At 67.7% G+C, this 112,561-nt stretch carries 107 protein-coding genes and 1 other RNA gene (2 of these 108 cut by a window edge); 40 read left to right on the forward strand and 68 right to left on the reverse strand.

The window, feature by feature from the left end; genetic code table 11:
* The 10 genes from WS95_RS15355 to WS95_RS15400 form a co-directional block, all read left to right on the forward strand.
* Positions 1 to 449 carry the end of an aminopeptidase P N-terminal domain-containing protein gene (locus WS95_RS15355; RefSeq protein WP_059779219.1) on the forward strand. 949 nt of this gene lie to the left of the window's left edge, so only the last 449 of its 1,398 coding nucleotides appear in the window; the start codon falls outside the window, past its left edge; the stop codon is at positions 447 to 449.
* A 74-nt stretch (positions 450 to 523) separates the two neighbouring features.
* Positions 524 to 1,711: a UbiH/UbiF/VisC/COQ6 family ubiquinone biosynthesis hydroxylase gene (locus tag WS95_RS15360; RefSeq protein WP_034206430.1), complete on the forward strand. Its 1,188-nt coding sequence runs from the start codon at positions 524 to 526 to the stop codon at positions 1,709 to 1,711.
* A 137-nt stretch (positions 1,712 to 1,848) separates the two neighbouring features.
* On the forward strand, positions 1,849 to 2,916 hold the full coding sequence (gene dusB, locus WS95_RS15365) for a tRNA dihydrouridine synthase DusB (RefSeq protein ID WP_034206429.1): 1,068 nt from the start codon (positions 1,849 to 1,851) through the stop codon (positions 2,914 to 2,916).
* On the forward strand, positions 2,913 to 3,146 hold the full coding sequence (locus WS95_RS15370; protein ID WP_006476892.1) for a Fis family transcriptional regulator: 234 nt from the start codon (positions 2,913 to 2,915) through the stop codon (positions 3,144 to 3,146). The genes dusB and WS95_RS15370 overlap by 4 nt, the downstream gene beginning before the upstream one ends.
* 44 nt (positions 3,147 to 3,190) lie before the next feature.
* Entirely contained in the window at positions 3,191 to 4,756 is a 1,566-nt protein-coding gene (gene purH, locus WS95_RS15375) for a bifunctional phosphoribosylaminoimidazolecarboxamide formyltransferase/IMP cyclohydrolase (protein ID WP_034206428.1), read from the forward strand.
* A gap of 154 nt (positions 4,757 to 4,910) precedes the next feature.
* Positions 4,911 to 5,453, forward strand: coding sequence for a crossover junction endodeoxyribonuclease RuvC (gene ruvC / locus WS95_RS15380; RefSeq protein ID WP_059779212.1), 543 nt, complete (start codon positions 4,911 to 4,913; stop codon positions 5,451 to 5,453).
* Positions 5,454 to 5,627: 174 nt separating this feature from the next.
* The gene (gene ruvA / locus WS95_RS15385) at positions 5,628 to 6,209 is read left to right on the forward strand and encodes a Holliday junction branch migration protein RuvA (RefSeq protein WP_021162490.1); all 582 of its coding nucleotides are present in this window, start codon (positions 5,628 to 5,630) and stop codon (positions 6,207 to 6,209) included.
* Positions 6,210 to 6,317: 108 nt separating this feature from the next.
* Positions 6,318 to 7,391, forward strand: coding sequence for a Holliday junction branch migration DNA helicase RuvB (ruvB, locus tag WS95_RS15390; RefSeq protein WP_059500998.1), 1,074 nt, complete (start codon positions 6,318 to 6,320; stop codon positions 7,389 to 7,391).
* A 23-nt stretch (positions 7,392 to 7,414) separates the two neighbouring features.
* Positions 7,415 to 8,368 carry an oxygenase MpaB family protein gene (locus WS95_RS15395; protein ID WP_059779210.1) on the forward strand — a complete coding sequence of 318 codons (954 nt, stop codon included), beginning with the start codon at positions 7,415 to 7,417 and terminating at the stop codon, positions 8,366 to 8,368.
* Positions 8,369 to 8,511: 143 nt separating this feature from the next.
* Positions 8,512 to 9,648 (forward strand): ParB/Srx family N-terminal domain-containing protein, encoded by a 1,137-nt coding sequence (locus WS95_RS15400; protein ID WP_082746924.1) that lies wholly within the window; start codon positions 8,512 to 8,514, stop codon positions 9,646 to 9,648.
* Between the two features lie 59 nt (positions 9,649 to 9,707).
* Here WS95_RS15400 and WS95_RS15405 read toward each other — a convergent pair whose 3' ends face one another.
* Genes WS95_RS15405 through tyrS form a run of 3 tightly spaced genes read right to left on the reverse strand, consistent with a single transcriptional unit; the run spans position 9,708 to position 12,090 of the window.
* Positions 9,708 to 10,370, reverse strand: a complete 663-nt coding sequence (locus tag WS95_RS15405) for a histidine phosphatase family protein (protein WP_034206425.1) — start codon at positions 10,368 to 10,370, stop codon at positions 9,708 to 9,710.
* A 23-nt stretch (positions 10,371 to 10,393) separates the two neighbouring features.
* Positions 10,394 to 10,852, reverse strand: a complete 459-nt coding sequence (dtd, locus tag WS95_RS15410) for a D-aminoacyl-tRNA deacylase (protein WP_034206424.1) — start codon at positions 10,850 to 10,852, stop codon at positions 10,394 to 10,396.
* Positions 10,849 to 12,090, reverse strand: coding sequence for a tyrosine--tRNA ligase (gene tyrS, locus WS95_RS15415; RefSeq protein WP_059779208.1), 1,242 nt, complete (start codon positions 12,088 to 12,090; stop codon positions 10,849 to 10,851). The genes dtd and tyrS overlap by 4 nt, the downstream gene beginning before the upstream one ends.
* A 142-nt stretch (positions 12,091 to 12,232) precedes the next feature.
* Between tyrS and WS95_RS15420 the strand changes: the two genes are divergently transcribed.
* Entirely contained in the window at positions 12,233 to 13,381 is a 1,149-nt protein-coding gene (locus WS95_RS15420; RefSeq protein WP_059824517.1) for an anhydro-N-acetylmuramic acid kinase, read from the forward strand.
* Between the two features lie 108 nt (positions 13,382 to 13,489).
* On the opposite strand, the gene erpA is transcribed toward WS95_RS15420, so the two are convergent.
* The 3 genes from erpA to rplM all read right to left on the reverse strand — a co-directional run bounded on the left by erpA (position 13,490) and on the right by rplM (position 14,912).
* Positions 13,490 to 13,861: an iron-sulfur cluster insertion protein ErpA gene (gene erpA / locus WS95_RS15425; protein ID WP_006759918.1), complete on the reverse strand. Its 372-nt coding sequence runs from the start codon at positions 13,859 to 13,861 to the stop codon at positions 13,490 to 13,492.
* Positions 13,862 to 14,079: 218 nt separating this feature from the next.
* Positions 14,080 to 14,472, reverse strand: a complete 393-nt coding sequence (rpsI, locus tag WS95_RS15430; protein ID WP_006476904.1) for a 30S ribosomal protein S9 — start codon at positions 14,470 to 14,472, stop codon at positions 14,080 to 14,082.
* Between the two features lie 11 nt (positions 14,473 to 14,483).
* On the reverse strand, positions 14,484 to 14,912 hold the full coding sequence (gene rplM / locus WS95_RS15435) for a 50S ribosomal protein L13 (protein WP_009687896.1): 429 nt from the start codon (positions 14,910 to 14,912) through the stop codon (positions 14,484 to 14,486).
* 311 nt (positions 14,913 to 15,223) lie between these two features.
* Here rplM and WS95_RS15440 point away from each other — a divergent pair, with 311 nt between their 5' ends.
* The gene (locus WS95_RS15440; protein ID WP_059824519.1) at positions 15,224 to 15,529 is read left to right on the forward strand and encodes a DUF1090 family protein; all 306 of its coding nucleotides are present in this window, start codon (positions 15,224 to 15,226) and stop codon (positions 15,527 to 15,529) included.
* Between the two features lie 409 nt (positions 15,530 to 15,938).
* Positions 15,939 to 16,403 carry an OsmC family protein gene (locus WS95_RS15445; protein ID WP_074801272.1) on the forward strand — a complete coding sequence of 155 codons (465 nt, stop codon included), beginning with the start codon at positions 15,939 to 15,941 and terminating at the stop codon, positions 16,401 to 16,403.
* A gap of 68 nt (positions 16,404 to 16,471) precedes the next feature.
* On the opposite strand, the gene rnpB is transcribed toward WS95_RS15445, so the two are convergent.
* The 3 genes from rnpB to pyrC all read right to left on the reverse strand — a co-directional run bounded on the left by rnpB (position 16,472) and on the right by pyrC (position 18,835).
* Positions 16,472 to 16,883: RNase P RNA component class A (rnpB, locus tag WS95_RS15450), an RNA gene on the reverse strand.
* 12 nt (positions 16,884 to 16,895) lie between these two features.
* Positions 16,896 to 17,774, reverse strand: coding sequence for a DUF3025 domain-containing protein (locus WS95_RS15455; RefSeq protein WP_059824520.1), 879 nt, complete (start codon positions 17,772 to 17,774; stop codon positions 16,896 to 16,898).
* Entirely contained in the window at positions 17,771 to 18,835 is a 1,065-nt protein-coding gene (gene pyrC / locus WS95_RS15460; protein WP_059779200.1) for a dihydroorotase, read from the reverse strand. Before pyrC ends, WS95_RS15455 begins: the two co-directional genes overlap by 4 nt.
* Before the next feature lie 204 nt (positions 18,836 to 19,039).
* Here pyrC and WS95_RS15465 point away from each other — a divergent pair, with 204 nt between their 5' ends.
* Both WS95_RS15465 and WS95_RS15470 read left to right on the forward strand, forming a co-directional pair.
* Positions 19,040 to 19,954 (forward strand): class II glutamine amidotransferase, encoded by a 915-nt coding sequence (locus WS95_RS15465; protein ID WP_059500989.1) that lies wholly within the window; start codon positions 19,040 to 19,042, stop codon positions 19,952 to 19,954.
* Between the two features lie 597 nt (positions 19,955 to 20,551).
* The gene (locus tag WS95_RS15470) at positions 20,552 to 25,825 is read left to right on the forward strand and encodes an autotransporter outer membrane beta-barrel domain-containing protein (RefSeq protein WP_059824524.1); all 5,274 of its coding nucleotides are present in this window, start codon (positions 20,552 to 20,554) and stop codon (positions 25,823 to 25,825) included.
* A gap of 81 nt (positions 25,826 to 25,906) precedes the next feature.
* Here the strand turns inward: WS95_RS15470 and WS95_RS15475 are convergent, their stop codons facing one another.
* The 5 genes from WS95_RS15475 to WS95_RS15495 form a co-directional block, all read right to left on the reverse strand.
* A complete protein-coding gene (locus WS95_RS15475; RefSeq protein ID WP_034206415.1) occupies positions 25,907 to 26,632 on the reverse strand; it encodes an amino acid ABC transporter ATP-binding protein in 726 nt (241 codons plus the stop codon).
* Positions 26,629 to 27,306, reverse strand: coding sequence for a glutamate/aspartate ABC transporter permease GltK (gene gltK / locus WS95_RS15480; RefSeq protein WP_006483854.1), 678 nt, complete (start codon positions 27,304 to 27,306; stop codon positions 26,629 to 26,631). Before gltK ends, WS95_RS15475 begins: the two co-directional genes overlap by 4 nt.
* Positions 27,306 to 28,046 (reverse strand): amino acid ABC transporter permease, encoded by a 741-nt coding sequence (locus tag WS95_RS15485; RefSeq protein ID WP_034206414.1) that lies wholly within the window; start codon positions 28,044 to 28,046, stop codon positions 27,306 to 27,308. The genes gltK and WS95_RS15485 overlap by 1 nt, the downstream gene beginning before the upstream one ends.
* Positions 28,047 to 28,130: 84 nt before the next feature.
* Positions 28,131 to 29,024 (reverse strand): glutamate/aspartate ABC transporter substrate-binding protein, encoded by an 894-nt coding sequence (locus WS95_RS15490; RefSeq protein ID WP_059824627.1) that lies wholly within the window; start codon positions 29,022 to 29,024, stop codon positions 28,131 to 28,133.
* Positions 29,025 to 29,255: 231 nt separating this feature from the next.
* Positions 29,256 to 30,542 carry a Glu/Leu/Phe/Val family dehydrogenase gene (locus WS95_RS15495; RefSeq protein WP_034206412.1) on the reverse strand — a complete coding sequence of 429 codons (1,287 nt, stop codon included), beginning with the start codon at positions 30,540 to 30,542 and terminating at the stop codon, positions 29,256 to 29,258.
* 93 nt (positions 30,543 to 30,635) lie between these two features.
* Between WS95_RS15495 and WS95_RS15500 the strand changes: the two genes are divergently transcribed.
* Positions 30,636 to 30,833: a hypothetical protein gene (locus tag WS95_RS15500; RefSeq protein WP_034206411.1), complete on the forward strand. Its 198-nt coding sequence runs from the start codon at positions 30,636 to 30,638 to the stop codon at positions 30,831 to 30,833.
* Here the strand turns inward: WS95_RS15500 and WS95_RS15505 are convergent.
* Positions 30,830 to 31,798 (reverse strand): LysR substrate-binding domain-containing protein, encoded by a 969-nt coding sequence (locus WS95_RS15505; RefSeq protein ID WP_034206410.1) that lies wholly within the window; start codon positions 31,796 to 31,798, stop codon positions 30,830 to 30,832. The two genes, WS95_RS15500 and WS95_RS15505, sit on opposite strands and share 4 nt — an antisense overlap.
* Before the next feature lie 251 nt (positions 31,799 to 32,049).
* Here WS95_RS15505 and purB point away from each other — a divergent pair, with 251 nt between their 5' ends.
* On the forward strand, positions 32,050 to 33,438 hold the full coding sequence (gene purB, locus WS95_RS15510) for an adenylosuccinate lyase (protein WP_059500983.1): 1,389 nt from the start codon (positions 32,050 to 32,052) through the stop codon (positions 33,436 to 33,438).
* Between the two features lie 303 nt (positions 33,439 to 33,741).
* Here purB and WS95_RS15515 read toward each other — a convergent pair whose 3' ends face one another.
* The 4 genes from WS95_RS15515 to edd all read right to left on the reverse strand — a co-directional run bounded on the left by WS95_RS15515 (position 33,742) and on the right by edd (position 38,340).
* Entirely contained in the window at positions 33,742 to 34,245 is a 504-nt protein-coding gene (locus WS95_RS15515; RefSeq protein WP_034206408.1) for a gluconokinase, read from the reverse strand.
* Positions 34,246 to 34,258: 13 nt separating this feature from the next.
* The gene (locus tag WS95_RS15520) at positions 34,259 to 35,620 is read right to left on the reverse strand and encodes a GntP family permease (protein WP_034206407.1); all 1,362 of its coding nucleotides are present in this window, start codon (positions 35,618 to 35,620) and stop codon (positions 34,259 to 34,261) included.
* 217 nt (positions 35,621 to 35,837) lie between these two features.
* Entirely contained in the window at positions 35,838 to 36,464 is a 627-nt protein-coding gene (eda, locus tag WS95_RS15525) for a bifunctional 4-hydroxy-2-oxoglutarate aldolase/2-dehydro-3-deoxy-phosphogluconate aldolase (RefSeq protein WP_034206406.1), read from the reverse strand.
* A gap of 19 nt (positions 36,465 to 36,483) precedes the next feature.
* Positions 36,484 to 38,340 carry a phosphogluconate dehydratase gene (edd, locus tag WS95_RS15530; RefSeq protein WP_034206405.1) on the reverse strand — a complete coding sequence of 619 codons (1,857 nt, stop codon included), beginning with the start codon at positions 38,338 to 38,340 and terminating at the stop codon, positions 36,484 to 36,486.
* Positions 38,341 to 38,634: 294 nt separating this feature from the next.
* Here edd and WS95_RS15535 point away from each other — a divergent pair, with 294 nt between their 5' ends.
* Positions 38,635 to 39,480 (forward strand): MurR/RpiR family transcriptional regulator, encoded by an 846-nt coding sequence (locus WS95_RS15535; RefSeq protein ID WP_034206404.1) that lies wholly within the window; start codon positions 38,635 to 38,637, stop codon positions 39,478 to 39,480.
* 97 nt (positions 39,481 to 39,577) lie between these two features.
* On the opposite strand, the gene WS95_RS15540 is transcribed toward WS95_RS15535, so the two are convergent.
* The 9 genes from WS95_RS15540 to WS95_RS15580 all read right to left on the reverse strand — a co-directional run bounded on the left by WS95_RS15540 (position 39,578) and on the right by WS95_RS15580 (position 48,805).
* On the reverse strand, positions 39,578 to 40,000 hold the full coding sequence (locus WS95_RS15540; protein WP_095211718.1) for a CopD family protein: 423 nt from the start codon (positions 39,998 to 40,000) through the stop codon (positions 39,578 to 39,580).
* 23 nt (positions 40,001 to 40,023) lie between these two features.
* The gene (locus tag WS95_RS15545; RefSeq protein WP_059824526.1) at positions 40,024 to 41,295 is read right to left on the reverse strand and encodes a glutamate-5-semialdehyde dehydrogenase; all 1,272 of its coding nucleotides are present in this window, start codon (positions 41,293 to 41,295) and stop codon (positions 40,024 to 40,026) included.
* A 213-nt stretch (positions 41,296 to 41,508) separates the two neighbouring features.
* The gene (holA, locus tag WS95_RS15550; protein WP_059824528.1) at positions 41,509 to 42,603 is read right to left on the reverse strand and encodes a DNA polymerase III subunit delta; all 1,095 of its coding nucleotides are present in this window, start codon (positions 42,601 to 42,603) and stop codon (positions 41,509 to 41,511) included.
* Positions 42,604 to 42,621: 18 nt separating this feature from the next.
* Positions 42,622 to 43,173, reverse strand: coding sequence for an LPS-assembly lipoprotein LptE (locus WS95_RS15555; protein WP_059824530.1), 552 nt, complete (start codon positions 43,171 to 43,173; stop codon positions 42,622 to 42,624).
* A 37-nt stretch (positions 43,174 to 43,210) separates the two neighbouring features.
* Complete coding sequence (gene leuS, locus WS95_RS15560) at positions 43,211 to 45,805, reverse strand: leucine--tRNA ligase (protein ID WP_059824531.1); 2,595 nt, start codon at positions 45,803 to 45,805, stop codon at positions 43,211 to 43,213.
* 178 nt (positions 45,806 to 45,983) lie between these two features.
* Complete coding sequence (locus WS95_RS15565; protein ID WP_034206399.1) at positions 45,984 to 46,424, reverse strand: ExbD/TolR family protein; 441 nt, start codon at positions 46,422 to 46,424, stop codon at positions 45,984 to 45,986.
* 24 nt (positions 46,425 to 46,448) lie between these two features.
* Positions 46,449 to 47,117, reverse strand: coding sequence for a MotA/TolQ/ExbB proton channel family protein (locus WS95_RS15570; RefSeq protein ID WP_059824533.1), 669 nt, complete (start codon positions 47,115 to 47,117; stop codon positions 46,449 to 46,451).
* 18 nt (positions 47,118 to 47,135) lie between these two features.
* Entirely contained in the window at positions 47,136 to 47,933 is a 798-nt protein-coding gene (gene dapB, locus WS95_RS15575; protein WP_059824534.1) for a 4-hydroxy-tetrahydrodipicolinate reductase, read from the reverse strand.
* 65 nt (positions 47,934 to 47,998) lie between these two features.
* Positions 47,999 to 48,805, reverse strand: a complete 807-nt coding sequence (locus WS95_RS15580) for an outer membrane protein assembly factor BamE (RefSeq protein ID WP_059779177.1) — start codon at positions 48,803 to 48,805, stop codon at positions 47,999 to 48,001.
* Positions 48,806 to 48,946: 141 nt separating this feature from the next.
* Between WS95_RS15580 and fur the strand changes: the two genes are divergently transcribed.
* Positions 48,947 to 49,375 carry a ferric iron uptake transcriptional regulator gene (gene fur / locus WS95_RS15585; RefSeq protein ID WP_006753314.1) on the forward strand — a complete coding sequence of 143 codons (429 nt, stop codon included), beginning with the start codon at positions 48,947 to 48,949 and terminating at the stop codon, positions 49,373 to 49,375.
* 94 nt (positions 49,376 to 49,469) lie between these two features.
* Here the strand turns inward: fur and WS95_RS15590 are convergent, their stop codons facing one another.
* From WS95_RS15590 to WS95_RS15600, 3 genes are all read right to left on the reverse strand, one after another.
* Positions 49,470 to 50,003: an ureidoglycolate lyase gene (locus WS95_RS15590; RefSeq protein WP_034206395.1), complete on the reverse strand. Its 534-nt coding sequence runs from the start codon at positions 50,001 to 50,003 to the stop codon at positions 49,470 to 49,472.
* 14 nt (positions 50,004 to 50,017) lie between these two features.
* Positions 50,018 to 51,025 carry an allantoicase gene (alc, locus tag WS95_RS15595; RefSeq protein ID WP_059824536.1) on the reverse strand — a complete coding sequence of 336 codons (1,008 nt, stop codon included), beginning with the start codon at positions 51,023 to 51,025 and terminating at the stop codon, positions 50,018 to 50,020.
* A 104-nt stretch (positions 51,026 to 51,129) separates the two neighbouring features.
* A complete protein-coding gene (locus WS95_RS15600) occupies positions 51,130 to 52,449 on the reverse strand; it encodes a C4-dicarboxylate transporter DctA (protein ID WP_059779776.1) in 1,320 nt (439 codons plus the stop codon).
* A 211-nt stretch (positions 52,450 to 52,660) separates the two neighbouring features.
* Between WS95_RS15600 and WS95_RS15605 the strand changes: the two genes are divergently transcribed.
* A complete protein-coding gene (locus WS95_RS15605) occupies positions 52,661 to 53,383 on the forward strand; it encodes a FadR/GntR family transcriptional regulator (protein ID WP_179950198.1) in 723 nt (240 codons plus the stop codon).
* Positions 53,384 to 53,424: 41 nt separating this feature from the next.
* Here the strand turns inward: WS95_RS15605 and cynR are convergent, their stop codons facing one another.
* Positions 53,425 to 54,315: a transcriptional regulator CynR gene (gene cynR, locus WS95_RS15610; protein WP_059779171.1), complete on the reverse strand. Its 891-nt coding sequence runs from the start codon at positions 54,313 to 54,315 to the stop codon at positions 53,425 to 53,427.
* Between the two features lie 313 nt (positions 54,316 to 54,628).
* Between cynR and WS95_RS15615 the strand changes: the two genes are divergently transcribed.
* Positions 54,629 to 55,828, forward strand: a complete 1,200-nt coding sequence (locus tag WS95_RS15615) for an MFS transporter (protein WP_059824538.1) — start codon at positions 54,629 to 54,631, stop codon at positions 55,826 to 55,828.
* A 117-nt stretch (positions 55,829 to 55,945) separates the two neighbouring features.
* Here WS95_RS15615 and WS95_RS15620 read toward each other — a convergent pair whose 3' ends face one another.
* Complete coding sequence (locus WS95_RS15620) at positions 55,946 to 57,004, reverse strand: L-idonate 5-dehydrogenase (RefSeq protein ID WP_034206392.1); 1,059 nt, start codon at positions 57,002 to 57,004, stop codon at positions 55,946 to 55,948.
* A 13-nt stretch (positions 57,005 to 57,017) separates the two neighbouring features.
* A complete protein-coding gene (locus WS95_RS15625) occupies positions 57,018 to 57,791 on the reverse strand; it encodes an SDR family NAD(P)-dependent oxidoreductase (protein WP_059824540.1) in 774 nt (257 codons plus the stop codon).
* 150 nt (positions 57,792 to 57,941) lie between these two features.
* Here WS95_RS15625 and WS95_RS15630 point away from each other — a divergent pair, with 150 nt between their 5' ends.
* A complete protein-coding gene (locus WS95_RS15630; RefSeq protein WP_059779162.1) occupies positions 57,942 to 58,832 on the forward strand; it encodes a LysR family transcriptional regulator in 891 nt (296 codons plus the stop codon).
* Between the two features lie 77 nt (positions 58,833 to 58,909).
* On the opposite strand, the gene gap is transcribed toward WS95_RS15630, so the two are convergent.
* Together gap and tkt are read right to left on the reverse strand one after the other, a co-directional pair.
* The gene (gene gap / locus WS95_RS15635; protein WP_059500962.1) at positions 58,910 to 59,920 is read right to left on the reverse strand and encodes a type I glyceraldehyde-3-phosphate dehydrogenase; all 1,011 of its coding nucleotides are present in this window, start codon (positions 59,918 to 59,920) and stop codon (positions 58,910 to 58,912) included.
* 87 nt (positions 59,921 to 60,007) lie between these two features.
* The gene (gene tkt, locus WS95_RS15640; protein WP_034206388.1) at positions 60,008 to 62,080 is read right to left on the reverse strand and encodes a transketolase; all 2,073 of its coding nucleotides are present in this window, start codon (positions 62,078 to 62,080) and stop codon (positions 60,008 to 60,010) included.
* Positions 62,081 to 62,296: 216 nt separating this feature from the next.
* Between tkt and speE the strand changes: the two genes are divergently transcribed.
* From speE to WS95_RS15655, 3 genes are all read left to right on the forward strand, one after another.
* Positions 62,297 to 63,154 carry a polyamine aminopropyltransferase gene (gene speE / locus WS95_RS15645; protein ID WP_034206387.1) on the forward strand — a complete coding sequence of 286 codons (858 nt, stop codon included), beginning with the start codon at positions 62,297 to 62,299 and terminating at the stop codon, positions 63,152 to 63,154.
* A gap of 150 nt (positions 63,155 to 63,304) precedes the next feature.
* Positions 63,305 to 63,742, forward strand: a complete 438-nt coding sequence (locus WS95_RS15650) for a VOC family protein (protein ID WP_059824541.1) — start codon at positions 63,305 to 63,307, stop codon at positions 63,740 to 63,742.
* Complete coding sequence (locus WS95_RS15655) at positions 63,739 to 64,506, forward strand: 16S rRNA (uracil(1498)-N(3))-methyltransferase (RefSeq protein ID WP_059779768.1); 768 nt, start codon at positions 63,739 to 63,741, stop codon at positions 64,504 to 64,506. The genes WS95_RS15650 and WS95_RS15655 overlap by 4 nt, the downstream gene beginning before the upstream one ends.
* 6 nt (positions 64,507 to 64,512) lie before the next feature.
* Here the strand turns inward: WS95_RS15655 and WS95_RS15660 are convergent, their stop codons facing one another.
* From WS95_RS15660 to WS95_RS15680, 5 genes are all read right to left on the reverse strand, one after another.
* Complete coding sequence (locus tag WS95_RS15660; protein WP_059779154.1) at positions 64,513 to 65,334, reverse strand: hypothetical protein; 822 nt, start codon at positions 65,332 to 65,334, stop codon at positions 64,513 to 64,515.
* A 65-nt stretch (positions 65,335 to 65,399) separates the two neighbouring features.
* Entirely contained in the window at positions 65,400 to 66,143 is a 744-nt protein-coding gene (locus WS95_RS15665) for a hypothetical protein (RefSeq protein ID WP_059824543.1), read from the reverse strand.
* A 208-nt stretch (positions 66,144 to 66,351) separates the two neighbouring features.
* A complete protein-coding gene (locus WS95_RS15670; protein ID WP_006476945.1) occupies positions 66,352 to 66,915 on the reverse strand; it encodes a barstar family protein in 564 nt (187 codons plus the stop codon).
* 16 nt (positions 66,916 to 66,931) lie between these two features.
* Entirely contained in the window at positions 66,932 to 67,363 is a 432-nt protein-coding gene (locus tag WS95_RS15675) for a ribonuclease domain-containing protein (protein WP_034206383.1), read from the reverse strand.
* A 377-nt stretch (positions 67,364 to 67,740) separates the two neighbouring features.
* Complete coding sequence (locus tag WS95_RS15680; protein WP_034206382.1) at positions 67,741 to 70,083, reverse strand: NADP-dependent malic enzyme; 2,343 nt, start codon at positions 70,081 to 70,083, stop codon at positions 67,741 to 67,743.
* Positions 70,084 to 70,217: 134 nt separating this feature from the next.
* Between WS95_RS15680 and thiL the strand changes: the two genes are divergently transcribed.
* Genes thiL through WS95_RS15695 form a run of 3 tightly spaced genes read left to right on the forward strand, consistent with a single transcriptional unit; the run spans position 70,218 to position 72,283 of the window.
* On the forward strand, positions 70,218 to 71,216 hold the full coding sequence (thiL, locus tag WS95_RS15685; protein WP_059824545.1) for a thiamine-phosphate kinase: 999 nt from the start codon (positions 70,218 to 70,220) through the stop codon (positions 71,214 to 71,216).
* On the forward strand, positions 71,206 to 71,751 hold the full coding sequence (locus WS95_RS15690; RefSeq protein WP_034206380.1) for a phosphatidylglycerophosphatase A family protein: 546 nt from the start codon (positions 71,206 to 71,208) through the stop codon (positions 71,749 to 71,751). The genes thiL and WS95_RS15690 overlap by 11 nt, the downstream gene beginning before the upstream one ends.
* A 31-nt stretch (positions 71,752 to 71,782) precedes the next feature.
* On the forward strand, positions 71,783 to 72,283 hold the full coding sequence (locus WS95_RS15695) for a CinA family protein (protein WP_034206379.1): 501 nt from the start codon (positions 71,783 to 71,785) through the stop codon (positions 72,281 to 72,283).
* A 25-nt stretch (positions 72,284 to 72,308) separates the two neighbouring features.
* On the opposite strand, the gene WS95_RS15700 is transcribed toward WS95_RS15695, so the two are convergent.
* The 18 genes from WS95_RS15700 to mpl all read right to left on the reverse strand — a co-directional run bounded on the left by WS95_RS15700 (position 72,309) and on the right by mpl (position 92,208).
* Positions 72,309 to 73,367, reverse strand: coding sequence for a hypothetical protein (locus WS95_RS15700; protein ID WP_059824547.1), 1,059 nt, complete (start codon positions 73,365 to 73,367; stop codon positions 72,309 to 72,311).
* 238 nt (positions 73,368 to 73,605) lie between these two features.
* Positions 73,606 to 74,448, reverse strand: a complete 843-nt coding sequence (gene pyrF, locus WS95_RS15705; RefSeq protein ID WP_034206377.1) for an orotidine-5'-phosphate decarboxylase — start codon at positions 74,446 to 74,448, stop codon at positions 73,606 to 73,608.
* A 39-nt stretch (positions 74,449 to 74,487) separates the two neighbouring features.
* A complete protein-coding gene (locus tag WS95_RS15710) occupies positions 74,488 to 75,549 on the reverse strand; it encodes an aldose 1-epimerase (RefSeq protein WP_059824548.1) in 1,062 nt (353 codons plus the stop codon).
* 49 nt (positions 75,550 to 75,598) lie between these two features.
* Positions 75,599 to 76,405: an SDR family NAD(P)-dependent oxidoreductase gene (locus WS95_RS15715; RefSeq protein WP_034206375.1), complete on the reverse strand. Its 807-nt coding sequence runs from the start codon at positions 76,403 to 76,405 to the stop codon at positions 75,599 to 75,601.
* A gap of 28 nt (positions 76,406 to 76,433) precedes the next feature.
* Positions 76,434 to 77,450 (reverse strand): L-arabinose ABC transporter permease AraH, encoded by a 1,017-nt coding sequence (gene araH, locus WS95_RS15720; RefSeq protein ID WP_034206374.1) that lies wholly within the window; start codon positions 77,448 to 77,450, stop codon positions 76,434 to 76,436.
* Positions 77,451 to 77,519: 69 nt separating this feature from the next.
* Positions 77,520 to 79,031 carry an L-arabinose ABC transporter ATP-binding protein AraG gene (gene araG / locus WS95_RS15725; RefSeq protein ID WP_059779137.1) on the reverse strand — a complete coding sequence of 504 codons (1,512 nt, stop codon included), beginning with the start codon at positions 79,029 to 79,031 and terminating at the stop codon, positions 77,520 to 77,522.
* Between the two features lie 67 nt (positions 79,032 to 79,098).
* Positions 79,099 to 80,094 (reverse strand): arabinose ABC transporter substrate-binding protein, encoded by a 996-nt coding sequence (locus WS95_RS15730; protein ID WP_059824550.1) that lies wholly within the window; start codon positions 80,092 to 80,094, stop codon positions 79,099 to 79,101.
* Positions 80,095 to 80,205: 111 nt separating this feature from the next.
* Positions 80,206 to 80,985, reverse strand: coding sequence for an SDR family oxidoreductase (locus WS95_RS15735; protein WP_059824629.1), 780 nt, complete (start codon positions 80,983 to 80,985; stop codon positions 80,206 to 80,208).
* Positions 80,985 to 81,662, reverse strand: a complete 678-nt coding sequence (locus WS95_RS15740) for a 2-dehydro-3-deoxy-6-phosphogalactonate aldolase (RefSeq protein WP_059500946.1) — start codon at positions 81,660 to 81,662, stop codon at positions 80,985 to 80,987. The genes WS95_RS15735 and WS95_RS15740 overlap by 1 nt, the downstream gene beginning before the upstream one ends.
* A gap of 29 nt (positions 81,663 to 81,691) precedes the next feature.
* On the reverse strand, positions 81,692 to 82,717 hold the full coding sequence (locus tag WS95_RS15745) for a 2-dehydro-3-deoxygalactonokinase (RefSeq protein ID WP_034206369.1): 1,026 nt from the start codon (positions 82,715 to 82,717) through the stop codon (positions 81,692 to 81,694).
* On the reverse strand, positions 82,714 to 83,613 hold the full coding sequence (locus WS95_RS15750; RefSeq protein ID WP_059824552.1) for an IclR family transcriptional regulator: 900 nt from the start codon (positions 83,611 to 83,613) through the stop codon (positions 82,714 to 82,716). Before WS95_RS15750 ends, WS95_RS15745 begins: the two co-directional genes overlap by 4 nt.
* 352 nt (positions 83,614 to 83,965) lie before the next feature.
* On the reverse strand, positions 83,966 to 84,364 hold the full coding sequence (locus WS95_RS15755) for an EF-hand domain-containing protein (RefSeq protein WP_034206367.1): 399 nt from the start codon (positions 84,362 to 84,364) through the stop codon (positions 83,966 to 83,968).
* 76 nt (positions 84,365 to 84,440) lie between these two features.
* A complete protein-coding gene (locus WS95_RS15760) occupies positions 84,441 to 86,051 on the reverse strand; it encodes a S10 family peptidase (protein ID WP_059824554.1) in 1,611 nt (536 codons plus the stop codon).
* Positions 86,052 to 86,476: 425 nt separating this feature from the next.
* Positions 86,477 to 87,214, reverse strand: coding sequence for a monofunctional biosynthetic peptidoglycan transglycosylase (gene mtgA, locus WS95_RS15765; RefSeq protein WP_034206365.1), 738 nt, complete (start codon positions 87,212 to 87,214; stop codon positions 86,477 to 86,479).
* Positions 87,215 to 87,228: 14 nt separating this feature from the next.
* Positions 87,229 to 88,095 (reverse strand): shikimate dehydrogenase, encoded by an 867-nt coding sequence (gene aroE / locus WS95_RS15770; protein ID WP_059824555.1) that lies wholly within the window; start codon positions 88,093 to 88,095, stop codon positions 87,229 to 87,231.
* On the reverse strand, positions 88,092 to 90,176 hold the full coding sequence (locus WS95_RS15775) for a ribonuclease catalytic domain-containing protein (protein WP_059824557.1): 2,085 nt from the start codon (positions 90,174 to 90,176) through the stop codon (positions 88,092 to 88,094). Before WS95_RS15775 ends, aroE begins: the two co-directional genes overlap by 4 nt.
* Before the next feature lie 80 nt (positions 90,177 to 90,256).
* A complete protein-coding gene (locus WS95_RS15780; protein WP_034206362.1) occupies positions 90,257 to 90,826 on the reverse strand; it encodes a YqiA/YcfP family alpha/beta fold hydrolase in 570 nt (189 codons plus the stop codon).
* A complete protein-coding gene (gene mpl / locus WS95_RS15785; RefSeq protein WP_059779127.1) occupies positions 90,823 to 92,208 on the reverse strand; it encodes a UDP-N-acetylmuramate:L-alanyl-gamma-D-glutamyl-meso-diaminopimelate ligase in 1,386 nt (461 codons plus the stop codon). The genes WS95_RS15780 and mpl overlap by 4 nt, the downstream gene beginning before the upstream one ends.
* Positions 92,209 to 92,454: 246 nt before the next feature.
* Between mpl and WS95_RS15790 the strand changes: the two genes are divergently transcribed.
* The 10 genes from WS95_RS15790 to WS95_RS15835 all read left to right on the forward strand — a co-directional run bounded on the left by WS95_RS15790 (position 92,455) and on the right by WS95_RS15835 (position 100,743).
* Positions 92,455 to 93,099 carry a hypothetical protein gene (locus WS95_RS15790; RefSeq protein WP_059500937.1) on the forward strand — a complete coding sequence of 215 codons (645 nt, stop codon included), beginning with the start codon at positions 92,455 to 92,457 and terminating at the stop codon, positions 93,097 to 93,099.
* A 7-nt stretch (positions 93,100 to 93,106) separates the two neighbouring features.
* Complete coding sequence (locus WS95_RS15795; RefSeq protein ID WP_034206359.1) at positions 93,107 to 93,658, forward strand: TlpA family protein disulfide reductase; 552 nt, start codon at positions 93,107 to 93,109, stop codon at positions 93,656 to 93,658.
* Between the two features lie 194 nt (positions 93,659 to 93,852).
* A complete protein-coding gene (gene aroQ, locus WS95_RS15800; protein WP_027783493.1) occupies positions 93,853 to 94,305 on the forward strand; it encodes a type II 3-dehydroquinate dehydratase in 453 nt (150 codons plus the stop codon).
* A gap of 66 nt (positions 94,306 to 94,371) precedes the next feature.
* Positions 94,372 to 94,848, forward strand: coding sequence for an acetyl-CoA carboxylase biotin carboxyl carrier protein (gene accB / locus WS95_RS15805; protein WP_034206358.1), 477 nt, complete (start codon positions 94,372 to 94,374; stop codon positions 94,846 to 94,848).
* A gap of 84 nt (positions 94,849 to 94,932) precedes the next feature.
* On the forward strand, positions 94,933 to 96,300 hold the full coding sequence (gene accC / locus WS95_RS15810) for an acetyl-CoA carboxylase biotin carboxylase subunit (RefSeq protein ID WP_059500935.1): 1,368 nt from the start codon (positions 94,933 to 94,935) through the stop codon (positions 96,298 to 96,300).
* A 2-nt stretch (positions 96,301 to 96,302) separates the two neighbouring features.
* Positions 96,303 to 97,205: a 50S ribosomal protein L11 methyltransferase gene (prmA, locus tag WS95_RS15815; protein ID WP_059791896.1), complete on the forward strand. Its 903-nt coding sequence runs from the start codon at positions 96,303 to 96,305 to the stop codon at positions 97,203 to 97,205.
* A gap of 45 nt (positions 97,206 to 97,250) precedes the next feature.
* On the forward strand, positions 97,251 to 98,651 hold the full coding sequence (locus WS95_RS15820) for a DUF3426 domain-containing protein (RefSeq protein ID WP_059824559.1): 1,401 nt from the start codon (positions 97,251 to 97,253) through the stop codon (positions 98,649 to 98,651).
* Positions 98,652 to 98,722: 71 nt separating this feature from the next.
* A complete protein-coding gene (gene tpx, locus WS95_RS15825; RefSeq protein WP_059824560.1) occupies positions 98,723 to 99,226 on the forward strand; it encodes a thiol peroxidase in 504 nt (167 codons plus the stop codon).
* An 85-nt stretch (positions 99,227 to 99,311) separates the two neighbouring features.
* A complete protein-coding gene (locus tag WS95_RS15830) occupies positions 99,312 to 100,250 on the forward strand; it encodes a carbohydrate kinase family protein (protein WP_034206354.1) in 939 nt (312 codons plus the stop codon).
* 19 nt (positions 100,251 to 100,269) lie between these two features.
* A complete protein-coding gene (locus WS95_RS15835) occupies positions 100,270 to 100,743 on the forward strand; it encodes a glycine zipper 2TM domain-containing protein (RefSeq protein ID WP_006476977.1) in 474 nt (157 codons plus the stop codon).
* Between the two features lie 242 nt (positions 100,744 to 100,985).
* Here the strand turns inward: WS95_RS15835 and WS95_RS33455 are convergent, their stop codons facing one another.
* From WS95_RS33455 to WS95_RS15870, 7 genes are all read right to left on the reverse strand, one after another.
* Positions 100,986 to 101,618: a histone H1-like repetitive region-containing protein gene (locus WS95_RS33455; protein WP_034206353.1), complete on the reverse strand. Its 633-nt coding sequence runs from the start codon at positions 101,616 to 101,618 to the stop codon at positions 100,986 to 100,988.
* A 28-nt stretch (positions 101,619 to 101,646) separates the two neighbouring features.
* Positions 101,647 to 101,973, reverse strand: a complete 327-nt coding sequence (locus WS95_RS33460; protein WP_080334256.1) for a hypothetical protein — start codon at positions 101,971 to 101,973, stop codon at positions 101,647 to 101,649.
* 82 nt (positions 101,974 to 102,055) lie between these two features.
* On the reverse strand, positions 102,056 to 103,267 hold the full coding sequence (locus WS95_RS15845; RefSeq protein ID WP_006476978.1) for a ribonucleotide-diphosphate reductase subunit beta: 1,212 nt from the start codon (positions 103,265 to 103,267) through the stop codon (positions 102,056 to 102,058).
* Positions 103,268 to 103,633: 366 nt separating this feature from the next.
* Entirely contained in the window at positions 103,634 to 106,639 is a 3,006-nt protein-coding gene (locus tag WS95_RS15855; RefSeq protein ID WP_034206351.1) for a ribonucleoside-diphosphate reductase subunit alpha, read from the reverse strand.
* Between the two features lie 452 nt (positions 106,640 to 107,091).
* A complete protein-coding gene (gene ampD / locus WS95_RS15860; protein ID WP_059824562.1) occupies positions 107,092 to 107,682 on the reverse strand; it encodes a 1,6-anhydro-N-acetylmuramyl-L-alanine amidase AmpD in 591 nt (196 codons plus the stop codon).
* On the reverse strand, positions 107,679 to 107,987 hold the full coding sequence (locus WS95_RS15865; RefSeq protein ID WP_034206349.1) for a PP0621 family protein: 309 nt from the start codon (positions 107,985 to 107,987) through the stop codon (positions 107,679 to 107,681). The genes ampD and WS95_RS15865 overlap by 4 nt, the downstream gene beginning before the upstream one ends.
* Positions 107,988 to 108,000: 13 nt before the next feature.
* Positions 108,001 to 108,894, reverse strand: coding sequence for a cytochrome C assembly family protein (locus tag WS95_RS15870; RefSeq protein WP_034206348.1), 894 nt, complete (start codon positions 108,892 to 108,894; stop codon positions 108,001 to 108,003).
* A gap of 89 nt (positions 108,895 to 108,983) precedes the next feature.
* On the opposite strand from WS95_RS15870, the gene ffh reads away from it, so the two are divergent.
* Both ffh and WS95_RS15880 read left to right on the forward strand, forming a co-directional pair.
* Positions 108,984 to 110,351, forward strand: coding sequence for a signal recognition particle protein (gene ffh, locus WS95_RS15875; protein WP_059779123.1), 1,368 nt, complete (start codon positions 108,984 to 108,986; stop codon positions 110,349 to 110,351).
* A gap of 94 nt (positions 110,352 to 110,445) precedes the next feature.
* Positions 110,446 to 110,997: a hypoxanthine-guanine phosphoribosyltransferase gene (locus WS95_RS15880; RefSeq protein ID WP_006489240.1), complete on the forward strand. Its 552-nt coding sequence runs from the start codon at positions 110,446 to 110,448 to the stop codon at positions 110,995 to 110,997.
* A gap of 85 nt (positions 110,998 to 111,082) precedes the next feature.
* On the opposite strand, the gene WS95_RS15885 is transcribed toward WS95_RS15880, so the two are convergent.
* Together WS95_RS15885 and WS95_RS15890 are read right to left on the reverse strand one after the other, a co-directional pair.
* Positions 111,083 to 111,691, reverse strand: a complete 609-nt coding sequence (locus WS95_RS15885; RefSeq protein WP_006496761.1) for a MarC family protein — start codon at positions 111,689 to 111,691, stop codon at positions 111,083 to 111,085.
* A gap of 21 nt (positions 111,692 to 111,712) precedes the next feature.
* Positions 111,713 to 112,561: the 3' portion of a proline--tRNA ligase gene (locus WS95_RS15890; RefSeq protein WP_059824563.1), read on the reverse strand. 888 nt of this gene lie beyond the right edge of the window; the window shows 849 of its 1,737 coding nt (coding positions 889–1,737); its start codon lies beyond the right edge, outside the window; it ends in the stop codon at positions 111,713 to 111,715.

Consider the following 112,561-nt stretch of genomic DNA (forward strand, 5'->3'; position numbering starts at 1 on the left):
TGCCGTTCGAGGCGCCGCATGACGCAGCCGTCCGCGTGCTCGCGCAGGGGCTGCTCGACACCGGCATCATCCCGAAAACGCGCTTCTCGAACGTCGACGACGCGATCGCCGAGCGCGCGTACACGCGCTTCTACATGCATCGCACCGGCCACTGGCTCGGGATGGACGTGCACGACTGCGGCGACTACCGCGAGCGGCTCGCCGCGCGCGACGCCAACGGCGCGCTGCCGTGGCGCACGCTGAAAGCCGGCATGACGCTCACCGTCGAGCCCGGCCTGTACGTGCGCGCGGCCGACGACGTGCCGCCCGAATACTGGAACATCGGCATCCGCATCGAGGACGACGCGATCGTGCGCGAGCACGGCTGCGAACTGATCACGCGCGACGTGCCGGTCGCGGCCGACGAGATCGAGGCGCTGATGCGCGAGGGCGCCGCGCACGGCGCGTGAGCGGCCGCGTGCCGCCGGCGACTGCCTGGACCGCTTGAACCGCTTCGACTGCCAACACCGTTTCACGAACCCTGATGACGACCGCTTCCCCCTCCGCCACGCCGGATTACGACCTCGCCATCGTCGGCGCGGGCCCCGTCGGGCTCGCGCTCGCCGGCTGGCTCGCGCGCCGCAGCGCGACGCAGCATGCCTCGATCGCGCTGATCGATGCGCGCGACCCGGCCGCGAGCGCGAACGACCCGCGCGCGATCGCCGTGTCGCACGGCAGCCGCGTGCTGCTCGACACGCTCGCATGGCCCGCCGACGCCACGCCGATCGAACATATCCACGTGTCGCAGCGCGGCCATTTCGGCCGCACGCTGATCGACCGCGACGAGCACGCCCTCGCCGCGCTCGGCTACGTGGTGCGCTACGGCTCGATCGTGCAGGCGCTCGCGAACGCGGTGCGCGGCACGCGCGTCGACTGGCTCACGTCGACCACCGCGCGCGCGCCGCAGCAGGACGCCGACGGCGTCGCGCTGACGCTCGACGGCCCGCAAGGCGAGCGCACGCTGCGCGCGCGCATCGTCGTCAATGCCGAAGGCGGGCTGTTCCACGAACAGCAGGCCGATACGGCCAAGCATCGCCGCGACTACGGACAGACCGCGCTCGTCGGCACGGTCACGGTATCGGCGCCGCGCCCGAACGTCGCGTGGGAACGCTTCACGCACGAGGGCCCGCTCGCGCTGCTGCCGCTCGGCGGCCCGCGTCAGGCCGATTACTCGCTCGTCTGGTGCTGTACGCCCGACGAAGCGGCGCGACGTGCCGCGCTGCCCGACGATGCGTTCCTGCGCGAGCTCGGCAGCGTGTTCGGCGAACGCATGGGCGAATTCGTCGCGATCGCCGGGCGCGCGTCCTTCCCGCTCGGCCTGAACGCCGCGCAGACGCTCGTCAGCGGCCGCGTCGCGATCGTCGGCAATGCCGCGCAAACGCTGCACCCGGTGGCGGGCCAGGGGCTCAACCTCGGGCTGCGCGATGCGCACACGCTCGTCGACGCGCTGTCCGCACAAGGCTTCGAAGCGACCGCGCTCGCGACCTTCAACGCGCGCCGCGCGCTCGACCGGCGCTTCACGATCGGCGCGACCGACACGCTGGCGCGCCTGTTTACGATCGACTCGGGCCCGCTGCCGCTGCTGCGCGGCGCCGCGCTCACCGCACTCGAGTTCGTGCCGCCGCTCAAGAAGGCGATCGCGCGCCAGATGATGTTCGGCCAGCGTAGCTGACGCGCGGCACACCGCACGGCGCGTCCGGGCAAATCAGGCAAACCGGGTCAAATCGGCGGGGCATGGGAATACGGTAAAATGCCCGCTTTCCGTCTTCCCTTCCCCTGCCCGCGCTCGTCGCGGGCGGCGCCATTGCGATGCCCGTTATCGGCTCTCACGTATTGCGTAACAACCTGTTCGTCGCCCCGATGGCCGGGGTGACGGATCGTCCGTTCCGCCAGCTGTGCAAACGGCTGGGGGCCGGTTACGCCGTGTCCGAGATGGTCGCGTCCAACGCGCAGCTGTGGAAAAGCGCGAAGACGATGCGGCGCGCGAACCACGAAGGCGAAGTCGAGCCGATCGCGGTGCAGATCGCCGGCGCCGATCCGGCGATGATGGCCGAAGCTGCCCGCTACAACGTCGACAACGGCGCGCAGATCATCGACATCAACATGGGCTGCCCGGCGAAGAAGGTCTGCAACGTCGCGGCCGGCTCCGCGCTGCTGCAGAACGAGCCGCTCGTGCAGCGGATCGTCGAGGCCGTCGTCGCGGCGGTCGGCACGGGGCCCGACGCGGTGCCCGTCACGCTGAAGATCCGCACCGGCTGGGACCGCGAGCACAAGAATGCGATCACGGTCGCGCGCCTGGCCGAAGCGGCCGGCATCTCGATGCTCACCGTGCATGGCCGCACGCGCGCCGATCTGTATCGCGGCGACGCCGAGTACGACACCATCGCGGCCGTGAAGGCGGCCGTGCGGATTCCGGTCGTCGCGAACGGCGACATCACGTCGCCCGCCAAGGCGAAGGCCGTGCTCGACGCAACCGGCGCCGATGCGCTGATGATCGGTCGCGCCGCGCAAGGCCGGCCGTGGTTGTTCCGCGAAATCGATCATTTCCTGCAAACCGGCGAGCTGCTGCCCCCGCCGCGGATCGACGAGATCCAGCACGTGATGAACGAACACCTGGAAGACCACTACGCTTTCTATGGCGAATTCACCGGCGTCCGTACTGCGCGCAAGCACATCGGCTGGTACACTCGCGGCCTTTCCGGTGCCAACGGGTTCCGGCACCGAATGAACACGCTCGATTCCACCCGCGAGCAGCTCGCCGCCGTCAATGCATTCTTCGAGGCGCAAAAGGCGCTGTCGGACCACCTCGTCTACGTCGACGACGAAGCGGAAAACAGCCAGGGCGAGTCGGACGACCATAACCAGTTAGCAGCATGAGCAAGCACAACATCGAACAATGTGTCCGCGAGAGCCTGGACGTGTATTTCCGGGATCTAGACGGCTCCAATCCGCACGACGTCTATGAAATGGTGATGTCCTGCGTCGAAAAGCCGATGCTCGAGGTCGTGCTCGTACAGGCCGGCGGCAACCAGTCGCTCGCCGCCGAGTACCTCGGCATCAATCGCAATACGCTGCGCAAGAAGCTGCAGCAGCACGGCCTGCTGTAGGCGGCCGTCCCGTCCCCGTTTCCCTGGCTATTGGTGGTTCCATCATGATCAAGCAAGCGCTCATTTCCGTTTCCGACAAGACCGGCATCGTCGACTTCGCGAAGTCGCTGTCCGACCTCGGCGTCAAGCTGCTGTCGACGGGCGGCACCGCGAAACTCCTCGCCGATGCCGGCCTGCCCGTGACCGAAGTGGCCGATTACACGGGCTTCCCGGAAATGCTCGATGGGCGCGTGAAGACGCTGCACCCGAAGGTGCACGGCGGCATCCTCGCCCGCCGCGACCTGCCCGAGCACATGCAGGCGCTCGAACAGCATGGCATCCCGACGATCGACCTGCTCGTCGTGAACCTGTATCCGTTCGTCGCGACGATCGCGAAGGACGACTGCACGCTCGCCGACGCGATCGAGAACATCGACATCGGCGGCCCGACGATGCTGCGCTCGGCCGCGAAGAACCACCGCGACGTGACGGTCGTCGTCGATCCGGCCGACTACGCGGTCGTGCTCGACGAAATGAAGGCGAACGGCAACACGGTCGGCTACCCGACCAACTTCCGCCTCGCGACGAAGGTGTTCGCGCACACCGCGCAATACGACGGCGCGATCACGAACTACCTGACGAGCCTGACCGACGAGCTGCAGCACGCATCGCGCAGCGCGTACCCGGCCACGCTGAACATGGCGTTCGACAAGGTGCAGGACCTGCGCTACGGCGAGAACCCGCACCAGAGCGCGGCGTTCTACCGCGACCTCGCGGCGCCGGCCGGCGCGCTGGCGAACTACCGCCAGTTGCAGGGCAAGGAACTGTCGTACAACAACATCGCGGATTCGGACGCGGCGTGGGAATGCGTGAAGACGTTCGACGCGCCGGCCTGCGTGATCATCAAGCACGCGAACCCGTGCGGCGTCGCGGTCGGCAACGACTCGGCCGACGCGTACGCGAAGGCGTTCCAGACCGACCCGACCTCGGCATTCGGCGGCATCATCGCGTTCAACCGCGAAGTCGACGAAGCGGCCGCGCAAGCCGTGGCGAAGCAGTTCGTCGAAGTGCTGATCGCCCCGTCGTTCTCCGACGCCGCGAAGCAGGTGTTCGCCGCGAAGCAGAACGTGCGCCTGCTCGAAATCGCGCTGGGCGACGGCCACAACGCATTCGACCTGAAGCGCGTGGGCGGCGGCCTGCTCGTGCAGTCGCTCGACGCGAAGAACGTGCAGCCGAGCGAGCTGCGCGTCGTCACGAAGCGTCAGCCGACCGCGAAGGAAATGGACGACCTGCTGTTCGCATGGCGCGTCGCGAAGTACGTGAAGTCGAACGCGATCGTGTTCTGCGGCAACGGCATGACGCTCGGCGTCGGCGCCGGCCAGATGAGCCGTGTCGATTCCGCGCGCATCGCGAGCATCAAGGCGCAGAACGCGGGCCTCACGCTCGCCGGTTCGGCGGTCGCGTCGGATGCGTTTTTCCCGTTCCGCGACGGCCTCGACGTCGTCGTGGCGGCAGGCGCGACTTGCGTGATCCAGCCGGGCGGCTCGATGCGCGACGACGAAGTGATCGCGGCGGCCGACGAGCACGGCATCGCGATGATCCTGACGGGCGTGCGCCACTTCCGTCACTGATCGCAGCATGCGGCCCGCGCGGCCGCTGCACGAAAACCCGGCGGCATCCCCTGCGCCGGGTTTTTTATTGCGCGGCGCCTTCGCGCCGGCCCGGGCGGCCGGCTTGCCGCACCATTCGTTGTAGTATCGCTGCATCACGCCATTCTCCTCACTCATGCGAATTCTCGGCATCGACCCCGGCCTGCGCGTCACCGGCTTCGGCGTCATCGACGTCAGCGGCCACCGGCTCGCCTATGTCACGAGCGGCGTGATCCGCACGCCGACAGCCGATCTGGCCACCCGCCTCGGCACGATCTTTCAGGGCGTCTCGACGATCGTGCGCGAACACGCGCCCGACCAGGCCGCGATCGAAAAGGTGTTCGTCAACGTGAACCCGCAGTCGACGCTGCTGCTCGGCCAGGCGCGTGGCGCCGCGATCTGCGGCCTCGTCGCGGGCGGGCTGCCGGTCGCCGAATACACCGCGCTGCAGCTCAAGCAGGCCGTGGTCGGCTACGGCCGCGCGACCAAGACGCAAATGCAGGAAATGGTCACGCGGCTGCTCAACCTGTCCGGCCAGCCGGGCTCCGACGCAGCCGACGCGCTCGGCATGGCGATCTGCCACGCACACGGCGGCAACACGCTCGGCACGCTGGGCGGCCTCGCGCCGGCGCTCGCGCAGAAAGGGCTGCGCGTGCGGCGGGGCAGGCTGGTCGGCTGACGCCGCCGCGCGCCGCGGCCCGGCACGTCGGCTCGACCGCGTTGGCGCCTTGACCGTCCTACCCGCGCCCGACATGCCCGCGACGCGCGCCGCTTCGGGCCGACGGACGCGCCCCATCGGCATCGCGCCGCGCGTGCGCTACACTCGCGCTTTCTTCCTCGCATCCCGTCCTCCATGATCGGTCGCATCGCCGGCATCCTGCTCGAAAAGAACCCACCTCATCTGCTCGTCGACTGCAACGGTGTCGGCTACGAAATCGACGTGCCGATGAGCACCTTCTACAACCTGCCGCAAACGGGCGAGCGCGTCGTGCTGCTCACGCAGCAGATCGTCCGCGAGGACGCCCACCTGCTGTACGGCTTCCTGACGCCGCAGGAACGCACGACCTTCCGCGAACTGCTGAAGATCACCGGCATCGGCGCGCGCATGGCACTCGCCGTGCTGTCCGGCATGAGCGTGCAGGAGCTCGCGCAAGCGGTGACGATGCAGGACGCCGCCCGCCTCACGCGCCTGCCCGGCATCGGCAAGAAGACCGCCGAGCGCCTGCTGCTCGAACTGAAGGGCAAGCTCGGCGCCGACCTCGGCGCGCTCGCCGGAGCCGCGTCGCCGTCCGACCACGCGACCGACATCCTCAACGCGCTGCTGGCGCTCGGCTACTCCGAGAAGGAAGGCCTTGCCGCGATCAAGAACGTGCCGGCCGGCACCGGCGTGTCCGAAGGCATCAAGCTCGCGCTGAAGGCGCTGTCGAAGGCGTAACGCGCGGTCGATCCGGCCGTCGAAGCCAGTGTCGCGCCGCCGCGCGGCGCTCGCCAGTCGGCCGTTCGGCCAGGTGGTCCGCGCGTCGTCGCGCGGTACAATGGCCGCATGATTGAAACCGACAAACTCGCCACCGAGCAGCGGATCATCGCCGCCACGCCTGCCTCGTCACACGAGGAGGTGTTCGAACGTGCATTGCGGCCGCGCCAGCTCGACGACTACGTCGGCCAGGAAAAGGTGCGCGGCCAGCTCGAGATCTTCATCGAAGCCGCGAAGCGCCGCTCCGAGCCGCTCGATCACGTGCTGCTGTTCGGGCCGCCGGGGCTCGGCAAGACGACGCTCGCGCACATCATTGCGCGCGAGATGGGCGTGAACCTGCGCCAGACGTCGGGCCCCGTGCTCGAGCGCGCGGGCGATCTCGCCGCGCTGCTGACGAACCTCGAGGCGAACGACGTGCTGTTCATCGACGAGATCCACCGGCTGTCGCCGGTCGTCGAGGAAATCCTGTATCCGGCGCTCGAGGATTACCAGATCGACATCATGATCGGCGAAGGGCCGGCGGCGCGCAGCGTGAAGCTCGACCTGCAGCCGTTCACGCTGGTTGGCGCGACCACCCGCGCGGGGATGTTGACCAACCCGCTGCGCGATCGTTTCGGGATCGTCGCGCGCCTCGAGTTCTACGACGCCGATCAACTGTCGCGCATCGTGCGGCGCTCGGCGTCGCTGCTGAATGCGCAGATCGATCCGAACGGCGCGCTGGAAATCGCGAAGCGCGCGCGCGGCACGCCGCGGATCGCGAACCGTCTGCTGCGCCGCGTGCGCGACTTCGCGGAAGTGAAGGCCGACGGCCAGATCACCGCGGCCGTTGCCGATGCCGCGCTCGCGATGCTCGACGTCGACCCGGTCGGCTTCGACCTGATGGACCGCAAGCTGCTCGAAGCGATCCTGTACAAGTTCGACGGCGGCCCGGTCGGCATCGACAACCTCGCGGCGGCGATCGGCGAGGAGCGCGACACGATCGAGGACGTGCTCGAACCGTACCTGATCCAGCAGGGCTTCCTGCAGCGCACGCCGCGCGGCCGGGTCGCGACGCTGCTCACGTATCGCCACTTCGGGCTGTCGGTACCCGATGCGCGCCGCATCACCGAGCACGACGCGTGGGATACCCCCGACGGGAAGTAATCCGTCGCCGCGCCGCACCCGCCATGACGACGCCGCCCAGCCGCCACCCCACCGCACCCGTGCCGGGCCCGCGCTGGGCCGAGCCGATCCGCCAGCGGCTCGTGGCCGGTATCACGCACCTGACGGCCGGCGGCGGCGGCCCGTCGATCGATCTCTCGTCACCGCCTGGCGACCCGGGGCTGTTCGGCCCCGACGCCGTCTGCTGGCGCGTGCATGCCGATTTCACGTCGATGATGACGGGCGGCATCGCCGCGCTGCTGCTGCAGGCGCTCCACCCGCTCGCGCTCGCGGGCGTCTGGGATCATTCGTCGTTCCGCACCGACATCTTCGGCCGCTTGCGGCGCACCGCCACGTTCATCACGGGCACGACGTTCGGCAGCCGCGCGGACGCGCTCACGCTGATCGAGCGCGTGAAAACGATCCACACGCGCATATCAGGTACCGCGCCCGACGGCCGGCCGTACCGCGCCGACGATCCGGCGTTGCTCACCTGGGTGCACGTCGCGGAAGTGTCGAGCTTCCTCGCCGCGCATCTGCGTTACGTGAATCCCGCGCTGCCGGGCGAACTGCAGGACCGCTATTACGCGGAGACGGCGCTGATCGCCGAGCTGCTCGGCGCCCGTGAGATTCCGCGTTCGCGCGCCGAGGTGGCCGCTTATCTCGCGCGCATGCTGCCCGAACTCGAAGCCGGGCCGCGTACCTTCGAAGTCATGTCCATCCTGCTGAATGTGCCGGTCGCGAAGCCCACGCTGCGGCCTGCCGCGTCGCTGGTGATGCACGCCGGGATCGACCTGTTGCCGCCGTGGGCGCAGCGCATGCTCGGCGTGTCGACCTTCGCGCCGTTACGGCGCGCGGTGGTCCGACCCGGCATACGCGCCATCGCGCCCGTGCTGCGCTGGGCGCTCGTGAACGGCGCGTCGAAGCGAGCGCGCCGCCGCGCGACGGCCACGCCGTCCGACGGCACCCCGCCCGCCTGACGATCCGCTTCTTCGGATCATTTCAATTTGCTGTCAAATAGCAGTGGCAAACTGACCGGCTTGCACCCGCGCACGGTCGCACGTCCTGCTCGTCACGCGCGACCGTGACCCGCGCGGTGTCCCGCCCACCCGACCGCCGCACGATGCCCGCGATGCCACGCCTGCCGATCCGTTTCGCCCTTGCCGCCAGCCTGTCCACCGTCTTCGCGCTCGCCGCGTGCGGCGGCGACGATGTCGCCGCCGTCGCGCGCACGGACGCGCAACCGCCGTCCGGCGGCACGACGACGACGCCGGCGCCCACGCCGCCCGCCACCACCACGCCGCAGCCGGGCAAATGGAAGGCTGCCCGCGTCGGCGACCTGATCGACGTCACGCTCGGCGACCTCCATCCGACGCAGGGTGCGATCGGCTACGACCAGATCTACTACAAGCTCGGCCGCTACGAACTCCAGCCCGACAAGAAATTCGACGACTTCTGCGCGGACGAAGGCCTCGGCGGCGTCGCAGCGAGCGGCTACACGGCCAAATCGTCGCTGCGCGATCCGGCGAGCTACACGTGCGCGACGACCGACGCGAACGCCCGCGACCGCTCGGTGCTGAACCCCGTCGTGATCGGCCCCAACGGCGATACGCTATACCTGACCGACGGTCATCACGGGCTGTCGACCTATTACGAAACGCCCGACGGCGGCCCGACGCTGCACGTGCATGTCGTCGTCAAGGACAACCTCGGCGACTATTCGGGCGACGCGTTCTGGCAGCAGATGCAGAGCCGCGGCTATCTGCGCCTGAAGAACGGCGACGGCAAGCCGATCACGACCGCGCAATTGCCGACCGGCCTCGGCCTGACGCTCGGGATGACGAACGACCGCTACCGCTCGCTCGTCTATTTCACGCGCGACATCGGCTACAGCAAACCCGCACAAGCGACCGACTACCTCGAGTTCTACTGGGCCGACTGGCTGCGCACGCAGCCGGGCACGTTCGCGTTGGCCGGCTACGACCTGACACGGCCCGGCACGACCGATCCCGATCCGGCGAAGGCCGACACGGGCTACCTGAATGCGGTCTGGAATGCGTCGACGCGGATGGTCGCGGCCACCGACCCCGTGATCGACGGCAAGACGGGCGCCGACCTCGGGCGCGCCGATGCGATCAACGGCGGGAAGAAATACGGCAAGGGGGAATTCGACAAGCTGCGCCAGCCGATCACGGCCGACAAACCCGGCAAGATCGCGTACGCGCTCGACTACAAGACGCGCCACGGGCTGCCGCAATAAGCGTCACGCGCAAGGCAACGAAACCCCGAGGCCGGCCATGCCGGACGGGGTTGGCGTACTCAGAGCACCTTGCGGTATCCGTCGTCGTCGCTCGCGGCGTCGAGATGCGACACGTCGGCCCACCGCACGACCTGCGCACGGCCGTCCACGTAATCGACGACGTTGATGCTGGTGTTGAGCAGCTGATAATTACGCGGCGCCGACAACTCGATCCCGTTCGCGAAGCGATACACGCAATCGAGCACGCCGCCGTGCGCGACGCATGCGATCCGGCCGCCCGGATGCGCGGCGACGATCGGTTCGAGCGCATGCAGCACGCGGTGATAGAACTGGCGCTGCGACTCGCCGCCCTCCGGCGCGAAGCCCGGATCGCGCGTCTGCCAGGCCGCGTACGCGTCCGGAAACAGCGCTTCGATCTCGGTGCTGTCGTGCCCCTGAAATGCGCCGTACGAACGCTCGCGCAACCCTTCGCGCAGCAGCAGCGGCAGCCCGAGCACATCGGCGAACGGCTGTGCGGTCTGTTGCGCGCGCATCAGGTCGCTCGAATACACCGCGTCGATCCGCGCGCCGTCGCGCGCCTCGCGCCCGAGCCGGGCCGCCAGCCGCTGCGCCTGCGCGAGCCCCGTGTCGGCCAGCGGAATGTCGATATGCCCCTGGATGCGCTTGATGCGGTTCCAGGCCGTCTCGCCATGGCGGATGAAAAGAATCTGCGTAGTGGCCATCGCGGCGCGCCTCCGGGGAAGAATCAGGGCCGCACTTGCAGCCAGAACGTCACGGGGCCGTCGTTGACGAGCGACACCTGCATGTCGGCGCCGAACTCGCCCGTCTCGACGACGGGATGGCGCGCCCGCGCGGCCGCGACGAAATAGTCGAACAGCCGCGCGCCTTCGTCGGGCGGCGCGGCCGGCGTGAAGCTCGGGCGCAGCCCGCTGTTGGTATCGGCCGCGAGCGTGAACTGCGACACGAGCAGCAGGCCGCCTGCACGGCCTGCGCCGTCGATGTTCGACACCGGCAGGTTCATCTTGCCGGCCGCGTCGCTGAACACGCGATAGCCGAGCAGCTTCGCGAGCAGCTTGTCGGCCGCCGCCTCGGTATCGCCGCGCTCCGCGCAGACGAGCGCGAGCAGGCCCGCGCCGATCTCGCCCGTCGTGCGCTCGCCGACGCGCACGTCGGCGCGCTTCACGCGCTGGATCAGCGCGATCATGCGGTCAGCGTGACGCGCGCGAAGCGGCGCTTGCCGACCTGCACGACGAACTCGCCGGCCTCGACCTTCAGGCCCTTGTCCGACACGGTCGCGCCGTCGATCTTCACGCCGCCCTGCTCGATGTTGCGCAGCGCTTCGCTCGTCGACGGCACGAGGCCGGCCTGCTTCAGCAACTGACCGATCGCCAGCGGCGCGCCGGCCAGCGTGACCGACGGAATGTCGTCCGGCACGCCGCCCTTCGCGCGGTGGTTGAAGTCCTCGAGCGCGCGCTCGGCGTCGGCCTGCGAGTGAAAGCGCGCGACGATTTCCTGCGCGAGCAGCACCTTGAAGTCGCGCGGGTTGCGGCCGCCTTCGGCGTCGCGCTTGAAGCCGGCGATTTCTTCCATGCTGCGGAACGACAGCAGTTCGAAGTAACGCCACATCAGCGTGTCCGAAATGCTCATCAGCTTGCCGAACATGTCGGTCGGCTTCTCGCTGATACCGACGTAGTTGCCCTTCGACTTCGACATCTTCTCGACGCCGTCGAGCCCTTCGAGCAGCGGCATCGTCAGGATGCACTGCTGTTCCTGGCCGTACTGCTTCTGCAGCTCGCGGCCGACCAGCAGGTTGAATTTCTGGTCGGTGCCGCCGAGCTCGAGATCGGCGTTCAGCGCGACCGAATCGTAGCCCTGCATCAGCGGGTACAGGAATTCGTGGATCGAGATCGGCACGCCGCCCTGGAAGCGCTTCGTGAAATCCTCGCGCTCGAGGATCCGCGCGACCGTGTAGCGCGACGCGAGCTTGATCATCCCGTCCGCGCCGAGCGGCATCGACCATTCGCTGTTGTAGCGGATCTCGGTCTTGTCGCGATCGAGCACGAGCGCGGCCTGCTCGAAGTAGGTCTTCGCGTTCGCTTCGATCTGCTCGCGCGTGAGCGGCGGGCGCGTCGCGTTGCGGCCCGACGGATCGCCGATCAGCGACGTGAAATCGCCGATCAGGAAGATCACCGTGTGGCCGAGGTCCTGCAGCTGGCGCATCTTGTTCAGCACGACCGTATGGCCGATGTGGATGTCGGGCGCGGTCGGGTCGAGGCCGAGCTTGATGCGCAGCGGCGTGCCCGTGGCTGCGCTGCGCGCGAGCTTCTGCGCGAACTCTTCCTCGATCAGCAGCTCGTCGACGCCGCGCTTCGTGACGGCGAGCGCATGCCGGACTTCGTCGGTGATCGGGAAAACGGGCTTGGAACTGGGTTCGGTGCTCATCGGTGCCGGGAAGAATGTCGCAAAAACAGGGATTTTCCCATAACTTGCGCGCGCATCGCTTAACGACGCGCCACGTTGCGCGGATAATCGGGCGCAAGGCGCGCGGCACCGGCCCGCGCCGCACGATCCAGGAGAACCCAACGTGCCGCAACGACCGCCGCAGAATGCCCATCCGGCAAACGGCATCTACTTCGGGCTGATGTCGGGAACCAGCATGGACGGCGTCGACGGCGTCGCCGTGCGTTTCGAGGCCGGCCGCGCGCCGGCCGTGCTCGCGGAAGCGTTCGTCGGCTTCGCGCCATCGCTGCGCGACGCGCTGTTCGCGCTGCAGCAGCCCGGCGACAACGAGATCGACCGCGAATCGCTCGCGGCGAATGCGCTCGTCACGCGCTATGCGGTGTGCTGCCATGAATTGCAGCGTACGGCCGGGCTGTCGCGCGACGAGATCCGCGCGATCGGCGTGCACGGCCAGACGGTGCGCCATCGCCCCGAGCGCGGCTATACGCGCCAGCTCAACAATCCGGCGCTGCTCGCCGAGCTGACCCAGATCGACGTGATCGCCGATTTCCGCAGCCGCGACGTGGCCGCGGGCGGCCACGGCGCGCCGCTCGCACCCGCCTTCCATGCGACGGTGTTCGGCGCGCCGGGCGAAACGCGCGTCGTCTGCAATCTCGGCGGGATCAGCAACATCACGATCCTGCCCGACGCGGGCGGCGACGTGCGCGGCTTCGACTGCGGGCCCGCGAACGCGCTGATCGACGCGTGGGCGACCCGCCATCTGGGCAAGCCGTACGACGACGGCGGGAAGTTCGCCGCACGCGGCAGCGTCCACGCGCCGCTGCTCGACGCGTTGCTCGACGAACCGTATTTCATCGCGCCGCCGCCGAAAAGCACCGGACGCGACCTGTTCAATCCCGCCTGGCTCGATGCGAAGCTCGCCGCGTTCCCGCAGGTTGCGCCGGAGGATGTGCAGGCGACGCTCACCGCGCTCACCGCGGTATCGGTGGCGCGCGAGATCGCGCTGCACGCGCCGGGCTGCAAGGCCGTCTTCGTATGCGGCGGCGGCGCACGCAATCCGGTGCTGCTCGACGCGCTCGGGCACGCGCTGCGCGAGGCCGGCGTGCCGGCCACCGTCGATACGACGGCCGCGCTCGGCGTACCGCCGCAGCAGGTCGAAGCGCTCGCGTTCGCGTGGCTCGCGTACCGCTTCACCGCGCGCCAGCCCGGCAATCTCGCGAGCGTGACGGGTGCCGCCGGCGAGCGCGTACTCGGTGCGCTCTATCCGCGCTGAAGCGATACCCGCCGCGCGGCGGGCGCCGCCAGGCGAGCACGCATGAAAAAACGGGGCTTGATGCCCCGTTTTTTCATGCCGGCGAACCGGCTCGGATCTGGCGTTCGCTCAGACCGAGAACGACGAACCGCACCCGCAGGTGGTGGTTGCGTTCGGATTCTTGATCACGAACTGCGCGCCGTTGAGGTCGTCCTTGTAGTCGATCTCGGCGCCGACCAGGTACTGGTAGCTCATCGAGTCGATCAGGAGCTGGACGCCGTTCTTGTTCATCACGGTGTCGTCCTCGTTGACTTCCTCGTCGAACGTGAAGCCATACTGGAAGCCGGAGCAGCCGCCACCCTGCACGAACACGCGCAGCTTCAGGTCGGGATTGCCCTCTTCGTCGATCAATTGCTTGACCTTGTCGGCCGCGGCGTCGGTGAAGACGAACGGCAGCGGCATATCGGTCGTCGTTGCTGCGGATTCGGTAACAGCGTTCATTCGAACTCTCCAAAAAGCTTTAGCCGCTATTGTAGGGCCGATCAGAAGATCGTGCTGAAGTCCATGAAATCAACAGGTTCTTGTCGATTTCATCAAGGGCGCCCACGCGTGCGGGCGCCGCAGCAAGCCCGGAAGCGGGCATAAAAAAACCGCCAGCGCGAAAGCTGGCGGTTTTTCCGGCGGACGCCGCCCGAAAGCGGCGAGGCCATGAAGCGAAATTAACGCTTCGAGAACTGCTTTGCGCGGCGAGCCTTGCGCAGACCGACCTTCTTACGCTCGACTTCACGCGCATCGCGCGTGACGAAGCCTGCGCTCGACAGCGACGGCTTCAGCGTCGCATCGTAGTCGATCAGGGCACGGGTGATGCCGTGGCGCACTGCGCCTGCCTGACCCGTTTCGCCGCCGCCGTTGACGTTCACCTTGATGTCGAACGTCTGGCCGTGGTTCGTGAGTTCCAGCGGCTGACGCACGATCATCAGCGACGTTTCGCGCGAGAAGTAGTCAGCGATGGGCTTGCCGTTGACGATGATGTCGCCCTTGCCAGCCTTGATGAAGACACGTGCGACTGCGCTCTTGCGGCGGCCCGTGCCGTAGTTCCAGTTACCGATCATGTGGGCTCCCCTTAGATCTCGAGCGCCTTCGGCTGTTGAGCCGAATGCGGATGCGTCGCTTCTGCGTAGACCTTCAGCTTCTTGATCATCGCGTAGCCGAGCGGGCCCTTCGGCAGCATGCCCTTGACCGCCTTCTCGAGCGCGCGGCCCGGGAAGCGTTCCTGCATCTTGCCGAACGTCGTTTCATAGATACCGCCCGGGTAGCCCGAGTGACGGTAGTACTTCTTGTCCAGCGTCTTGTTGCCCGTGACCTTCAACTTGCTCGCGTTGATGATGATGATGAAATCACCGGTGTCGACGTGCGGGGTGAACTCAGGCTTGTGCTTGCCGCGCAGACGGCGTGCCACTTCGCTGGCAACACGGCCGAGAACCTTATCCGTCGCGTCAATCACGTACCATTCGCGCGTCACCTCATGGGCTTTTGCGGAAAACGTCTTCATGATCGATCCAAAAAAAATGCTTTGCCCGATGTGTTCTTCCTGCTTGTCTGTGTGCGCTTCGAGGCGCGGTGCAGGCTCTCCCTGTTCTTTTTCCGTGGGCATGAATGCGGAAAAGCCCTGAATTATAAAGGAAATACGGCTGCGTGGTCAAAGAGATTCCACGTCCCGTGTTCGGAACGGCCGAAATGAGCCAAAATTCGATCGTGCCCCGACCAGCCAGGCGAACCGAGCGCCTGGGGAGGCACCCATCGACGCGGGGCACCTGACCTTGCCGCGCCCGACCGGCCGAACCCGAAAAACAACAAATCAGCATGATGAAACAACGACTTACGCCTTTCCTCGCGGCCGCCCTGCTGGCCGCCGCGGCGCCCGCCGTCGCCGCCCGCTCCGGCTGCGAAGCCAAGCTCGACGCACTCGATGCGCGCATCGCCGAAGCCCGGACCGCGCATGCCGAAGACCGCATCGCGCGCCTGCGCGCGGTGCGCGAACGCGTGCGCCACTTCTGCGCGCGCGGCCACGGCCACGCGTCGGCCGCCCACGCGCCGACGCCCGATGCCGGCGCGCGCGGCACGTCGCCCGACGCGACCTCGCAGCCGGCGGCGCGACAGCCCGCGTGACGCGGCGGCGCGTGCAAGCCGCGCGCCGATGTTTGCATGGGACGAAAAAAAGCCCGAACGGATGGTTCGGGCTTAATCCACCTTAGGAGGAGGGTGGAGGAGACATTCGGAGGTTGCCGCAGCGCGACAACCAATGAGGTTCATTATACGAATGGCCTACGGACTTCACAAGAAAATTTGCATGGCGAAATTACATCCCACGATATGGGATTGCGATCGGCAAACTCACACACTAAAATTGTCGTTTTAAATCAAATACCTAATCGCACCAGACACGACCTGAAACCGTCCCCGCCTAGAGCAAAACCCCTAAATCCAGCAGGGAAATCGCCGCTCGCCGCCCCGCTCGCCCGGCGCCTGCGTTGCACGTCGTGCAGCGCATCAGCCGACCGTTGCGCCGCGGGCTACAATGCCGGATCGAATCCGAATCAGGCAACGCTGGAGTGCAAGCATGGAATGCAAAGTAAGCTGGATGGGCCAGGACGGCATGGCGTTTTCCGCCGAGACCGGCAGCGGGCACCTCGTCACGATGGACGGCGCGCCCGAAGGCGGCGGCCACAACCTCGCGCCGCGTCCGATGGAAATGGTGCTGCTCGGCACCGGCGGCTGCACGGCCTATGACGTCGTGCTGATCCTGAAGAAAAGCCGCCAGGAAGTGAGCGGCTGCTCGGTCACGCTGAAGGCCGAGCGCGCGAGCGAAGATCCGAAGGTGTTCACGAAAGTGCACTTCCACTTCACGGTCACCGGCCGCAACCTGAACCCGGCCACGGTCGAGCGCGCGATCAACCTGTCGCACGACAAGTACTGCTCCGCGTCGATCATGATCGCGAAAACGGCCGAACTCACGCATTCGTTCGACATCGTCGCCGCCTGAGCGCACGGCGAACGCACGAAAAAAGGGCCGGCGCTCCGCACGGAGACGCCGGCCCTTTCGCATTCGAACGGCAAAGCAGGCCGATAAGCCGGATTCTGTGCACGCCGCGCGCCGAAGCGCGCAACGCGTGGCAGCCATTCCTCTAGGCGCGCCATTGCTGACGCGCTCAAGCTTCCTACCCGCAGACGAGACGGGGGCGCCGTCCTGCATCCGAAAATGCGCGCCTGCCTACTTGGAATTGCTCCGGGTGGAGGTTACCGTGCCGGCGAACGTCGCCGTCGCCGCGGTGCGCTCTTACCGCACCGTTTCACCCTTACCTGATCCCGGCTTGCGCCGGGCCATCGGCGGTTTGCTTTCTGTTGCCCTGTTCCGCGTGTCGCCACGGATGGCCGTTAGCCATCACCCTGCCCTGTGGAGTCCGGACTTTCCTCGCCCCCGCGCGCCCGAAGGCGGCGAGGCCGCGACTGCCTGGCCTGCTTTGCGACGCGCATTCTAGCACTGCGCGCCGCCGTCGGCAGCGCGCGAGCGGCGGCCGCTGCGAAACACGGCCGGATCGTCGTAGAACGCGGCGTCGGCATTCGCCGCGCACCAGCCCGGCACGCCGAGCACCGGCAGCGGCGCGAAATCGCGGGGCGTCAGCGCGCGCGTCGCGAGTTCGGCGGCGATGCGCGCGTCGACATGCGCGCGCCGTTGCGCGTCGGACCATGAGAAATAGTCGGCGCTCACTTCCACGATCCACGTGTGCGCGGTGCAGGATTTGTACGGTACGACGAGCTGTTCGAGCAGCGCATGGCCGACCAGCCGCGCTTCGCAGCGCGTCCCCCACGCTTCGCGCTCGGCCACCAGCAGCCGCGGCCAGTCGAAGCCGCGCAGCGCGTCGGCGAGCGCGCGGTCGGCCGTGACGAACAGCGCCGCATTCTCGTCGAACAACGTCAGTGCATCGCGCAACGCGCCGCGCACGGGGCCGACCCCGCCCGCCGCATCGATCGCGGCGGCCTGACGTGCATTCAGCGCGGCCTTGGCGCGCGGGTACGCGAACCAGACGAGCGCATTGAAGAAGTCGTGGAGATTCTGGCGGGTCGGCACGCGACCGGTGGCCGCAATATGGGTCTCGTACGCGACGCCGGGCGGCAGCTCGGCCTGCGGCACGAACCGCAGCGGCCGGCCGCGACCGGTGACGCGATCGCCGCCGTGCAATGCGCCGTTCAGCGCATCGAGCAGCGCGGCGTCGCCCGCACGGGCGGCCGCCTGCCACGCGCGGCCCGGCTCCGCGTAAGGCGCGAGCCACGGCGCGGACCAGTCGATCCGCGCGAACGCCGCCGCCGCGAGACCGGCCGCAGAGCCGGATTCGCGCGGCGGCGCGCCGGTCACGCGAGTTTCCAGCCGATCGTCTCGCCGCCGCGCAGCGGCACGACCGGCGTATCGCCCGCGAAGATCTCGCGCGGCAGCTCCCACGCCTCGCGACGCAGCGTGACCGTCTCGGCGCTGCGCGGCAGCCCGTAGAAATCCGCGCCGAAGAAGCTCGCGAACCCTTCCAGCTTGTCGAGCGCGCCGGCCGTGTCGAATGCTTCCGCGTACAGTTCGAGCGCGTGCAGCGCCGTGTAGCAGCCCGCGCAGCCGCACGCGGTTTCCTTCGCACCGCGCGCATGCGGCGCGCTGTCGGTGCCGAGGAAGAAGCGCGGGTTGCCCGACGTCGCGGCCTCGACCAGCGCCACGCGATGCGTCTCGCGCTTGAGCACCGGCAAGCAGTAGTAATGCGGGCGAATCCCGCCGACGAACAGTGCGTTGCGGTTGTACAGCAGGTGATGCGCGGTGATCGTCGCGCCGAGCAAACCGGGCGCCGCGTCGGCATCGCGCACGTAGTCGGCCGCATCCTTCGTCGTGATGTGCTCGAACACGACCTTCAGGCCCGGGAAATCGCGGCGCAGCGGCGTCATCACGCGATCGATGAACACCTTCTCGCGATCGAACAGGTCGATCGACGCATCGGTCACCTCGCCGTGCACGAGCAGCGGCATGCCGGTGTCCTGCATCGCCTCGAGTGTCTTCGCGCATTTCGCGAGATCGGTGACGCCGTGGTCGGAGTTCGTCGTCGCGCCCGCCGGATACAGCTTCACGCCGTGCACGAAGCCGCTCTCGCGCGCGCGGCGGATCTCGTCGGGCGGCGTGTTGTCGGTCAGGTACAGCGTCATCAGCGGTTCGAACGTCATCCCGGCCGGCAGCGCGGCGAGGATGCGCTCGCGATAGGCCTGCGCCTGCGCGGTGGTCGTGACCGGCGGCTTCAGGTTCGGCATGACGATGGCGCGGCCGAACTGGCGGGCGGTGTGCGGCAGCACGGCGGCGAGCATGTCGCCGTCTCGCAGGTGCAGATGCCAGTCGTCGGGACGGGCGAGCGAAAGCGTCGCCGGGGAAGAAGCGTTCGAGGCAGTCATAGGAGGCGTCGTGAGGAACGGGCTTGCCATCGGCGGGGCCGGAACGCGCGTGCGCGGGCCGACTGACGGCAAACCGCAACACGGGGCCTTTGACCAGCGGAATCCGCTTTTTACCGCTCAGGGCTCGGTGATATGCTAGAAACCGCATTGTACCGGGGTTCGCCCGGTTCGTTACCCCCGCTTCAGCCTGCCGCCCCACGTAAAATGTGCCAACTCCTTGGAATGAACTGCGCCGCGCCGACGGACGTCACATTCTCCTTCACAGGTTTCGCGGCCCGGGGCGGGCTCACCGATCACCATGCCGACGGCTGGGGCATCGCGTTCTTCGAAGACAAGGCCTGCCGTCTCTTCATCGATCACCAGGCATCGGCCACGTCGCCGATCGCCGAAATGGTGAAGCGCTACCCGATCAAGTCCAAGAACACGATCGCGCATATCCGCAAGGCGACGCAAGGGCACATCCTGCTCGAGAACAGCCATCCGTTCATGCGCGAGCTGTGGGGCCGGCACTGGATCTTCGCGCATAACGGCGACCTGCAGGACTACGCGCCGGACATGGACGGCAGCGTCTACCATCCGGTCGGCACGACCGACAGCGAGCAGGCGTTCTGCGTGCTGATGCAGGGGCTGCGCGAGGCCTTTCCCGGCGCGCAGCCGCCGCTGCCCGAACTGTTCGAGCGGGTCGGCGAGCTGACGCGCGGCATCACCGATCACGGCGTGTTCAATTTCCTGATGTCGAACGGCCAGGCGCTCTTCGCGCACTGCTCGACGCGGCTGCACTACCTCGTGCGGCGCTGGCCGTTCTCGACCGCGCATCTCGTCGACGAAGACCTGTCGATCGACTTCGCGAAATACACGACGCCGGAGGATCGCGTCGCGGTGATCGCGACGCAGCCGCTCACCGACAACGAAGTCTGGACCGCATTCGAGCCGGGCGAGCTGATCATGTTCCAGTGCGGCGACGTCGCCGCGCGGATGCGGATTCCGGTGCCCGAGCGCGTGCTCGAGAAACTGCGCAACCCGTCGCTCGACGCATCGGCGTCCGCGCCGCGCACGGCGGTTCGCGAAGCGCTCGCCACCGCGGCCGACGGCGATTCCGACGACGCGATCGATTTCTGAAGCGCGGCCGCGGCCGCTTCCTGCGCACTGCCTGCTGCGCGAGCTTCACGCGACGCGTCCGACGACGCCCGTCATCGGCGCAAATCGCCCCGCTCCGACCAATATGGTTTCATTTTGACGACCACCCGGCGCAATCGATCGACGTCACGCTACATTTACTTGATTTTATTAATTTACAAGCGAAAATAAATAAAAAACGCGACAAAAAACAACCGCCAATTAAAACGAAAATCCCGGGCGCGCATTTTAGCGCACCCCGCTCACCGGAACCGTGCGTTATCCCACCTACTCCGGCAGCCCCTCCGGATTTTTAAAAAAACCCTCCAGCCCGCCACCACCAAGGCCTTCGGTTCGATCAACCACACAAATCGAAAATACCACGCATTACGGTTCGCATCATTACAGTTTCCCATTTCTCGATAATCGACGACCACCCGAATCGGTAGACTCCGCCCATCCTCGGTGTAACGAAACACGATTGGCGCGACACGCAGCCATAGCCGCCGCACGCCCCTTCGGATCGTTTCCCCACCGCGGATTGCGAATTCGCCGAATGGCGGCGAATGCCACGTCAAAAAGAAGAAAGAGGGGTATGCCGTGAATCACTCATTTCGATCGATATGGAGCGAAGCCGCCGGCTGCTGGGTCGCGGTTGCGGAAACGGCCCGGGCGCGCGGCAAGCGCTCGGGCGGCGCGTCGGGTTCGAGTCGCCGCACCGCGCACGCAACGGCGCGCCGGTCGCCGCTGCGCGTCGCGGCGCTCGGCGCTGCACTGGCAGCGCTGTCGGCCGGCGCCGCGCACGCTTCGACGTGCGGCAGCGGCGCCGCCATCGCGAACGGGGGCACCTGTACGCTCGACAGCTTCAGCCCGACGGTCAACGACAACCTGGCCGGCGCCACGACCGTGTCGGGCGGCGACCGGGTCGGCCTGACGGGCGCCTGGACCGGCGCGACCGGCGACATGGGCTACACGCTGACGCCGCTCGGCAGCACGTCCGTCGTATCGGGCAACCCCGACCAGCCGCTGCTGTCGATCGGCGGCAAGACGCGCAGCGTCAGCACGCCCGACTCGATCACCGGCAGCCATACGTCGGTCGCGACCTATGATTCGGGTGCGTTCGTGGCATCGAGCGCCGGCTCGATCAACGTGCCGGTCTATCACGACGTGAACGGCGACCAGTACGTGAACACGCGGATCGGCACCGTCGATCGCTCCGGCGGCACGCTCGACGTGTCGATCGGCGCTCCGGCGGGCGCGCCGACGGCGGCCGGCAACGCGATCACGATGGCGCCCAAGCAGACCGACCTGTTCGTCGCGGACGGCACGGGCACGGCGCAAAGCGTCGTCAACTGGAACTCGCGCAACCAGGTCTGGCTCGGCACCGGCGACTATCTCGCGAGCGGCGGCCCCGTCAGCCACGTGCTGCTCGACGTGCCGACGTACGCGGGCACCTTCACGGCGTTCGACGGCAGCGCCTGGACGGTCACCGACGCCGCGTCGCTCGCCGCGTACAACACCTTTCTCGTGCGCTCGGTCCAGAGCGGCGCACTCGGCTCGCAGGCCGCCTACGATCAAGCGTTCAGCCAGGCCGTCACGTTCTCCACGCAATCGTTCGAGTATGCGAACAACGTGTCGCCGGGCGACAAGAACACGCTGCCGATGGATTACCTGACGGTGATGCACGGCACCGGCGCAAACGCGACGCTGCACATCGGCAAGGACGGCCAGATCGACTTTCGCGGCACCAACACGATCGACTCGAGCTCGGCGGTCCTCGCCGAAAACGGTGCGCACTTCGTCAACGACGGACGGCTGTCGGGCGACTTCACGCTCGTGCGCCTGCTGACCGGCGCGAGCGGCGTGAACAACGGCGTGATTTCGTCCGGCTACGCCGCCGGCGACAACTTCGACACCGGCGGCGCCGCGCCGCCCTACAACTTCAGCCTCAACGCGTACACCGAGGGCAGCGGCATCTACGCGAACGGCGCCGGCACGACCTTCGTCAACAACGGCGTGATGAACGTCGGCGCCTGGACCTTCAACAGCACGCGGCCCGACCTGCAGAACTACGCGGTCGCCGTCACGGACGGCGCACGCGCGTCGAACGCCGGCACGATCAACGTCGGCGTCAACGCGACGACGCTCGACAGCCAGGTGATCGGCGGCCTCGTCGCCGGCGGCAGCTTCACGAACGAAGCCGGCGGCACGATCTATCTCGGCCGCGCCGCGCAATACGACGCCGCCTCGCCCGAGGCCGCGAACGACGTCGCGCTGTCCGCGCACGCGTACGGCATCCTGCTCGGCGCGTCGGGCACCGCGAGCAACCTCGGCACGATCGTGATCGGCACGCAAACGCAGAACGGCGCCGCGCTGGCGAGCATCGGCTCCACCTCCGGCGCACTGACCAACGCGGGCGCGATCGTCGTCGACGGCGCCGCGCCCGGCACGCCGCTCGCCAACGTCGGCATGCTCGCCGCCGATACCGCGGCGGCGGTGACCAACACGGGCACGATCACGCTGAATGGCGTGAACGGCATCGGCATCATGGTCGTCGGCACCGGCACGAACGCGACGGCCGCGACGTCGACCGGCACGATCGACGTCGCCGGCGGTCTCGATCCCGCGTCGGGCACGCGCAACTACGGCGTGTGGGCCGAAGGGCCGCTCGCGAAGGCCACGATCGACGGGGCGCTGAACCTGACCGGCACCGGCGCGATCGGCGTGCATGCGCGTTCGGGCGCGACGATCGACGTCGGGGCGAACGCCGTGCCGGCCTTCACGTCCGGCACCGACCAGATCGGCTTCTATGCATACGGTGCAGGCTCGAAAATCAACGTCGCCGCGCAGCACCTGAGCGTCGACACCGACGATTCGACGCTGTTCCGCGTCGCGGGCGGCGCGGCCTACACGGGCGCGTCGACGGCCGGCGCGCTGACGACCGACGTCAACGGCCAGCGGGCGCGCGGCGTGCTCGCGACCGATGCCGGCACCACGCTGTCGACCGGCAACGCGGTCTATAACGTCAACGGCGCGAACGGCATCGCGATCGCGGTCGAAGGCGGCGCGAAAGGTACGATCGACGCGGGCGCGACGATCAACCTGAACGCGGCCGGCGCGACCGCGGGCGTCGTCGACGGCCAGGCGCACGATCTCGCCGGCGCGAATGCCGGCGCACCGGTCGCGACGACGCTGATCAACGATGCCGCCGTCACGTCGTCGACCGCCGGCGTGACGGGTTTCGTCGCGCAAAACCTCGGCACGCTCGAGAACCGCAGCACGGTGTCGCTGACCGGCGCCGGCTCGACGGGCGTCGTGGCCGGCACGCTCGGCACGGTGAACAACGCATCGACGATCCGGGTCGCCAACGGCACGGGCGCGCTCGTGCAGGGTGCGTCGGCCACGCTTGCGAATGCGGGCTCGATCGAAGCCGACGACGGTATCGCGGGCGTACGCCTGACGGGGGCCGGCGCGTCCGTCGCGCTGTCGGGCGCCGGCGCCGTCATCGCGAACGGCAGCGCCGACGGCGTGCTGATCGACGCGACAGTCTCGGGCGGCGGTATCGCGGCCGGCGCGACGTCGATCGCGGTCGGCGGCGCGGGCAGCGGGATCCGCAACCTCGGTGCGAATGCAACGATCGCGCTGTCCGGCACGCAGGTCGCCACGACCGGCAATGGCGCCGCCGGCCTGACGTCGACCGGCGCGGGCGCGCGCATCGCGACCGATGCGGCCACGGTCGTCCGCACGGCGGGCGCCGATGCGCGCGGCCTGTCCGTGTCGGGGGCCGATTCGATGCTCACGGCCAATGGAACGACCGTCGCGACGACCGGCTCGAACGCCCATGCGATCGTCATGGACGCCGGCGCGACGGCCCTGCTGTCGGGCGCGAAAGTCTCGACATCGGGCAGCGCGGCCGATGCCGTCGTCGTGCAAAACGGCGGCCGCATCGCCGATGCGGGATCGTCGCTCGCCAGCGCGGCCGGCAACGGCGCAACCGCGAACAGCGGCGGCGTGCTCGCGTTGACCGGCACGACGCTCGCGGGCGCGACGGCCGGCGTGCTGACGTCGGACACGCTCGCGAACGGCGCGACCAGCTCGGTACTCGTCGACGGCGGCAGCGTGACGGCCGCCACCGGGCCGGCCTTCGCCGCGCGCGGCGGCACGGCCGACATCGCGGTGCGCAACGGCACGGTCGTGACGGCCGGCAACGGCACGCTGCTGAACCTCGCGAACGGCAGCAACGTGACGTTCGACGCATCGGCGGTGAACCTCGCGGGCGACATCGTTTCCGACGCGTCGAGCACCGGCAACGTGTTCCTCGCGAACGGCACGACGCTGACCGGGAAGATCGACCCGGTCGCGCTGACCGTCGACGGCACGAGCACGTGGCGCATGACGGGCAGCTCGGTCGTGAGCCGCCTGAGCAACGCGGGCCTCGTCGCATTCGCCGCGCCGACCGGCTCGCCGACGCTGACCGGCAGCTACAAGACGCTGACGACCGGCGGCTACGTCGGCAACGGCGGCACGATCGCGCTGAACACGTATCTCGGCGCCGACGCGTCGCCGACCGACCGCCTGATCGTGAACGGCGGCACGGCGACCGGCACGACCGGCCTGAAGATCGCCAATACGGCCGGCACGGGCGCGCAGACGACCGGCGACGGGATTCCGGTGGTCGTCACGGCCAACGGCGGCACGACCGCCGCGGCGGCGTTCCATCTCGCGGGCCCGGTACAGGCCGGCGCATACGAGTACCGGCTCTATCGCGGCGGGCAAAGCGACGCGAACGGCTGGTACCTGCGTTCGCAGCTCGACCCGACCGACCCCGGCGACCCGATCCACCCGTCCGGCGGCGGCGACGGCGGCAACGACGGAAATGGCAACGGCAACGGCGGCGCGCTCGCGTATCGCCCGGGCGTCTCCGGCTACGCGATGACACCGCTGCTGAACGTCGACTACGGCTTCTCGACGCTCGGCCGGCTGCACGAGCGCGTCGGCGACATCTACAACGTCGAGAAGCAGCAGCCCGGCAATCGCGACGGCGTGTGGGGGCGTATCGGCGGCCAGAGTCTCGATGCGAACGCGGGCCGCTTCTCGGCCGACGAACGCACGTTCTTCGCGCAGTTCGGCAAGGACTGGACCGTCGATCAGGCGCCGAACGGCGCCGGCAGCACGCATGCGGGCGTGACGGCCAGCATCGGCGTGGCGAATGCGAGCTTCAGCGACATGGCGCGCGCCGGCTCGCCGAACCTGTCGACGTCGACGGGCTCGGTCGAGATGCACGCGCAGAGCGTGGGCGGCTACTGGACGCGCTATCTGCCTGACGGCACCTACTTCGACAGCGTCGGACAGGTCACGCACTACGGCAACCGCTATCGCGACAGCTACGGCAACGAAGCGTCGCAGAACGGCTTCGGCGTCGCGCTGTCGCAGGAAGTCGGCAAGCCGTTCGCGCTCGGCACGTTGCCGATCGCGGTCGAGCCGCAGGCGCAGTTGATGTACCAGTACCTGAAGCTGAACGGTTTCAACGACAACGTGTCGGCCGTCTCGGGCACGACGACGCATGCGCTGCGCGGCCGCGTCGGCGTGCGCTTCTTCCGGCCGAATCTCCAGTCGGACGCGGGCGGCGGCGCCGCGACGCCGTACTTCACGGCCGACGTGCTGCACGACTTCCTGTCGCCGGGGCAGACCGTCGTCGGCGGCACGCCGTTCGCGACGCATCTCGGGCGCACGTGGTACGAGCTCGGCGTCGGCGTGACCGCCGGCTTCGGCAAGTCGGGCGAGCTGTACGCGAATGCGAAGATCGCGCGCAACATCGGCGGCGATTACCGGCGCGGGATCGTCGGGCAGGTCGGCTACCGGTACAGCTGGTAACGCCCGGCGGCGGACGAAAAAAAACCGCTCGGCGGCATGCCGGGCGGTTTTCGCGTGGGTGCGCGCAAGACGCGCGAACGCTCAGTGCAGGATCTTCGCGAGGAAGTCCTTCGCGCGGTCCGATTTCGGATTCGAGAAGAAATCGTCCTTGCGGTCGTCCTCGACGATCGCGCCCTTGTCCATGAAGATCACGCGATGCGCGACCTTCTTCGCGAAGCCCATCTCGTGCGTGACGACCATCATCGTCATCCCTTCCTGCGCGAGTTCGACCATCACGTCGAGCACTTCGTTGATCATCTCCGGATCGAGCGCGGACGTCGGCTCGTCGAACAGCATCGCGATCGGGTCCATCGACAGCGCGCGCGCGATCGCGACACGCTGCTGCTGGCCGCCCGACAACTGGCCCGGAAACTTGTGCGCATGCGCCTTCAGGCCGACGCGATCGAGCAGCTTCATGCCCTTCTCGGTCGCTTCGTCCTTGCCGCGGCCGAGCACCTTGATCTGCGCGAGCGTCAGGTTCTCGGTGATCGACAGGTGCGGGAACAGCTCGAAATGCTGGAACACCATCCCGACCTTCGAGCGCAGCTTCGACAGGTTCGTCTTCTTGTCGCCGACCGACTGGCCGTTCACGAGGATCTCGCCCTGCTGGAACGGCTCCAGGCCGTTCACGGTCTTGATCAGCGTCGACTTGCCGGAGCCCGACGGGCCGCACACGACGACCACTTCGCCTTTCTTGACCTCGGTCGTGCATTCGGTGAGGACCTGAAACTGGCCGTACCACTTCGAAACGTTCTTGATGGAAATCATCTTGTGACCTTTTTCTGGAGACCCTTGACGAGAGCAGACGCCAACGAGCAAATCACGAAATAGCATGCGCCGGCGAACAGGACCATCTCGACGGTCGTGCCGTCGCGATCGCCGATGTTGGCGGCCGTGCGGAAGAAGTCCGCGAGACTGATCACGTACACGAGCGACGTATCCTGGAACAGCACGATCGCCTGCGTGAGCAGCAGCGGCACCATCGCGCGGAACGCCTGCGGCAGGATCACGAGGCGCATCGCCTGCGCGTAGTTCATGCCGAGCGCGAACGCGGCATTCACCTGCCCGCGCGGCACCGCCTGGATGCCGGCGCGGATGATCTCGGAATAATACGCGGCTTCGAACAACGAGAACGCGACCATCGCCGACGCGAGGCGGATGTCGATCGTCGGCGACAGACCGAGCACGCCCTGCAGCACCTGCGGCACGATCAGGAAGAACCACAGCAGCACCATCACGAGCGGGATCGAGCGGAACACCGTCACGTACGCTTTCGCGAACCATGCGAGCGGCTTCACGCCGGACAGCCGCAGCAACGCCAGCAGCGTGCCCCAGACGATCCCGACCACGATCGCGATCAGCGTGATCTTGAACGTGACGACCGCCCCCGACCACAGCGTCGGCAGCGCGCCGGGAATACTACTCCAGTCGAACTGATGCATCACTTGCCTCCGATATAGCCGGGCAGCCGCGTACGGCCTTCGATCCAGCGCATGAACGCCATCACGACGAGGTTGATCAGCACGTAAGCGAGCGTGACCGCGATGAACGACTCGTAGGTCTGCGCGGTGTAGTCGACGAGCTGGCGCGCCTGCGCGGACAGGTCGAGCAGGCCGATCGTCGACGCGACGGCCGAGTTCTTGAAGATGTTCAGGAACTCCGACGTGAGCGGCGGCACGATGATCCGGTAGGCAACCGGCAGCAGCACGTAGCGATACGTCTGCCATTGCGTGAAGCCCATCGCGAGGCCGGCCGCGCGCTGGCCCTTCGGCAGCGCGTTGATCCCCGAGCGCACCTGTTCGCACACGCGCGCGCCCGTGAACAGGCCGAGACAGACGATCGACGCGGTAAAGAACTGCGTGCCCGGCGGCAACTGCTTGATCCAGGTGCCGATCGACGCGGGCAGCAATTCGGGTATCACGAGATACCAGATGAAGAACTGCACGATCAGCGGAATGTTCCGGAAGATCGACACGTACACGGTGCCGATCGCCGACAGCCATTTGTTCGGCACGGTGCGCAGCACGCCGAACAGCGATCCGACGATCAGCGCGATGACCCAGGCGACGAGCGACACTTCGATCGTCACCCAGAAGCCGGACATCAGCCATCCGAAATAAGTCGTCGGCTCGCCGGTCGACACGGGGCTCAGGAAGATGCCCCAGTTCCAGTGGTAAGACATGGGCAAGACTCCAGCAAAAAGAAACGGAAGAAGCGTGGCCTCTTCCGTCTCATGAGCGTCATTTCTGCATCAACGGCAGTGTGATCAGTCGAGCGCCTTGTCGTTCGGGTTCGCGTACAGCTTCTTCATCGACTCGGACAGCGGGAAGTTCAGGTTCAGGTTCTTCGGCGGGATCGGGTTCTCGAACCACTTCGCGTAGATCTTCGCGGCTTCGCCGGACTTCTCGACTTGCGCGATCGCGTCGTCGACGACCTTCTTGAAGTCGGCATCGCCCTTGCGCATCATGCAGCCGTAAGCCTCTTCCGATTGCGGCGTGCCGACGATCACCCATTCGCCCGGCTGCTTCGCCTTCGCGCGCTCGCCCGCGAGCAGTGCGTCATCCATCATGAACGCGACCGCGCGGCCCGATTCCAGCGTGTTGAACGAATCGCCGTGATCCTTCGCGCTGATGATGTTCATGCCGAGCTGCTTGTCGTTGTTCATCTTGCGCAGCAGGCGCTCCGACGTCGTGCCGGCAGTCGTCACGACCGTCTTGCCCTTCAGGTCGGCGAAATCCTTGACGCCGGAATCCTTCTTCGTCATCAGGCGCGTGCCGATCACGAAGATCGTGTTCGAGAACGCGGCCTGCTGCTGACGCTCGGCGTTGTTGGTCGTCGAGCCGCACTCGATGTCGACCGTGCCGTTCTGCACCAGCGGGATGCGGTTCTGCGACGTGACGGGGATGTTCTTCACCTGCAGGTTCGGCAGGTTCAGCTTCTTCTTCACCGCCTCCACGACCTTCATCTGGAAGTCGCGCGAATAGCCGACCACCTGCTGGCTCTGGTCATAGTAAGAGAACGGAATCGACGATTCGCGGTGGCCCAGCGCGATCACGCCCGTGTCCTTGATCTTCTTCAGCGTGCCCGTCTCCTGAGCATGCGCGCCGCTTGCGAACGCGCAAAGCGCCGCCACCATCAGGACTGCCTTGTGGTATTTCATTTTGGTCATCTCCTTGGCTAAAACCCGCGCCAGTGTATCAAAGTAATATTTTTGAAAGTACTGGTTGTTTACCGCACTACGAATCGCCCCGTGCGAAGCCGTCCTCCCGGCTTCCGGCGCTCGTCCGGCGCCTGAATGCGCACGCGGGCGGAGCCGGATTCGGCACCGCCCGCGAGGGTTCACGCACGCAATCGCGAGGATTGCGTCATGCGTCGATCGTAGTCGAACCGATCAGGGGTACAGGCCGCGCATTTCGCGCGCCATCAGGATGCGCTTGCACGCGACGATGAACGCCGCCGTACGCACCGTCACCTTGTGCTCTTCCGCGACCGCCCACACGCCGGCGAACGCTTCGCGCATCACGCGCTCGAGACGGTGGTTGATCTCGTCTTCCGTCCAGAAGAAGCTCGAGAAATCCTGCACCCACTCGAAGTACGACACGGTCACGCCGCCTGCGTTCGCGATCACGTCGGGGATCACCAGCACGCCGTTCGCGCTCAGGATGTCGTCGGCCGCCGTCGTCGTCGGGCCGTTCGCGCCTTCGACGACGATCTTCGTGCGGATCTTCGATGCGTTCTTCTCGGTGATCTGGTTTTCCAGGGCCGCCGGGATCAGGATGTCGGTTTCGACGGTCCAGAATTCGTCGTTCGGCATCGGCTCGGCGCCTTCGAAGCCCGCGACACCGCCCGTGCGGGCGACGTGGTCGAGCAGCTTGTTCGAATCGAGGCCGGCCGGCTGGTAGATCGTGCCCGTGTGATCCTGCACCGCGATCACCTTCGCGCCCGCTTCCTGGAACAGCTTCGCCGCGATGCCGCCGACGTTGCCGAAGCCCTGCACCGCGATGCGCGCGCCTTCGATCTCGAGGCCCTTCTTCTTCGCCGCTTCGCAGCCGACGACGAACACGCCGCGGCCCGTCGCTTCCTTGCGGCCGAGCGAACCGCCGAGCGCGATCGGCTTGCCGGTCACGACGCCGGTCGACGTCTGGCCCTGGTTCATCGAGAAGGTATCCATCATCCACGCCATCACCTGTTCGTTGGTGTTGACGTCCGGCGCCGGAATGTCGGTGTTCGGGCCGATGATGATGCCGATTTCGCTGGTGTAGCGACGCGTCACGCGCTCGAGCTCGCCGCGCGACAGCTTGCGCGGGTCGACGCGGATGCCGCCCTTCGCGCCGCCGTACGGCACGTTCACGGCCGCGTTCTTCACCGACATCCATGCCGACAGCGCCATCACTTCCGACAGCGTCACGTCCTGGTGGTAGCGCACGCCGCCCTTGCCCGGGCCGCGCGACACGTTGTGCTGCACGCGATAGCCCTCGAAGTGCGCGACGGTACCGTTGTCGAGCTCGATGGGCACGTCGACGACGAGGATGCGCTTCGGACGCTTCAGCGTTTCGAGCCAGCGCGACAGCGAACCGAGGTACGGCGCGACGCGATCGACCTGCTGAAGGTAGTTGCCCCACGGGCCGAGATCGTCGGCGTGCAGGTAGGACGGGATGGACTGCTGTTGCGAAGACATGGAAGCTCCAACGTTCAACGGATTGCGCACATTGTCGAAAAACCCGTTTTTTTTATCCAATGCCGTTTGTTTATTCGATTATGCGTTTCTTGCATGATCGCGATTTTTCGCAAAATCGCGGTCGATTTGCGCAAGAACGCCCGCGATCGGCCGGGCATCGCGTTCGTGAAAAACCGCGTTGCCGACGCTCGGTCCGGCCGGCGGACAGCCGTCCGACAGGCGCCGCAAGGCCGCCGTCAGCCGGCCGGATCGCTCGGCCGGATCAGCCGTCGGCGCTTAGCCGGCGGTTAGCCGGCGGTGCCGCCGGCGGTCTCGCGCAGTTCGTCGCGCACGACGTCCCACAGCGCGCGCACGAGCTTCTGGCGCGGATCGTCACCCTGCAGCGCGAGCTTGTCGCAGTACAGCCGGATCTCCATCGTCAACGTGAACGGATGCGCGCCGGCGCCGCGCGCCGAGCGGTCGAGCCGGATCAGCCGGCCGCCCGCGACCGCATCGTCGACCGCGCTGTGCGGCAGGAACGCGACGCCGTGGCCCGCGAGCGCCATCGCCTTCAGCCCTTCGGCCATGTCGGTTTCGTACACGCGATCGAGGAACAGCCGCGTCGGCGCGTTCGCGATGATGACTTCGGTCATCCGGCCGAGATACGCGTTCGGCGTATACGACAGATACGGCACGCGCGCGTCGGCCGCGCCCGGCAGCGTGTGGCGCGGCCGGCCCGCGCGGCCGGGCGCGGAGAACGGGCTGATCGGCTCGCTGCCGAGAATCAGCATGTCGTAGCGAGCCGGGTCGAGCGCGACCGGATGGCTCGGGTGGTGGTAGCCCATCACGAGATCGCAGCCGCCCTCGACGAGCGACAGTACCGCGTCGTGCACGTTCAGCGCGCGCAGCCGCGTGTGGACCTGCCCCATCTTCGCCTCGATCCGCTCGAGCCAGCGCGGGAAATACGTGAGCGACAGCGTGTGCGGCACCGCGAATTCAATCGTCGGCACCGGTGCGCCGACGTGGCCGCGCAGCAGCGTCCTGGCCTCGTGCGCCTGCGACAGCATCGTCAGCGCCTGCTCGTAGAAGATCTGCCCGGCCTGCGTGAGCCGGGTCGGATAGACCGAACGATCGATCAGCTCGGTCGCGAGCCATGCCTCGAGCGCCTGGATGCGCCGCGAGAACGCCGGTTGCGACACGTGCCGCAGCTCGGCGGACCGGCTGAAGCTGCGCGTTTCCGCGAGCGAGACGAAGTCTTCGAGCCATTTCAGTTCCATGCAGGCGGGCGCGGCGGGCGGCGGTCGGGAAGAAGCCTGCATTCTACCGGCGGGCAGGCCCGGCCGGCGGCTTGCCTGGCGGCCCGACGAGCCGGCGCGGGCGCCGGCCGGCAGGCCGTTCGCGCGCTGCCCGAGCCTTGCCGGCCCGTGGCGCCCGCGACCGGACCGGTTCGGCCGGGATCGTCCCGCGCCAATGGTAAAATGCCGGATTCCCTCCCCTCGCTCGACCCGGCCCCAAGGCCCGCCCGATCATGTCCGACACTCGTCCCGATACGCTTTTCGCCCTCACCGCGCTCTCGCCCATCGACGGCCGCTACGCCAGCAAGACCGAAGCGCTGCGCGACTGGCTCTCCGAAGCCGCCTTCATGCGCCACCGCGTCACCGTCGAGGTGCACTGGCTGATCGCGCTGTCGCGCGCCGGCTTCGCGGAAGTCCCGCGCTTCTCGGAAGCGTCCGAGCAGTTCCTGCTGCAGCTCGCCGAGCGCTTCACCGCGCACGACGCCGCGCGCATCAAGGAAATCGAGCGCGTGACGAACCACGACGTGAAGGCCGTCGAATACTGGCTGAAGGAATCGGTGAAGGGCCAGGCCGAACTCGAGAAGGCGAGCGAATTCATCCACTTCGCGTGCACGTCCGAGGACATCAACAACACGTCGCACGGGATGATGCTCGCCGGCGCACGCGAGCACGTGATCCTGCCGGCGCTGCGCACGGTCCACCAGCGCCTCGTCGCACTCGCGCACGCGCACGCCGAACAGCCGATGCTGTCGCGCACGCACGGCCAGCCGGCCAGCCCGACGACGCTCGGCAAGGAACTCGCGAACGTCGCCGCGCGCCTCGCCCGCGCGATCGCGCGCATCGAGAAGGTCGAGATCCTCGGCAAGATGAACGGCGCGGTCGGCAACTTCAACGCGCACCTGTCCGCGTATCCGGAATTCGACTGGGAAGCGTTCTCGCGCGACGTGATCGAGAACCGCCTGAAGCTCACGTTCAACCCGTACACGATCCAGATCGAGCCGCACGACTACATGGCCGAACTGTTCGACGCGGTCGCGCGCGCGAACACGATCCTGCTCGACCTCGATCGCGACGTGTGGGGCTACATCTCGGTCGGCTACTTCAAGCAGAAGACGAAGGCCGGCGAGATCGGCTCGTCGACGATGCCGCACAAGGTCAACCCGATCGACTTCGAGAACTCGGAAGGCAACCTCGGCCTCGCGAACGCGACGCTGCGCCACCTCGCCGACAAGCTGCCGGTGTCGCGCTGGCAGCGCGACCTGACCGACTCGACGGTGCTGCGCAACATGGGCGTCGCGCTCGGCTATTCGCTGCTCGCGTACGATTCGCTGATCCGCGGCCTCGACAAGCTCGAAGTGAACCCGCAGCGCCTGAACGAAGATCTCGACAACTGCTGGGAAGTGCTCGCCGAGCCGGTGCAGACGGTGATGCGCCGCTACGGCATCGAGAACCCGTACGAGCAGTTGAAGGAACTGACGCGCGGCAAGGGCATCACGCGCGAAGCGCTGCAGGAATTCGTCGGCACGCTCGCGATCCCGCAGGACGCGAAGGATCGCCTGCTCGCGATGACGCCGGCGTCGTACATCGGCAAGGCCGTCGAGCTCGCGAAGCGGATCGCGTAAGCAGCGCCTTCGCCGGACGGAAAAAAGCCCGATGCGAAGCGATTCGCATCGGGCTTTTTCTTTTTTCGCCGGTCGGAACGCGGTCGTCCGCCCGCGGTTCGGCGCGCTCATCACGCTCGTCGCCGCCTTCGCGGCGGGGATCGCGATCGGCGACAGTTGCGGGCCGGGCGGAATCTCGTGATGGTCGATGCCGGGATCGCGCAGCGCGCACGCACGGCCCGAGCGCCCACACGTCCGTAAACGACGCAGGCGCCCGTTGGGGCGCCTGCGTCATTGCTGCAATACGATTGCCGCGAACCGCGCTCAGTGCTGCTGCGCGAGGCCGAGTTTCACGATCACTTCGTCGACGATCTGTTCGGGCGTCAGGTCGATGCTGACCTCGATCGCTTCGTCCGGGCCCGGCTCCTCGAGCGTGTCGAGCTGGCTTTTCAGCAGCGACGGATCGAAGAAATGGCCGGTGCGGCTCTTCAGGCGCTCTTGCAACACCTCGAACGAGCCCTTCAGATACACGAACCGCACGTCGGTATCGGCGCCGCGCAGCACGTCGCGGTACGAGCGCTTCAGCGACGAGCACGTGAACACGGCCGTCTCGCCGGCGCGCTGCTTGTCCTCGATGGCCGCGCGAATCGTGCGCAGCCACGGCCAGCGGTCTTCATCGGTCAGCGGAATACCGTGGTGCATCTTTTCCTTGTTCGCCGCGCTGTGAAACGCGTCGCCATCGGTATAGCTGCACGACAGGCGTTCCGCCAGCATTTCGCCGATCAGCGACTTGCCCGCGCCCGACACGCCCATTGCGATCAGAATCATTGACTACCCCTTGTTACAGAACCATGCTCAGCAGCAACGTGAAGCTGAGACCGAGCACCGAGATGATGGTTTCAAGCAGCGACCAGGTCTTGAACGTCTGACCGACCGTCATCCCGAAGTATTCCTTGATCAGCCAGAAACCGCCGTCGTTCACGTGCGAGAAGATCAGCGAGCCCGAGCCGGTCGCGAGCACCAGCAGTTCCGGGCTGACCGCCGCGCCCGACGCCGCCGCGATCGGCGCGACGATGCCGCAGGCCGTCGTCATCGCGACCGTCGCCGAACCCGTCGCGAGACGCATCAGCGCCGCGACGAACCAGCCGAGCAGCAGCGGCGACAGGTGCGCATGCTTCGCGGTCTCGACGATCTGCTGCGAGATCCCGCTGTCGCGCAGGACGCCGCCGAAGCCGCCGCCCGCGCCGACGATCAGCGTGATGCCGGCGATCGGCGCCAGGCACTCGCCGCAGAACTTCTGGATCTGATCGCGGTTGAAGCCCTGCAGCTTGCCGAACGTGAAGAAGCTCACGAGCACGGCGATCAGCAGCGCGACGTCCGAGTTGCCGGCAAAGCGCAGCAGGTTGTTCGGCAGCGACTTCGGCGCGAACACCAGGTCGGCCCAGCTGCCGACGAGCATCAGCACGACGGGCAGCAGGATCGTGAACAGCGTGATGCCGAAGCTCGGCAGTTCGCGCTTGCGGCCATCCGCGTTCGAATCGACGAATTGCGATGCGAGCGGGTTGTTGTCCGGCAACTTCACGAACTTCGAGATCGTCAGCGCGAACAGCGGACCTGCGATGATCGCGGTCGGCACGCCGACGACCAGGCCGAATGCGATCGTCTTGCCGATATCGGCGCCGTATTGCTGGACGGCCAGCAGCGCGGCCGGGTGCGGCGGGATCAGCCCGTGCACGACCGACAGGCCGGCCACCATCGGCAGGCCGACGACGAGCAGCGACTTGCCGGTGCGCTTCGCGACGTTGAACGCGATCGGGATCAGCAGCACGAAGCCGACTTCGAAGAACACCGGCAGGCCGACGATGATCGCGACGAACATCATCGCCCAGTGGATGTTCTTTTCACCGAACCAGTCGATCAGCGTGGTCGCGATCCGCTCGGCGCCGCCCGATTCGGCCATCATCTTGCCGAGCATCGTGCCGAGGCCGACGACGATCGCAATGTGACCGAGCGTGCCGCCGGTGCCCGTTTCGAACGACTTGACGATCTTGTCCATCGGCATGCCGACGACGAGGCCGAGGCCGAGCGAAACGATGATCAGCACCAGGAACGGGTAGATCTTGTAGCGCGCGATCATCAGGATCAGCGCGGCAATCGCGATCAGCGTGAATACGAGCAGCATGCTGCCTTGGACGGCCCCCATGTGGCACTCCTCCTAGAATTGTTCGAACCGGGCGAGTCGTTGCGAGTATGCCCGGCTATGCAGGTCTCCGAAACACGGAGGTACCCCCCCGTCAGGACGCTGAATTTTACTTATCTTTGCGATCCGCGGATAGAACCGGTTCCATCAGCAAAAACCCTCGGTAAAACAAGCACTAAGCGCTCGTCTCCGAGGGTTGAACGGTCATCCGGTACAAGTCTTAACGGGGCAACTGGCTCGCCGCTTGCGCGAGACGCGTGACTTCGGCCCAATCCTGCGCGGCGAGCGCGGCCTTCGGCGTGAGCCACGAGCCGCCGACGCACACGACGTTCGGCAGCTTCAGGAAGTTCGGCGCGGTGTCGACCGTGATGCCGCCGGTCGGGCAGAACTTCAGTGCCGGGAACGGGCCGTGGAACGCCTGCAGCATCGGCACGCCGCCCGCCTGCTGCGCGGGGAAGAACTTCACGATCTCGTAGCCGAATTCGAGCGCCTGGATGATGTCGCTCGGCGTCATCACGCCCGGCAGCAGCGGCAAACCGGCGTCGAGCGACGCGAGATGCAGTTCCTTCGTCAGGCCCGGCGACACGCCGAATGTCGCGCCCGCGCGCTTCGCCTGCGCGCAATGCTCGGGTTTCGTGATCGTGCCGACGCCGACGACGATGTCGTCCGCGAGCTGGCTCGCGCGCTGGATCGCCTCCAGGCCCGCCGGCGTGCGCAGCGTGATCTCGAGCACCTTCACGCCGCCCGCGTGCAATGCCCGCGACACGTGTTCGCCCTGCTCGACCGAGTCGAATGCGAGCACCGGAATGACCGGGCCCAGCTTCACGATTTCAGCAATCGTCTTCATTGAATTGGCTCCTTGAAATTCATGCGGCGACGCTGACGGCCGTTTCGCCGACCAGCGCCCCGAAAACCGATGCGCCCTGCTCGGCCGGCGCCGCGGCCGCGCGGAACACGCCGAACAGTTCGCGTCCGAACCCGACTTCGTTCTCGGCCTGGTGCTGCGGCTGCGCGACCGGGCGCGCGTGCCACTCGGCGTCGTCGATCTCGATGTCGAGCACGCCGGCTTCCGCGTCGATCACGAGCGTATCGCCCGTCTTCACCTTGCCGATCGGGCCGGCCAGCAGCGCTTCCGGCGACACGTGGATCACCGCCGGCACCTTGCCCGACGCGCCCGACATGCGCCCGTCCGTCACCAGCGCGACATGGAAGCCCTGATCCTGCAGCACGCCGAGCAGCGGCGTCAAACGGTGCAGCTCGGGCATGCCGTTCGCGCGCGCACCCTGGAAGCGCACGACCGCGACGAAATCGCGCTTCAGTTCGCCGCGATCGAACGCTTCCTGCACGGCCTCCTGCGAGTCGAACACGATCGCGGGCGCCGTCACCTTGCGGTGCTCCGGCGCGACCGCCGAGATCTTGATCACGCCGCGGCCGAGCCGGCCCTGCATCAGGCGCAGGCCGCCGTCCGGCTGGAACGGGTCGCGAATGCCGCGCAGCACCTTCGTGTCGTGGCTCTCGGCCGCGCCGTCGACCCACGTCAGCTTGCCGTCGATCAGCTTCGGCTCCTTCGTGTAGTGCGACAGGCCCTTGCCCGCGACCGTCGTCACGTCCTCGTGCAGCAGCCCGCCTTCGAGCAGGTTGCGTACCAGGAACGCGACGCCGCCCGCCGCATGGAAGTGGTTCACGTCGGCCTTGCCGTTCGGGTAGATCTTCGCGAGCAGCGGCACGACGGCCGACAGCTCGTCGAAGTCGTTCCAGTCGATCAGGATGCCGGCCGCGCGCGCGATCGCGACGAGGTGCAGCGTGTGGTTGGTCGAGCCGCCCGTCGCGAGCAGCGCGACGATCCCGTTGACGATCGCCTTTTCGTCGATCACGTGGCCGATCGGCGTGTAGTGGCCGCGCTCGACGGTCAGGTCGAGCACGCGGCGCGCGGCCTCGGCCGTCAGCGCGGTGCGCAGCGGCGTATGCGGGTGAACGAAGGCCGAGCCCGGCAGGTGCAGCCCCATCAGCTCCATCAGCATCTGGTTGCTGTTCGCGGTGCCGTAGAACGTGCAGGTGCCGTGGCCGTGATACGCGGCCGATTCGGCTTCGAGCAGCGCGTCGCGGCCGACCTGGCCGGTCGCGAACTGCTGGCGGATCTTCGCCTTGTCGTCGTTCGACAGGCCGCTCGTCATCGGGCCGGCCGGCACGAAGATCGTCGGCAGGTGGCCGAACTGCAGCGCGCCGATCAGCAGGCCCGGCACGATCTTGTCGCAGATGCCGAGGCAGAGCGCCGCATCGAACATGTTGTGCGTGAGCGCGATCGCCGTGCCCATCGCGATCGCCTCGCGCGAGAACAGCGACAGCTCCATCCCCGGGTTGCCCTGCGTGACGCCGTCGCACATCGCCGGCACGCCGCCGGCGAACTGCGCGACCCCGCCGTTTTCGCGCGCGGCGGCCTTGATGATCTCGGGGAAATCCTTGTACGGCGCGTGCGCGGACAGCATCTCGTTGTACGAGGACACGATGCCGATGTTCGGCTCGCGGATCGCCTTGATCGCGAACTTGTCGTTGCCCTCGAGGCCCGCGAAGCCGTGCGCGAGGTTCGCGCACGACAGCGCGCCGCGCGCCGGGAACTTGCCTTGCGCGCCGTCGATGCGCTGCAGATAGGCGGAACGGGTCGATTGGCTGCGGGCGATCACGCGTTCGGTGACCTTCGCCAGAGTGGGGTGCAGCGACGTCATGCTGGGCGCTCCTGTATGCCGGCCGACACCGGCGGTTGGAATCGTGGGGACGGTCGAGCTTCGTCGATCGAACGAAGGCAGTCTAGTAGAAAAACTACAAGCATGCAATGCGGATCGATTCACTCGCAACCGTTATTCCCGCCACCAGCAAGGGTTTAATCAGTGAAAACCCTAATCTCCTCTGCCGATCCCGCGCCGAAACCGTCGCGGCCGGGCTAGTATTTTCATGTAGATTTTCTACAATTCGATTGCGATACACTCGCTCATCCGAACCCGATTTCCGTCCGCCGTCCCATGCTGCCCCGCATTGAAGCGATCCGCGCCGAGTTGCGCCCGTCCGAGCGCAAGCTCGCCGACTACATTCTCGCCGCGCCGCGCGAGGTGCTCGACCTCGCGATGACCGAGCTGTCGACCCGTGCGGGCGTCAGCCAGCCGACGATCGCGCGCTTCTGCCAGGCGCTCGGCTGCAGCGGCTTTCGCGAATTCAAGATCCGGCTCGCGCAGAGCGTGGCGCCGGGCGTGTCGTCGGTGTACCGCGACGTCGAGCCCGACGAACCGGCGCCCGGCATCATCGGCAAGGTGTTCGACCGCACGATCGGCGCGCTGATCGAAGTGCGCAACAGCCTGTCCGCCGGCAGCGTCGCCGACGCGATCGCGCTGCTGTCGAACGCGTCGCGCATCGAGTTCTACGGCGCCGGCGGCTCGGGCATCGCCGCGCAGGACATCCAGCACAAGTTTTTCCGGCTCGGCGTGCCGAGCGTCGCGTATTCGGATCCGCACACGTTCTCGATGTCGTCGGCGCTGCTCGGGCCGCACGACGTCGTCGTCGCGATCTCGAACACCGGCCGCACGCGCGACATCGTCGACGCCGCGCGCTCCGCGCTCGCGTGCGGCGCGAAGGTCGTCGCGATCACGCAGAGCCATTCGCCGCTCGCGAAACTGGCGACGGTCAGCCTCGCGTCGAACGTCGCCGAGGAAACGGACGTGTTCTCGCCGATGACGTCGCGGATGTCGCATCTCGCGATCGGCGACATTCTCGCGGTCGGTGTCGCGCTGTCGCGCGGGCCGGCGCTGATGGAGCGCGTCGGCCGCGCGAAGGAAGCGATCACGCGGCGCCGGATCGACGACGCGAAGGATTGAGCCGGCGACGCACGGAACCGCCCGTCAACGAACAACGGCGCCCCGAGGGGCGCCGTTGCGCATGATTCGACGGCGACGTCACCGCCGGCCGCGCCGCTCAGAACGGCTTGATCACCACCAGCGCGACCGCCGCGAGCATGCCGAGCACCGGCAGTTCGTTGAACACGCGATACCACTTGTCGGTGCGGCGGTTCTCGCCGCGCTCGAACACCCGCAGCAGGTGCCCGCAATACGCGTGGTAGATCACGAGCAGCAGCACCACCGTCACCTTCGCATGGATCCAGCCCTGCCCCTGCCCGATGCCGATCGCGAGCCAGAGCCACAGCCCGCACGCCAGCGCCGGCACCGCGATCATCGTCATGAAGCGGAACAGCTTGCGCGCCATCAAGAGCAGACGCCGCACCGCGGCCGGATCGGTCTCCATGGCCAGGTTCACGTAGATGCGCGGCAGATAGAAGAGCCCCGCGAACCACGCGGCGATCAGAACGATATGGAACGTCTTGACCCAGAGCATTGCCATTGGTGATGCGCCTCGTTGTTGACTTACTGACGGCCTTCGCCGTGCCCGAGCACCACGTATTTCAGCGACGTCAGCCCTTCCAGGCCGACGGGGCCGCGTGCGTGCAGCTTGTCGTTCGAGATGCCGATTTCCGCGCCGAGGCCGAATTCGAAACCGTCCGCGAAGCGCGTCGACGCGTTGACCATCACGCTCGCCGAATCGACTTCGCGCAGGAACCGCATCGCGCGGTCGTGATCCTCGGTGACGATCGCATCGGTGTGATGCGAGCCGTAGTGGTTGATGTGCTCGATCGCGGCGTCGAGCCCGTCGACGACCTTGATCGCGAGCACCGGCGCGAGATACTCGGTGTGCCAGTCTTCTTCGGTCGCGTCGACGAGCGGGCCGACGCCCGCGTCCGCCAGCACCGCGCGCGCGGCCGCGTCGACGCGCAGTTCGACCTGCTTGTCGCGATACAGCTTGCCGAGCGGCGGCAGCAGCGTCGCGGCGATGCCGCCCGACACGAGCAGCGTCTCCATCGTGTTGCAGGTGCCGTAGCGGTGCGTTTTCGCGTTGTCGCAGACGGTCAGCGCCTTCGCGAGATCGGCGCGGTCGTCGACATACACGTGGCAGATGCCGTCGAGGTGCTTGATCATCGGCACGCGGGCCTCGTTGATCAGCCGTTCGATCAGGCTCTTGCCGCCGCGCGGCACGATCACGTCGACGTATTCGGTCATCGTGATCAGCTTGCCGACCGCCGCGCGATCGGCCGTCGCGACGACCTGCACCGCGTCCTGCGGCAGCCCGGCCGCCTCGAGCCCTTCGCCGATCAGCTTCGCGAGCGCCGCGTTCGACTCGAGCGCTTCCGAGCCGCCGCGCAGGATCGTCGCGTTGCCCGACTTCAGGCACAGCGCGGCCGCGTCGATCGTCACGTTCGGGCGCGATTCGTAAATGATGCCGATCACGCCGAGCGGCACGCGCATCTGGCCGACCTGGATCCCGCTCGGGCGGAACTTGAGGTTGCCGATCTCGCCGATCGGATCGGCGAGCGACGCGACCTGACGCAGCCCTTCGACCATCGTCTTCAACGCCTTGTCCGACAGCGTCAGGCGGTCGACGAACGCCGCATCGAGCCCCTTTTCGCGGGCGCGGGCGACGTCGCGCGCATTCGCCTCCTTCAGCGCCTGCGCGTCGCGTTCGATCGCGCGGGCCACGGCGTCGAGCGCCGCGTTCTTCGCGGCCGTGCTGGCGCGCGCCATCGCGCGGGAAGCGTGCCGGGCGCGACGGCCCAGGTCGGTCATGTACTGATCGATATCCATCGTGTGACTCGAGAAGCGAGCCGCGCGGAGCGGCATGAATTCGTGGGGAAGCAGGGGCCGGCCTTCCGGGGGCCGGCCATCCGGGGGACGACCATCCGGGTGCGACGGTCCGCAGGACAGCCATCCGTGCAGGGCGGCGGCCGACAGGCCGCTGCCCGCCATCGAAGCATTGTAAGCGGGTTGCGCAGCGCGCGCTGAAGGCCCGGAAGGGACTTAGCGTCGCACGCGACCCGCGGTCGGCGGTCGCTCGCCGCGCTCGCCCGCGACCGTCATCGCGAGCTGGAACAGCCCGTCCCACGGGTCGGGCGGCGGTTCGTCCTGCGTGCGGCGGCCGGGCGTGACGGCCGTGAGCCCCTTGACCTGCCGGTCGAGCTTCGCGGCGAACGCGAGCGCCTTTTCGAGCACCGCTTCCGACACGCGGTTCAGCGCGGGCGCGATCAACCGCTCGCGCGGCCCCCACACGCGGTTCTCGCGCAGCAGCGTCGCGAGCGGCTTGCCGGCCGTCGTGCCGCGCTTGATCCGCAGCAGCGTGCGCAGTTCCTCGACGACGGCCCACATCACGAGCACGATCGCCTCGCCCTCGCCCTTCAGCCCGTCGATCATCCGCGCGAGCCGCGCGGCGTCGCCGGCGAGCATCGCTTCGTTCAGCTTGAACACGTCGTAACGCGCGACGTTCAGCACCGCGTCGTGCACCTGCTCGAACGACAGCACGCCCTGCGGATACAGCAGCCCGAGTTTCTGGATTTCCTGGTGCGCGGCGAGCAGGTTGCCCTCGACGCGCTCCGCGATGAACTGCAGCGCGCGGCGCCCGTCGTCGCCGGGCGCGACGCGCTGGCCCTGCATCGCCAGACGCTGGCCGATCCAGTTCGGCAGCTGCGCGCGGTCGACCGGATCGATCTTCAGCGCGACACCGCCGTTCTGCAGGGCGGTAAACCAGGCGGATTTCTGCGTGGCCGCGTCGAGGCGCGGCAACGTGACGAGCATCAGCGCGTCCGGATTGGGCGTGGCGGCGAGCGTCTTCAGCGCATCGGCGCCTTCCTTGCCGGGCTTGCCCGACGGAATGCGCAGCTCGATCAACTGGCGTTCGCCGAACAGCGACATCGCCTGGGTCGCGCCGAGCAGCACGCTCCAGTCGAAGCCGCGCTCGACCGTATGCACCGAACGCTCGGTGAAGCCGGCCGCGCGCGCGGCCGCACGAATGCGGTCGCACGCTTCCTGCGCGAGCAGCGGCTCGTCGCCGTAGACGGTATAGAGCCCGGCCAACCCCTTCGCGAGGTGCGGCTCCAGCGCATCAAGTCGCAATTGCATCGCTGCGTGCGCCCGCGATCAGAGCGGCGGCGGCGGCAGCGGCGCGCGCGGCGCCACGCCCGGCACCACGTCTTCCGGCGCCGGCGTCAGCGAGTGGACGATCGCGAGACGCCGCATCAGTTGATCGACCGCGTCGTTCTGCATGTCGCCGTACAGGATGTCGGCTTCCTGCGCCTTCGCGTTCGTGTACTGGTCGCTGTACGTCATCGCGCGGTTCAGCGCGATCGCGCTCGGCGGGATCAGCACGGTGCCGTCCTTGCTCGTCAGCGTGTAGTTCAGCGTGTAGAACAGCGCGTATTCCTGCGCGGAGCCGTACTTGTTGAGCGTCAGCGTGTTCTGGCCACGCGACTCCCACATGCGCAGCACGGCGTCGGCGTCGTCCGGCGACTTGACGATCTTCGTGTCGCTGCCGGCCTGGACGAGGCGCGTGAGCCGCGCCTCGACGGGCGCCGGCGCACCGGCCACGAACAGGTGCTTGAACGCGTAGTCCTGCTGGCCGCGCAACTGGAAGCCGCATGCCGACAGCACGACCGCGCTGCCGACGAGCATCAAAAACGATCTGCGGATCACCTTCGCTCCTTCTGGGTACGTCCGACGGCGGCGGCCGTCAGACGACGATGTTCACGAGGCGGCCCGGCACGACGACGATCTTCTTCGCCGGCTTGCCGTCGCTGAATTTCGCGAATGCCTCGTCGGCCACCGCCGCCGCTTCGATCGCGTCGCGGCTCGCGTCCTTCGCGACCTTCAGCGCACCGCGCACCTTGCCGTTCACCTGCAGCACGAGTTCGATCTCGGCCTGCTCGAGCGCGGCCTCGTCGACCTTCGGCCACGGCGCATCGAGCAGCGGGCCGAATTCGTCCGCGTAGCCGAGCGCCTTCCACAGCTCGAACGTGACGTGCGGCACGACCGGATACAGCACGCGCAGCAGCACGCCGTACGTCTCGCGCAGCACGGCGGGCGTCGCGCCCTTCGCGCCGTCGATCGCGTTCAGCATCTTCATCGCGGCCGACACGACCGTGTTGTACTGCAGGCGCTGGTAGTCGAAATCGGCCTGCTTCAGCACGCCGTAGATTTCGCGGCGCAGCGCCTTGTCGGTGTCGCCGAGCGCCGCGGCGTCGAAGCCCGTGCGCGCGGCGAGCGCTTCGCGGTTCGCGTAGCCGAAGCTCCACACGCGGCGCAGGAAGCGGCTCGCACCCTCGACGCCCGCGCCCGACCATTCGAGCTGCTGCTCGGGCGGCGCCGCGAACATCGTGAACAGGCGCGCGGTATCGGCGCCGTACTGGTCGATCAGCAGTTGCGGATCGACGCCGTTGTTCTTCGACTTCGACATCTTTTCGATGCCGCCGAGCACGACCGGCTGGCCGTCCGCATTCAGCGTCGCGCCGACCGGGCGGCCCTTGTCGTCGTGCGTGACCGTCACGTCGAGCGGGTTGTACCAGGTCTTCTTGCCCGCTGCGTCTTCGCGGTAGTACGTCTCGTTCAGCACCATCCCCTGCGTGAGCAGGTTCTTCGCCGGCTCGCCGAACTTCACGAGGCCGAGGTCGCGCATCACCTTGGTCCAGAAGCGCGAATACAGCAGGTGCAGGATCGCATGCTCGATGCCGCCGATGTACTGATCCATCGGCATCCAGTAATCGGTGCGCGCGTCGACCATCGTCTCGGCGTCCGGCGCCGTGTAGCGCGAGAAGTACCACGACGAATCGACGAAGGTGTCCATCGTGTCGGTTTCGCGCTTCGCGGCCGCGCCGCACTTCGGGCACGTGCAGTTCAGGAACGCTTCCGACTTCGCGAGCGGATTGCCCGAGCCGTCCGGCACGAGGTCTTCCGGCAGCACGACCGGCAGATCCTGCTCCGGCACCGGCACGTCGCCGCACGACGGGCAGTGGATGATCGGGATCGGCGTGCCCCAGTAGCGCTGGCGCGACACGCCCCAGTCGCGCAGGCGCCACGTGACCTGCTTGTCGCCGAAGCCGCCGGCCTTCAGGTCGGCGGCGACCGCGTCGACCGCTTCCGTGTAGCGCAGGCCGTCGTACTTGCCGCTGTTCACGCAGACCGCGGTTTCCTTGTCGCCGTACCACTCCTGCCATGCGTCGAGCGAGTACGTCTGCCCTTCGCTCGCGATCACCTGCTTGATCGGCAGACCGTATTTCTTCGCGAACGCGAAATCGCGCTCGTCGTGGCCCGGCACGCCCATCACCGCGCCTTCGCCATAGCTCATCAGCACGTAGTTGCCGATCCACACCTCGACCGGCTCGCCGGTCAGCGGGTGCTTGACCGAGAAGCCGGTCGCGACGCCCTTCTTCTCCATCGTCGCGACGTCGGCCTCGGCGACGCCGCCGCGCTTGCATTCGTCGATGAACGCGAGCAGCTCCGGCTTGTCCTGCGCGAGGCGCGTGGCGAGCGGGTGCTCGGCCGCGATCGCGCAGAACGTGACGCCCATGATCGTGTCGGCGCGCGTCGTGAACACGCGCAGCAGCTTCTGCTCGCCGTCGAGTTCGTACGGGAAGCCGAAGTTCACGCCGAAGCTCTTGCCGATCCAGTTCTGCTGCATGATCTTCACGCGCTCGGGCCAGCCGAGGCCGTCGAGGTCGTTCAGCAGCTCATCCGCGTACTGCGTGATCCGCAGGTAGTACATCGGGATCTCGCGCTTCTCGACGAGCGCGCCCGAGCGCCAGCCGCGGCCGTCGATCACCTGCTCGTTCGCGAGCACGGTCTGGTCGACCGGGTCCCAGTTCACGGTGCCCGTCTTCTTGTACGCGATGCCCTTCTCGAGCATCTTCAGGAACAGCCACTGGTTCCACTTGTAGTAGTCGGGCTTGCACGTCGCGATCTCGCGCGACCAGTCGATCGCGAGGCCCATCGACTGCATCTGGCCCTTCATGTAGTCGATGTTGTCGTAGGTCCACTTCGCGGGCGGCACGCCGTTGGCCATCGCGGCGTTCTCGGCCGGCATCCCGAACGCATCCCAGCCCATCGGCATCAGCGTGTTGTAGCCGTTCATCCGCAGATAGCGGTACATCACGTCGTTGATCGTGTAGTTGCGCACGTGACCCATGTGCAGCTTGCCGGACGGGTACGGCAGCATCGATACGCAATAGAACTTCGGCTTCTGCGAATCTTCCTTCGTCTTGTAGGCATCGGCTGCGCGCCAGTCGCCCTGGGCGGCGGCTTCGACGTCGGCGGGTACGTATCTCTCGTGCATGGTGTGGTTCGGGCTAGGCTTTAGGCGGCGCGACGGCGCGCGCAGGATTGGATCGAAATCGTGCGTGCCCGGCACAGGAACGGGCTGACCGGTTCCGGGCCGGGAAAAACGTCGATTATACCGCCCGTGCGGGCCCGCACGGCCGGTCTCGCGGGCCAGCGGCCGCAACTGCGACGGATCAGGGTTTCGCGCCGGCGGCGCCGGCCGGCGGCACGTCGGTCACGAAGCCGATCCGCGTGAGGCCCGCGGCCTGCGCGGCGCCCATCACCTGCGCGATCACGTCGTAGCGCGTCGCGCGCGACGCGCGCAGCCGCAGCTCCGGCGGTGCCGCGCCCGCGGCCGCCGCCTTGAAGCGCGCGGGCAGCGCGTCGAGCGCGACGGGCGTGTCGTCCCAGTACAGCTTGCCGGCATCGTCGATCGACAGCGTGACCGACTGCGGCGTGTCGCGCGCGACGCTCGCCGCGACCTTCGGCAGGTCGAGCCGGATCGCGTGCGTCATCAGCGGCGCGGTGATGATGAAGATGACGAGCAGCACGAGCATCACGTCGATCAGCGGCGTCATGTTGATCTCCGCCATCGGCGCGGACGTCTTGTGATGCTCCAGTCCGCCGAATGCCATGATCGTTCCTCCGGAGCCGGCGCGTCAGGCGCCCTGTGCGCACACGAACACGTGCAGATCGCGCGCGAAGCCGTCGAGTTCCTCGGCGAGCTGCCGGACGAGCCGGCCGAGGATGTTGTACGCGAGCACCGCGGGAATCGCGACGACCAGCCCGAACGCGGTCATGATCAGCGCCTCGCCGACCGGCCCCGCGACGTTCTCGATCTGCGCCTGCCCGCTCGCGGCGATGCTGCCGAGCGCGTGATAGATGCCCCACACGGTGCCGAGCAGCCCGACGAACGGCGCGGTGCTGCCGATCGACGCGAGCAGCACCTGGCCGAATTCGAGGCGCCGCTGCGAGCGCAGCATCGCATGACGCAACGCGCGCAGCACGCGCTCGCCGTGCTCGACGCGCGCGGCCAGCGCGGTGGGGTCGTGGTCGGCGGCCGCGTCGCGCGCGGCTTCGGCGAGCGGCACGAATACGCGCTCGCGATCGGCGCCGGCGAGCGCGGCGATCCCCGCGTCGAGCGACGGCGCGCGCCAGAACGCGGCAAGCGCGCGCGGCCCCTGCCGCTTCGCGCGGACCAGCAGCCAGGCTTTCATGAGGAGGAAGCACCAGCTGGCGACGGACATCGCCAGCAGCACATAGGAGACGGCGTGCGTGATCGCATCGCCGCTTTCGAGGTAGTGGACAACGCCGGTGGGAATCGCCATCGGAGTTTCCTCGCGGGGTCAGCGCAGGCCGAGCACGTCCTGCATGTCGAACAGGCCGGCGCCGCGCGCCGACAGGAACCGGACCGCACGCAACGCGCCCTGCGCGTACGACACGCGGCTCGACGACTTGTGCGTGATCTCGATGCGCTCGCCGATCCCGGCGAACAGCACGGTGTGGTCGCCGACGATGTCGCCGCCGCGCACCGCGGCAAAGCCGATCGACGACGGATCGCGCTCGCCCGTCACGCCGTGGCGGCCGTACACCGCGCAATCGTCGAGCGAGCGGCCGAGCGCGCCGGCGACGGCCTCGCCCATCATCAGCGCGGTGCCCGACGGCGCGTCGACCTTGTGGCGATGATGCGCCTCGATGATCTCGATGTCGTAGCCGTGCGAGAAATGCTTCGCCGCGAATTCGAGCAGCTTCAGCGTGACGTTCACGCCGACGCTCATGTTCGCCGCGAACACGATGCCGAGCTTGGCCGCAGCGGCCTGCAGCTCGGTCTTCTGCTCGGCGGTGAAGCCGGTCGTGCCGATCACGAGCTTCACGTCGTGGCGCAGCGCGGCCTCGATGTGGGCCATCGTGCCTTCCGGCCGCGTGAAATCGATCAGGTAGTCGGCCTGCGCGAACACGGCGTCGAGGTCGTCGGTCAGCTTGACGCCGGTGTCCTTGCCGAGGAACGCACCGGCGTCCTGGCCGAGGAACGGCGAACCGGCGCGGTCGAGCGCGCCGACGAGCTGCGCGTCGGCGTCGTTGAGTACGGCTTCGATCAGCATCCGGCCCATTCGGCCCGATGCGCCGGCAATCGCAATCTTCATGGCTTTCTACACGACAGGTCTAAAGGCGGGCGGCGCATGCCGCCCCGTTTCCGCACGCCGGCCGCTTACTGGGCCGGTGCGGTGAGCGGCTGGTTCTGCAGGTTGTCCGAGCCTTGCGGACCGACCGGCGGCGACGCCTCGTTCGACACGTTCGGCTGCGGCGGACGATGGAACTGGAACTGCGGCTGGATCGCCGGCGCGGCGCCCGGCGGCTGGCCGCCCGGCACCGGCGCGCCGCCCGAGGCCTGTGCGGCCGGCGTGAAGCGGCGCGAACCCGAACCCTGACCCGACACCTGGTTGGTCGCGCGGTTCGCCGCGCGCGCCGCCTGGGCGTTCGCATCCTGGTCGACCGCCGCGGCGGACGCCGGCACCGTGGCCGGGCTGGCGGCCGGGTTCGCGGCAGCGGCAGCCTCCGCGGCGCTCGCGGCGGCGGCTTCGGACGCCTTCTTCGCCGCGGCAGCGGCCTTCGCCTTCTTGCCGCCGCGGTCGCCGTCGATGTCGGCCAGCAGGTCGAGCTCGGACGGCAGGTTGTCGGCGCCGGTCCAGCTCGCCACGCGATCGCCCGAGAAATTGACCACGAGGTCGCGCTGCTGGACGATCGACGTCGAGCCGCGCTTGAAGTAGAAAAGGTAATCCCAGCGATCCGCGTGGAACATGTCCGCCAGCAGCGGCGTGCCGAGCAGCGCGCGGACCTGCTCGCGCGTCATCCCGACCTGCAACTGTGCGGCCTTCTCCTGCGACACGAAGTTGCCTTGCACGACGGTGATCCGATACGGCGTGATGCTCTGCGCAATGCGCTGCGTCACGCTGTCGTACGACGAACAACCCGCCAGCGCGACAACGGCGGCGGCAGCGATGATGGCACTCCGCATGCGACTCCTCTGAAAGTGCGAAAGCGATTCTGGGATCATTTCCTTCACCGTGCTGGCCCGCGTGCAGGCCGCGCGTATATCTGGAACGGCGAAAAGCCGGTAACATTGAAGCCCTGCATTGTACTCTAGGGATGCCTAGCCATGACCAATCCGACGGATCTCAAGAATATCGGGCTAAAGGCCACCCTACCGCGCCTCAAGATTCTCGAGATCTTCCAGCAGAGCCCCGTGCGCCACCTGACGGCCGAAGACGTCTACCGCAACCTGCTCAACGAGCAGCTCGACATCGGGCTCGCGACCGTCTACCGCGTGCTCACGCAGTTCGAGCAGGCCGGCCTGCTCACGCGCAGCAACTTCGAATCCGGCAAGGCGGTGTTCGAGCTGAACGAAGGTTCGCACCACGACCACCTCGTGTGCCTCGATTGCGGCCGCGTCGAGGAATTCTTCGACGCCGAGATCGAGAGCCGCCAGCAGGCGATCGCGAAGGAGCGCGGCTTCCGGCTCCAGGAGCATTCGCTCGCGATGTACGGCTCGTGCACGACCGAGAACTGCCCGCACCGCAAGCACTGACTCGCGCCACCGGCGCACGCAGCACGGCCCGGCCGGCATCCCGCCGCCCGGGCCGTCTGCTTTTTTGGGCGAGCGTGCCGCGCGCCCGGGATGCTTACGAAAGCCCTTCGACGCCCGCGCAGGCCGACTCGAAATCGAGCGCCCACGGACGCTCCAGCGGAATCTCGTCGCAGTTCGGCTGCGGGCCGCCGCGATCGACGATCACGAAATCGCTGACCGCGTCGAGCGCGAGCAGCGGATGGTGCCAGACACCCTTCGCATAATTGACGCCCTGCCAGCCTTCGGCCAGGAACGCGCGCATCGCGTCGGGTCGGAATTCGCCGGCCGGCGCGACGACGATCGCGTAGCGCGACACCGCCGCGAGCGGGATGAACGCCTGGCTGCCGTGCGGGTGACGCTCCATCAGCGTGACCGCGACCGGCAGCGCACGCGGCTGCGCGCGAAACACGCTGACAAGCGGCCGGCCGCCGTCCGCGCACACGTCGATCGTCGCGAGATCGTGAAAGCGCTCGGTCGTGCCGCCGTTGATCGGGAAATGCCGCGCGCCTTCGAGCGCGATCACGTCGCCGAACGGCGCGAACGCTTCGCGAGTCAGGCGCTCGACGCGCAGGATGGGAGTGCCGCTCATGCCGCTGCCCTCCTTCAAGCCGGCTCGCCCCACAGACGCAGGCGCGACACGCCGCCGTCCGGGAAGATGTTGAACCGCACGTGCGTGACGGGGCCGAGCGCGGCGAGCGAGTCGAACGTGTGCACGCGATCCATCTGCAGCTTCTGCTCGCCGAGCAGTTCGGCCCAGAACATCGCCTGCGTGACGATCGAATCGTCGGTGCCGCCCGTCACGTGCGCGGCCTGCAGCGAGCAGCGGTCGGGGAAATTGCCCTTGAAGAACGCCGTATCGACCTCGACGCGCCGGATGATGCCCGGCCGCGCGAGCGCGACGATCGCCCAGTCGTTGCCGGGCTCGCGCCGGCGCCGCGTTTCCCAGCCGTCGCCCATGTTCGCGCCGCGCCCCGGCATCAGCATCTGCGAGGCCGGGCCGAAGTGCTGGTTGTTCGCGGCCACCAGATAGCCGCCGTTCTCGATCGCCGCGAGATCGACGAGCTCGCCGGCCGGCACGCGGCGCCAGTCGCGCTGCGGCTGGCCGTACACGCGCAGCCGCGCGAGCCCGCCGTCCGGATACAGGTTCACGCGCAGATGCGTGACCGGCTGCGCATCGTCGACGCTCACGTAGTGATGCGCATTGCCCTGCAGCGTCGTCGCGGGGACGATCGTGCGCCATTCAGCGTCGTCCGGCGGCGTGTCGCCGTCCACCGCGCAGGCCTCGATCGACGCGGCCGGCGGGAAGTTGCCGGTGAAGTGGCTCGTATCGAGATCGACGCCGTGGATCACGCCCGGCCGCGCGAGCCGGACCACGCAGAAGTCGTGGCCGGTCGTACGCTTGCGGCGGGTTTCCCAGCCGTCCATCCACTTGCCGTGGTCGTCGTACTTGCCGGGAATGAACACGGCCGGCTCGGGATTCAGCATGCGCTCCTTCGGCGCGAAGAATTCGTCGCTGGCGAAGAGCGCCTGCGCACCCAGGCGCGGGTCGGCGAGGTTCATGTAGCGCCGCGTGAAGGCCGGCGCGTTCGGATCGAGGATGGGGGCTGCCATGTCGTCTCCATTTTTTTGACAAGCGCCGGCGCATCGGCGCGCCGGTCGCATGAAGTTCGGTCGCGCGGTGCGGCCGGGGAAGCCGCGCCGCGCGAGCGGCGTGTTCAGAGCGCGTGAGCCTGGTCGCCGGCGACCGGTGCGGCGCCGCCCGGCGCATCGGCCACGTAGCGCAGCTCGCGGTTCAGCACGCGCTTCGCGCGGGCCCGATCGATGTCGTTCTCCCACACGGCGACCACCACCGTCGCGACGCAGTTGCCGATCAGGTTGGTCAACGCGCGGGCGATGCCGACGAACCAGTCGACCGGCAGGATCAGCACGAGGCCGAGCACCGGAATCGCGGGAATCGCCGACAGCGTCGCCGCGAGAATCACGATCGCCGAGCCGGGGATGCCGTGCGCGCCCTTCGACGTGACGAGCGACACGAGCAGCACGACGATCAGGTCGTGCGTGGACAGCGGCGTGTTGGTGGCCTGCGCGATGAACAGCACCGCGAGCGTCAGGTAGATCGAGAAGCCGTCGAGGTTGAACGAATAGCCGGTCGGAATCACGAGGCCGACGGTCGAATCCTTGATGCCCATGTATTCGAGCTTGCTCATCACCTGCGGCAACACGGCGTCCGACGACGCCGTGCCGAGCACGATCGACAGTTCCTCGCGCAGATAGCGGATCAGCTTGAACACGGAGAAGCCCGCGAGCCGCATCACCGCGCCGAGCACGACCGTGACGAACACGAAGCAGCTCAGGTAGAACACCGCGACCAGGTAGCCGAGCTGCTTGAGCGACGCGACGCCGTACTTGCCGGTCGTGAACGCGATCGCGCCGAGCACGCCGAGCGGCGCGAGCTTGATGATGAAGCCGATGATCCGGAAGAACACGTGCGACAGCTCCTCGATCAGCGAATTGACGCGCTGCGCCTTGTCGCCGAGCAGCGACAGCGCGGAGCCGAACAGCACCGCGAACACCAGGATCTGCAGGATGTCGCCCTTCGCGAACGCGTCGATCGCCGTCTCGGGGATGATCTTCATCAGGTAGCCGGCCGTGTCCTTCAGGCTTTCGGCGTTCTTCGCGTACGTCGACAGCGACGCCGCGTCGAGCGAGCGCAGGTCGATGTTCATCCCGACGCCGGGGCGCGTGACCCAGGCAAGGACGAGCCCGATGCCGAGCGCGAGCGTCGTCATCACCTCGAAGTAGACGACCGCCTTCAGGCCGACCCGGCCGACCTTCTTCAAGTCGCCCGCATTGGCCATGCCGCTGACCACGACGCAGAACACGATCGGGCCGATGACCATCTTGATGAGCTTCAGGAAGCCGTCGCCGAGCGGACGCAGCGACTCGGCGAAGTGCGGGAAGAACGCGCCGAGCGCGACCCCCAGGATTAATGCGACGACTACCCGGCCAAACAGCGAATTGAGGAATTTCGACACGGCGCTCTCCCGATCCAACGGTTGCAGTTTCGTCTGTTCATACTGGTAAGACCAGTGATGTTATGGGGGATAGTAGGAAGCCGATATAGTGGCGTCAAGGACGAACAAAATAGGGATTTCCCGCCCCCGCGCACGGGCTTGCGGCACCCTGGAAAGGGGCGGATCGTGGCTTTCCCGTAGGCGGTCGTGCACCTCTCGCGGGCGGATTACAATGCCGGTCAGACCGGCCATCGTTCACACCATGAAAAATGTTCCGCATACCGTGACCGACACCGCCATCGCGACGATCCGCGACCGGATCGAGACAGGCGTGTACCCGGTCGGCAGCCTGCTGCCGGCCCAGCGCCAGCTCTCCGAGGAGCTGGAAATCAGCCGCGCGTCGCTGCGCGAGGCACTGTCGACGCTCGAGGCGCTCGGGATGCTGCGCATCCGCGCGGGCAAGGGCGTGTACGTCGAAAGCGCGCAGGCGTCGGCCGCGCATCCGTGGCAATTCGCCGAGCAGTCGTCGCCGCCCGACACCTACCAGATGCGCTATGCGCTCGAAGGCTTCGCCGCGCGGATGGCCGCGCGCGTGGTCAGCGACGACGACATCGCGTGGTTCGAGGACAACCTCGCCGACCTGCACGTCGCGCTGACGGAGAACGCACTCGAAGAAGCCTCGCGGCTCGACTTCGACTTCCACATGCGGATCATCCATCTGGCCGGCAACGCGGCGATCGAGTCCATCCTGCGCAGCAGCGCGGACATCATGAAGGAAAGCCAGCGCATGCCGTTCTATCGTCGCGAACTGCTGCTGTCGACGTGGCACGAGCACCGCGCGATCGTCGACGCGCTGATCGCGCGCGATGCGACCACCGCCGGCATCGCGATCGAAACGCACATCGCGAACGCCGCGCAGCGCGCGGGCGTGTTCTTCCCGACGCCCGGCGCGTAATTCCCCCGCGCCGCCGCCTGCCCGTCCGGCCGGCCCGCCGGTCACCGTTCCGACGAATCGCGATAGGCGAGCACGCGCTCGATGAAGGCGCGCGCCGCGACGCTGCGGTACGCGCCCTTGCGCGTGAGCAGCGCGGCCGTGCGCGTCGGCAGCGGCGGATCGATCTCCAGCGCGCACAGGTCGCCGCTCTCGCGCGCGACCGCGTCGGGCAGCACCGTCGCGAGCCGGCCGCACCGCACGAGTTCCAGCACCGCGCTGACCGTATTCGTCTCGATCGCGATCGACGGCCGCGCGCCGTGCTCGACGAAATACCGGTCGATGCGCTCGCGCGTCGCGAACGCGCGGCTCAGCAGCACCAGCGGCTCGCCGCCGAGCTCGGCCGGCGTCAGCGCGCGGCGGCGGCGCGCGAGGCGGTGCGTGCGCCCCGTCACCAGCGCGAGCGGCTCGTCCCACAGCGGCAGCGCGTCGATGTCCGGTGCGCGCGGCGGCATGAACGCGAAGCCGGCGTCGAGCCGGTCGTCGGCGAGCAGCGCCTCGATGCGCGCCTGCGGCATCGCGTCGATCGTCAGCGCGACGTTCGGATGGTCGGCATGGAATGCGTCGATCAGCGAGCCGCTCAGGTAAGCCGCGAACGTCGGCATCATCGCGAGCCGCAGCGAGCCGCTGCCGAGATCGGCGACGTCGTGCAGCGCGCGCTGCCCGGCATCGAGCGCGTGCAGCGCGGCGCGCGCATGCCGCGCATAGACCTCGCCGAATTCGGTGAGCCGCACCGTGCGGCCCGAACGGTCGAACAGCTGCACGCCGAGCGTTTCCTCGAGCTGACGGACCTGCTGCGACAGCGTCGGCTGCGACACGTGCAGCGCATCGGCCGCGCGCGTGAAACTGCGCTGCTCGGCGACGGCCAGGAAATAGCGGATGTGACGGAGAAGCATCGCAACCAACGTATTGGTTTTACCAATAGAGACCATAACGATCCAGTCTTGGACGCTATGAATCGATACCCGCATCATACGCACATCCGCTTGCGTGCAGCGCCGCTGTCGCCGCACGGAAGCGGCACGCCCGGGCCCGCCCTGCCAGCGCCCGCCGCACGGCGATCCGCCGCCCGCCCGATCTGGGTCCGGCCGCGATCCGCCCGGCGCGCTTCGGCTCACCGCCGATCCGTCGACGCCGGCCCCCGATTTCCGTCACCCCGCGCAACCGACGGCCCCGTGCCGCCGGCCGGCGCCGCTGTCTTTCGCGACCATGGAACCGCATCACGACGATCACCCTCCCCTCACCCGCGGCATGACGCTGCTGTTCGCATGCGCGTGCGGCATCGTCATCGGCAACATCTATTACGCGCAACCGCTGCTCGCCGCGATCGCGCACAGCTTCGGGCGCGCGCCGACCGAGCTCGGCTATCTCGTCACGCTGACGCAGCTCGGCTATGCGGCCAGCCTGCTGCTGATCGTCCCGCTCGGCGACGCGGTCAATCGCCATACGCTGATCGTGCGGCTGCTGATGCTCAACGTCGTCGCACTGATCGCGGTCGCGTCCAGCACGAACTTCACGATGTTCGTCGTCGCGAACGTCGCGGTCGGCTTCGTCACCTGTTCGACGCAGCTGCTCGTGCCGTTCGCGGCGTCGCTCGCCGACGCACGCTCGCGCGGCCGCGCGGTCGGCACCGTGATGAGCGGGCTCCTGCTGGGTATCCTGCTCGCGCGCGTCGCGGCCGGCGCGATCGCCGACTGGCTCGGCTGGCGCGCGGTGTACGGTATCGCCGCCGCGATGGTGCTCGCGCTGACCGCCGTGCTCGCCGTGAAGCTGCCGAAGGATCGCCGCGACGCGCACGTCGACTACGCGGCGCTGATGAAGTCGCTCGTCGCGCTGGTGCGCGCGCAGCCGCCGATCGCGCTGCGCTCGACCTACGGTGCGCTCGTGTTCGCGTGCTTCAGCCTGCTGTGGACGGGCCTCACGTTTTTGCTGAGCCAACCGCCGTACAGCTATTCGGAAGGGCAGATCGGCCTGTTCGGGATCGTCGGCGCGGTCGGCGCGCTTGCGGCGACGTCGGCCGGCCGGCTCGTCGATCGCGGCCACGGCAATGCGGCCACCGGCCTGTTCGCGGCGGCCGTGCTCGCGTCGTTCGCGCTGATCGCGACCGGCTCGCATTCGCTCGCGGCGCTGATCGCGGGCATCCTGCTGCTCGACGTCGGCGTGCAGGGCATGCACATCTCGAACCAGAGCGTGATCTATGCGCTCGCGGGCAACGCACGCAGCCGCGTGACGACGATCTACCTGACGAGCTATTTCATCGGCGGCGCGTTCGGGTCGTTCGCCGCGAGCGTCGCGTACGGCCTCGACGGCTGGCGCGGCGTGTGCGTCGCGGGCGCCGCGCTGTCGGGCGTGCTGATCGCGCTGTGGCTCGCATCGCAACGTGTCAGCACGCGACGGGTCACGCAGTGATGCGGCAGGCCGGCGACCCGTTTGCGCCGCACGACGAACAAGGCACGCGCCGCGCATCGCGGGCGTGCCTTTTCACCAAGGATGCCGCAGCCGTCGCGACGCGCCAACGCCGCACCGTCACGCGACCTCGTTCGCGAAATCGATCAGCACCTTCATCGCACGCTGGCGGTCGCCCGCCAGTTCGAACGCGAGGTTCGCATCGCGCATCGGGAACACGCGCGTGACGGCCGGCCGCAGGTCGACGCGCCCCGCGTTGATCAGCTGCACCGCCAGCGCGAATTCCGCATGAAAGCGGAACGACCCGCAGATCGACAGCTCCTTCGCGACCACGACGTTCTGCGGCAGGCTCACGTCGCCGCCGAGTCCGAGCTGCACGACGACGCCACGCGGACGCATCACGTCCAGTCCGTCGCGCAGCGCGCGCGCATTGCCCGAACATTCGATCATCACGTCGAACGTGCCCTTGTCGGCGCTGTAGCGCTCGACCCAGCCGGCATCGGCCACCGCGTTGATCGTGCGGTCCGCGCCGAGCGCGCGCGCCACGTCCAGCGGCGCGTCGACGACGTCGGTCGCGACGATCTCCGCCGCGCCGTGCACGCGCGCCGCCGCGACCGCCAGCACGCCGATCGGCCCGCAACCCGACACGAGCACGCGCTTGCCGATCAGCGCGCCCGCGCGCGACACCGCATGCAGCCCGACCGCGAACGGCTCGGCGAGCGCCGCGAGCGACAGCGGCACGTGATCGGCGACCTTCACGCACTGCGCCGCGTCGCACACGAGCGCGTTGCGGAACGCGCCCTGCACGTGCGGCATGCGCATCGCGCTGCCGTAGAAGCGCATGTCGAGACACTGGTTCGGCAGCCCTTCGAGGCAGTAGCGACACGCGCCGCACGGCCGGCTCGGATTGACCGCGACGCGATCGCCGACCTTCACCGACGTCACGTCCGGCGCCACTTCCGCGACCGTGCCGGCGACCTCGTGGCCGAGCACCATCGGCTGCTGCAGCCGGATCGCGCCGAAGCCCCCGTGCCGGAAGTAATGCAGATCGGAGCCGCAGATGCCGCCCATCGCGACGTCGACGCGCACCTGGCCCGGGCCGATCTCGCCCGCGTCCCGCTCCTCGACCCGCAGGTCGTTCGGCCCGTGGATCACGACACACATGCAACGCATACGCATGACTCTCTCCTCGTTAGACGGCACTGGTCAGCCCGCCGTCCACGAACAGCGTCTGGCCGTTCACGAAATCGGATGCAGCCGACGCGAGGAAGATCGCCGCGCCGCCCAGCTCGTCGACCTGCCCCCAGCGGCCGGCCGGCGTGCGCTTGCACAGCCAGTCCGAAAACGCCGCGTCGTCGACCAGCGCGCGATTCAGCTCCGTTTCGAAATAGCCGGGCGCGAGGCCGTTCGCCTGGATGCCGTGACGCGCCCAGTCGGCGCACATCCCCTTGGTCAGCATCCGCACCGCGCCCTTGGTCGCCGCATACGGCGCGATCGTCGGCCGCGCGAGCTCGCTCTGCACCGAACAGATATTGATGATCTTCCCGCGTCCGCGCGCGATCATGTGGCGCGCCACCGCCTGCGCGACGTTGAACACGCCGTCGAGATTCACGCGCATCAGCGCATGCCAGTCGTCCGGATCGAATGCGTCGAGCGGCGCGCGGCGCTGGATGCCCGCGTTGTTCACGAGGATGTCGATCGCGCCGACGCGCGCCTCGAAGTCGTCGACCGCCGCGCGCACCTGCGCGTGCTCCGCGACGTCGAACACCGTGTAGTCGGCCGCGAAGCCTTCGTCGCGAAACTGGCGCGCGAGCGTCGCGGCCTTCTCTTCATTGCGATCGTTGATGACGATCGCCGCGCCCGCTTCCGCGAGCCCGCGGGCGAGCGTCAGCCCGATCCCGCGGCCGGAACCGGTAATCAGCGCGCGGCGGCCGTCGAGGCGGAACCGATCAAGCGCATCAGTCATGGATGTCTCCTCGTGCCCGTCGAGCCGGCCACCCGTCGCGGCCGGTCTGGCGTCGACGGTATCTTCCGCCGCAACCGGGGCGTCACGCCAATGGTCTTTCTTGATCCGGTTATCATGAAAACTGATTACCGCCTTTCGTGCCCGCCGCCCATGGAACTCAAGCAATTGCGCGCCTTCGTCACGCTCGCGGAAGAGCTGCATTTCGGGCGCGCCGCGCAGCGCCTGTGCATCGTGCAGCCCGCGCTCAGCATGCAGATCAAGGCGCTCGAGACGGAACTCGGCGCACGCCTGTTCGAGCGCGACCGGCACAAGGTCGAGCTGAGCGACACGGGGCGCGTGTTCCTGCCCGAAGCGCGGGCGACGCTGCAGCAGGCTGCACGCGCGGAACAGATGGCGCGGCTGTCGAGCCGCGGCGAAATCGGCACGCTGCGCATCGCGTTCGTGTCGTCGGTATTGCCGGCGCTGCTGCCGGCCGTGCTGCGCACGATGCGCGAGCGCTATCCGCTGATCGCGCTCGAACTGAAGGACATGCCGACGCCCGACCAGATCGCCGCGCTGCGCGACCGGCGGATCGACTTCGGCATGATCCGGCTGCCGGCCGCGTATGCGGGCATCGACATGCGCGTGGTGCTCGAGGAAGGCTTCGTCGTCGCGCTGCCGCTCGGCCATCCGCTCGCCGCGCGCGATGCGATTTCGCCCGCCGCATTGCGCGGCCACCCCGCGTTCGTGCTCGCGCGCCGCTACGCACCCGGCTTTCACGACGACATGCTGCTCGCATTGAGCCGCGCGGGCACGACGCTCGAGATCGCGCAGGAGTTCGGGGAATTCACGACGATGCTCGCGCTCGTCGCGGCGGGAATGGGGATCGGGCTGATCCCGGCGGAAGCGGCCAGCGCGCTGCCGCCGAACGTGCTCGCGCGGCCGCTCGACCTGGCCGGTCATCGCAGCGGCATCGGCCTCGCGTGGACCGATCTCGACAGCCCGCTGAAGCGCGCGTTCGTCGCCGCGATCGAACACGTGACGGCGAACGGCGGGCAATAAAAAACCCGGCCGGGAAACCCCGGGCCGGGTTCGTCCGCCGCGCCGGCCGCGTTGCGGCGGCCGCGCGACGTGCGGGATTACTTCGCGTTCGCGAATGCGACGGCCGTATCCAGCATGCGGTTCGAGAAGCCCCACTCGTTGTCGTACCAGCTCGACACCTTCACGAGGCGGCCCGACACCTTGGTCAGCGTCGCGTCGAACGTCGACGAAGCCGGGTTGTGGTTGAAGTCGATCGACACCAGCGGTGCGTCGTTGTAGCCGAGGATGCCCTTCAGCGCGCCTTCCGATGCTTCCTTCATGATCGCGTTGACTTCCTCGACCGTCGTGTCGCGCTTCGCGATGAACGACAGGTCGACGATCGACACGTTGATCGTCGGGACGCGGATCGCGTAGCCGTCGAGCTTGCCGTTCAGTTCCGGCAGCACGAGGCCGACCGCCGATGCGGCGCCCGTCTTCGTCGGGATCTGGCTGTGCGTGGCCGAACGCGCGCGGCGCAGGTCTTCGTGGTAGACGTCCGTCAGCACCTGGTCGTTCGTGTACGCGTGGATCGTCGTCATCAGGCCGGTTTCGAGGCCGATCTTGTCGTTCAGCGGCTTGACGAGCGGCGCGAGGCAGTTCGTCGTGCACGATGCGTTCGAGATGACCGTGTGCTCGGCCTTCAGGACGTCGTGGTTCACGCCGTAGACGATCGTCGCGTCGACGTCCTTGCCGCCCGGCGCCGAGATGATCACCTTCTTCGCGCCGCCCTTCAGGTGCGCGCTCGCCTTTTCCTTGGTCGTGAAGAAGCCCGTGCACTCCATCACGACGTCGACGCCCAGTTCGCCCCACGGCAGTTCGGCCGGGTTGCGGTTCGCGAGCACGCGGATCTTGTCGCCGTTCACGACGAGGTAGTCGCCGTCGACCGACACTTCGCCCGGGAACTTGCCGTGCGCGGTGTCGTACTGGGTCAGGTGCGCGTTGGTCTTCGCATCGCCCAGGTCGTTGATCGCGACGATCTCGATATCGTGCTTCTTGCCGTTTTCATAAAACGCGCGCAGCGTGTTGCGGCCGATACGGCCGTAGCCGTTGATTGCGACGCGAATCGTCATGGTCTATCTCCTGATGGCTGAAAAAATTCGTTTCGTGCAGCTTCACGGTGCGACGCGCGCATCGGGCGGCGCGCGTCGCGTATGCTTTTAGGCCAGCACGGCCTTCGCGGTCTCGACGACGTGCTCGACGGTGAAGCCGAAGTACTTGAACAGCACGCCGGCCGGCGCCGATTCGCCGAACGTGTCGATCCCGACGACGCCGCCTTCGAGGCCGACGTACTTGTGCCAGAAGCTCGTCACGCCCGCTTCGATCGCGACGCGGCGCACGCCGTGCGGCAGCACGCGTTCGCGGTATTCGGCGTCCTGGCGGTCGAACACGTTGGTCGACGGCATCGACACGACGCGCGCCGCGATGCCCTGCTGCGCGAGCGGCTCGACGGCCTTCATCGCGAGTTCGACTTCCGAGCCCGTCGCGATCAGGATGATCTTGCGCGCGACGATTTCGTCGTCCCAGTCCTTCAGCACGTAACCGCCCTTCTCGATGTTGGCGATCTGCGCATCGGTACGCGGGTTGAACGCGAGGTTCTGACGGCTGAAGATCAGGCTCGACGGACGGTCGGCGGCAACCGCCTGGGTCCATGCGACGGCCGTCTCGACCGTGTCGGCCGGGCGCCAGACGTCGTGGTTCGGGATCAGGCGCAGGCTCGACACGTGCTCGATCGACTGGTGCGTCGGGCCGTCTTCGCCGAGGCCGATCGAATCGTGCGTGAACACGAAGATCGACGGCACCTTCATCAGCGCGGCCACGCGCAGCGCGTTGCGGCTGTAGTCGGAGAACGTCAGGAACGTGCCGCCGAACGGCTTGTGGCCGCCGTGCAGCGCGAGGCCGTTGATCGCGGCGCTCATGCCGAATTCGCGCACGCCGTAGTTGATGTGGTTGCCGAGCCGCACGCCCGCGCCTTCCGGATTCGCGCGCACGGCCTTCGACGCCTTCCAGTTGGTCAGGTTCGAGCCGGTCAGGTCGGCCGAGCCGCCGAGCAGCTCGGGCAGCGCGGCGGCGAGGCCCTCGATCGCCTGCTGCGACGCCTTGCGGGTCGCGACCGTCTCGGCGCGCTCGTTCGCGCCGGCGATGATCGCGGCAGCCTTCTCGGCCCAGTCGGCCGGCAGCTTGTTGGCCATCCGGCGCTCGAATTCGGCGGCTTCTGCCGGGAACTTCGCGCGATAGGCCGCGAACGTCGCGTCCCATTCGGTCTCGGCGCGCTTGCCGGCTTCCTTCGCGTCCCATGCCGCATAGACTTCCTGCGGAATCACGAACGGCTCCCACTTCCAGCCGAGCGCTTCGCGCGTCTTCGCGATTTCTTCCGCGCCGAGCGCGGCGCCGTGCACGTCGTGGCCGCCGGCCTTGGTCGCCGCGCCCTTGCCGATCACCGTCTTGCAGCAGATCAGCGTCGGCTTGTCCGACAGCTTCGCCTTCGCGATCGCCGCGTCGACCGCGTCGACGTCATGGCCGTTCACGTTCGGGATCACGTTCCAGCCGTACGCCTCGAAACGCTTCGGCGTGTCGTCGTGGAACCAGTTCACGACGTCGCCGTCGATCGAGATGCCGTTGTCGTCGTACAGCGCGATCAGCTTGTTCAGCTTCAGCGTGCCCGCGAGCGAGCAGGCTTCGTGCGAGATGCCTTCCATCAGGCAGCCGTCGCCGAGGAACACGTACGTGTGGTGATCGACGATCTTCGCGCCGTCACGGTTGAACTCGTCGGCCATCAGCGCTTCGCCGAGCGCCATGCCGACCGCGTTCGCGAGACCCTGGCCGAGCGGGCCGGTGGTCGTCTCGACGCCCGGCGTGATCCCGTATTCCGGGTGGCCCGGCGTCTTCGAGTGCAGCTGGCGGAAGTTCTTCAGCTCTTCGATCGGCAGGTCGTAGCCGGTCAGGTGCAGCAGCGAGTACAGCAGCATCGAGCCGTGGCCGTTCGACAGCACGAAACGGTCGCGGTCGGCCCAGTGCGGGTTCGCCGGGTTGTGCTTCAGATGGCGCGACCAGAGCGCCACGCCGATTTCGGCCATGCCCATCGGCATGCCGGGGTGACCGGAGTTCGCTTGCTGGACGGCGTCCATCGCGAGCGCACGGATCGCGTTGGCCATCAGGGTGGTGGAGGCGGGAGACGAAGTCGTCATGTCGAGTCCGGAGAACGAGTCGAGGAAACGGGGGCACGGCGGCATCCGGAAGCTCGAGCGTCGATCGTTCCCGGCGCGCGGTGCGGCGCCTGACGGACGCGAAGCGGACGGAGCCTACGGACGGGGCTGCAAAGCTCGTCATTTTAACAGATGGGGCGGCATTTCCCTTGTCGGCGCGTCGTGTTCCGGCACGGTTTTCCGCCAGACCGGCCGCCGCCTATAATTCAGGCGTCGGAACTGCCTGCCCCCAGCGGCCTGCCCGTGAGTACCACCCTTCTCTTTCACCCGACGCCCGACGCCACCTACGGCTTCCCGAATGCGCGGCGGCTCGCGCACGTCGCGTCCCCGCACCAGCAGATCGAAGTCTGGGACACCCCGCAGCTCGGCCGCCTGTTCACGCTCGACGGCCGGCCGATGACGTCGGTCGGCGACGAGTACGTCTATCACGAATGCATGACGCACCCGGCCGCGCTCGCGCATCCGTCGCCGCGCAAGGCGCTCGTGCTCGGCGGCGGCGACGGCGGCGCCGCGCGGCAGTTGCTCAAGCACGCATGCATCGAACGGATCGTGATCGCCGAACTCGACGACGAGGTGGTCGGCATGGCGCGCCGCTATCTCGACGACGTGCACCAGGGCGCGCTCGACGACCCGCGTGTGGAAGTGGTGATCGGCGATGCCGCGCATTTCGTCGCGTCGACCGTCGAGCATTTCGATCTCGTGGTGTTCGACCTCACGCCGCCCGATTCGCCGGCGGCCGGCCTCTACACGCGGGCGTTCTACGCCCGCCTCAAGCGGATCCTCACGCCGCGCGGCGCGATCTCGATGCATCTCGGCTCGCCGGTGTTCCATGCGACGCGCATCGCCGCGCTGCTCGACGACCTGCGCGCGAGTTTCGCGTTCGTCGATCCGTTGTCCGCGCACGTGCCGCTGTATGGCTCGCAGTGGCTGATGGCGATCGCGAGCGACACGCTCGATGCGGCCGCGCTGTTCGCGCACGACGTCGACGAGCGGCTCGCTGCGCGCCGCGTGCAGGGGTTGCGCTACTACGATGCGCGACTTCATGCGGCCCTCTTTGCCCTGCCGCGCGCGCTGCGCGATACACTGGGCGTTCGCCGCTAAACGTCCGGACGGCCGCATCGCTCCGCACTCCTTCGAGGCGTCGCACGGTTCGCGTGCGAAACGCGGAGCCGGAACGACCCGGATGCAGCGAACGCCACTCGACCGACCGCGCCGCAACGCACCGTTCGACCGCGAAAACAGGAGATTTTCATGACCGATCCACGTCCGGCCGACGTGCCTTGGTTGACGCCGTACCTGGCCGTGCGCAACGTGCGCGCGGCCATCGATTTCTTCAAGGCCGCATTCGGCTTCGAGCTGCGCGACGTGCACGACGAGGACGGCGCGATCATGCACGTCGAGATGACCTATCGCGGCCAGCTGATCGTGATGTTCGCGCCCGAGGGCGCGTTCGGCTCGAAGGCCCTGACGCCGAAGAGCGCAAACGCCGTCGCGCCGCAATCGTTCTATCTGTACGTCGACGACGTCGACGCCACCTGGCAGCGCGCGCTCGACGCGGGCGCGAAATCGCTGAGCGCGCCGCAGGATCAGTTCTGGGGCGACCGGTTCGCGCAGATCGAGGATCTCGACGGCTACCGCTGGGCGCTCGGGTGCCGCCTCGACGCACGACCGACACCGCCACACGCATGAACGAAGCCACCACCACCGCGGCCGTGCCGCGCTTTTTCGTCGACGCGGCATTGCGCGCCGACGCCACGCTCGCGCTGCCGGCCGAGGTCGCGCGCCACGCGCAGGTGCTGCGGCTGCAGCCCGGCGATGTGCTCGCGCTGTTCGACGGCACGGGCGGGCAGTACCGCGCGCGGCTCGTCGAGATCGACAAGCGCAACGCGCTCGCGCAGATCGAGGCGTTCGAACCCGTCGAAGCCGAGCCGCCCTATCGCGTGACGCTCGCGCAAGGCATCGCCGGCGGCGACAAGATGGACTGGGTGATCGAGAAGGCCGTCGAGCTCGGCGTCGCGGCGGTCGTGCCGCTGTCGACCGCGCGCGGCGTCGTGAAGCTGTCCGGCGAACGGGCGGACAAGCGCGTCGCGCACTGGCGCGGTGTCGTGCGCGCGTCGTGCGAACAGTGCGGGCGCAACCGTGTGCCGGACGTCGCGGCGGTACGCGGCTTCGGCGCATGGCTCGATACGCTGCCTGCCACGCCGGCCGACGGCGAGCTGCGGCTGCTGCTGTCGCCGCGTGCGAGCATTCCGTTCGCATCGCTGCCCGACGCGCCGCCTGCGGCAACCGTCACGTTGCTGATCGGGCCTGAAGGCGGGCTGTCGCCCGACGAGGAAAACGCAGCGCGCGCACGCGGGTTCACCGCGCTGTCGCTCGGGCCGCGCGTGCTGCGCACGGAGACGGCTGGCGCGGCCGTGCTCGCGGCGCTGGCGGCGCGCTGGGGTGGGTGGTAAAGCGCGTCAGCGCGCCGCGTTGAACGGCTCGATGTCGATGACGCCGGAACCCTTGAGCGCCAGCGCAAGCGCGTCGATGCTGGCCGTATCGAACGAGAAGGTCGTCGCGGTGACCCGCAACGGCGGCGTCGCCTGGATCGCCTTGATCAATGGGCCGCGATAGCGCAGGTTCATCAGCATCGGCACGACCTGTGCGATACCGACCGGCTGGCCGCCGTGCTGCGCCGTGGCGGCATCGACCGTGTCGTTCCAGCCCTGGATGAAGCCGCCGGCGTCGATCCGTGTGTTCAGCTCGATCCAGCGCCGCTTCTTCTCGTCCGGGCTGTCGCCCGATGCGCGCAACGCGGCGGCTTCGCGGCCGAGATCCGTATCGTGCTTCGCGCGCCACGCCATGTAGCCGAGCGCGAAGACCATGTTGTCCGGCAGGATGTCGCCGTCATGCACGACGTGGGACAAGCGTCGCGGCGCCTGACTGTCGACGAAGGCCGGCGTCAGGATCCAGACGCTCCCGTTGCGCAACGCGCCGGACGTCCTGCCGAGCGCGGGTTCGCCGCTGTCGACCGCGATGCGCGTCAGCAGCCCCGCATCGACCAGTTCGTTCAGCTGGCCGGCCAACGCCGCCGACGCGTGAATCGCGCCGGCCACCGCCGCATACTGGCCGGGCGTCGAGCGCGTGCGCAAATCGGCAAGCAACCGCTCTACCGCCGGATACACAGTCGGCGCAGCCGGCGTCGACGCCGGTTCGGCCGCGACGGCATTCGCGGCCGCCGCGCCCCCCATCGAAACCACGGCTGCGGCAACCAGCAGCCCTCGCGTGAAAGCGTTCATCGTCGATGTCCCCGTTCGAATGTCCGGCGCGCCGGCAACGTGCACGACGGCCCGAATGCTGCCGATTACTCGCCGGCGTCGCCGTTCGCCTCCCGCATCTGGCTCATCAGCGCGTTGACGACCGGCCGCAGCACCTGAGCTGGGGAATCCATGATCCAGCCCTTGCCGTCCGCGCCATGCAGATCGATCCGGCCCGTCATCGGCCGGCTCGTCTGCGCGTGGTCGAACACGGGTACCATGCCGTTCAAGAACGTCGCGAGGTATGCCGCGCGCGCGTTGTCGTCCTCCGAGCGCGGCTCGTCGACCTTCTCCCGCAGCGCCCGCAAGCCAGGCTCCACCTCGGCGACGCGGCACGCGAATTCGACCGTCGCGATCGATTCGCCCTCCACGGATGCGTCCGGTTTCCGGGTCGAGCCGGTAGCCTTGCACTCGGAACGCGCGAGTGCATGCTGAAATGACTCGATCGCCGCGGTGGTCGGCCCGCTCACCGTTGCGCGCACAGGCGCCGGCACCTTGTCCAGGATGGAGGCGACGATAGCCTCGCCCACCTTGTCGGCGAGCTTCGCAACTGCCGCCACGTCGAGCACGCCCTTGCCGTCGAAGTGCGTGCGCGTTGCCTCGTTGAACTGCTCGGCCTTCGATACGTCGCCATTGACGAATGCGCCGAGATACAGGTCGGCGGTTTGCTCGGGGGTCAGCACCGCGGCCTGCGCGGCCGGCGGAATGCCGAACGACAGCGCGCACAGGGTCAGCGCGCACATGAGCGGACGGCGCGCACGCGCGCGCGTCGCAAATCGGGTAGCGGTCATGGGGAAGATCGGCCCTCTCTCGAATGATTGGTGTCGTGCGCCCGGCGCGTCGTCCGCAGCCGGGCCGACCGATTGTCGCGGAAAAAAGTGCTCGATGAAAGGCTTGTGTCGGGTCGCGTGCCGCGCGCGACACGTGCAGACGCAAAAAAGCCCGCTCGAAGCGGGCTTTTGACGGGCAGTTCGGCGAATCGGCCGCCGGGCGAGGCGCTTACGCGAACGAGTAAAACACCCGGAACGCGACCTTGCGCTCGGCCCAGAACTCGGCGGCCTCGCGGAACACGTCGAGCAGCGTCTCGCGCCCTTCCTTGTCGAATTTCTGCGCGATCGGCAGCCCTTCGAGGACGATCACGAAACCGGGCTGCGCGCCGGCCTTCGCGACGAGGTCGGTCAGGCAGTCGTACAGCGCGTCGTAGTTCTTCCCGAAATGCTTCGGGAACAGGAACGACGTCGCGATCGTTTCCATCACTTCCTGCTTCGACTGCGCGGCGCCGCAATACGCATACAGGAAATGCTGGCCGAGCCGACCGGCTTCGTCGGCGAGATCCTGCACGCGGAACGCGCGGATCGACTGCACGAGATTGGGTCGCACGGTCGTGAAAAGGCTCATAGGCTCCTCGTTCGATGAAAGCCCGGGCTCGGCTTCCTGTTGCTCCGGCGTGCCGCCGGCCTGCGCCGCCGCGTGCAACTGAATCACTCGCTGAAACAGATTGCCGTCGCCGGCCGCGAACAGTTCCGCCGCCGCCGTATCGTGCGCGTAGATGGAGTCGCTCATGCCATTCGTCCCGAAGTCATTCAACAATACGTTTAAAACTGTTGTAGTGGTCGCCCGTGTAATAACAGTTGTCGATCCGGCGCAACGGCCCGCCACAGACGATCCGGCGCGCGCCGCGATTGCGCGCACGCGGCGTCGGCACCGTGTACTCATGGTAGTAGCCGCGCTTCGCCTTCGGCAGGATCCGCTCGCGATTGCCGAACACGACGCCGTCTTTCTCGTACGGATAGGGGCCGCCGGCGCTGATCAGGCCCAGCGTGGTCACGGCCTCGCGCGGAAGACTGGCGGCCGGGATCGTATCGAGCCCGCTCGCGGCCACGTCGGCCGGAACGGCCTCCCGTGCGTAAGCGGCGGAAACCAGACTGCCCGTCGGCGTGCCGACGATACCCATCGCGAACATCGCGAAGACGGACGCGAGCGCGCCGTTGCGGAGCCACTTGCGTGCCATGAACCAGGGTTCCCGCTGTTAAATCAAGTAGTTGACGACCAACAAAGGCGTTAGCGTAGCGTTATTGGCCGCGCGAATCAATGTCCGTTTGGGAATCGAAAGCCGCGCGACAGCCGTAATGCCGCATTTCTTACCGAATTTGAACTACATTTAACTTACATGAGATAAAATACGGTCGGCATCTTTCGTATGGCAAGACCCTGCCTCCTTGCCACGCTCGCTGCCCGGAGTGGAAAGATGCTGCTGTTGCTTTATGGGAAGCGCGGTTGCGCCCTGCCCGCGGCGTGCCCATTGCGGGCACGCCTCTTTTTGCCTTTGTTTACAATTTCGCCCGACGCGCGGCACCGGTTCGGCCGGCGCCGCGTGTTCGTTTCGGCTCAGCGCGCGGCGTTGACGTCGGCGACCAGCAGCGCCGCCATGTTGACGATGCGGCGAACGGTCGCCGATTCGGTCAGCACGTGCACCGGCTCCGCGGCGCCCAACAGGATCGGCCCGATCGCGATGTTGTTGCCGGCGGCCGTCTTCAGCAGGTTGTACGCGATGTTCGCGGCGTCGATGTTCGGCAGGATCAGCAGGTTCGCGTCGCCTTCCAGCGTCGATTCCGGCAGGATTTCCTTGCGCAGCGCCGCGTCGAGCGCGACGTCGCCGTGCATCTCGCCGTCGACCTTCAGCTCCGGCGCGGTTTCCTGCAGGATCGCGAGCGTATCGCGCATCTTCTTCGCCGAAGGCGCATTGCTCGTGCCGAAATTCGAGTGCGACAGCAGCGCGACCTTCGGCTCGATGCCGAAGCGGCGCACTTCTTCCGCGGCCATGATCGTGATCTCGGCCAGTTGCTCCGGGGTCGGATCGACGTTCACGTGCGTATCGACGAGGAAAATCTGGCGGCCCGGCAGCACGAGGCCGTTCATCGCCGCGTACACGCTGCATCCAGGGCGCTTGCCGATCACCTGGTCGATGAAGTGCAGGTGGCGGTGCGTGGTGCTGATCGTGCCGCAGATCATCCCGTCCGCTTCGCCCTTCTTCACCAGCATCGAGCCGATCAGCGTCGTGCGGCGGCGCATTTCGACGCGCGCGAGCTGCTCGCTGATGCCCTTGCGCGCCATCATCTTGTAGTACGTCTGCCAGAAGTCGCGGTAGCGCTCGTCGTGCTCGGTGTTGACGACCGTGAAATCGGCGCCCGGCGTGAGGCGCAGGCCGTAGCGCTGGATCCGGTGCTCGATCACCGACGGGCGGCCGATCAGGATCGGCTTCGCGAGTTTTTCGTCGACGATGATCTGAACGGCGCGCAACACGCGCTCTTCTTCGCCTTCCGCGAACACGACGCGCTTCTTCTCTTCCGGCGCGGCACGCGCGATCTGGAAGATCGGCTTCATCGTCGTGCCGCTGTGATACACGAACTGCTGCAGATGCTGCTTGTACGCGTCCATGTCCTCGATCGGGCGCGTCGCGACGCCGCCGTCCATCGCGGCCTGCGCGACGGCCGGCGCGATCTTCACGATCAGGCGCGGATCGAACGGCTTCGGAATCAGGTATTCGGGCCCGAACGACAGATCCTGGATGCCGTACGCGGTCGCGACGATGTCGCTCTGCTCGTGCTGCGCGAGTTCGGCGATCGCATTGACGGCCGCGATCTCCATTTCGCGCGTGATCGTCGTCGCGCCGACGTCGAGCGCGCCGCGGAAGATGAACGGGAAGCACAGGACGTTGTTGACCTGGTTCGGGTAATCGGTGCGGCCGGTGGCCAGCACGGCGTCGGGGCGCACTTCGAGCGCGAGTTCCGGCAGGATTTCCGGCGTCGGATTCGCGAGCGCGAGGATCAGCGGGCGCTCGGCCATGCCCTTCACCATCTCCTGCTTCAGCACGCCCGCGGCCGACAGGCCGAGGAAGATGTCCGCGCCGTCGATCACTTCGGCGAGCGTGCGGGCGTCGGTTTCGCGCGCGAAACGCTCCTTGTCCGGATCCATCAGCTCGGTGCGACCCTTGTAGACCACGCCGGCCAGGTCCGTCACCGTGATGTTCTCGAGCGGCAGGCCGATGTCGACCAGCAGGTCCAGACACGCGAGCGCGGCCGCGCCCGCGCCGGACGCGACGAGCTTGACCTTCTTGATGTCCTTGTTGACGACCTTCAGGCCGTTCGTGACGGCCGCGGCCACGACGATCGCGGTGCCGTGCTGGTCGTCGTGGAACACCGGGATCTTCATCCGCTTGCGCGCTTCGCGCTCGACGATGAAGCAGTCCGGCGCCTTGATGTCTTCGAGGTTGATCCCGCCGAAGGTCGGTTCCAGCGCGGCGATCACGTCGACGAGCTTGTGCGGGTCCGATTCGTTCAGCTCGATGTCGAACACGTCGATGCCCGCGAACTTCTTGAACAGCACCGCCTTGCCTTCCATCACCGGCTTCGACGCGAGCGGGCCGATGTTGCCGAGACCGAGCACCGCCGTGCCGTTCGTCACGACGCCGACCAGGTTGCTGCGCGCGGTGAAACGCGCCGCGTTCAGCGGGTTCTCGACGATCTCCTCGCACGCGTACGCCACGCCCGGCGAATACGCGAGCGCGAGGTCGCGCTGGTTGATCATCTGCTTGGTCGGAGCGATCGCGATTTTGCCGGGGGTCGGAAATTCGTGATAGTCGAGCGCGGCTTCGCGGAGCTTGGCTTTGGAGGAGGCTTGGGTGGACATGTGTCTCGTGACGTGCGGATTAGAATAACTGTTCGACGGCATTGTAGCGCCAATCATCGGCCGCCAGACCGGCGATTCGGGTGCAACAGCCGCGACCAAAATGTACTGGATGGTGCAGGAGCGCCGCCGCTCGCCTCGTACAATGCCGTTCCTTCAACCGTTTCGGACCACCCGCCGTGCCAGCCGCCCTTTCCGAGTTTTCGCTGATCGAACGCTTCTTCACGCGCCGCGCCGCACGGGGCGCCCGTGCGTCGACGCTCGGCATCGGCGACGATTGCGCACTGATTGCGCCCCGATCCGGGAAATTGCTGGCCATTTCGACGGACATGCTGGTGGAAGGCCGCCACTTCTTCCCCGATGTCGCGCCCGACGCGCTCGGCCACAAGACGCTCGCGGTCAACCTGTCGGACCTCGCGGCGATGGGCGCCGAGCCGCGCGCATTCACGCTCGCGTGCGCGCTGCCGCGGGCCGACGCGGCGTGGCTCGAGGCGTTCAGCGACGGCCTCTTCGCGCTGGCCGAGCGATACGGCTGCGAGCTGATCGGCGGCGACACGACGAGCGGGCCGCTGAACCTGTGCGTGACCGTGTTCGGCGAAGTCGCGCCCGACGCGGCGCTGCGGCGCGATGCCGCGCGCGACGGCGACGACGTGTGGGTGTCCGGCACGCTCGGCGATGCGCGCGCGGGCCTCGGCGTCGCCCGCGGCGAATGGGCGGCCGGCGCCGATGAAGCCGCCGCGTTCCGGCGCGCGCTCGAGCGGCCCGAACCGCGCATCGCGCTCGGCCGCGCGCTCGCGGGCGTCGCGCACGCGGCGCTCGACCTGTCGGACGGCCTCGCCGGCGATCTCCAGCACATCCTGACGCGCTCGAACGTGCGCGCCGAGATCGACGCCGACGCGGTGCCGCGCTCGACCGCGCTCGCCACGCTGCCGACCGACGTGCAGCGCCGCTGCACGCTGGCCGGCGGCGACGACTACGAACTGTGCTTCACGGCGCCGGTCGCGGCCCGCGCGGCGGTCGCGGCGGCGGGCGCCGCGGCCGGCGTGCCGGTCACGCGAATCGGTACAATACGCGCGTTGTCCGCGCCGTCGGCGCAACCCGCCATCGCGTGGCGCGACGCCGCCGGCGCGCCCCTCGCTCTCACGTTGCACGGCTTCGACCACTTCCATGCAGACTGATCCGACGCCCACGCGCGCCGCGGCCGAGCCCGGCGCCGCGCAGCCCGCGCCGACACGCGTGACGGCCCGCTTCATGCTGTCGCACCCGGCGCATCTCGTGTCGCTCGGCTTCGGCAGCGGGCTCGCGCCGATCATGCCCGGCACGTTCGGCTCGCTGTTCGGCTGGCTCACGTTCGTCGTGCTCAACCGCTACCTGACGGTGCCCGAATGGTGGGCGCTGATCGCCGTCGGCTTCGTGGCGGGCACGTGGGTCACCGGTTTCACCGCGAAGAAGGCCGGGATCGCCGATCCGGGCGCCGTCGTCTGGGACGAGATCGTCGCGATCTGGCTCGTGATGCTGTTCGTCACGCCCGCGACCTTCGTCGGCCAGCTGTGGGCGTTCGTCGCGTTCCGCTTCTTCGACATGCTCAAGCCGCCGCCGATCCGCTACGTCGAGCGCCGCCTGCAAGGCGGGCTCGGCATCATGGTCGACGACCTGGTGGCCGCGTTCATGACGCTGCTCGTGATCGCCCTGTGGCGCTCCGTCGCCGGCTGACCGATTTCCCGACTCCCGTTTCCCGACGCGCATGCCAACCGATTCCGTCGTTCACCAGCTTGCGATCCGCGCAGGCAACAAGCTGCGTGACGAGCACCTCACGCTCGCCACCGCCGAATCCTGCACCGGCGGCATGATCGCCACCGCGATCACCGACATCTCCGGCAGCAGCCAGTGGTTCGAGCGCGGCTTCGTCACGTACTCGAACCAGGCCAAGATCGAGATGATCGGCGTGCCGGCCGACCTGATCGACAAGCACGGCGCCGTCAGCGAGCCCGTCGCGCGTGCGATGGCCGAAGGCGCGCTGCGCAACAGCCGCGCGCAGGTCGCGCTGTCCGTCACCGGCATCGCGGGTCCGGCCGGCGGCAGCGAGAAGAAGCCGGTCGGCACCGTGTCGTTCGGCTGGAGCAACCGGCTGCATACCGACGTCGAAACGCTCGTGTTCAAGGGCGACCGCGAACAGATCCGCACGCAGGCGGCCGCGCATGCGCTGCGCGGGCTGCTGAAGCTGCTCGACGAACGCGAACGCTGACCGGGCGGGGCGGCGTGCCGCGCGCTTATTGAATCGCGTCGGGCTTCACGACGATCCAGTTCTTGTCCGCCGTCACCGGCAGGCCGAGCGACTTCTGCTTCGCGGCCGATTCGTCCGACCACGCGCGGATCTGCGCCATCTGCTTGTCTTTCTTGTTCACCCACACGCGCACGCCGCCGCGCGCGACGTCGGTCGCGTTCAGCAGCATGTAACCGTCGGACGTCGGCGTGTCGCCCGCGACGAGCACCGGCTTCTTCCACTGGTCGATCCAGCCGACGATCGAACCGAGCTTGCCTTCGTACCACGTCATCGGGTTCATCAGGAACGGCGTGATCACGAGGTGGCGGTTCGCGGCCTCGTCGTACTTGCCGGCCTTGATCTGCAGCCGCGACGTCGTCAGCGCGCCGGTCGCCGGATCGCGCAGCAGCGTCGTCACGCCGATCACGTTCTGCGGCTTCACGTTGTAGCCGTACTTCGGATCGGACAGCACGAGCCGCGCGAGCTCCTCGTGCGCGGCCGTCATCACGTAGACGTCGATGCCGTTCTCGCGCAGCGCGTTGTACAGCTCCTGCATCCCGCGAAAGAAGCGCGGCGGGTTCACCGTGCCGTCGACGACCTTGTCGCCGTGCCAGTAGCGGATCGGGATCGGCTTGCCGTCGGCGAGCATCGCGTCGACGTGGCGCTTCAGGTCGGCGAGCAACTGCCCGGCGAACGCCTGCGCGATCCACGGATAGCAGACCAGGTCGTCGATCTCGCACAGCCGGTAGTAGTAGCTCGTCAGCGATTCCTTGTAGTCGGCGGCATCCTTGAACGGGATCAGCTTCAGCGACGGGTCGAGCGAATCGCGGGTCAGCACGCCGCGGTTCTCGAGATACGGCAGCAGCGATTCCTCGAGGTCGTAGCGGTAGGTCGTGTTGTCGGCGTCGAACACCGCGTAGTCGCCACGGTTCGCGTGCGCGGCGATCATCGCGTTCAGCGCCTTCGCGCTGTCGGCCGGCCAGTGCGACAGATCCGCCGCATGGGCGAACGTCATGCACAGCGACGCGGCGAACGCGCTCAGAAGACGGCGGGACAGCTTGGGCATGGCGTCGCTCCTTTTCTTGACGTTTTCGTGACGGATCGATGACAACAGGCAGCATCGCGCGAATAAATTAGCGACATGCAGTGCGGAAGCGACGGGAAGTTGTCGGTGTGCGCCAGGGACGATCGGGGAACGCGGAGGAGGAGCGGGAGGTGCGGTGCGGGCCCGCGGGTGCGGGGCCGGCGAACCGCCCGGCGGGCCGGCCGGGCGGTGTGGTGCGATACGGCGTCGCGCGACGCGGTCAGCGATGCGCGTTGATCGCGTCGCGCGTCTTCTGCGCGGCGAGCGCCGCGGCTTCGGCGAAATCCTCGCCCTTGCTCGCATACAGGATCGCGCGCGACGAGTTGATCATCATCCCGGTGCCGTCGGCCGTGCGCCCCGCGTTGACGGTCGCCTGCACGTCGCCGCCCTGCGCGCCGATGCCGGGGATCAGCAGCGGCATGTCGCCGACGATCCCGCGCACGATCTCGATTTCGTTCGGGAACGTCGCGCCGACCACGAGGCCGAGCTGGCCGCTCTTCGCATTCCACTTGTTCGCCGCGAGGTCGGCGACGACCTGGTACAGCGGCCGGGCCGGCTGGCCGGCCCCGTTCGTGTCGAGGAACTGCAGGTCCGAGCCGCCCGGGTTCGACGTGCGGCACAGCACGATCACGCCCTTGCCTTCGTGCTCGAAGTACGGCTCGACCGAGTCGTAGCCCATGTACGGGTTCACCGTGACGGCGTCCGCGCGATAGCGCTCGAACGCTTCGCGCGCGTACTGCTCGGCGGTGCTGCCGATGTCGCCGCGCTTCGCGTCGAGGATCACGGGCAGGCCCGGATGCTGGAGATGGATGTGCGCGATCAGGCGCTCGAGCTGGTCTTCCGCGCGATGCGCGGCGAAGTACGCGATCTGCGGCTTGAACGCGCTCGCGTACTGCGCGGTCGCGTCGACGATCTGCCGGCAGAACTCGAAGATCGCGTCGGGCTGGCCGTCGAACTGCACGGGAAAACGCGACGGCTCGGGATCGAGGCCGACGCACAGCAGCGAATTCGTGCGCTGCCATGCGGCGCGCAGCGATTCGATGAAAGTAAGCGGGGAAGACATGGCGGGTACTCGCGGCAAACCGTTGGTAGACCGCGTATTTTACCCGCGTCGCGGGCGGCCCTCGCGTGCCGCGGCGTTGCCGCGCGCATCGGCGCGCTCGACGGTGAACGCGAAGCGCCGCGTGAGCCGCTCGCCGGGCGCGAGCAGCGTCATCCCGTGCGCGGCCGCGCCGCCCGGCAGGTTCACCGCATTGATCGGATGATCGACCGGCTCGAAGCAGAAGAAATCCTCGCCCGGCGGCGTATAGAGCACGTACGCATCGGCGTCGGCCGAGACGGTCAGCGACAGCCGGCGGCGCGGCCAGCTCACCGTCGCGTGGCCGCCCCAGCCGGTAAACGCGTGATTGACGAGCGTGGCCGGCAGCGGATACGCGACGCCGAACTGCCAGGCCGGCGGCACGCTGACGTGCCGCACCGGCAGGAAATCGGCGCCCGACAGCCACAGGCCGCCCGCCGCCGCAGCCAGCTCGGTCACCGCATCGCGCACGAGGAACGGATGCACGCCGAGCCCGAACGGCAGCCGCGCGCGCCCCGCGTTCTCGATCGTCAGCGCGATCGACAGCGTCGCGTCGTCGAGTTCGAACGACTGGATCGCGCGGAACGCATACGGCGCGCCGGCGGCACGGTCGAGCGACAGTTGCAGCGACGTGTCGGTCGCATCGTCCACCTGCCACGGCGCGAGCCAGCCGTCGCCGTGGATCGGCAGCGGCTCGTCGCGGCGGTTGCGCGGCACCGCGACCTTGCGCCCGTCGCATTCGAAGCGCCCGTCGCCGATCCGGTTCGAGTACGGCAGCAGCGGATAGCACGCGAGCTCGTTCGGGTCGGTCGCCGTCTCCGGGTGCTCGCACCGGCGGAACACCGGCGTCAGCACGCCGTTGTCGCCGCGCCAGTCGAAGCGCGCGATGCCGCCGCCGAGGTGCGGCAGCACGTCGAGCCGCAGCGACGCGTTCGACAGCGTGACGGCCGCCGCATGCGCGGCGCCGACGCCCTGCGCGAACGCGGCCGTCTGCGGGCCGGGGCTGACCGGCTGGGCGGCGGCGGCCAGGCGCGCGCGGCGCGACTGGCTGGTGGACGACGATGCGCGCGAGGACGTGGCGGTCATGGTGAGCTCCTTTCCTTCGTCGAAGAAACGATGCAGGTCGTGCGAACGATCAGGCCCAGCCGCCGTCGACGATCACGTCCTGCGCGGTGATCATCCGGCTGTCGTCGGCCGCGAGAAACAGCGCCATCCGTGCGAGATCGGCCGGCAACAGTTCGGCGTCGATGCACTGGCCGGCCTTGATCGCCGCGCGGCCCGCGTCGTCGAGCCACAGCCGGCGCTGCTTGTCGGTCAGCACCCAGCCGGGCACCAGCGAATTCACGCGGATGCCGAACGGGCCGAGATCGCGCGCGAGGCCGCGCGTCAGGCCCTGCACGGCCGCCTTCGCCATCACGTAGACGGGATAGCCGCCGTTCTTCAGCATCCAGCTGATCGAGCCGAGATTGATGATCGCGCCGCCGCCCTGCCGCTTCATGTCGTCGATCACCGCCTGCGCGGCGAAGAACTGGTGACGCAGGTTTACCGCGATGCCCGCGTCGAACGACGCGGGCGTCACGTCGCCGATCGCATGGCGCACGTCGTTCGCCGCGTTGTTCACGAGCACCGCGATCGCGCCGATGCGCGCGCGGATCGCGTCGATCGCCCGGCGCAGCGCGTCGATGTCGGTCAGGTCGCACGACAGGAACAGCGGCGCATGTCGCGCATGCGCGAGGCGCTCGGCGAGCGCGGCGCCGGCCGCCGCGTCGAGATCGACGAACGCGACGCGCGCGCCCTGTTCGGCGAAGTGCTCGACGAACGACGCGCCGATGCCGGTCGCGCCGCCCGTGATCAGCACGGCGCGATCCTCGAGGCTCGGGTAGCGCGCGAAGCGCGCGTCGCTCGCGGCGTGCGGATCGGGCGCGGAAGTGTCGATGGTCATGCGGATCGTCTCCGTGGGAACAGGTCGGTCAGTCGCGTACGCCGCGGTTCTTGAGCTGGTCGAGCAGCACGGCCGCGAGCAGGATCGCGCCGCGCACGAGGTACTGGTAGAACGCGTCGATGTTCAGCAGGTTCATCACGTTCTCGACGGTACCCATGATCAGCACGCCGATCACGACGCCCGAGATCGTCGCGCGACCGCCCATCAGCGACACGCCGCCGAGCACGCACGCGGAGATCACGTTCAGCTCGAAACCCTGCGCGGCGTTCGGCTGACCCGACGTGATGCGCGACGCGAGAATCACGCCCGCGAGCGCCGTCACCGCGCCCTGGATCAGGAAGATGTACACGCGCGTGCGTTCGACGTTGATCCCCGCGAGCCGCGACGCTTCCGGATTGCCGCCGATCGCGAGCGTGTTGCGGCCGTAGACGGTCTGGTTCAGCAGCACGCCGAAGCCGACGAAGCACAGCAGCGTGACCCAGATCGGCAGCGACACGCCGAACATCGACATCCCGCCGAGCGCGATGAACGTGTCCGACGACACGCCGACCGCCTGCCCCTTCGACACGATGAAGCCGAGCCCGCGCACGATCTCCATCGTCGCGAGCGTCGTGATCAGCGCGTTGATGCGCAGGTACGCGATCACCGCGCCGTTCACGAAGCCGATCGCCGCGCCGGCGGCGACCGCCGCGACGATCGCGACGAACGTGTTGTCGGTCGCGTTCAGCACCATCGCGCACAGCACGCCGGAGAACGCGACGGTCGAGCCGATCGACAGGTCGAAGTCGCGCGACGCGAGACAGAACATCATCGTGCACGCGACCATGCCGATCTGCGAGATCGACAGCGCGAGGCCGAGCATGTTGTCGATCGAGAAGAAGTGATCGACGGTCAGCGACATCGTGATGAACATCACCGCGAAGATCGCGATCAGGCTGTATTCGGTCAGATGCTGCCACCACTTCTGGCGGTCGCTCTGCTGTGGCACCAGCGCGTCGGCCGACGGCTTCGCGGCGGCGCTGGCAAGATTTTCGTTGACTTGCATGGTGTGTCTCCTGCTCCTGCATCGCGCGACCCGCGCCGCGCGTGTTCGATTCGAATGTCGTATGCCGCGTCAGGCGGCCTGGACCGCGCTCGTCTGCGGCAGCGCGAGGTTCAGCACCGCGTGCTCGTTCGCCTGCGCGCGCGGCAGCTCGCCGGCGATGCGGCCTTCGCGCATCACGACGACGCGGTCGGACACGCCGAGCACTTCCGGCAGTTCCGACGACACCATCACGATCGCGCAGCCGCGCTCCGCGAGCCGGTAGATCACGTCGTAGATCTCGTGCTTCGCGCCGACGTCGATCCCGCGCGTCGGCTCGTCGAGGATCACGACCTTCAGGTCGGGCTCCGCGAGCCAGCGCGACAGGATCGCCTTCTGCTGGTTGCCGCCCGACAGGAAGCGGATCTTCTGGCGCCGGTTCGGCGTCTTGATCTTCAGCCGCTGGATGAAGCGGTCGGCCGTCTCGCTTTCGGTCTTGCCGTTGATGAAGAGCCCCGCGCGCAGCGAATGGCGACGGCAGCTGATGTTGATGTTCTCCGCGACCGACGCGATCGCGATGATCCCTTCTTCCTTGCGGTCCTCGGGGCACAGCACGATGCCGTGCCGAATCGCGTCGCCGGTGCGCTTCACGTCGATGCGCGCGCCGTCGAGCGTCAGCACGCCCGCGCGCCGGCGGTCCGCGCCGTACACGAGCCGCATCAACTCGCTGCGACCCGCGCCGACGAGCCCGAAGAAACCGACGATCTCGCCCGCGCGCACCGAGAAGCTCGCGGGTTCGCGCAATGCCGGGCCGTCGACGCCTTCGGCGGAAAACCGCACGTCGCCGAGCGCGCGCGGCGCGTAATGGTAGATGTCCGAAATCTCGCGCCCGACCATCTCGGCAACCAGCCGCTCGCGCGGCACGTCGGCCAGCGATTCGTGCGACGCGATCTTGCGCCCGTCGCGAAAAATCGTGCACGCATCGCACAGCCGGTAGATCTCGTCCATCCGGTGCGAGATGTAGATCAGCGCGCGGCCTTGCGCACGCAGATCGTCGACGAGTTTGAACAGCACTTCGGTCTCGCGATGCGACAGCGAGCTCGTCGGTTCGTCGAGCGCGATCACGCGCGCGTTGCGCATCAGCGCCTTGCAGATCTCGACCATCTGCCGCTGCGCGATCGACAGCCGCCCGAGCCGCGCATCCGGATCGAGATCGACGCCCATCTCGGCGAGCCGCTCGCGCACGTAACGCTTCGCCTCGCGCTTTCTCACCCAGCCGAACGCGTTCGGCAGGCGGCCGAGCAGCAGGTTTTCCGCGACCGTCAGGTCGGGCACGTACTGCAATTCCTGGTGAATCACCGCGATGCCGGCCGCGATCGACGCGGCCGCACTCGCGAACTGCACGGGCTGGCCGTCGACCAGCACGCTGCCCGCGTCGGGCTGGTATTCGCCGCCGAGAATCTTCAACAGCGTCGACTTGCCCGCGCCGTTCTCGCCCATCAGGCCATGCACCTCGCCCGCATGCACGTCGAACGAAATGCCGTCGAGTGCGCGCACGCCGGGAAATACCTTGCCGATATTGTCAAAACGCAGTGCCGCTGACACGTCGTCTCCCCACTTCCAGATCGATCGACCGCCGGCCGCCGCGTCGCCGCGGCAGCCGGCGGGCCGCTTACTTCGACGCGAGCCCCATCTCCTCGCGCACCTTCGCCACGTTGTCGCGCGTCGCGAGCATGCCCGTCGTCAGCGTCAGCGGCGGCGGCGCCTTGCCCTGCGTGATCCATGCGTACATCAGGTCCGAGGTTTCCTCGCCGTGGCGCTTCGGGCTGATGATCACGGTGCCGTAGAAGCCCGTCGGCTGCGGCTTCTTGAACTCGTTCAACGCCGAATCGGAACCGCCGATGCCGATGCCGATCATGTTGTCGGCCTTGAAGCCGCGCCCTTCGGCCGCGCGCGCCGCGCCGAGCACGGCCTCGTCGTTCAGGCCATAGGCGACCCAGTGCTTGAACTGCGGGTTCTTCGTGAGCGCGATGTTCGCCGCGTTGAACGCGTTTTCCGTGTCGGTCTTCGCCTGCGGCGCCGCGATCACGTTCGCCTTCGGGAAGCCGGCGGCGACCAGCGCGTCGGTCGCGCCGCTCGTGCGGTCGTGCGCGGTCGGCAACTGCTCGTAGGTGATGTCGATCGCGCCGACGTCCTTCATGTCCCAGCCGCGCTTCTTGATCTCGGCCGCGATGCCGTCGCCGACCTGCTTGCCGATGTTGTACGCGGAGATCCCCATGTGCGGCACCGCCTCGATCGGCTTGCCCGCGCCGTCGACGAGGCGGTCGTCGACCGTCATCATCTTCAGGTTGTGCGACTTCGCCTTCGCGACGATGCCCGGCCCGAGCTTCACGTCGGGCGTGCAGATGATGAAGCCCTGCGCCTTCTGCGCGGACAGGTTGTCGATCGCGCTCATCACCTTCTCGCCGGACGGCGCGCCGATCTTCACGAGCGTGAAGCCCTTCTGCTTCGCGGCGATCTCGGCGAATTTCCATTCGTCCTGGAACCACGGCTCTTCCGGCTGCTTCACCAGGAAGCCGATCTTGACCGGGTCGGCCGCGTGCGCGACCGGGCTGCCCATCACCACCGCGGCCGCGGCGGCCAGCGTTACGAACGTTCTGCGTTTCATCTCCAGTGTCTCCTTGTTTTCATCGAACAGGATGCAGCCGCTTGTTGGTCTCGACGCAGCGTGCGCGCGGCCGTCGCACGTGCGGTCTTTCGAATCGTTACGTCAATCTTGTCAGTCGTGATACAGCGCCGCGCGCCCGCCATCGACGGTGATGCACGCGGCATTGATGAACGGCGCCTCGTCGGACGCCAGAAACACGGCCGTCATCGCGACCTCCTCCGGGCGGCCGATCCGCTTCATCGGCTGCAGCGCGAGCGTCTCGGCACGCGCGGCGGCCGGATCGGGCTGCGCGTCCCACCAGTCGCGCGTCAGCTGCGTCTCGACGTAGCCCGGCGCGATCGCGTTCACGCGCACGTTGCGCGCCGCGTATTCGATGCCGAGCGCCCGCGTGAGCCCCAGCACGCCGTGCTTCGCGACCGGGTACGGAAAGCAGCCCGGGATGATCCTGAATGCATGCGTCGACGCGATGTTCACGATGCTGCCGCGCCCGCGCTCGACCATGCCCTCCAGCGCCGCGCGGCAGCCATGCCACACGCCGTCGAGATCGACCGCGAAGCAGCGCCGCCAGTCGTCGTCGGTCATCGTCAACGGATCGGCGAACACGTTGATGCCCGCGTTGTTCACGAGCACGTCGAGCGGGCCGAACGCCGCTTCGGTCTGCGCGAGCGCATCGCGCACCGCCTGTTGCCGCGCGACGTCCGCCTGCAGCGGCAGCACGCGCGCGCCGTCGCATTCGCGTGCAATCGCGGCGGCCGTGTGCTGCGCCTGCGGGAAGTCGAGATCGACGAGCGCGACGGCCGCGCCTTCGCGCACGAACGCGCGCGCGATCGCGGCGCCGATGCCGCGGCCCGCGCCCGTCACCATCGCGACCTTGCCCGCGAGGCGGCCCATCATGCGGCTCCGCCGCGCGCGACGCGCAAGCCGGCCTGGAACGCACGCGCATTCGCCGCGGTCGTGTCGGCCGACTGGCCGGGGCGGTACAGCGCCGAACCGAGCCCGAAGCCGTTCGCGCCGGCGTCGAGGAACGGGCGCATGTTGTCCGGCGCGATCCCGCCGACCGGAATCAGCGGCACCGCGCGGTCGATCACCGCGCGCCATGCCTTCACGACCGTCACGCCGAGTTGCTCGGCCGGGAACATCTTCAGCACGTCGGCGCCGTTCGTCAGCGCCGCGAACGCTTCGGTCGGCGTCGCGACGCCCGGCGCGCTCGCCAGCCCGCGCTCGCGTGCGCGGCGGATCACGGCTGCGTCGCTGTGCGGCATCACGATCAGCGCGCCGCCCGCGTCCTGCACGCGGTCGACGTACTCGGCGCGCAGCACGGTGCCCGCACCGACGATCGCGTCGTCCGGCAACGCGCGCCGCAGCGCCGCGATGCTGTCGAACGGGTCCGGCGAGTTGAGCGGCACCTCGACGATCCGGAAGCCGGCGTCGTAGAGCGCGCGGCCGTGATCGGCCGCTTCGGCGGGCGTGATGCCGCGCATGATCGCGATCAGCGGACACGCGTCGAACGCGCGCATCAATGCGGCGTGGGGCGTGTACGGCGCGGGCAATGTCAGGTCGGACGGCATCGAGGATTCCTCTGCAAGCAGTTCGGTGTTCAGTGATCGGCGCAGACGGGTTCGCCGTCCGCGCGCACGAGCCCGGCGCGCGACGCGATCCGCCACAGGCCGAGCTCGGTCGCATGCGCGGCGACACGCGCATGCGCATGGCCGAATACCTGGAGCGCATCGACGTAGCGCGAGCACAAGCCGTCGTCGCCGATCAGCAGCAACGGCTGATCCGCGAGCGCGATGCCGCGCTCCGCGAGCATCGCATCGAGCGCATTCAGCTCGTGGCCGATCAGCAGGCCGGACAGGTAGTCGCCCTGCGCATCGGGCGCGAGCCGGTCGGTCAGCCCCAGCGTGCGCGTGCTGAAAATCGTCGCGAGCAGCCCCGTGTGTTGCGCGCCGCGTGCGACCGACACGCCGCGCACGAACGCGTCGCGGTCGGGCGACGCGCCCGTTCGCATCGTGCGGCCGAGGATCGTGTGATCGCGCAGCACCGCGAACAGCTCGCCGGTCATGAAGGTCTGGAAGCGCTCGATCAGCCCGTCCTTCACCCATGCCCATTTCGCATGCGTGCCCGGCAAGCCGATCAGGACCCCTGAACGATCGGCGCCAAGCGTCGGGTCGCTCGCGAGTGCGCCGACGATCTGCGTTTCTTCGCCGCGCATCACGTCGGGCAATTCGCCCGTCGCGATCACGCCCGGCACGATCGAGACCGTCGCGCCGCGCGCCGTCGTCACCGTGATGAGGCCCGCGACGAGCGCGTCCGCGCCGGCCGGCACCGCGACGTACGGCGCCTCGCGCCAGCCCTGCGCGCTGCCGACCATGCCGGCGGCGAGCACCGGCAGGCCGGGCGCACGGTCGAGCCAGTCGCCGCACGCTTCCTCGAACACCGCGTCGAACGCACGCGCGCCGCCGCCCGGCACGTGCATCACGCCGGCCGCCCGGCTACGCGTGTCGATCGGCACGCCGTGCGCGTCGAACAAATACGCGCGCAGCGACGTGGTGCCCCAGTCGAGCGCGATCAGCGACGGGGAGGCGGAACTGGCATCCGGAACGGGCCGGGTCGAAGTCGTCATCGTTTGATCCTGCGGGTACCCTGCGGCGGGCTCCAGCCCAGTTCCGCGGAAATGGCTCGCGCTTCGCGCTGCACGAGCGGAATCAGTTCGTCCATGCGGTCGTGCGGCATGTACGGAATCGTGCTCGCGACCGACACCGCCGCGACGATCGCGCCCGACGCATCGCGGATCGGCGCGGCCACGCAGCGGATCGAAGCCTCGTTTTCCTCGAGATCGAACGTATAGCCGCCGGCCGCGTAATGGGCCATGCGCTGCAGGAACGCGCTCGTCTCGGGCCGGTTGTCGGGCTTGAAATTGACGCCGGCCAGCGCGCGCCGCGCGGCCTCGAACAGCGAGCGCCACAGGTCCGGATCGAGGTCGAGCATCATCGCCTTGCCGATGCCGGTCGACGCGAGCGGCATCCGGTGGCCGACGCGCGAGCGCATTTCGAGGCCGCGCGTGCCGGGAATCTTGTCGATGTACAAGACGTCGTCGCCGTCGCGCACGCCGAGATGGATCGTGTCGAGCGTCGCTTCCGCGAGCGCTTCCAGATGCGGACGCGCCACCGCGGTGAGCGGCATCTGCTCGAGCGCGATCGTGCCGAGCTCGATCAGCTTCGGGCCGAGCAGGTAGCCGCCCTGCACCTGGCGCAGATAGCGCGCCTGCACGAGGCTGCTGACGAGCCGGTGCGTCGTGCTGCGCGTCGTGCCGAGCGCGGCGCCGATCGCGCGCATGTCGCGCGCGCCGTTGGCGATCGCCTCGAGGATCGCGAGACCGCGCAGCAGCGTCTGCGTGCCGGCCTGCTGCGCGGCGAGGTCGAGCGGCGTGCTGGTCGGGCCGATGCTGTCGGTCAGCGACGCATTGACCGGCATCGCGCGCCGGGCGTCGAGGGCAAGGGAATCTGGCATCTTGGTCATGGGGCGGGGCTTCTTCAACGGAATCGGTGAAGCCGCACGCGCGGCGCCGGAATTGCGTCCGGTGCTGCGGCGTGGCGGCGGTCGATGCACCGAGTAAAGCGCCCGGCGAACTTCATGGAAGGTGTCTCCGTGTGCGACGGGCGCCGCGCGATGCGTGGGTCCGAAGCTGTCGATGTGCTTCGGATTGTAGGAGCGCACGCACTCGTCTCCAATATTTGAATGCGTTGTCCAGATAATGAGAATGGCGACGAAATCGGCCGCGGGCTCGACGCGGCGGCCGCGCCATGCGCACGGGGGCGGAAAACCCGCTGCGCCGCAGGCTCCGCCCCCGTTTGTTCGACGCGTCGCGCGCTTACTGCTGGCTCGTGTCGCGCGCCTGCATGTAGCGCTGCACGTCGGCGAACGACACGCGACCGTTGCCGCCCGCGTCGATCTGCCGGAAGTGGTTCGCGACGTAGCCGAGGCCGGCCGCGCGCGCCTGCGACTCGGTGATCGAACCCGTGTTCTGCGTATCGGCCGCGCTGAATTGCCGCGCGAGCTTGCGCACCACCTGCGCATGCAGCGCGGCGCCGGTCGTTTGCGTGCCGGCGGTCGGGTGACGGGCGGCCGGCGGCACGTACGGATCGCCGAGCTGCGCCTGGCGCGCACGCGCCGGCGCGGCGGCGTCGCTCGCCTGCGCGAACGCGGACAGGGATGCTGCGGCGCCGACGCATGCGAGCGCGGCGGCAACGACGATGAAACGATTCTTCATGTCAGGCTCCAGTCTGGATGAGGTCGACGGCCGGCGAGCGGCGCCGCGGGGGCGCCCTGTCGCCGGCGTAGCGCAATCAGTGCGCGGCCGCGCTGTAGAAGGTCACGAGATCGGCTTTCTCCTGCGGACGCGACGTATCGTCGAGATAAACCATGTGCCCGCCCTGATAGTCCTTGATCGTCAGGTTCGGTTGCGTCCCGAGCCGCGCGAGGTCGAGCTCGGTCTGGTAGAACGGCGTCGCGATGTCGTGATACCCGTTCAGCGACAGCACCTTCAGTTGCGGATTCAGCGTCAGCGCCGCGGCCAGATCGGGGATCGTGTCGGGCATCGCCAGGCCGTCGTGCGTCCAGTCCCACGTGTTGATCGCGTTGCTGCTCACCGAGTAGGCCGACTGCGCGGTGTACTTCAGCTCGTTCGGCAGGTAGCTGCCGATCGTGTCGGTGAACGGCTTCGTGATGAACGAGCTGGACGGATCGCCGTCGGCCGCGAGCGGGCTCGACACGGGCACGTTCACGCGTGCGTCGTAACGGCCGATCAGCGTGCCCGGGACCAGCGACAGCTGGAAGCTGTTGTCGAAGAAGGTCGGAACCACGTTGAAGTCCGCCTCCCACAGCGCCCGCTTCACGCCGGTCGAATTCGCCATCGTCGTGACGAGATTCGGCGGCGGCGGCGTGTGGCTCGCCAGATACGCGTTCACGGCAGGCGCGTAGCTGCCGGCCGTCAGCAGGCGCATCTGGTCCGCATACTGCGGCAGGTTCGACGGGTTGGGGTTGTCGAGCTGGTAATACGCGCCGACCGTACCGTACGACGGCACGAAGCCGGCGCAGCTCACCGGGCTCGCGCCATTGTTCGAATTGCCGACATAGTCGCTCGCCATGTCGCAGTTCGTGTTGTAGTTCAGGATCGACGATTGCAGCACGATGCCGTCGAGCTTCACGCCGGCCGTCTCGAGCAGGTTCGCGAGCACGTCGGTGCGCGGCGTGCCGTACGATTCGCCGAACAGGTATTTCGGCGAATCGTTGCGCTGGTTCACGCTCAGATAGCGCGTCACGAAATCGCGGAACGCGCCGGCATCCTGATCGACGCCCCAGAACGTCTGGTTCGTGTTCGGCGCGATCGCTTCCGAGAAGCCGGTGCCGATCGCATCGACGAACACGAGGTCGGTCGTGTCGAGCAGCGTTTCCTGGTTGTCGACGAACGGGAACGTCGACGTGTTCGCGTTCGGGTCGCCGGTCTGGATCCGGCGCGGGCCGAACGAACCGAGGTGCAGCCACACCGAGGCCGAGCCTGGGCCGCCGTTGTACAGGAACGTGACGGGCCGCTTCGCCGCGGGCTGGTTGTCGGCCGTGTAGGCGACATAGAAGAACGACGCTTCGGGCGCGCCCGTCTGCGGATTGCGTGCGACGAGGTGGCCGGCGGTGGCCGTGTAGCGGATCGTCTTGCCGTTCAGCGTGATCTGGTGGTGCGTGACGGCGGCCTTTTCGACCGCGGCGGACGCGTCGAGCGACGCGTTCGCGCTCGACGAATAACTGTTGGGATCGTTGTACGCGCGGTCGACCTGACCGGCGGGATCGGCCGAATTGGCGGCGCTTGCAGCAGCGGACGACGTCACGTCGTCGTTGCAGGCCGTCAGAATCAGCGAAGAACACACCACCCCCAACAACAGCTTCGCTTTGCTCGCTGGCATCGTTGCGTTCCTTCTCTCGGATGTTTTTGTGTCGAGCAGCCGGATAAGCCGCCCCCCGCCTCGATTGCGGCCGATAAGCCGAGGCGCTGGCCAATATACGCGAGCCCGTCAGCTTTGAAAAATTTTGAAATATTTGGCGCGCGGGCGGTGCGGCGCACACCTTTCAGGAATGCTTCGATTCGCGAAACGTTGCATTTCGCGTCGCTTTCATCGACTTTCGCGTTTACTCGCAAAGACTAAAAATGCATCGATTTCACGCGCTGCCGGCCAACAAAATCGTGCGGTCGCCGTCATTGCTCAGCAAACCGAAATAGACGGATTCGTCTAAAGGATGTGGCCCGAAATGACGGCGACACGAATCCGCTGCAGCGCACCAATCGCGCGTCGACGGCGAAACGGACAATGCAGCGGCGCGAACGCGCCGCTCATTCGGATTGCGGCAGCTCGGCCGCGCCCATCCGGCGCGCGATGATCGCCGCCCGCTGCGCCTGGTAGGCCGAGCCGCGATGCGCATCGAACCAGCGCGGCTTCGGCAGCATCACCGCGAGGCGCGCCGACTGCCACGCGCCGAGCCGGCTCGCGGGAATCTTGTAGTAATAGCGTGCGGCCGCTTCGGCGCCGTACACGCCGCGCCCCCACTCGACCGAATTCAGGTAGATCTCGAAGATGCGCTCCTTGTCGAGCACCGTCTCGAGCATCCACGTGATGATCAGCTCCTGCCCCTTGCGGATGTAGCTCTTCTCGCGCGACAAGAACAGGTTGCGCGCGAGCTGCTGCGTGATCGTCGAGCCGCCCGCGACGATCCTGCCGCGCGCCTTGTTCTTCTCCCATGCCTGCAGGATCGCGTCGACGTCGTAGCCGTTGTTGGTCGCGAAGGTCGCATCTTCGGACGCGATCAGCGCACGCTTCAGGTTGCGCGAGATCTGGTCGTACGGCACCCACTGGTGCCGGATCTGCGCGGGCGGCGTGTCGCGCGACAGCCACCACGCGTCGGTGCGCATGAACGCGGTCGAGCCCGGATTCACGAACGACCACAGCGCGATCTGCGCGAGATAGAACAGTTGCGTCGCGAGCCATGCGCCCGCGAACACCGATCCCGCATAGACGATCCAGCGAGCGAGGCTCGTCGTCCGCGTGCGCTGCGTGCCGCTCACCGCCACCACGTGCCGCGCTCCGTTCAGCTCGCCGCGAGCGCCAGGCGCAGCGCGGCCAGCACCGGTGCGCCGTCCGGCCGCACGCCGCGCCAGATGAAGAACGATTCGGCCGCCTGCTCGACCAGCATCCCGAGCCCGTCGGCCGTGCGTGCGCCGAGCGACGCCGCGTGCTGCATGAACACGGTCGGCTGCGCGCCGTACATCATGTCGTACGCGAGCGTGCCGGCGCCGAACGCGGCAGCGTCGCATTCCGGCAGGGCGGCGTCGAGGCTGCCGGCCGTCGCATTGATCACCACGTCGTACGGTTCGGCCCGCACGACGCCTGGGCCGCCGCCCGCGAGCGTGCAACCCGCATCGTGCGCGGCCTGCATGAACTGGCCGACGAGCGCTTCGGCCTTGCTCGCGGTGCGGTTCACGATCGCGATCGACAGCGGCGCGCGATCGAGCAGCGGCAGCACGACACCGCGCGCGGCGCCGCCCGCGCCGAGCAGCAGGATGCGCGCGCCCGCAAGCGACACGCCGAGATTCGCTTCGATGTCGCGCACGAGGCCGACGCCGTCGGTGTTGTCGCCGTGAAGACGGCCGTCGGCGTCGATACGCAGCGTGTTCACCGCGCCCGCCGCCGCCGCGCGCGGCGACAGCGTGTCGGCGAGCGCATGCGCGTCGAGCTTGAACGGCACCGTCACGTTCGCGCCGCGACCGCCTTCGGCGACGAACGCGCGCACGGCGGCCTCGAAACCGTCCACCGGCGCGAGCCGGTGCGTGTACTCGATCGGCTCGCCGGTCTGCGCGGCGAATTGCGCGTGGATGAACGGCGACTTGCTGTGCGCCACCGGGTTGCCGAACACGACATAGCGGTCGACGCCGCTCGACGACGCGGCTGCGTTCATGATGCGCGCCCTTCCTCGCCGTCGTTGCCGCTCGCGGCTTCGCCGCCCTCCGCCGCCGCATCGCCCGATTCGGCCAGTGCTTCGGCCTCGGCTTGCGCCGACGCGTCCTCCGCGTCGACCAGCGTATCGTCGCCGCCTTCGGCGTCATCCTCTTCGTCGGCCGCGTCGCCGCTCGTCACGGTCGGCGCGTCGAGCACGTTCAAGAGGCGCACCGACGCCTCGATCGTCAGCTCGTCGAGCGACATCACGTCGAGCAGCACGCGCGTGCCGCGCGCATGCACGCCGAGCCCCGGCACGTGCAGCAGCAGCGGAATGTCCTCGAGGCGCACGAGATCGCCCTTCACGACGCTCGCGACGACCTGCTTCTTCTGCTCCTGCGCGAGCCAGCGCAGGCACCAGAAGTACTCCATCCGGCGCTGGTAGTCGGCGTAGGCCGTATACGTATCGTCGAACCCCTGCACGACCGCGTACAGGTCGGCGTCCTTCGGCTTGAACGGCGCCGCGAGCTTCGCGGTGACGCCGTGCTGCACGCACGCGAGCAGTTGCCACTGGTTCACGAGGTCGACGTAGCGGCGCAGCGGCGACGTGCTCCACGCGTATTGCGCGACGCCGAGGCCTTCGTGCGGCGCGGCCGTCGTCTGCATCCGCGTGCGCTTCGGGCCCGGCGCGCCGAAGCCGCGCTGCGAACGATAGATGCCCGGCACCGTGTGATCGTGCAGGAACGCGCCCCACGTCGAGTTCGCGAGAATCGCGAGCTCCGAGACGATCAGGTCGAGCGGCGAGCCGCGGCGGCGCGGCGTGATCGTCACGTGCTCGCCTTCGACGTAGAAGTTGTAGTCGGTGTTGCGCTGCACCTCGCGCTTCAGGCCGTAGCCCGCGCGCGCGACCTGGCGCTTCTCGAACAGCGCCTGCGCGAGCGGCCACAGCACGGCGATGTCGTCCTTGTGCGGATAGTCGCCGGTGCCGGCCGCGAGCGTCTCTTCGGTGACGAGCTCGTCGAGCGTGTTGTGGCGCAGGTTGTTCTTCACGAAGACGAGCTCGGCGCGCGTCTCGTTCGCGACGATGTCCTGCGTCTCGCGGTTGACGATGATGTACAGCGACAGCGCCGGGCGGTAATCGCCCTCTTTCAGCGTGAACACGTCGACGACGTCGTCCGGCAGCATCGTGATCTTGTCGCCCGGCATGTAGACGGTCGACAGGCGCGCGCGCGCGATCGCATCGACCGGATCGCCGCGCACGATGCCGAGCGCCGGCGCCGCGATGTGCACGCCGATCCGCACCCGGCCGTCGGCCAGGTGCTCGACCGAAAATGCGTCGTCGATTTCGGTGGTCGTGATGTCGTCGATCGAGAACGCCTCGACGTTCGCGCGCGGCAGGTCGTCCGGCAGCGGGCCGACCGTGACGGGCGGAAAGCCCGTGCCGTGCGGGAAGAATTCCGCGAGAAAGCGCGCTTCGTGCAGCGCGCGCGGCGACTCGATGCCGCCGCAGTCGAGCATCAGCCGCGCCGGCGACACGCCGCGCGCGCCGGCCGCCGCTTCCATCGCCTTGTATTCGATCGAATTCTTGTCCGGCCGCGTCAGCAGCCCGAGCACCTTGCCCGCGAACGCTTCCGGCAGCTTGCCGGCCTTCAGTTCCTCTTCGTACTGCGCCTGCACGAGCGCCTGCTGGCGCTTGCGCTCGAGCGAGGCGAGCGCCATCTTGAGCTGCTCTTCCGGCGCGCGCTGGTACTGGCCGCGCCCCTTGCGGCGGAAATAGACGGGCGAGCCGTGCAGCCGCAGCACGAGCGCCGCGCGCTCGACCGGGCCGTACGTCGCGCCGAAGTACTCGGCGGCGAGCGCCGTGTACGCGAACTCGTCGGCCGGCGCGCATTCCCACAGGAAGTCCAGGTCGATCTGCTGCGCGGCCGTGTCGGCCTCCTGCATCAGCTCGCCCGCGGCCGGCTTGTCGAATTCGATCAGCACGTCTTTCGCGCGCACCTTCGCGCGCCGCCCGCCGGGCAACTCGACCTGAAACGCGTCGCCCTGGCGCGACAGCACGCTGCCCGCCTTGAAACTGCCCGATTCCTCGAAGAAAACGTTCACTCAGTACTCTCGTTCAGACTGCCGGGCGCCGTGTCGACGGCGCCGCATGATGATGGGAATTCGTTCGGCACGCGGCCGGTTTATGACGTCTTTCCGTCGCAAAACGCGAGAACGTCGTCGACATAGTCGGCAAATTCGCTGATTCCGTGATCGCTGCCGTCGATCACGCGGGTTTTCGCGCCCGGGTAATGGGCGAGCATCTCGCGATAATCGAGCACTTCGTCGCCGGTCGCCGCGAACAGATAGTAGCGGTCGGCGCGCGTGATCGCCGGCACGCGCAGCGCGTCGAGTTCGTGCAGGTGGCGGCGCTCGACGACGATCGTGCCGCCTCCGTGCCACAGCGGCTGTTCGCCGAGATACTGTTCGAGGTCGCGCTGCGGGACGATGGCCGGATTCAGCAGCACGGCCTTCCACCCGTGTTTTTCCGCGAGCCACGTCGCGTAATAGCCGCCGAGCGAGCTGCCGATGACGGTGACGTCGGCCGCGCCCGCGACCTCGGCCTCGGCGACCGCGATCGCCTCGAGCGGCGACACCGACAGCGACGGGCACCGCCACTCGCCGGTGCGGCCGAGTTCGGCCATGCGCGCGGCGAGCAGCCGCGATTTCTGCGATTCCGGCGACGACCGGAAGCCGTGCAGATACAGGATCACGTGCGGCTCCCGAGCGCGTCGAGCAGCTTCTGGTGCACGCCGCCGAAGCCGCCGTTGCTCATCACGAGCACGTGGTCGCCCGGACGCGCGGCCTCGACCACCGCCTTCACCAGCAGATGCAGATCGTCGAATGCGCGCGCGCGCTCGCCAAGCGGCGCGAGCGCCTCGGCGAGATTCCAGCCGAGCGCATCGCGCCCGGTCGGCGCGCCGTAGCCGAACACGAGATCGGCATCGGCGAGGCTCGCCGGCAATTGCGACTTCATCACGCCGAGCTTCATCGTGTTCGAGCGCGGCTCGAGTACCGCGAGGATGCGGGTATTCTCCCGGCCGATGCGCGCACGAAGGCCGGCGATCGTAGTGTCGATCGCGGTCGGATGGTGCGCGAAATCGTCGTAGACGATCACGCCGTCGACGCTGCCGCGCACTTCCATGCGGCGCTTCACGTTGCGGAACGACGCGAGCGATTCGGCGGCCTGCGCGGGCGGCACGCCGACGTGGCGCGCGGCGGCGATCGCCGCGAGCGCGTTCATCCGGTTGTGGTCGCCCTGCACCTGCCACGCGACTTCGCCGACGCGCTCGGCGTGCGAATACACCGCGAAGCGTTCGTCGACCGGCACGCCGTCCTCCGCCGGCAGCGCCTGCCAGCCGCCGTCGACGCCGAAGCGCTCGACCTCACTCCAGCAGCCGCGCGCCAGCACGCGCTCGAGCGCGTCCGAACGACCGTTCGCGACGATTCGCCCGACGCCGGGCACGGTGCGCACGAGATGATGGAATTGCGTCTCGATCGCGGCGAGATCGGGGAAGATGTCGGCGTGATCGAATTCGAGGTTGTTCAGCACCGCGGTGCGCGGCCGGTAGTGCACGAATTTCGAGCGCTTGTCGAAGAACGCCGTGTCGTACTCGTCGGCCTCGATCACGAAGAAGCTCGAATCGGTCAGCCGCGCGGACACGCCGAAGTTCAGCGGCACGCCGCCGATCAGGAAGCCCGGGTTCAGCCCCGCGTCTTCCAGCAGCCACGCGAGCATCGACGACGTGGTCGTCTTGCCGTGCGTGCCCGCGACCGCGAGCACCCATTTGCCGGCGAGCACGTGCTCGCCGAGCCACTGCGGGCCGGACACGTAAGGCAGGCCGCGATCGAGGATCGCCTCCATCAGCGGATTGCCGCGCGTGACGACGTTGCCGATCACGAACAGGTCCGGTTTCAGGTCGATCTGCTCGGCGCCGTAGCCCTCGGTCAGCGCGATGCCCTGTGCCTCGAGCTGCGTGCTCATCGGCGGATAGACGCCCGCGTCGCAACCCGTCACCGTGTGGCCCGCCTCGCGTGCGAGTACGGCGAGACCGCCCATGAAGGTGCCGCAGATGCCAAGAATGTGGATGTGCATAGATGAATGCTTTCGCGCCGCCGGGCGCCGTCGATTCGGAAAGGATGCGTGCGCGGCGCGCCGGCGAGGCCGTGCGGCCGGCGCCCGGCCAACGACCTGGCCGCGACACAAAGAGCAGTATTGTAACTGACGGCTTGCGATGCCCGGCGGCCCGAACGATGCGCGCGAACGGCGCCGGCGCCCTCGGGCGGCGGGCCGCCGCACCCGTGCTCGGGCGCCGCGACGATCGAGTATGATTGCCGGATCATGTCTCGCAAACCTCTTGTCGACCCGCGGCGCGTCCGCGAGGAAATCGCCCAGTCAGCCGCCCGCCTGATCGCGGAGGATGGCCAGGACTACGCCGGCGCGAAGCGCAAGGCCGCGCGCCAGTTGCTGGGCGATTCGCGCGTTGCCGGCGAATGGCTGCCGGATAACGACCAGATCGAGGAAGAACTGCGCGAATACCTCGCGCTGTTCCAGAGCGACACGCAGCCGGACGAACTGCGCCGCCTGCGCGAGATCGCGCTCGACTGGATGCGCCGGCTCGCCGAGTTCCATCCTTATGTGACGGGTGCCGTGCTGAACGGCACCGCGAACGCGCATTCGGATATCCATTTGCAGGCATTCACCGACAACCCGAAGGACGTCGCGATCTACCTGCTGAACCAGAACGTCCAGTACGACGTGTCGGAGACGCGGCATTTCGCGGGCCGCGGCGACGTCGAGACGCTCAGCTTCCTGTGGCGCCCGCGGCGCGACATGGACGCGATCGGCATCCATCTCGCGCTCTATGCGAGCGACGATCTGCGCGGCGCGGTGAAGGCCGACGCGCGCGGGCGCGTCGCCCGCGCGGATGCCGCCGCGCTGCGCGCGCTCGTCGACGCGAGCCAGGCCCCTTCCGAACCGGAATGATTCAACGATGATGATGAAACGCATGTTGGCGCTCGCGGTGGTCGCGGCCGCCGCCGTCGCGGGCGGGATCGCCGCCGGCCACTGGTTCCGCGGCACGGCCGACGACGGCGTCGCCGTCGCGGCGCCGACCGCCCACGGCAACCCGGTCGACCAGCTGTGGGCGTCGTCGCTCACCGGCATCGACGGCAAGCCGGCCACGCTGGCCGCGTTCAAGGGTCAGAAAGTCGTCGTCAATTTCTGGGCGTCGTGGTGCGGCCCGTGCGTCGAGGAGATGCCCGAGCTCGTGGCGCTGTCGCATCAGTACAAACAGAAAGGCATCCGTTTCGTCGGGATCGGCGTCGATTCCGAGCAGAACGTGAAGGCCTTCCTGCAGAAGGTGAAGGTCGACTATCCGGTCTTCGTCAGCGGCTATGCAGGCGCCGATCTGGCCCGGAATTTCGGAAATACCGCCGGCGCGCTGCCGTTTACCGTCGTCATCGACGAAACCGGCAAGGTTCGCGAGACAAAATTGGGACAAATCCAGCCGGCCGAGCTGAAAAAGACGCTCGACGCGCTGTAATCGGCCCGAACGGCGGCCCGCGCGTTGACGGCGATTTGCGGGTCGATCGCCGCAATTTCGCGTGAATTCGCCGATACTGCGCGTCGGCACCGGTAATTCTTGCAGGGCCGGCGCGCCCGGCCGTTCGGCAAAACTAGACAAATTTCTCTAAATAGCGCTAAAGTTCGCGCAATTCCGCAGAAATAGAAGCGACCATGACACGATTGCTGGTGCTGCACGGCCCCAACCTGAACCTTCTCGGCACCCGGGAACCGGAGGTGTATGGCCGCGTCACGCTCGCGCAGATCGATCAGGCGCTTGCCGCGCGCGCCCGGGAAGCCGGCGCCGAACTGTCGTCGTTCCAGAGCAACCATGAAGGCGCGCTGGTCGACCGCATCCAGGCCGCGCGGGAGGAACAGACCGATTTCATCCTGATCAATCCGGCCGCGTATACGCATACGAGCGTTGCGATCCGGGACGCGATCGCCGGCGTCGGCATCCCGTTCGTCGAGGTTCACTTGTCGAACGTGCATCGCCGCGAAGCGTTCAGGCACCACTCCTACTTTTCCGACCAGGCCGAAGGCGTGATCTGCGGGCTCGGCTGGAAAGGTTATCTGTACGCGCTCGAGTACGCGCTGGACAAGCTGCAAGGCGCGTCGCGCGGCTGATTTCGCGATCTAGATTCAGCGCCGGCCCCTAACCGGCGCTTTCACGTATTGAAAGGGGAATTCCCGATGGATCTTCGTAAGCTGAAAACTCTGATCGACCTCGTTTCCGAATCCGGCATCTCCGAGCTGGAAGTGACGGAAGGCGAAGGCAAGGTGCGCATCGTCAAGAACGCGCCGCCGGTCTACGTGCAGCCGACGGCTGGGTATGCCCCGCAAGTCAGCGCGCCGGCGCCGTCGGCCGCGCTGCCGACCGATGGCGCAGCAGCGGCGCCGGCAGCCGGCGCCCCGGCCGCACCGGCCGCCCCGCAGGGCCACGTCGTGACGTCGCCGATGGTCGGCACGTTCTATCGCGCGCCGTCGCCGGGCGCCGACCCGTTCGTGCAGGCCGGCGACACGGTCAAGGAAGGCCAGACGATCTGCATCATCGAAGCGATGAAGCTGCTCAACGAGATCGAGTCGGACAAGGCCGGCGTGATCAAGGAAATCCTCGTCGAGAACGGCCAGGCCGTCGAATACGGCCAGCCGCTTTTCGTGATCGGCTAAGCCCGCCGCGCGGCCACCCTGCCGCGCGCCGCCGATGCTCGCCAGGCGCCGTTCGCGCGCCCCTCGAAGAGACGAATACTCGCTATGTTTGAAAAAATCCTCATTGCCAACCGCGGTGAAATCGCGCTGCGCATCCAGCGCGCGTGCCGCGAACTCGGCGTCAAGACGGTGGTCGTCTACTCGGAAGCCGACAAGGAAGCCAAGTACGTGCGCCTCGCGGACGAAGCCGTCTGTATCGGCCCGGCCCCGTCGAACCTGAGCTACCTGAACATGCCGGCGCTGATCAGCGCCGCGGAAGTGACCGATGCCGAGGCGATCCACCCCGGCTACGGCTTCCTGTCGGAGAACGCCGATTTCGCGGAGCGCGTCGAGCAGTCGGGCTTCACGTTCATCGGCCCGCGCCCGGAAACGATCCGCATGATGGGCGACAAGGTCACTGCGAAGCAGACGATGATCAAGACCGGCGTGCCGTGCGTGCCGGGCTCGGAAGGCGCGTTGCCGGAAGATCCGAAGGAGATCGTCAAGATTGCGCGCGCGATCGGCTATCCGGTCATCATCAAGGCGGCGGGCGGCGGCGGCGGGCGCGGGATGCGCGTCGTGCACACCGAGGCCGCGCTCGTCAACGCGGTCAACATGACCCGCGAGGAAGCCGGCCGTGCGTTCGGCAACCCGCAGGTGTACATGGAGAAGTTCCTCGAGAACCCGCGCCACATCGAGATCCAGGTGCTGTCGGACGCGCACAAGAACGCGATCTGGCTCGGCGAGCGCGACTGCTCGATGCAGCGCCGCCACCAGAAGGTGATCGAGGAAGCGCCGGCGCCCGGCATTCCGCGCCGCCTGATCGACCGCATCGGCGACCGCTGCGCGGACGCGTGCAAGAAGATGGGCTACCTCGGCGCGGGCACCTTCGAATTCCTGTACGAAAACGGCGAGTTCTACTTCATCGAGATGAACACGCGCGTGCAGGTCGAGCACCCGGTATCGGAACTGATCACCGGCGTCGACATCGTGCAGGAACAGATCCGCATCGCGGCCGGCGAGAAGCTCGCGCTGCGCCAGCGCGACATCCAGTTCCGCGGGCATGCGATCGAATGCCGGATCAACGCCGAAGATCCGTTCAAGTTCACGCCCTCGCCGGGCCGGATCACGTCGTGGCATACACCGGGCGGCCCCGGCGTGCGCGTCGACTCGCACGCCTACAATGGCTATTTCGTGCCGCCGAACTACGATTCGATGATCGGCAAGCTGATCACCTACGGCGCGACGCGCGAGCAGGCGATCCGCCGGATGCGCATCGCGCTGTCGGAAATGGTCGTCGAAGGCATCCAGACCAACATCCCGCTGCACCGCGAGCTGATGATCGACTCGAAGTTCGTCGAAGGCGGCACCAGCATCCATTACCTCGAAAACCGGCTCGCGCAGAAGCAGCAGGTCGCACCGGAAGAAGCGTAAGCATGAGTTATCGCGAACTCGTCGTCGAACTGGCCCGCGAGCATGCGGAGGCCCTGTCCGACGCGCTGCTCGAGCTCGGCGCGCTGTCGGTGTCCGTCGAAGACGCCGACGCCGACACGCCCGACGAACAGCCGCTCTTCGGCGAGCCGGGCCTCGTGCCCGATCGCACCGCGTGGCAGCACTCGCGCGTGGTCGCGCTGCTGTCGGCCGACCATGAACCGGCCGTGCTGCTCGCGGCGGCCGCGAACGAAATCGGCATCGCCGAGACACCGGCGTTCGTCGTGCGCGACGTCGAGGAGCAGGACTGGGTGCGGCTCACGCAGTCGCAGTTCGAGCCCATCCCGATCGGCGAGCGGATCTGGGTCGTGCCGTCGTGGCACGATGCGCCCGATCCCGATGCGCTCGTCCTCGAGCTCGACCCCGGCCTCGCGTTCGGCACCGGCAGCCACCCCACCACGCGCCTCTGCATGGAGTGGCTCGAACAGTCGGTGAAGCCCGGCCAGTCGGTGCTCGACTACGGCTGCGGCTCGGGCATCCTCGCGATCCTCGCGAAGAAATGCGGGGCGAACCCCGTGATCGGCATCGACATCGATCCGCAGGCGGTCGAATCGGCGCGCCAGAACAGCGAACGCAACCGGGCGGAAGTCACGTACGGGCTGCCCGATGCATGCCCGGACGGCGAATTCGACATCGTCGTCGCGAACATCCTGTCGAATCCGCTGAAGCTGATGGCATCGATGCTCGCGTCGAAGGTCAAGCCGGGCGGCCGCATCGCGCTGTCGGGCGTGCTCGCGCGCCAGGCGGACGAGGTCGCGGCCGTTTATGCGCGCTACGTCGACATCTCGGTCTGGCGCGAACACGAAGGTTGGGTATGCCTCGCCGGAACCCGCCGCGAAAGCCATTAGAATAGCGCTGTCCTTCACTCTGGCCCGCAGGCCGCCCGGCTCGACATGCTCCTTGCGACGCGCTGCCCTCATTGCGAAACCGTCTTCCGGCTGCAGCAGGAACAGCTCTCGCTGCATCAGGGGCTCGTGCGCTGCGGGCATTGCCACGAAGTCTTCAACGCTTCCGAGTCGCTCGTTCCCGAGTACGCGCAGCAGCCCGAACCGGCGTTGACGGAACCGGCTGCCGCGCCGCATGACGGCGACGCACACTCGCAGGCCGCCCCGGTCCGACTGTTCACCGCCGACGCGCCGGCCGGCTTGCCGACCGGCACCGATTACAAGTCGGATGGCTGGGACATGTGGGCGCCGTGGCTCGACGCCGGCGTCGATCCGTCGCTGCAGCACAGCGCCGAGACCGTGCGCACCGAGCCGCTGATCCCGCTCGCGCTCCCGTCCACGGAAGCCGGCGTCGTCCACCTGTCGGGTACGCCCGCGCCGTTCGCAAACGCTCCGGCCGAGCTCGATTCATCGGCTGCCGTCGAGCAACCGGCCGAACCGCATTCGCCGCATTCGCCGCATTCGCCGCATTCGCGGCACGAACCGCACGAAACCGGCGAAACCGCGCCCTCACCCGTCGAGCGCGACCCGCGCGAGCCACGCTTCGTCGCCCACCTGCCGTCGGAAACGGAAACCGCCGCCGAACCGGCCGAACCCGTCGGCCACGCGCACTTCGCCGTGCCGGACGACGAACGCGCGCCGCGCGAACCGCGCTTTGCGTTCACGCCCGCACCGGCCGTCGCCGAAACCGGGACCGCATCGGAATCCGACACCCTCGCCCGACACGACAAGGCCCCGGCCGGAGCGGCAACCGATGAACCGGCCGTCCAACCGGCCGTCTCACTGACCGTCCCGTTCCCCGCCGCGCCGGCCGACGACGATCGTCCGCACTTCGCCGTCACGCGCGAGACGCGCGCGCCGCAGCGACGCGGAATGCTCGGCGGCTTTTTCGGCGGCCTCGTCGCGGCCGCGCTGGTCGGCCTGCTCGTCGTGCAACTGGCGTGGTGGCAGCGCGAAGCGCTGATGATCTACTGGCCCGTCACGCAGAGCTGGTTCCGGCAGGCCTGTGCGCCGCTCGGCTGCACGGTCGCGCCGCCGCGCGCCATCGACGGGCTGCGGCTCGATGCGACCGACCTGCGCCAGATCGACGGCCCGCACAAGCTCGAACTGAAGGTGCCGCTGACGAACCGCTACCGCGTCGCGCTCGCGTACCCGTCGCTCGAACTCACGCTGCTCGACGACACCAATCACGTCACCGTGCGCCGCGTGCTCGCGCCGCGCGACTACGTGCGCCCGGGCACGCCGATCGACGCCGGGCTGCCGCCCGGCACGACGCAGACGATGGTCGTCCGCCTCGACACGAACGGCACGCCCGCCTCGAATTTCCGCGTCCAGATCTTCTATCCGTGACGCGCCGCGGCGCGCTTGCGCGCCCGTCTCAACCCGCGCGCCCGAGCGGCGCGCTATTTCGGAGCACGAACATGAGCAAAGTTACGCTGGGTGGCAACCCGATCGATCTCGCCGGCACGTTCCCGGCCGTCGGCGCGCAAGCCGCCGATTTCAAGCTGGTCGGCAAGGACCTCGCCGACCTGTCGCTCGCCAGCTTCGCCGGCAAGCGCAAGGTGCTGAACATCGTGCCGAGCCTCGACACGCCGACCTGCGCGACGTCGACCCGCAAGTTCAACGAAGCCGCGTCGTCGCTCGACAACACGGTGGTGGTGGTCGTGTCCGCCGACCTGCCGTTCGCCGCCACGCGCTTCTGCACGACCGAAGGCCTCGAGAAGGTCGTGACGGCATCGACGTTCCGCACCGGCCGCGCGTTCGCGAACGCGTACGGCGTCGACGTGACGAGCGGCCCGCTGAACGGCCTGACCGCACGCGCGGTGGTCGTGCTCGACGCGCAGGACAAGGTGATCCACGCGGAACTCGTCGGCGAAATCAAGGACGAGCCGAACTACGATGCAGCGCTCGCCGCACTGAAGTAAGCTTTCTTCCGCTTTCCCCTGCCGCGCCGCGCCCTTCGCGCGGCGTTGTCGCGCAGGGCCCCTCATTTCTACAGGAACGCACACCTTGGCTACGCTGATTTGCGGCTCGATCGCCTACGACTCCATCATGACCTTCGAAGGGCGGTTCCGCGAGCACATCCTGCCCGACCAGGTGCACCTCATCAACCTGAGCTTCCTCGTGCCGACGATGCGCCGCGAATTCGGCGGCTGCGCGGGCAACATCGGGTACGCGCTGCACCTGCTCGGCGGCGACGCGCGCATCATGGGCACGATGGGCGCGCTGGATGCGCAGCCGTACCTCGACCGGCTCGACGCTCTCGGCCTGCGCCGCGACCACGTTCGCGTGCTGCCCGATACGTACACCGCGCAGGCGATGATCACGACCGATCTCGACAACAACCAGATCGCGGCGTTCCACCCCGGCGCGATGATGCAATCGCACCTGAACCATGCGGGCGACGCGCCGGACATCAAGCTCGCGATCGTCGGCCCGGACGGCTTCGACGGGATGGTGCAGCACGTGGAAGAGCTCGCCGAGGCCGGTGTGCCGTTCGTGTTCGATCCGGGCCAGGGCCTGCCGCTGTTCGACGGTGCGACGCTGCGCCGCAGCATTGAACTTGCGACCTATGTCGCGGTCAACGACTACGAGGCCAAGCTGGTGAGCGACAAGACGGGATGGTCCGAAGATGAAATCGCCAGCCGGGTCGACGCCCTCGTCATCACGCGTGGCGAGCACGGCGCGACCATCCGCCACAAGCAGGGTGCGGAACAGATTCCGGTCGTGCCGGCCGAGCGCATCGCCGATCCGACCGGCTGCGGCGACGCCTTCCGGGGTGGCCTGCTGTACGGCATCGAGCAAGGCTTCGACTGGGCAACCACCGGCCGCCTCGCAAGCCTGATGGGCTCGCTCAAGATCGCCCATCAAGGGCCCCAGACTTACGTACTGACGCGCGCCGAAATCGACGCACGCTTCGAGACTGCATTCGGTTACAGTCTCAAATGAATATTGTGGGAGAGCAAAGATGTTGACGAAAAAAACCCTCACGCTCGCGGCCATGCTGACCGCCACGCTGACGCTCGCCGGCTGCTTCACGGCGCCCGGTTCGGCGGATGTCTATAGCGTCGGCCAGGCGCAGCGCGAACAGACGGTCCGCATGGGCACGGTCGAAAGCGTCCGTGCGGTGCGCATTCAGTCCGACGGCGGCGGCAGCGCGATCGGCACGCTTGGCGGCGGTGCACTCGGCGCGGTCGCGGGCAGCGCGATCGGCGGCGGCAAAGGCTCGATCCTGACGGCGATCGCCGGCGGCCTCGTCGGTGCGGTCGCAGGTAACGCGGTCGGCGAAAACCTCAGCACCGCGAACGGTGTCGAAATCACCGTGCGCCTCGACAACGGCGACCTGCGCTCGATCACGCAGGCGGCAAGCGGCGAAGCGTTCCGCGCCGGCGAGCGCGTGCGCCTGCTGTCGAGCGGCGGCGTCACGCGCGTCACGCACTGACCGGTATCCTCAGCACGCGGCGCAAGCCGCGATCGAACGCATGTGCGAAGCCGCACATGCGTTTTTTTTCGTCCGCCCGTTCTCGTCCGCGCTCGCGTCGGCCAGCCCCGCCGGGCGCGCCATCGGCAACCACAAGGACGAAAAAAATCCCGCCACCTGAGCCAGATGGCGGGATTGATTGAGTAGCGCTACTCAACCCACGGACACCACGTGAGTGTCCGGGTGATGCTGCTCAGCCGCGATTACGGACGGCTGCCGGTCGGGAACGGCCATGCCGCTGCCGGGTTGAGCGCGGTCTTCACGCCCGATGCCGGCGCAACCGATGCGGTCGACGCGGTCGTTGCCGGCGCAGCCTTCTTCACGACGGCCTTCTTCGGTGCAGCAGCCTTCTTCGCCGGTGCGGCGGCCTTCTTCGCAGGGGCAGCCTTCTTGGCAGGCGCAGCCTTCTTCGCGGCAGCCTTCTTCGCCGGCGCGGCCTTCTTCGCAGCAGCCTTCTTCGCCGGCGCAGCCTTCTTCGCAGCAGCCTTCTTCGCCGGTGCGGCCTTCTTCGCAGCAACCTTCTTCACTGCGACTTTCTTGGCTGCAACCTTCTTCGCAGCGGCCTTCTTGGCCGGTGCTGCCTTCTTCGCAGCAACCTTCTTCACCGCGACTTTCTTCGCTGCAACCTTCTTCGTTGCGACCTTCTTGGCTGCGACCTTCTTTGCAGCGGCCTTCTTCGCCGGTGCGGCCTTCTTCGCGGCAACCTTCTTCACCGCGACCTTCTTCGCAGCGACCTTCTTCACTGCGGCCTTCTTCGCCGGAGCAGCAGCCTTCTTCGCAACGGTCTTCTTGGCGGCAACCTTCTTAGCAGCCGGTTTCTTCTTGGCAGTAGCCATGTTGTTCTCCTTCAGGTTCAGATGAGAGTCAGTTCAAACTACACCCTTCGTCAAAACCCGCTTCCCGCGGACGCTGTTCAGGACGTGCGCTTCGAAGCGGGCTATTCATCGGCGTACGCAGATACCGCGCGCTTACGCTAATGAATACGGTATGGCGCGCGTGACCCCATGGCCTCGCGCGCCAAATCAAGTCGGTAGCCGGCGCACCTCGCGCCGCTACCCCTAATCGCTTGATCAAGCGGACCGCCACACGGCCGTCCGCTTTTTCCGGAGGGAAGTTTGCCCATCCCACTGAAGGGTTCGCAAAGTGCCTGTCGTATCGTTGGGCCGTTAAGGCACCGGGCATGCTTTGCATCAGGCGTTCTTGCTCCTAAACCTTGGGCCGGGGCCGAGAGGCCACCGGCTGCTCCATCATGTAACGGGTTCGCTGCTGCGGGTCATTCCCAGGACAGCGCGCCCCCCGTCTGATACTCGATCACACGCGTCTCGAAGAAGTTGCGCTCCTTCTTCAGGTCGATCATCTCGCTCATCCACGGGAACGGGTTCTCCTCGTTCGGGAACAGCGGGTCGAGGCCGATCTGCTGGCAACGGCGGTTGCTGATGAAGCGCAGATAGCTCTTGAACATCGACGCGTTCAAACCCAGCACGCCGCGCGGCATCGTGTCTTCGGCGTAGCGGTATTCGAGTTCGACAGCCTGCTTGAACAGCTCGCGGATCTCGGCGCGGAATTCCGCGGTCCAGAGATGCGGGTTTTCGAGCTTGATCTGGTTGATCAGGTCGATGCCGAAGTTGCAGTGCATCGACTCGTCGCGCAGGATGTACTGATATTGCTCTGCAGCACCCGTCATCTTGTTCTGGCGGCCGAGTGCGAGGATCTGCGTAAACCCGACATAGAAGAACAGGCCTTCCATGATGCAGGCGAACACGATCAGCGACTTCAGCAGCTTCTGATCCGCTTCGAGCGTGCCGGTCTTGAAGGCCGGGTCCGTCAGCGTATGAATGAACGGGATCAGGAATTCGTCCTTCGCGCGGATCGACGTGACCTCGTGATACGCGTTGAAGATCTCGCCTTCGTCGAGACCGAGCGATTCGACGATGTATTGGTACGCGTGCGTGTGGATCGCTTCCTCGAACGCCTGGCGCAGCAGGAACTGCCGGCACTCGGGCGCCGTGATGTGGCGGTACGTGCCGAGCACGATGTTGTTCGCCGCGAGCGAATCGGCCGTCACGAAGAAGCCGAGGTTGCGCTTCACGATGCGGCGCTCGTCCTCGGTCAGACCGTTCGGGTCCTTCCACAGTGCGATGTCGCGGGACATGTTGATTTCCTGCGGCATCCAGTGGTTCGCGCAACCGGCCAGATACTTTTCCCACGCCCACTTGTACTTGAACGGCACCAGCTGATTGACGTCAGTCTGGCCGTTGATGATGCGCTTGTCGGCGACATTGACCCGCGCTTCCGTACCGCCGGCGGGAACAGCCGATGCTTGCGGCGGCACCGCAAGATCGCCTTCGAAAATGTCGCGGACCTGATGGGCGGCAGGCGTTGCAGCCTGCATTCCGACAGCCATCCCGGCGGAGGTGCGCATCGCGTTTTGCTGCGCTCCGCTCGCGGGGGTTACGGCAGTCTTCTCGTCATCCCAGTTGAGCATAAATTCTCACCATCAATTTAGAACGGTTTGTACCATCTTTTCCTGAGCGATAAAAGGGTTCGCTCACGAAAAATCCTTTTTTCGATTCGCGTTGCGACCTCGATACAACACTTTGAGCAACGCATCGTCGTTCATGCAGTGCGCGATGTGCGTCGCGCTTGTGTCGCGAGGTGCGCTCGACGCATCGAACGCCGATCGAAACGCGACGCCGTCGGGGATGTTTCGATCGCTTGTCACTGCCTGCAACGCAGGTGTCGCGTTACAGATTCCTTATCATTTTTTTAGTTGAGAGCGGCGCACACTTCAACCTCGATCGGCCGTCGTGTGCGCCGCCCTGACCTGCTTTCTCAGATCAGGCGCACTGCGTTACTGGCACGCTTCGCACTCGTCGAAGCCGGGATCGCCCGGACGCATCGTGCACACCGGACCGTCTGCTTCGACCGGCGCGAGTGCCGGCGCCGCGTTGACCACGCCCGACGACGCATCGCCGCCTGCCGCACCGAAGCCGCCCGCCGCGCCTTGCGCGCCGCCGCTGCCCGAGCCGCCGCTGCCTGCACCGCCCGTCGGCACTGCGTTCAGCGCACCGTGTGCGACCGTCGACTTCTCGACGTGCGTCGCCGCCATCGTGCGGAGGTAGTAGGTCGTCTTCAGGCCGCGCAGCCATGCGAGCTTGTAGACCTCGTCGAGCTTCTTGCCCGATGCGCCGCCCATGTAGATGTTCAGCGACTGCGCCTGGTCGATCCACTTCTGGCGACGCGATGCCGCTTCGACGAGCCACGTCGGGTCGACCTCGAACGCGGTCGCGTAGATCGCGCGCAGGTCGGCCGGGATGCGGTCGATGCGCGACAGCATGCCGTCGAAGTACTTCAGGTCGGCGACCATCACTTCGTCCCACAGGCCGCGTTCCTTCAGGTCGCGCACCAGATACTCGTTCACCACCGTGAATTCGCCCGACAGGTTCGACTTCACGTACAGGTTCTGGAAGGTCGGCTCGATACAGGCCGACACGCCGATGATGTTCGAGATCGTCGCCGTCGGCGCGATCGCGACGCAGTTCGAGTTGCGCATGCCGTGCGCGGCGATCCGCGCACGCAGCGTCGTCCAGTCGAGCGATTCCGACGTGTCGACCTCGACGTAGCCGCCGCGCGCTTCCGTCAGCAGCTTCAGCGTGTCCTGCGGGAGGATGCCGCGATCCCACAGCGAGCCGCGGTAGCTCGAGTAGCGGCCGCGCTCTTCGGCCAGCTCGGTCGACGCGTAGTACGCGTAGTAGCAGACGGCTTCCATCGAACGGTCGGCGAATTCGACCGCCGCTTCCGACGCGTACGGCGTGCGCAGCAGGTGCAGGCAGTCCTGGAAGCCCATGATGCCCATGCCGACCGGGCGGTGCTTCAGGTTCGAGTTACGCGCCTTCGGCACCGCGTAGTAGTTGATGTCGATCACGTTGTCGAGCATGCGCATCGCGACGCTGATCGTGCGCTTCAGCTTGTCGTGGTCGAGCGCGTAGCTGCCGTCGGCCTGCTTCACCAGGTGGGCGACGAGGTTCACCGAGCCCAGGTTGCACACCGCGATTTCGGTGTCGCTCGTGTTCAGCGTGATTTCCGTGCACAGGTTCGACGAGTGGACGACGCCGACGTGCTGCTGCGGCGAGCGCACGTTGCACGGATCCTTGAACGTGATCCACGGGTGGCCCGTCTCGAACAGCATGCCGAGCATCTTGCGCCACAGCTGCTGCGCCGGAATCTTCTTGAACAGCTTGATCTCGCCGCGCGCGACCTTGTCTTCGTAAGCCGTGTAAGCCGCCTCGAATTCCGCGCCGAACTTGTCGTGCAGGTCCGGGCAGGTCGACGGCGAGAACAGCGTCCACTCGCCGCCTTCCATCACGCGCTTCATGAACAGGTCGGGAATCCAGTTCGCCGTATTCATGTCGTGCGTACGGCGACGGTCGTCACCGGTGTTCTTGCGCAGCTCCAGGAACTCCTCGATGTCGAGGTGCCACGATTCGAGGTACGCGCAGACCGCGCCCTTGCGCTTGCCGCCCTGGTTCACCGCGACGGCCGTGTCGTTCACGACCTTCAGGAACGGCACCACGCCTTGCGACTTGCCGTTCGTGCCCTTGATATGCGAGCCGAGTGCGCGCACGCGCGTCCAGTCGTTGCCGAGGCCGCCGGCGAACTTCGACAGCAGCGCGTTTTCCTTCAGCGCTTCGTAGATGCCGTCCAGATCGTCCGCGACCGTCGTCAGGTAGCACGACGACAGCTGCGAGCGGTGCGTGCCCGAGTTGAACAGCGTCGGCGTCGAGCTCATGAAGTCGAAGCTCGACAGCACGTTGTAGAACTCGATCGCGCGCGTTTCGCGGTCGATCTCGTTCAGCGACAGGCCCATCGCGACGCGCATGAAGAATGCCTGCGGCATTTCGATTCGGGTGCCTTCGACGTGCAGGAAGTAGCGGTCGTACAGCGTCTGCAGGCCGAGGTAGCCGAACTGCAGGTCGCGGTTCGCGTCGAGCGCTTCGCCGAGGCGCTTCAGGTCGAACTGCAGCAGCTTGTCGTCGAGCAGGCCGGCGTCGACGCCGCGCTTCAGGAACTGCGGGAAGTATTCGGCGTAGCGGGTCGACATCTCGGCCTGCACGACTTCCTCGCCGAGGATCTCGCGGCGGATCGTGTGCAGCAGGATGCGGGCCGTGACCTGGCTGTATGCCGGATCCTTTTCGATCATCGTGCGCGCCGCGAGGATCGCCGAGTCGTAGACCTGGCTCATCGGCACGCCGTCGTACAGGTTCTTCACCGTCTCCGCGACGATCGGGTCAGGGTTAACCGCAGCGCCGAGGCCGTCGCACGCCGACACGATCAGCGCGCGCAGCGCGTTCAGGTCGAGCGGGCGCGTGACGCCGTTGTCGACCACGTTGATGCCGGTGGTCGACTCGCCGCCCGCGGCCGCCGCTTCCTCGCCCGCATGCTGGCGCTCGAGGTGACGCTTCTCGCGATACAGCACGTACGCACGCGCGACGTTGTGCTCGCCGCCGCGCATCAGCGCGAGTTCGACCTGGTCCTGGATGTCTTCGATATGGAACGTACCGCCGTTCGGGCGGCTACGCACGAGCGCGCGCACGACGTTGTGCGTCAGTTGCTCGACCTGCTCGCGTACGCGCGCCGATGCCGCGCCCTGCCCGCCATTGACGGCCAGGAAAGCCTTGGTCACCGCGATCGCGATCTTCGACGGTTCGAACGACACGACGCTGCCGTTGCGGCGGATCACCTTGTAGTCGGCGAACGTGGCCTGCGGCGCGAGCGCCTTCGCGCCCTGTTCGGTCCCGCCGAGCGGACGGCTCGAGGCGCTCTCGTACTGGGACGTCGCGTTGTCGGTGGTTTGCATGTGCAAAGCTCCTGGTGTTGGATGGTGCGGAGAGAACCGCGGATTAAAACGAACGCCGCGCCATGCGGTGCGCGAGCGGTAAGAGGCGAGCGATGCGCCGGGGAAGCCGGTTCGGTCGATGCGCGACAACCCGGCCGGTCGTGTGCTTCGTCATGTATACCCTGCCCCGTCGATATTCGCTGCGCTGATCGCGACGCCCGGACCGCCCGGCCTGACGCGCCGCCTTGAGAACCCTGTCCGCCGGCGTTGCCCGCCGGCCGGTGCCGCTCGGGTTTTCCCCTGCGACACACACTATATCTAGTGCAGAACTGCTCAACTGGCACCAAGTATAGTGGACATTCGGAGGACGTCCAAACGGATAATTTGCGATAGAGGTCTTGACATCGCTCACGCGCAGACACGGCAAGGCATTGGTCGGAGAAAAAACTTTCTCCGCTCAAAAAACCCCGCGATCAGTGCCGACGGAAAGGAAAGTATTCGGCGGAAAAACCGGCATCGCTCGCGAAGCGTTGCCAATCGAAGTGCGGGCCCGGGTCGGTCTTGCGGCCCGGCGCGACGTCCGAGTGCCCCGCGAACGCGTCGACCGGGTAGCGCGCGGCGAGCGCGCGGGAGAGCGCGGCGAGCACCGCGTATTGCGCATCGTCGAACGGCACGTCGTCCGCGCCTTCGAGCTCGATGCCGATCGAGAAGTCGTTGCAGCGCGGGCGGCCGAAGAACTCGGACGAGCCCGCGTGCCACGCGCGCTCGTCGCACGACACGAACTGCACGAGCTCGCCGCCGCGGCGGATCAGGAAATGGGCGGACACCCGCACGCCGCGCAGGTGGCGCTGGTAATAGGGGTGCGCATCGCAGTCGAGGCGATTCAGGAACAGCGCCTCGATCGCGTCGCCGCCGAATTCGCCGGGCGGCAGGCTGATGTTGTGGACGACCACGAGCGTCGGCACCGCACCCGCGGGCCGCATCTCGAAGTTCGGCGACGGCGCATGACGCGCTTCGCGCACCCAGCCGTTCGCGTCGACCGACAGCACCGGCGCGTCGCTCATCGGGCGTCGCGACCGTTCACGCGCGCGGCGTGGCGCCGCGCATGCTCGGCGCTGCAGAAGTATTCGCCGCTCGCGGCGACGGCGTCGCCCTTCGGCGCATGCACGCCGCATTCGGCGCAGCGCACCATCGGCTCGGGCAGCGACCGCGCGTCGCCGTTCGGGCGCGCGGCGCCGGCGCCGGGCGCACCGTCGTGACCGGCGCCGCGGCCGGCGCGCGCCTGTGCCTGTTCCTGCGCATGGCGCAGTTTGCGCGCGAGCCACGAACCCGCGAAGAAGAGAAGGATCAGGAGAAGAATCTGTCGCATCGGAAACCTGCGGTCAAACCACGGAGCGGTGCAGCAGCACCTCGAAAACGAACCGGCTGCCGACATACGCGAGCAGCAACGCGGCGAACGACACGAGCACCCAGCGCGCGGCGCCGCGGCCGCGCCAGCCCGACGTCTTGCGGGCGATCAGCAGGCCGCCGAACATCAGCCACGACAGGATCGCGAACACCGTCTTGTGATCGAGCCGCAACGCGCGCGCGTCGACCTGCTCGCTGAACAGGATGCCCGACGCGAGCGTCAGCGTCAGCAGCACGAAGCCGGCGCCGATCAGGCGGAACAGCAGCTTCTCGAGCGTGAGCAGCGGCGGCAGCGTTTCGAGCCAGCTCGCGATCCAGCCCGTCGAGCCGTCGCGCCCGCCGCTGCGCAGCGACTGCAGGCGCCGCTCGACCATCAGCATCAGGATCGCGTGCAGCGCGGCGATCGCGAAGAGGCCGTACGCGATGTTCGCGATCAGGAAATGCAGCTTGAACAGCGGCGCCGCGGCATAAGGAAGCACCCGCACGCCGCCGAACACGAGCGGCAGCAGCGACGCGCCGCACGCGAGCGGCAGCACCAGCAGGCGCAGGCTGTCGAGCGGGAAGAAGAAGCTCTCGATCCAGTAGATGCCGGCGCCGAGCCAGAACATCGCGGACAACGCGAACGCGAAGCCGAACACCATCGCGTCGTTCGGAAAGATCGTCATGTGGAGCAGCACGCCGTGCGCGACCAGCGCGGCGAACAGCAGCGCGCGGCCGGCCCCGCTCATCCCGGACGCGGCGGACGCGGGAACCGGCACGGCCGGCACGCTCGCGACGAGCGGCGTCGCACCCTGACGGTGCGCGCGCCAGCCGGCGACGGCGAGGCCGCCGTACAGGAATGCGGTGAGGGCATACAGTACAATATCCATGTTCGAAGTTTACACTAGGCCCCCTTCCCGCGACGGCTCCCTTTGTTCGGTTCCGCCGCGCCTTCGGGCCCCACTGTCCATCGCTCCCCATGCTCGACAATCTCACTCAACGGATGGCGCGCGTCGTCAAGACGCTGCGCGGCGAGGCCCGGCTCACCGAGGCGAACACGCAGGAGATGCTCCGCGAGGTGCGTCTCGCGCTGCTGGAAGCCGACGTGTCGCTGCCGGTCGTCCGCGAATTCATCGCCAAGGTCAAGGAAAAGGCGCTCGGCGAAGAAGTGATCAGCAGCCTGTCGCCGGGCCAGGCGCTCGTCGGCGTGGTCCAGAAGGAACTGACCGCCGTGATCGGCGGCGACTACGAAGGCAAGGCCGCCGAGCTGAACCTCGCGGTCACGCCGCCTGCCGTGATCCTGATGGCCGGCCTGCAGGGCGCGGGCAAGACCACGACCGCCGGCAAGCTCGCGAAGCTGCTGCGTGAGAAGTACAAGAAGAAGGTGCTGACCGTATCGTGCGACGTGTATCGCCCGGCCGCGATCATGCAGCTGAAAACGGTGAGCGAACAGGTCGGCGCGGATTTCTTCCCGTCGACGCCGGACCAGAAACCCGTCGACATCGCGCTCGCGGCCGTCGACTGGGCGAAGCGCCACTACCATGACGTGCTGATCGTCGACACGGCCGGCCGCCTCGGCATCGACGAAGCGATGATGCAGGAAATCGCCGCGCTGCACGGTGCGCTGAAGCCGGCCGAAACGCTGTTCGTCGTCGACGCGATGCTCGGCCAGGACGCGGTCAACACCGCGAAGGCGTTCAACGACACGCTGCCACTCACCGGCGTCGTGCTGACCAAGCTCGACGGCGACTCGCGCGGCGGCGCCGCGCTGTCGGTGCGCCACATCACGGGCAAGCCGATCAAGTTCGTCGGCGTCGCCGAGAAGCTCGACGGCCTCGAGGTGTTCCACCCCGACCGGATGGCCAACCGGATCCTCGGCATGGGCGACATCCTCGCGCTCGTCGAGGAAGCGCAGCGCGGCGTCGATGTCCAGGCCGCGCAGAAGCTCGCCGACAAGGTCAAGAAAGGCGGCGACTTCGACCTGAACGATTTCCGCGCGCAGATCTCGCAGATGAAGAACATGGGCGGCCTGTCGTCGCTGATGGACAAACTCCCCGCGCAGTTCCAGCAGGCGGCGGCCGGCGCCGACATGGGCCAGGCCGAGAAGTCGATTCGCCGGATGGAAGGCATCATCAGCTCGATGACGCCCGCCGAGCGCGCGAAACCCGAAATCATCAAGGCGACGCGCAAGCGTCGCATTGCAGCCGGCGCGGGCGTGCCGGTGCAGGAAGTCAACCGGATGCTGAACCAGTACGATCAGATGCGTACGATGATGAAGAAGCTGAAGGGCGGCAACATGCAGAAGATGATGCGCGGCCTGAAGGGCATGATGCCCGGCATGCGCTGATTTCGCCCGTCGGCCGGCGCGCGGGTTTTTGCCGTAGCGCGCGCCTGCCGTTCTGCTTCATCCTTATTTGTATACCGACTGCCCGCCAGAACACATGAACCGCGAAGAAGCCCTCCACATTTTCGACCACTCCGAAGAGATCGTCTCGGCCGACGCCGTCAATGCGTCGATCTCGAAGATGGCCGACGCGATCCGCGCCGAGATCGGCGACGCGTTCCCGCTCGTTCTCTCGGTGATGGGCGGCGCCGCGGTGTTTACCGGGATGCTGCTGCCGCATCTCGATTTCCCGCTCGAATTCGACTACATCCACCTGACCCGCTACCGCAACACGACGCAGGGCAGCCCGGAAATGCACTGGCGCGTCGCGCCGCGCGAATCGGTAAAGGACCGCATCGTGCTCGTGCTCGACGACATCCTCGACGAAGGCGAGACGATGGCCGCGATCCGCGACCGCATCCTCGACATGGGCGCGCAGCGCTTCATGTCGGCCGTGCTGTGCGAGAAGACGCTCGCGAAGGCGAAACCGCTGCACCCCGACTTCTGCGGCTTCTCGGTGCCGGATCGCTACGTGTTCGGCTGCGGGATGGACGCGAAGGGCTACTGGCGCAACCTGCCGACGATCCGCGCGCTGACCGCGAACGTCTGATCGCCGCCCCGCCGGCTATATCAATAGAAAGCGGCGCTCCGGTTTCCCGGAGCGCCGCTTTTTTTCGTCGACCGCGCCGCCCGCGCTACGGCTGCAACTGGTGCACGAACGCGCGAATGCCCGCCAGCAGCATCTCGACCGAGATCGCGACGAGCACGAGACCCATCAGCCGCTCGAACGCGGCGACGGTCCGCTCGCCGAGCCACGCCTGAATCCTTTCGGCCAGCACCAGCGTGATCGCACAGACGATCATCGTGACCGTCAGCGCGCCGACCCACTCGAACATCTTGCCCGGCGCCTGCGACGTCAGCAGCATCACCGTCGCGAGCGCGGACGGCCCGGCCAGCGCAGGGATCGCGAGCGGCACGATGAACGGCTCGCCGCCCGCACGCGGATCGCTGCCGAGCGCACCGTCCGGATGCGGGAAGATCATCCGCAGTGCGATCAGGAACAGCACGATCCCGCCGCCGAGCCGCAGCGACAGGTCGGTGAGGCTCATCATCCGCAGGAAGCGATCGCCGACCACCATGAAGAACAGCAGGATCACGAACGCGATGCCCACTTCCCGCAGGATCAGCTTCACGCGCCGCTCGCGCGGCACGTCGCGCATCGCCGAAATGAACAGCGGGATGTTGCCGAGCGGATCCGTGATCAGCACGAGGAGCACGGTGGCCGACAGGAATGTGTATTCCATCGTGTCCCCCGGTCGCCGCGCTTAGTGCGCGAGCGCGGCGCGAATCTTCTCCGCGACCGTCGCCGCGGCCGTGTCGGCCGGCAGCAGCGTCGCTTCGGTGTCGCGGCGGCCCTGGTACTCGATCTTGCCTTCCTTCAGCCCGCGCTCGCCGATCACGAGACGATGCGGCACGCCGATCAGCTCCCAGTCGGCGAACATCACGCCCGGGCGTTCGCCGCGATCGTCGAGGATCACGTCGATGCCGGCCGCGACGAGTTCCGCGTACAGCTTGTCGGCCGTCTCGCGCACCATGTCGCTGCGGTCATAGCCCATCGGGCACAGTACGACCTCGAACGGCGCGATCGACTCGGGCCAGACGATGCCGCGATCGTCGAAGTTCTGCTCGATCGCCGCGCCGAGAATACGCGTGATGCCGACGCCGTAGCAGCCCATCAGCATCGGCTGCGGCTTGCCCGACTCGTCGAGGAACGTCGCGCCCATCGCTTCTGAGTACTTGGTGCCGAGCTGGAACACGTGGCCGACTTCGATGCCGCGGCAGATGTCGATCGCGCCCTTGCCGTCCGGCGACGGGTCGCCCTTCTTCACGTTGCGCACGTCGGCGACTTCCGGCTCCGGCAGGTCGCGGCCCCAGTTCACGCCGGCGATGTGATAGTCGACCTCGTTCGCACCGACGACGAAGTCGCTCATGTTCGCGACCGTGCGGTCCGCGATCACCTTCACCGGCTTCTTCGTGCCGACCGGGCCGAGGTAGCCCGGCGGCGTGCCGAACCACTCGACGATTTCCTGCTCGGTCGCGAAGCGGTGGTTCTTCAGGCCCGGCAGCTTCGACACCTTGATCTCGTTCAGGTCGTGATCGCCGCGCAGCATCAC

Origin of the sequence: Burkholderia sp. MSMB1826 (assembly GCF_001526325.1) — a bacterium.
Classification (GTDB): Bacteria; Pseudomonadota; Gammaproteobacteria; order Burkholderiales; family Burkholderiaceae; genus Burkholderia.

Excerpts from the sequence above, each read along its gene's own strand:
- WS95_RS15515 (WP_034206408.1), bottom strand. The coding sequence starts at position 34,245 with ATGATTCTGATCGCAATGGGCGTGTCGGGCGCGGGCAAGTCGCTGATC.
- ruvC (WP_059779212.1), top strand. The coding sequence starts at position 4,911 with ATGCGAATTCTCGGCATCGACCCCGGCCTGCGCGTCACCGGCTTCGGC.
- WS95_RS15675 (WP_034206383.1), bottom strand. The coding sequence starts at position 67,363 with ATGGCACGCAAGTGGCTCCGCAACGGCGCGCTCGCGTCCGTCTTCGCG.
- WS95_RS15760 (WP_059824554.1), bottom strand. The coding sequence starts at position 86,051 with ATGCCAGCGAGCAAAGCGAAGCTGTTGTTGGGGGTGGTGTGTTCTTCG.
- WS95_RS15400 (WP_082746924.1), top strand. The coding sequence starts at position 8,512 with ATGCCCGCGATGCCACGCCTGCCGATCCGTTTCGCCCTTGCCGCCAGC.
- prmA (WP_059791896.1), top strand. The coding sequence starts at position 96,303 with ATGAGTTATCGCGAACTCGTCGTCGAACTGGCCCGCGAGCATGCGGAG.
- WS95_RS15740 (WP_059500946.1), bottom strand. The coding sequence starts at position 81,662 with ATGCCGTCCGACCTGACATTGCCCGCGCCGTACACGCCCCACGCCGCA.
- alc (WP_059824536.1), bottom strand. The coding sequence starts at position 51,025 with ATGGCAGCCCCCATCCTCGATCCGAACGCGCCGGCCTTCACGCGGCGC.
- dtd (WP_034206424.1), bottom strand. The coding sequence starts at position 10,852 with ATGATCGCGCTGATCCAGCGCGTGAAGCGCGCCGACGTGCGCGTCGGC.
- WS95_RS15405 (WP_034206425.1), bottom strand. The coding sequence starts at position 10,370 with ATGGCCACTACGCAGATTCTTTTCATCCGCCATGGCGAGACGGCCTGG.
- erpA (WP_006759918.1), bottom strand. The coding sequence starts at position 13,861 with ATGAACGCTGTTACCGAATCCGCAGCAACGACGACCGATATGCCGCTG.
- WS95_RS15620 (WP_034206392.1), bottom strand. The coding sequence starts at position 57,004 with ATGCGTATGCGTTGCATGTGTGTCGTGATCCACGGGCCGAACGACCTG.
- WS95_RS15730 (WP_059824550.1), bottom strand. The coding sequence starts at position 80,094 with ATGAAACGCAGAACGTTCGTAACGCTGGCCGCCGCGGCCGCGGTGGTG.
- gltK (WP_006483854.1), bottom strand. The coding sequence starts at position 27,306 with ATGCATCAGTTCGACTGGAGTAGTATTCCCGGCGCGCTGCCGACGCTG.
- WS95_RS15500 (WP_034206411.1), top strand. The coding sequence starts at position 30,636 with ATGATCGCGATTTTTCGCAAAATCGCGGTCGATTTGCGCAAGAACGCC.
- tkt (WP_034206388.1), bottom strand. The coding sequence starts at position 62,080 with ATGCCGCCGTGCCCCCGTTTCCTCGACTCGTTCTCCGGACTCGACATG.
- WS95_RS15360 (WP_034206430.1), top strand. The coding sequence starts at position 524 with ATGACGACCGCTTCCCCCTCCGCCACGCCGGATTACGACCTCGCCATC.
- WS95_RS15485 (WP_034206414.1), bottom strand. The coding sequence starts at position 28,046 with ATGTCTTACCACTGGAACTGGGGCATCTTCCTGAGCCCCGTGTCGACC.
- WS95_RS15495 (WP_034206412.1), bottom strand. The coding sequence starts at position 30,542 with ATGTCTTCGCAACAGCAGTCCATCCCGTCCTACCTGCACGCCGACGAT.
- holA (WP_059824528.1), bottom strand. The coding sequence starts at position 42,603 with ATGCAATTGCGACTTGATGCGCTGGAGCCGCACCTCGCGAAGGGGTTG.
- tyrS (WP_059779208.1), bottom strand. The coding sequence starts at position 12,090 with ATGAGCACCGAACCCAGTTCCAAGCCCGTTTTCCCGATCACCGACGAA.
- WS95_RS15790 (WP_059500937.1), top strand. The coding sequence starts at position 92,455 with ATGTCTCGCAAACCTCTTGTCGACCCGCGGCGCGTCCGCGAGGAAATC.
- WS95_RS15615 (WP_059824538.1), top strand. The coding sequence starts at position 54,629 with ATGGAACCGCATCACGACGATCACCCTCCCCTCACCCGCGGCATGACG.
- WS95_RS15475 (WP_034206415.1), bottom strand. The coding sequence starts at position 26,632 with ATGATTTCCATCAAGAACGTTTCGAAGTGGTACGGCCAGTTTCAGGTC.
- WS95_RS15845 (WP_006476978.1), bottom strand. The coding sequence starts at position 103,267 with ATGCTCAACTGGGATGACGAGAAGACTGCCGTAACCCCCGCGAGCGGA.
- pyrC (WP_059779200.1), bottom strand. The coding sequence starts at position 18,835 with ATGACTGCCTCGAACGCTTCTTCCCCGGCGACGCTTTCGCTCGCCCGT.
- WS95_RS15535 (WP_034206404.1), top strand. The coding sequence starts at position 38,635 with ATGCTGCCCCGCATTGAAGCGATCCGCGCCGAGTTGCGCCCGTCCGAG.
- ruvB (WP_059500998.1), top strand. The coding sequence starts at position 6,318 with ATGATTGAAACCGACAAACTCGCCACCGAGCAGCGGATCATCGCCGCC.
- WS95_RS33460 (WP_080334256.1), bottom strand. The coding sequence starts at position 101,973 with ATGCAAAGCATGCCCGGTGCCTTAACGGCCCAACGATACGACAGGCAC.
- WS95_RS15695 (WP_034206379.1), top strand. The coding sequence starts at position 71,783 with ATGCCAACCGATTCCGTCGTTCACCAGCTTGCGATCCGCGCAGGCAAC.
- WS95_RS15665 (WP_059824543.1), bottom strand. The coding sequence starts at position 66,143 with ATGACCGCTACCCGATTTGCGACGCGCGCGCGTGCGCGCCGTCCGCTC.
- dapB (WP_059824534.1), bottom strand. The coding sequence starts at position 47,933 with ATGAAGATTGCGATTGCCGGCGCATCGGGCCGAATGGGCCGGATGCTG.
- WS95_RS15545 (WP_059824526.1), bottom strand. The coding sequence starts at position 41,295 with ATGGATATCGATCAGTACATGACCGACCTGGGCCGTCGCGCCCGGCAC.
- WS95_RS15660 (WP_059779154.1), bottom strand. The coding sequence starts at position 65,334 with ATGAACGCTTTCACGCGAGGGCTGCTGGTTGCCGCAGCCGTGGTTTCG.
- edd (WP_034206405.1), bottom strand. The coding sequence starts at position 38,340 with ATGACGTCGCTGCACCCCACTCTGGCGAAGGTCACCGAACGCGTGATC.
- WS95_RS15395 (WP_059779210.1), top strand. The coding sequence starts at position 7,415 with ATGACGACGCCGCCCAGCCGCCACCCCACCGCACCCGTGCCGGGCCCG.
- fur (WP_006753314.1), top strand. The coding sequence starts at position 48,947 with ATGACCAATCCGACGGATCTCAAGAATATCGGGCTAAAGGCCACCCTA.
- WS95_RS15505 (WP_034206410.1), bottom strand. The coding sequence starts at position 31,798 with ATGGAACTGAAATGGCTCGAAGACTTCGTCTCGCTCGCGGAAACGCGC.
- tpx (WP_059824560.1), top strand. The coding sequence starts at position 98,723 with ATGAGCAAAGTTACGCTGGGTGGCAACCCGATCGATCTCGCCGGCACG.
- rpsI (WP_006476904.1), bottom strand. The coding sequence starts at position 14,472 with ATGATCGGTAACTGGAACTACGGCACGGGCCGCCGCAAGAGCGCAGTC.
- WS95_RS33455 (WP_034206353.1), bottom strand. The coding sequence starts at position 101,618 with ATGGCTACTGCCAAGAAGAAACCGGCTGCTAAGAAGGTTGCCGCCAAG.
- WS95_RS15750 (WP_059824552.1), bottom strand. The coding sequence starts at position 83,613 with ATGACCAAGATGCCAGATTCCCTTGCCCTCGACGCCCGGCGCGCGATG.
- WS95_RS15820 (WP_059824559.1), top strand. The coding sequence starts at position 97,251 with ATGCTCCTTGCGACGCGCTGCCCTCATTGCGAAACCGTCTTCCGGCTG.
- ruvA (WP_021162490.1), top strand. The coding sequence starts at position 5,628 with ATGATCGGTCGCATCGCCGGCATCCTGCTCGAAAAGAACCCACCTCAT.
- ampD (WP_059824562.1), bottom strand. The coding sequence starts at position 107,682 with ATGAGCGACGCGCCGGTGCTGTCGGTCGACGCGAACGGCTGGGTGCGC.
- cynR (WP_059779171.1), bottom strand. The coding sequence starts at position 54,315 with ATGCTTCTCCGTCACATCCGCTATTTCCTGGCCGTCGCCGAGCAGCGC.
- WS95_RS15490 (WP_059824627.1), bottom strand. The coding sequence starts at position 29,024 with ATGAAATACCACAAGGCAGTCCTGATGGTGGCGGCGCTTTGCGCGTTC.
- rplM (WP_009687896.1), bottom strand. The coding sequence starts at position 14,912 with ATGAAGACGTTTTCCGCAAAAGCCCATGAGGTGACGCGCGAATGGTAC.
- WS95_RS15865 (WP_034206349.1), bottom strand. The coding sequence starts at position 107,987 with ATGCGACAGATTCTTCTCCTGATCCTTCTCTTCTTCGCGGGTTCGTGG.
- WS95_RS15625 (WP_059824540.1), bottom strand. The coding sequence starts at position 57,791 with ATGACTGATGCGCTTGATCGGTTCCGCCTCGACGGCCGCCGCGCGCTG.
- WS95_RS15465 (WP_059500989.1), top strand. The coding sequence starts at position 19,040 with ATGTGCCAACTCCTTGGAATGAACTGCGCCGCGCCGACGGACGTCACA.
- purB (WP_059500983.1), top strand. The coding sequence starts at position 32,050 with ATGTCCGACACTCGTCCCGATACGCTTTTCGCCCTCACCGCGCTCTCG.
- aroQ (WP_027783493.1), top strand. The coding sequence starts at position 93,853 with ATGACACGATTGCTGGTGCTGCACGGCCCCAACCTGAACCTTCTCGGC.
- WS95_RS15570 (WP_059824533.1), bottom strand. The coding sequence starts at position 47,117 with ATGGCGATTCCCACCGGCGTTGTCCACTACCTCGAAAGCGGCGATGCG.
- gap (WP_059500962.1), bottom strand. The coding sequence starts at position 59,920 with ATGACGATTCGCGTCGCAATCAACGGCTACGGCCGTATCGGCCGCAAC.
- WS95_RS15880 (WP_006489240.1), top strand. The coding sequence starts at position 110,446 with ATGAACCGCGAAGAAGCCCTCCACATTTTCGACCACTCCGAAGAGATC.
- WS95_RS15710 (WP_059824548.1), bottom strand. The coding sequence starts at position 75,549 with ATGACCGCCACGTCCTCGCGCGCATCGTCGTCCACCAGCCAGTCGCGC.
- dusB (WP_034206429.1), top strand. The coding sequence starts at position 1,849 with ATGCCCGTTATCGGCTCTCACGTATTGCGTAACAACCTGTTCGTCGCC.
- eda (WP_034206406.1), bottom strand. The coding sequence starts at position 36,464 with ATGAAGACGATTGCTGAAATCGTGAAGCTGGGCCCGGTCATTCCGGTG.
- WS95_RS15715 (WP_034206375.1), bottom strand. The coding sequence starts at position 76,405 with ATGACCATCGACACTTCCGCGCCCGATCCGCACGCCGCGAGCGACGCG.
- araH (WP_034206374.1), bottom strand. The coding sequence starts at position 77,450 with ATGCAAGTCAACGAAAATCTTGCCAGCGCCGCCGCGAAGCCGTCGGCC.
- WS95_RS15885 (WP_006496761.1), bottom strand. The coding sequence starts at position 111,691 with ATGGAATACACATTCCTGTCGGCCACCGTGCTCCTCGTGCTGATCACG.
- aroE (WP_059824555.1), bottom strand. The coding sequence starts at position 88,095 with ATGAACGCAGCCGCGTCGTCGAGCGGCGTCGACCGCTATGTCGTGTTC.
- pyrF (WP_034206377.1), bottom strand. The coding sequence starts at position 74,448 with ATGTCTTCCCCGCTTACTTTCATCGAATCGCTGCGCGCCGCATGGCAG.
- WS95_RS15605 (WP_179950198.1), top strand. The coding sequence starts at position 52,661 with ATGCCGGTCAGACCGGCCATCGTTCACACCATGAAAAATGTTCCGCAT.
- WS95_RS15565 (WP_034206399.1), bottom strand. The coding sequence starts at position 46,424 with ATGGCATTCGGCGGACTGGAGCATCACAAGACGTCCGCGCCGATGGCG.
- WS95_RS15580 (WP_059779177.1), bottom strand. The coding sequence starts at position 48,805 with ATGCGGAGTGCCATCATCGCTGCCGCCGCCGTTGTCGCGCTGGCGGGT.
- WS95_RS15520 (WP_034206407.1), bottom strand. The coding sequence starts at position 35,620 with ATGGGGGCCGTCCAAGGCAGCATGCTGCTCGTATTCACGCTGATCGCG.
- WS95_RS15650 (WP_059824541.1), top strand. The coding sequence starts at position 63,305 with ATGACCGATCCACGTCCGGCCGACGTGCCTTGGTTGACGCCGTACCTG.
- WS95_RS15735 (WP_059824629.1), bottom strand. The coding sequence starts at position 80,985 with ATGGGCCGCCTCGCGGGCAAGGTCGCGATGGTGACGGGCGCGGGCCGC.
- WS95_RS15370 (WP_006476892.1), top strand. The coding sequence starts at position 2,913 with ATGAGCAAGCACAACATCGAACAATGTGTCCGCGAGAGCCTGGACGTG.
- ffh (WP_059779123.1), top strand. The coding sequence starts at position 108,984 with ATGCTCGACAATCTCACTCAACGGATGGCGCGCGTCGTCAAGACGCTG.
- purH (WP_034206428.1), top strand. The coding sequence starts at position 3,191 with ATGATCAAGCAAGCGCTCATTTCCGTTTCCGACAAGACCGGCATCGTC.
- WS95_RS15745 (WP_034206369.1), bottom strand. The coding sequence starts at position 82,717 with ATGACGACTTCGACCCGGCCCGTTCCGGATGCCAGTTCCGCCTCCCCG.
- mpl (WP_059779127.1), bottom strand. The coding sequence starts at position 92,208 with ATGCACATCCACATTCTTGGCATCTGCGGCACCTTCATGGGCGGTCTC.
- WS95_RS15755 (WP_034206367.1), bottom strand. The coding sequence starts at position 84,364 with ATGAAGAATCGTTTCATCGTCGTTGCCGCCGCGCTCGCATGCGTCGGC.
- WS95_RS15655 (WP_059779768.1), top strand. The coding sequence starts at position 63,739 with ATGAACGAAGCCACCACCACCGCGGCCGTGCCGCGCTTTTTCGTCGAC.
- accC (WP_059500935.1), top strand. The coding sequence starts at position 94,933 with ATGTTTGAAAAAATCCTCATTGCCAACCGCGGTGAAATCGCGCTGCGC.
- WS95_RS15440 (WP_059824519.1), top strand. The coding sequence starts at position 15,224 with ATGATGAAACAACGACTTACGCCTTTCCTCGCGGCCGCCCTGCTGGCC.
- leuS (WP_059824531.1), bottom strand. The coding sequence starts at position 45,805 with ATGCACGAGAGATACGTACCCGCCGACGTCGAAGCCGCCGCCCAGGGC.
- WS95_RS15540 (WP_095211718.1), bottom strand. The coding sequence starts at position 40,000 with ATGGCAATGCTCTGGGTCAAGACGTTCCATATCGTTCTGATCGCCGCG.
- WS95_RS15690 (WP_034206380.1), top strand. The coding sequence starts at position 71,206 with ATGCAGACTGATCCGACGCCCACGCGCGCCGCGGCCGAGCCCGGCGCC.
- WS95_RS15855 (WP_034206351.1), bottom strand. The coding sequence starts at position 106,639 with ATGCAAACCACCGACAACGCGACGTCCCAGTACGAGAGCGCCTCGAGC.
- WS95_RS15700 (WP_059824547.1), bottom strand. The coding sequence starts at position 73,367 with ATGCCCAAGCTGTCCCGCCGTCTTCTGAGCGCGTTCGCCGCGTCGCTG.
- WS95_RS15670 (WP_006476945.1), bottom strand. The coding sequence starts at position 66,915 with ATGAGCGACTCCATCTACGCGCACGATACGGCGGCGGCGGAACTGTTC.
- WS95_RS15680 (WP_034206382.1), bottom strand. The coding sequence starts at position 70,083 with ATGCCGTCGAACAGTTATTCTAATCCGCACGTCACGAGACACATGTCC.
- WS95_RS15445 (WP_074801272.1), top strand. The coding sequence starts at position 15,939 with ATGCCGGATCGAATCCGAATCAGGCAACGCTGGAGTGCAAGCATGGAA.
- WS95_RS15590 (WP_034206395.1), bottom strand. The coding sequence starts at position 50,003 with ATGAGCGGCACTCCCATCCTGCGCGTCGAGCGCCTGACTCGCGAAGCG.
- WS95_RS15870 (WP_034206348.1), bottom strand. The coding sequence starts at position 108,894 with ATGGATATTGTACTGTATGCCCTCACCGCATTCCTGTACGGCGGCCTC.
- accB (WP_034206358.1), top strand. The coding sequence starts at position 94,372 with ATGGATCTTCGTAAGCTGAAAACTCTGATCGACCTCGTTTCCGAATCC.
- WS95_RS15630 (WP_059779162.1), top strand. The coding sequence starts at position 57,942 with ATGGAACTCAAGCAATTGCGCGCCTTCGTCACGCTCGCGGAAGAGCTG.
- WS95_RS15835 (WP_006476977.1), top strand. The coding sequence starts at position 100,270 with ATGTTGACGAAAAAAACCCTCACGCTCGCGGCCATGCTGACCGCCACG.
- WS95_RS15795 (WP_034206359.1), top strand. The coding sequence starts at position 93,107 with ATGATGATGAAACGCATGTTGGCGCTCGCGGTGGTCGCGGCCGCCGCC.